Here is a 115,343-nt window from a genome sequence, read left to right as displayed (position 1 = left end):
CACCACCACGAAGGAGGAGAAGGCCGCATGACCAGTACCAGTACCTCTCGCACGCTGCCGGTGACCGACCTGTCCCTCGTCGTGCTCATCGGGGCCAGCGGTTCGGGCAAGTCGAGCTTCGCCCGCAAGCACTTCAAGCCGACCGAGATCGTCTCCTCGGACTTCTGCCGCGGACTCGTCGCCGACGACGAGAACGACCAGAGCGCCAGCGGGGACGCCTTCGACGTCCTCCACTACATCGTCGGCAAGCGCCTGGCCGCGGGACGCCTCACCGTCGTCGACGCCACCAACGTGCAGTCCGAGAGCCGCAAGCAGCTCGTCCAGCTGGCCCGTCAGCACGACGTGCTGCCCATCGCCGTCGTCCTGGACACGCCCGAGGAGCTGTGCCTGGCGCGCAACGCGGGCCGCCCCGACCGCGCCGGCATGCCCCGTCACGTAGTCCAGCGCCACCGCCGCGAACTGCGCCGCTCGCTGCGGGGCCTGGAGCGTGAGGGCTTCCGCAAGGTGCACGTCCTGCGCACCGAGGAGGAGGCGGATTCGGCCGAAGTGGTCCTGGAGCGACGCTACAACGACCTCCGCCACCTCACCGGCCCCTTCGACATCATCGGGGACATCCACGGCTGCAGCTCCGAGCTGGAGTCACTGCTCGGCAAGCTCGGTTACGCCGACGACGGAGCGCACCCCGAAGGGCGCACCGCCGTCTTCGTGGGTGACCTCGTGGACCGCGGTCCCGACAGCCCCGGAGTGCTGCGCCGGGTCATGGCGATGGTAGCGGCGGGTCAGGCCCTGTGTGTGCCGGGCAACCACGAGAACAAGCTCGGCCGCTATCTCAAGGGCCGGAAGGTCCAGCACAGCCACGGTCTCGCCGAGACCGTCGAGCAGCTGGAGCGGGAGGACGAGAGGGACCCCGAATTCCGGAAGCGCGTCGCCGAGTTCATCGACGGACTGGTGAGCCACTACGTCCTGGACGAGGGAAAGCTGGTCGTCTGCCACGCCGGGCTGCCCGAGAAGTACCACGGGCGCACCTCCGGACGAGTCCGGTCGCACGCCCTGTACGGCGACACGACGGGCGAGACGGACGAGTTCGGCCTGCCCGTGCGCTACCCGTGGGCGGAGGACTACCGGGGCCGGGCAGCCGTGGTCTACGGCCACACCCCCGTCCCCACCACCTCCTGGGTCAACAACACGCTGTGCCTGGACACCGGAGCGGTGTTCGGCGGGAAGATGACGGCGCTGCGCTGGCCCGAGCGCGAGATCGTGGACGTACCGGCCGAGCGGGTCTGGTACGAGCCGGTGAAGCCGCTGAGCACCGAGGCACCCGGAGGGCGGGAGGGCCGTCCGCTGGACCTCGCCGACGTGCAGGGGCGCCGTGCCGTCGAGACGCGCCACATGGGCCGCATCGCGGTGCGGGAGGAGAACGCCGCGGCGGCGCTGGAGGTCATGAGCCGGTTCGCCGTCGACCCGAGGCTGCTGACCTATCTCCCGCCGACGATGGCTCCGACGGCCACCTCCCGCGAGGACGGCTACCTGGAGTACCCGGCGGAGGCGTTCGCGCACTACCGCACGGACGGCGTCGCCAAGGTCGTCTGCGAGGAGAAGCACATGGGCTCGCGCGCCGTCGCGCTGGTCTGCCGCGACGCCGACGCCGCGCGCGAGCGGTTCGGCACCGGGGGCGCCTCCCACGCCTTCGGTTCCGGGGGGAGCCCCACCGGCGCGCTGCACACCCGCACCGGGCGGCCCTTCCTGGACGACGAGGCGCTGACCGAGGTCGTCCTCGGCAGGCTGCGCACCGCGATCACCGCCGCCGGGCTGTGGGACGAGTGGCACACCGACTGGGTGGTGCTCGACGCCGAGCTGATGCCGTGGTCCCTCAAGGCGGCCGGACTCCTCCGCTCGCAGTACGCGGCGGTGGGCGCGGCAGCCGGCGCGGCTCTGCCCGTCGCGGAGAAGGCCCTGGCTGCCGCGGCCGCCCGCGGTGTGGACGTCGGCGGTCTCGCCGGGCGTCAGCGAGGTCGCGCCGAGGACGCCGCGGCCTTCACCGAGGCGTACCGCCGCTACTGCTGGAGCACGGAAGGGCTGGACGGGGTCCGCCTCGCGCCGTTCCAGGTCCTCGCCGTGCAGGGCCGCTCGCTCACCTCCGTGCCGCACGACGTGCAGCTGGCCTGGCTGGACCGCCTGGTCGAGCACGACCCGACGGGTCTGCTCCAGGTCACCCGGCGGCTCGTCGTCGACACGGGGGACGAGGACTCCGTGCGTTCCGGGGTCGACTGGTGGCTGGAGATGACCGGCCGCGGCGGTGAGGGCATGGTCGTCAAGCCGCTCGGCGCGCTCGCCCGGGACGGCAAGGGCAGGCTGGTCCAGCCGGGCATCAAGGTGCGCGGCCGGGAGTACCTGCGGATCATCTACGGTCCCGAGTACACGCGGCCGGACAACCTGGAACGGCTGCGCTCGCGGTTCCTCGGCCACAAGCGCTCGCCCTGCGCGAGTACGCGCTCGGCCTCGAGGCGCTCGACCGGCTGGCCGAAGGGGAGCCGCTGTGGCGGGTCCACGAGGCCGTCTTCGCGGTTCTCGCCTTGGAGTCGGAGCCGGTGGACCCCCGGCTGTAGGCGGTCACGTCCCCGCCGGCACCTGCTGCCGGTGGGGACGTACTCCGTGCCGCCGGCGCGGTCAGGAGGTGATGCGCATCAGCGCGATGAGGTCGTCGCGGACGGTGAAGACGAAGTGCGAGGGACCGTTGTAGCCGTCGCCGCCCACCTGCGCCAGGACGGTGACCTCCTCGTCCCCGGCACCGGCCGACACCTCGGTGACGTCGAGTGTGACGTGCGCACCGATGAATTCCGCCTCGCTCCAGGCGCGTACCGCCTCGTACCCGGTGAAGACACGCCCCCAGTCGTCCACGGCCCCGTCCGGGGCGAAGGTCCGCAGCCAGGCGACGGTGTCATGGGCGTTGGCGGCGTCCAGGAACGCGGCGACGACGGGTGGCAGAGGTGTGCTGGTCGGCATGGAGGGACTGCTCCTTCGGCGTGTGGGGGATACGAGGCGTGGGGGACGGGGCCGTCGGCCGCCCCACCGGAGTCGTGTACGGGGAGGCCGCCCCGCACACGGGGGCGTGACCGGGGCGCCGCCCGGAGTGCGCGGACGGCGCGGGTGTGCTGACGGAGCTCAGTCTCGGTTGCCGGCGCGTCCGGTGGGGTCGTCGGCGCGCCGGGGAGCCGCGCCGTCCCGCCGGGCGGAATCGTGAATCGGCTGGCGGTTCGCGGGGTGAACGGCGCTCCGCGTGGTGAGGATGAGGACATGGGATTCCATGTCGACTCCGAGGCCGGGCGGCTGCGCCGCGTCATCCTGCACCGCCCCGATCTGGAACTGAAGCGGCTCACACCCAGCAACAAGGACGCGCTGCTGTTCGACGACGTGCTGTGGGTGCGCCGCGCCCGCGAGGAGCACGACGGGTTCGCCGACGTACTGCGCGACCGGGGCGTGGAGGTCCACCTCTTCGGCGATCTGCTCCGCGAGTCCCTCGACATCCCGGTGGCGCGCAGGCTCGTCCTCGACCGGGTCTTCGCCGAGAAGGAGTACGGCCCGCTCGCCACCGAGCACCTGCGTGCGGCCTTCGAGGAACTGCCCGCCGCCGAACTCGCCGAGGCCCTGATCGGCGGGATGACGAAGCGGGAGTTCCTGGAGCGGCACGCCGAACCGACGTCGGTCCGCTTCCACGTCATGCACCTGGACGACTTCCTGCTGAGCCCCCTGCCGAACCACATCTTCACCAGGGACACCTCGGCCTGGATCTACGACGGGGTGTCCATCAACGCGATGCGCTGGCCCGCCCGGCAGCGTGAGACCGTCCACTTCGAGGCGATCTACCGGCACCATCCGCTGTTCACCGGCCCCGAGGCGGGCGCCTTCCACCACTGGTCGGAGGGGCAGGACGACTATCCGTCGACCATCGAGGGCGGCGACGTGCTTGTGATCGGGCGGGGAGCCGTCCTGATCGGTATGAGCGAGCGCACCACCCCGCAGGCCGTGGAGATGCTGGCCAGAGGGCTCTTCGACGCGGGGTCGGCCAGGACCATCGTGGCGCTGGACATGCCCAAGCGGCGGGCGTTCATGCACCTCGACACGGTGATGACGATGATCGACGGGGACACGTTCACCAAGTACGCCGGTCTGGGGATGCTCCGCTCCTACACGATCGAGCCGGGCAGCGGCCCCCGTGAGCTGAAGGTCACCGATCATCCGCCCGAGCACATGCACCGCGCCATCGCCGCCGCGCTCGGTCTGGACAGGATCCGGGTGCTCACCGCCACGCAGGACGTGCACGCCGCCGAGCGGGAGCAGTGGGACGACGGATGCAACGTCCTGGCAGTGGAGCCCGGGATCGTCGTCGCGTACGAGCGGAACGCCACCACGAACACGTATCTGCGCAAGGAGGGCATCGAGGTCATCGAGATCCGCGGGAGCGAGCTGGGACGCGGCCGGGGCGGCCCGCGGTGCATGAGCTGTCCGGTGGTCCGCGATCCCGTGTGAGGGGTGGCGGCCGCGAGGGCGCGGAGACGGTGGGCGCACGGACCAGCCGGGTCCTGTATAGCAATACGGTGGCTCGTATAGACTTCCAGGATATTCGTCCGTACGCCCTCAGCCCGACCCAGGAGCAGTCACCATGGCCATAGACCTCACAGGCCGCCATTTCCTCAAGGAGCTGGACTTCACGGCCGAGGAGTTCCGCGGCCTGGTCGCCCTTGCGGCGGAGCTGAAGGCCGCCAAGAAGGCGGGCGAGGAGGTGCAGCGGCTCGCCGGCAGGAACATCGCGCTGATCTTCGAGAAGACCTCGACGCGCACCCGCTGCGCCTTCGAGGTGGCCGCGGCGGACCAGGGCGCCTCCACCACGTACCTCGATCCCTCGGGCTCGCAGATGGGGCACAAGGAGTCGGTGAAGGACACGGCCCGGGTGCTCGGCCGGATGTTCGACGGCATCGAGTACCGGGGTGACAGTCAGCAGACCGTCGAGGAACTCGCCGCATACGGTGGCGTCCCCGTCTTCAACGGGCTCACGGACGACTGGCATCCCACCCAGATGCTCGCCGACATCCTCACCATGACCGAGCACAGCGACCTGCCCCCGGAGCGGATCTCCTTCGCCTATCTCGGGGACGCCCGCTTCAACATGGGCAACTCCTACCTGATCACCGGCGCCCTGCTCGGCATGGACGTGCGGATCGTCGCGCCCTCCGCCTACTGGCCGGCGCAGGAGATCGTGGACCGGGCGTACGCGATCGCGGAGTCCAGTGGTGCCCGCATCACCCTCACCGAGGACGTCGCCAAGGGTGTACGGGGCGCCGGGTTCGTCGTCACCGACGTCTGGGTCTCCATGGGGGAGCCCAAGGAGGTCTGGGACGAGCGCATCGCCGCCCTCGCGCCCTACGCCGTGACGATGGACATCCTGCGTGCCACCGGCGTCGACGACGTCAAGTTCATGCACTGCCTTCCGGCCTATCACGATCTCGGCACCAAGGTGGGCCGGGAGATCCACGCCCGCCACGGGCTGACGGAGCTGGAGGTCACCGAAGAGGTCTTCGAGTCCGCGCACTCGATCGTGTTCGACGAGGCCGAGAACCGGATGCACACGATCAAGGCGGTCCTCGTCGCGACGATGGCGGGCGACCCGGTCGACGCATGAAAATGCACCTGATTGGGTGAACATACGGACAAGTAGCTACGATGGCGTCATTTGGTGGGGTTCGGGCTCGCACGCTCGAACCCCCTTTTTCGTGCCCTCGGCCAGAAGCGCCGCGCACGCCCGAGCCCCCCACAGGCTCAGTTCCACGTTCCACCAGAGAAGAGATCCGTCCCCCCATGAGTCCCCACACCCACGCCCCACGACGCCCCCCTTCCGGCGCGGGGGCGCGCATCAAAAGCCCCGCCCTGCTGCTCGCCGAGTCCGGAACCGACCTGGAGGGGCACGGCCTGCGGCGCACCATGGGCCTCTTCCAGCTCGTGTGCTTCGGGGTCGGTGCGATCGTCGGTACGGGAATCTTCGTCGGCCTGTCCGACAGCGTCGCCGAGGCGGGCCCGGCGGTCGTCTTCTCGTTCGTCCTCGCGGCGGTCACCTGCGTCTTCACCGCGTTCTCCTTCGCCGAACTCGGCGGCGCCATCCCGGTGTCCGGAAGCTCGTACTCCTTCGCCTACGCCACGCTGGGGGAGCGCGTCGCGTTCCTCGTGGGCTGGTGCCTGCTCCTGGAGTACGGCGTCTCGGTCTCCGCGGTCGCGGTCGGGTGGAGCCAGTACGTCAACGAACTGCTGGACAGTCTCATCGGCTGGAGCCTGCCGGCCGCGCTCTCCTCGGGGCCGGCCGACGGCGGCGCGGTGAACCTGCCGGCGGTCGTCGTGATCATGATGGCGGCCACGCTGCTGGTGCGCGGAATCCGCGAGAGCGCGGGCGCCACTGCGGCGATGGCGGTGCTGAAGATCGGCATCCTCGTCGCGTTCTGCGTGATCGCCTTCACCGCCTTCGAGGACGGAAACCTCTCGCCGTTCGCCTCCCACGGCACGGCCGGGGTCACCGCGGGAGCGTCGGTGGCGTTCTTCTCGTACATCGGCTTCGACGCGATCACCACAGCGGGTGAAGAGGTCAAGGACCCGCGCAGGAACATCCCGATCGCGATCATGATCTGCATCGGAGTGGTCACGCTGCTCTACTGCGCCGTCGCTCTCGGGGCCATCGGCGCGCTCGGCGCGGACGCCGTCGGGGACAAGCCCGCAGCGCTCTCGCTGGTGGTCGACAAGGTCACCGGGTCGGACGTCGGAGGCGGGATCATCGCCTTCGGCGCGGTCGTCGCCATCGCGTCCGTCGTCCTCGCGGTGATGTACGGGCAGACGCGGATCCTGATGTCCATGTCCCGCGACGGGCTCGTCCCCAGGGTCTTCGAACGGGTGTCCCCCAGGACGCGGACGCCGGTCGCCAACACGTGGATCGTGGCGGTCGTCTTCGCGGTCCCCGCGGCGTTCTCGTCCCTGGACGTCGTCGTGAACCTCACGACCATCGGCACGCTCGCCACCATGGCGGTCGTGAACGTCGCCGTCATCGCCCTGCGCCGCCGCAACCCCGAGCTGAAGCGTTCCTTCCGGGTGCCGCTCTACCCGGTCAGCCCGATCCTGGGCGTCGGCTTCTGCGTGTACCTGATGTACGGGACGGGCTGGGGGACCTGGGTGCAGTTCGTGGCCTTCGTGGCGGTCGGCGCGCTGGTGTACGCGCTGTACGGCCGCCGCCGCTCCCGGCTGGTCAGTCCCGGGGAGCCGGGGGACCGGACGGAGTCCGGCCCGACGGCAGGGTGAACCAGACGGCCTTGCCGTGCTCCGTCGGGCGGTGACCGCAGGCGGAGCTGAGGGCGCGTATCAGCAGAAGGCCGCGCCCGTGCTCCTGCCACGGGTCCTGCGTGCTGCCGGGCAACAGGCCGGAGAGGTCGCCGGGCGGCCCGGGGTCGTGGTCGTGGACCTCCACCTGGCAGCCCGACGCCAGGAGCTCGACCACCAGCTCGATCGGCCCCGAGCCGTCGGTGTGCTCGACGGCGTTGGCGACCAGTTCCGCGGTCAGCAGCTCGGCCGTGTCGCTGTCCGCGGGCGCGTCGAGGTCCGCCAGGGCCGTGCGCACGAGGGTGCGGGCGATCGGCACGGCGGCGGTGGAGTGCGGCAGGGCGATACGCCAGGAGGCGGGCTGGGGCGCGGGGGTGTCGGACGGCAAGGCGGGGGATCCGTTCGGGAGCGAGACTTCCGGCGGGGACTCGTGTTCCGGGACTGCTGTGACCGGGGGGACCACGTCGTCCGGCACCGAAGGGTACGGAGGTCCGTACCAGGACGTGCTGCGCTCAACCATACGAAGTGCGACGGCCCAGACATAGAGGCTGCCGACTGGCACAAAGGGGACTTTCGCCACACTCGCCCCATCCGGAGTTCCCTTGCCAAGGAGTATCGCGTAGTCATGACGGAAGTCACAGATGAGTGATAGCTTCGTAGCGGATCAGCAGCAGCCCGACGGCTGGAGGGGACCTGCCATGAGTCCGTTCACCGGCTCCGCCCCGCGCACGGAGCGCTGGCGGCATCTGCGCCTCACGACGCACGACGGGGTGGCGACCGTCACGCTCGCCCGCCCCGAGAAGCTCAACGCGCTCACCTTCGGGGCCTACGCCGACCTCCGCGACCTGCTCGCCGAGCTCTCCCGGGAACGCTCCGTGCGCGCCCTCGTGCTCGCCGGAGAAGGACGCGGCTTCTGCTCCGGCGGTGACGTCGACGAGATCATCGGCGCCACACTCGCCATGGACACCGCCGAACTCCTGGACTTCAACCGGATGACCGGGCAGGTCGTGCGGGCCCTGCGGGAGTGCCCCTTCCCCGTGATCGCCGCCGTGCACGGGGTGGCCGCGGGCGCCGGTGCGGTACTCGCCCTCGCCGCGGACTTCCGGATCGCCGACCCCTCCGCCCGCTTCGCCTTCCTGTTCACCGCCGTGGGGCTGTCCGGCGGCGACATGGGTGCCGCCTACCTCCTGCCGCGCGTCGTCGGCCTCGGCCACGCCACCCGGATCCTCATGCTCGGCGAGCCCGTCCGCGCCCCCGAGGCGGAGCGCATCGGGCTGATCAGCGAGCTGACGGCGGAGGGGGATTCCGGCGCCCGCGCCGACGCACTGGCCCGGCGGCTCGCGGACGGCCCCGCGCTCGCGCTCGCCCAGACGAAGGCCCTGCTCACGGCGGAGCTCGACATGCCGCTCGCCGCAGCGGTGGAGATGGACGCCGCGACCCAGGCGCTCCTGATGCACGGTGAGGACTACGCCGAGTTCCATGCCGCCTTCACCGAGAAGCGGCCGCCGAAGTGGCAGGGCAGGTAGCCCGATGGCCACCTCGGACACGAGGCGGATCGCGGTCATCGGCGGAGGGCCCGGCGGGCTCTACGCCGCCGCGCTCCTCAAACGGCTCGGCCCCGGCCGCGAGGTCACCGTCTGGGAGCGCAACGCCCCCGACGAGACCTTCGGCTTCGGTGTCGTCCTGTCCGACGAGACGCTCGGCGGCATCGAGCACGCCGACCCCGTCGTGTACCGGGCGCTGAGCGACGCGTTCGTCCGCTGGGACACCATCGACGTCGTGCACCGCGGTGCCGTCCAGACCTCCGGTGGTCACGGCTTCGCCGCCCTCGGCCGCCGTACGCTGCTGCGGATCCTGCACGAGCGGTGCGCGTCCCTCGGGGTGCGGCTCCACTTCCGGTCGCCGGCCCCGCCCGCCGCCGAACTCGCCGCTCACCACGACCTGGTCATCGCCGCGGACGGGGTGCACAGCGCGACCCGTGCCGCCCACGCCCTCCACTTCCGCCCCGCGGTCACCACGCACCGCAACCGCTACATCTGGCTGGCCGCGGACTTCGCGTTCGACGCGTTCCGCTTCGAGATCGCCGAGACGGAGTACGGCGTGATGCAGATGCACGCCTACCCCTTCTCCCGCCCGTCCCCCGGCCGGCTGCCGGGAACACCGGGCGAATCCGGCGCCTCCACCGTCATCGTCGAGATGCGTGAGGAGGTCTGGCGGGCCGCGGGCCTCGACACCTGTGACACCGCCGAATCCGCCGCCCGCTGCGCCAAGGTCTTCGCCGACGCGCTGGGTGGCCGGCCGCTGCGCTCCAACCACTCCTCCTGGCTCACCTTCGCCACGGTGAGCAACGCACGCTGGTCCCACAGGAACACGGTCCTCCTCGGCGACGCCGCCCACACCGCGCACTTCTCCATCGGCTCCGGCACCAAGCTGGCCGTCGAGGACGCCCTCGCCCTCGCCGCCTGCGTCGACGAACATCCGTCCCTGCCCGACGCCCTCGCCGCGTACGAGCAGGAGCGCCGCCCCGTCGTGCAGTCCACCCAGCGTGCCGCCGCCGCCAGCCTCCGCTGGTTCGAGGATCTCCCGCAGTACGTGGAGCAGTCGCCCCGGCGGTTCGCCTTCAACCTCCTCACCCGCAGCCGCCGCGTCACCCACGACAACCTGCGTCTGCGCGACCCCGGGTTCACCGGGGCCGTCGAGGAGGAGTTCGGCTGCGCCCCGGGCGTCCCGCCGATGTTCACCCCGCTGCGGCTTCGCGGACTCGAACTCCGCAACCGCGTCGTCGTCTCACCCATGGACATGTACTCGGCCGTCGACGGTGTCCCGGGCGACTTCCACCTCGTCCACCTCGGCGCCCGCGCGCTCGGCGGCGCCGGCCTGATCATGACCGAGATGACCTGCACGAGTCCCCAGGGCCGCATCACCCCCGGCTGCGCCGGCCTGTGGACCGACGAACAGGGAGACGCCTGGGCCCGGATCACGCGCTTCGTCCACGACTCCGTCCCCGGCGCCGCGATCGGCGTCCAGTTGGGCCACTCCGGGCGCAAGGGTTCCACCCGGCTGATGTGGGACGGCATCGACCAGCCGCTGGAGGAGGGGAACTGGCCGCTCGGCGCCGCCTCGCCCCTCCCCTACGCCCCCGGTGTCAGCCAGGTGCCGCAGGCGCTGGACGGCGCCGGACTGGCCGCGATCCGGTCCGAGTTCGCCGAGGCCGCCGGGCGGGCCGCCCGCAGTGGCTTCGACCTGCTCGAACTGCACTGCGCCCACGGATACCTCCTCTCCGGCTTCCTGTCCCCGCTCACCAACCGGCGCACCGACGCCTACGGCGGCTCGCTGGAGAACCGCCTCCGCTTCCCCCTGGAGGTCTTCGACGCGGTCCGCGCCGTGTGGCCCGCCGACCGGCCCATGACCGTGCGCATCTCGGCCACGGACTGGGCGGAAGGCGGTACGAGCGACGACGACGCCGTGGCCGTCGCCCGTGCCTTCGCCGACCACGGCGCGGACGCCATCGACGTCTCCACCGGCCAGGTCGTACCCGACGAACGCCCCGAGTACGGCCGCTCCTACCAGACCCCGTACGCCGACCGGATCCGCAACGCCCTGGACGTGCCCGTCATCGCCGTCGGAGCCATCTCGTCCTGGGACGACGTCAATTCACTGCTCCTCGCGGGCCGGGCCGACCTCTGTGCCCTGGCCCGTCCCCACCTCTACGACCCGCACTGGACGCTGCACGCCGCCGCCGAGCAGGGGTACACGGGGCCCGGCGCCACCTGGCCCCTCCCGTACCGCGCGGGCAGCCGCACCCCGCCGACCGGCCGCACCGACGCCCCCAAGCCACGGCTCACCCTGGGCCGATGAACGCCTCCGGTGCGCTCCCGTCAGTCACTCCGGCTCCGCCGTGATCAGCAGGCGGTCGGATACAGCCTCGTAACCGATGCGCCGGTACACGCCGTTGCTCGTCGGGTTCGCGAGGTCGGTGAAGAGCAGCACCTCACCGACGCCGGACTCCCGCGCCGCACGCCCGACGTCCGCCGTGACCGCCGCCGCGTATCCGTGTCCCCGGTGCTCCGGCGGCGTGTAGACGTGAGACACCCGCACCGTGCCCGCGACGCGGGGTGAGACACCCGCCAGTGACACCGGGACCCCGTCGGCCTCCCAGAGCGTCATCGCGCCGCGCGCGGTGGCCGCGTCCACGATGCGCGCCGCCTGGCCGCCCGGCTGCCCGGTCTCCTCACCGAAGGCCCGCACCCACTCGGCCAGCAGCGCACGGTCGGCGGTCGTGGCCGTCCTCGGCGCGCCCGCCGGACCGGGAGAGGGCGGCACCGGCGTACCCAGCCGGTAGAGCCGGTGCTCCTTGTCCACGCGGTGCCGGGGCCAGCGCGCGGCCAGCAGCCGGGCCGCGTCGCGGTCGGCGTTGATGCCGGGGAGCGGCAGCACCCCGGGCAGCGCGGCGACCGCTGCGGGGGCCGCGGTGCCCAGGACGGGGAGGAACGGAGGGGTCCGCACCAGGGTCCCGTCCACGCTCCCGTCCGGCCCGCTCCACCAGCCCAGCAACGGCACTCCGGAGCCGTAGGCGTGAGGCCCCTGGTCGCGCAGGGTGGCGGTGATGGTCAGTACGAGGGTGTTGGCGGCGGGCCGGGCGGCCAGCGATGCTCCGGCGGCGTACAGGAAGGCGCCGACGTCGTCGGTGAAGGTCCAGGTCATGCCCCATCGTGTCGGGTCGAACCACCCGAGGGCATCCCGTTTTCGCCGCGGGGGTCAGGCGTCGCGCCGCACGAACTCCGCCCCGGCGTCCCGGAGTCGTGCGTGCAGCTCCCCGAACACCTCCGCCGAACGGCCGCCCGGCCAGTCCTCGGGCAGCAGTTCGGCGGGCAGCCCCGGATCCGCGTACGGCAGCCGGCGCCACGAGTCCAGTGCGCGGAGGTAGTCCCGGTAGGCGTCCTCCGCGCCGGGCGCCGCCCCGTCCCCCGCCTCCCACGCGCGCAGCACCGGCTCCTGCTGGTCCAGGAAGTCCAGATGCAGGCGGGCGATCGTCTCCAGGTCCCACCAGCGGGCCACCGCCTCGGCCGTCGCGGCGAAGCCGAGGTGCTCACCGCGGAACAGCTCGACGTACGGGGCGAGTTCGAGGCGGCCCAGGGTGTGCCGGGTCTCCTCGTACAGTCCGGCGGGCGCGATCCACACCCCGGGCGCCGCGGTGCCGAAGCCGAGGTGGCCGAGCCGGGAGCGCAGCAGGTGCCTCTTGTGGCGCTCGGCCTCCGGCACGGAGAAGACGGCGAGTACCCAGCCGTCCCCGGTGACCGGGACGGGGCGCCGGTAGATCCGCCGGTCGCCGTCGTCCAGCAACTGCCGCGCGTCCGCCGACAGGGCGTACCCCGCCGCGCCGTCCGACGTGCGGGCCGGGACGAGCAGTCCGCGGCGCTTGAGCCGCGAGACGGAGGAGCGTACCGCCGGGGCGTCGACGCCGACCGCGTGCAGAAGCCGGATCAGCTCGGACACCGGCAGCGGGGCGTCACCCGGCAGTCGGCCGTAGGCGCCGTACAGGGTGACGATCAGGGAACGGGGAGTGTGCTCGGCCACGCGCTCACTCTAGAGCGGTGCCGCCGCGCAGCCGGAACCGCTGCAGTTTTCCGGTGGGGGTCCTCGGCAGGGCGGGCAGGAACTCGATGGCGCGCGGGCACTTGTGCGGCGCCAGTTCGGCCTTCATGTGCGCGCGCAGTGCGTCGGCGTCCAGCAGGGCCCCTTCGCGCGGCACGACGTACGCCGCGACGATCTGGCCACGCAGCTCGTCCGCACGGCCCACCACCGCGGCCTCGGCCACGTCGGGGTGGCGCAGGAGCGCCTCCTCGACCTCCGGGCCCGCGATGTTGTACCCGGCCGAGATGATCATGTCGTCCGCTCTGGCGACGTACCTGAAGTAGCCGTCGGGTTCGCGGACGTAGGTGTCGCCGGTGATGTTCCAGCCGTGGCGCACGTACACCCGCTGGCGTTCGTCGGCGAGGTACCGGCAGCCGACCGGACCGCGTACCGCCAGCAGCCCGGGTTCGCCGTCGGGCAGTTCCTCGCCGTCCTCGCCGACCACGCGTGCCTGCCAGCCGGGCACCGGGACGCCCGTGGTGCCCGGCCGGATCGCCCCGTCGGCCGCCGAGATGAAGATGTGCAGCAGTTCGGTGGCCCCTATGCCGTTGATGATGCGGAGCCCGGTGCGCTCGTACCAGGAACTCCAGGTCGCGGCGGGAAGGTTCTCCCCGGCAGAGACACAGCGTCGCAGCGCGGACAGATCGTGGCCGTCGAGCGCGTCCAGCATCACGCGGTACGCGGTCGGGGCCGTGAACAGGATGGAGACCCGGTGGGCGGCGAGCGCGGGCAGCAACTGCTTGGGACCCGCCTGTTCGAGCAGCAGCGCCGAGGCGCCGGCCCGCAGCGGGAAGATCACCAGGCCGCCGAGCCCGAAGGTGAAGCCGAGCGGCGGGCTGCCGGTGAACACGTCGTCGGGGTTGGGGCGCAGGACGTGGCGGGCGAAGGTGTCGGCGACGGCCAGCACGTCGCGGTGCATGTGCATGCAGCCCTTGGGCCGCCCGGTGGTGCCGGAGGTGAAGGCGATGAGGGCGACGTCGTCGGCGGCGGTGTCCACCGCCCGGTAGGGGCCGGGACGGGCGTCCGTGAGCCGCGTGAGGTCGTCGGCGGAGCCGCCCCCGTAGGTCGTGACGCGCAGTCCGGGCACCTGCGCACCGACCAGGTCCTCCACCGACCTGACGTCGCACAGCGCGTGGCCGACGCGGGCGAGGGAACAGATCGTGGCGAGCTCCGACGCGCGCTGCTGGGCCAGCACCGTGACGGCGACCGCGCCCGCCTTCATCACGGCGAGCCAGCAGGCGGCCAGCCAGGGCGTGGTGGGGCCGCGCAGGAGCACGCGGTTGCCGGGCACCACGCCCAGATCGTGGGTCAGCACCTGGGCGATCCGGTCGACCCGGTCCAGCAGCTCCCCGTAGCTCCAGGAACCGCCGTCCGCGCTCCGGAAGGCCGGGCGGTCGGGGCCGAGGCGCTCCACGGTGCGGTCGAGCAGTTCGTGACCGCAGTTCAGGCGGTCCGGATAGGCCAGTCCGGGGAGGTCGAAGACCAGCTCGGGCCATTGCCCGACGGGTGGGAGATGGTCGCGCGCGAAGGTGTCGGTGTGCGCGCTCGCGGTTCCTGACGGCTTCATGAAGCATCGCCCCCTTGTCGCCCATGGAGCGTATCGTTTGGGTGACGGTAGTCAACGGTCCGCGATAAGTCGTGACAAGAGAGGCGCCGAAATATGACGGCATTCTCCCTCGATCCCGGTCGAGCCGCCTGGTGCGACGAGTTGTACACCCTCGCCCGGGATCAGTTGAGGCCCCTGGCCGACAAGGGAGAACCGGGCCATGTGAACCGCCCGCTCGTCGCGGCACTCGGCGGCCTGGGACTCCTGGACCGGCTCCTCGGCTCCGGGGCGCTCGACCTCTGCCTGATGCGCGAATCGCTCGCCCGGGGCTGCACCGAGGCGGAGACCGCCCTGGCCCTCCAGGGGCTCGGTTCCGGCCCGGTCCGGCGGGCGGGCACTCCCGCCCAGCGGGCACGCTGGCTCCCCGAGGTGAGCGCGGGCCGTGCCGTCGCCGCGTTCGCGCTGAGCGAGCCGGGCGCCGGATCGGACGCGGCGGCACTCGCTCTCGAGGCCAAGGCTGTTCCCGGCGGCGACGGGTGGCGGCTGACCGGGGAGAAGTGCTGGATCTCCAACGCCCCCGAGGCCGACTTCTACACCGTCTTCGCCCGGACCGGCGAGGCCGCCGGAGCCCGTGGGGTCACCGCGTTCCTCGTCCCCGCGGACCGCCCCGGACTCACCGGCGAGGCCCTCGACATGCTCTCCCCGCACCCCATCGGGTCGCTGGACTTCGACGGCGTACCCGTGGGCGCCGACGACGTGCTCGGAGAACCCGGCCGCGGGTTCCGGGTCGCCATGGACACCCTGAACCTCTTCCGGCCGAGCGTCGGGGCGTTCGCCGTCGGCATGGCGCGCGCCGCCCTCGACGCCACCCTGGAACACACGGCGGACCGCGAGGCCTTCGGCGCACCCCTGAAGGACCTGCAGGCCGTCTCGCACCAGGTGGCCGAGATGGCCACACGCACCGAGGCGGCCCGGCTTCTGGTGTACGCGGCCGCAGCCGCGCACGACGCGGGCGAGTCCGGTGTACCCATGCGCGCCGCCATGGCCAAGCTGTTCGCCACCGAGACCGCGCAGTACGTCGTCGACACGGCGGTCCAGCTGCACGGGGCGAAGGCGCTGCGACGGGGCCATCTGCTCGAACACCTCTACCGTGAGGTCCGCGCGCCGCGGATCTACGAGGGTGCCACCGAGGTGCAGCGCACCATCATCGCCAAGGAGCTGTACGCGATCCAGGAGGTGCCCGCATGAATCCCCTCAGCCGGATCAACCCGGCCGAACTCTCCCCGCCCACCGGCTTCTCGCACGCCGTGACCGCCACCGGAGGGCGGCTCGTCTTCCTGGCCGGCCAGACCGCGCTGGACGGCGACGGGAAGGTCGTCGGCACCACCCTGCCCGAGCAGTTCGAGACGGCACTGGGCAACCTCCTCACCGCCCTGCGCGCCGCCGGCGGCTCCCCGGCGGCCCTGGCCCGGGTCACGGTGTACGCAACCGACGTCGGCGACTACCGCCTGCACGCCCCGGAACTGGGCCGGATCTGGGGGAGGCTGGCGGGGCGGGACTACCCGGCCATGGCGGTCATCGGGGTGGCCAGGCTGTGGGACGAGCAGGCCATGGTCGAGCTGGACGGAATCGCCGTGCTCGACTGACCCGGGGCAGCCGGAGGCACGCCGTGCAAGGCGGAGTTTTATGCTTGCCGGATCAAGCATTCCGTTGGTTCATCGCGTGTGAGCCGGTCCATCGCGTGTGAGCCGAACGTTCAAGGACGAAGCCATATGACCACCTCAGCCTTCGGCGCGTACGAGCGACGCCGGGGTCGCCCGCAGGAACGACGGTTCCCTCGCGGAAGCCGAGGCGTTCCACGGCACACGTCCCTCGCAGGCCGTCACCGCGGCGTCCGGCCCCGTCGCGTTCCTCGACGCGCCTCGCACAGCAGCTGCGGGCCGTGTGCTGCCTGGGGGGGGGCAGAGCCCTGCGGACCCCGTCCTCACCCCCGGGTCCGAGGCGGCCGACGCGGTCGCCGGCACATCCGCGGCGGACGTCCTCGGGGGTCTCATCGCCGGGCTCGGTGAGGAGGTGCGGCCGGCGGTGAGGGTCTGGGACCGGTCGGTCGCCGACCCGATCGAGGAACTGAAGGACATCCTGACCGAACCCGGGTCGCGGTCTCTGGTCTTCGGTGCGCAGTGGGACAGCCCGGTGTGGGCCATCAACATGGCCGGTCTCATCACGTGGTTCTCCCTCGGAGCTCGGAAGGTGCCGGTCCCGGACACCGCGGACGGTCTGTTCGCCTCGATCGACATCGACCCCCAGGGCCGGCTGACCGGGCCGGCCGCACGCGCGCTCAGGACGAGCGGGACGGCGGTGCCCCGTGGCGTGAAGACCGGGTTCTGCGACCTGAACATGGGCGTAGACCTCCGGGACGTGCTCGGACGGCAGGGGGCCGGGGGATGAACCGGAGGCGGTCGGAGCCGGTGCCGTCCCGTCCAGTTCCAGGCGGGGGCTTCGGAGGAACCCGCGCTGCCGAAGCCGCGGTGGTTCCGTTTCGCACGGGTGGCGGTGCCCGGATGGCGGAGCGACTCTGATGTCGTAGGCATGTGATCCCACCGGGAGGTCCGGCGTGACCGGCGAACAGCCCCCGCCCCCCGCCGCCAGGTCGTACGAAGGCGACGGCATCGTCGTGAGCTACGACGCGCACCGGTGCCTGCACGCGGCCGAATGCGTCCAGGGCCTCCCGACCGTCTTCGACGTCGCCCGCAGGCCGTGGATCATGCCCGGGCAGGCGCCGGCCGACGAGGTCGCCGATGTCGTCCGGCGTTGCCCGAGCGGGGCGCTGCGATATCACCGCACCGACGGGATGCCGGACGAGGTGCCCGATGCGCCCACCCGGGTCGCGTTGCACTCCGACGGGGTGATCCACGTGCGGGGCGACCTCGAAGTCGCGACGCCCGACGGCCCGCTCCGGGAGACCCGCGTGATGCTGTGCGGCTGCGGCCGGACGGGGCGTACGCCGTTCTGCGACCACAGCGGGGCGTGCGGGGACCACGGTCGAGACGCCGCGTGACGGCGGTCCGTACCCCGCGCGGCGCGCCGGACGGGTGAACGGAGCCGGGGGAGATATCTGTATTCGGTGCCCTTTGTTCAGCGTGTGCCTCTTGATACACCGGTTCCTCACCCGTGATCGCGCTCATCGTCTGCCACTTCGCGCTCGCCGCTTTCGCGAGCCCCCTGGTGCGCCGGACGGGCAGACGCGCCTTCCTCGTGCTCGCACTGCCGCCCGCCGCCACCACCGCCTGGGCGGCCACCGAATGGGGTGACGCGGCCGCCGGGGGAGCGGTGACCTGGAGCTGGGAGTGGATCCCGGCCTACGACGTCTCCGTCGCGCTGCGCCTCGACGCCCTCGCCGAACTGATGGTGATGCTGGCCGCCGGCATCGGCACACTCGTCCTGCTCTACTGCGCGGCGTACTTCACCGACGACTCACCCCGGCTCGCCTCCTTCGCGGGGAACCTGCTCGCGTTCACCGGCGCGATGCTCGCCCTCGTGCTCGCGGACGACCTGATCTCCCTCTACGTGTTCTGGGAACTGACCACGGTCTTCTCCTACCTGCTGATCGGCCACGACAGCGAACGCAAGCAGAACCGCAGGTCCGCCCTCCAGGCGCTCACCGTCACCACGCTCGGCGGACTGGCCATGCTGGTCGGCTTCCTGATCATCGGACGGGCGGCCGGCACCTACCGCATCTCCGCGATCGTCGCCGACCCGCCCGACACCACCCTCGCCGTGTCGGTCGCGGTCGCCCTCGTGCTGTGCGGGGCCCTCTCGAAGTCCGCCATCTGGCCGTTCAGCCTCTGGCTGCCGAACGCCATGGCCGCGCCCACCCCGGTCAGTGCCTACCTGCACGCCGCGGCCATGGTGAAGGCCGGCATCTACCTGGTGGCACGCCTCGCCCCCGGCTTCGCCGACGTCCCGCTCTGGCGGCCCGTGGTCCTGGTGCTCGGCGGGGCGACCATGCTGCTCGGGGGGTGGCGGGCGCTGCGCCTGCACGACCTGAAGATCGTGCTGGCCTACGGCACGGTCAGCCAGCTCGGCTTCCTCGTCCTGCTCGCGGGCGCGGGCAACCGCGACGCCGCACTCGCGGCAGGCGCAATGATCCTGGCCCACGCCCTCTTCAAGGCCGCGCTGTTCCTCGTCACCGGCATCGTCGACCACGCCGCCGGTACCCGGGACCTGCGCAAGCTCTCCGGTCTCGGACGCTCGATGCCGCTGGTGTGCGCGACGGCGGTCCTCGCCGCCGCGTCCATGGCCGCCCTGCCGCCGTTCCTCGGATTCGCCGCGAAGGAGGCCGCCTTCGACGCCCTGCTGCGCGGCGACACCGTCGACCGCTGGATGCTGGCGGTCACCGTCGCCGGCTCGGTGCTGACGGTCGCCTACACACTGCGCTTCGTCTGGGGCGCCTTCGCGCGCAAATCCGGCGTCGCCGACACCCCCGTACACCGGCCCGGAGCCGCCTTCCTCGCCCCGCCCGCCCTGCTCGCCGTCGCCTGCCTGGTGCTCGGTCCCGGCGTCGGCTGGACCGACCCGCTGCTCAGCGCCTACGCCGACGCGTTCCCGGCCCCCGCCCGTCCCTACCACCTGGCGCTCTGGCACGGCTTCGGGACGGTCCTGCTCCTGTCGGCCGTGGCCTGGGTGGCGGGTGCCCTGCTCTTCACCGGACGCACCACCGTCAACCGGATCTCCCGGCGGGTCGCCTGGCCCACCGCCGACAGCGTCTTCGGCCACCTCCTGCTCGGCCTGGAACGCCTCGCCCTCCAGGTCACCGGGTTCGTCCAGCGCGGCTCGCTCTCCGTCTACCTCGCCACCACCCTGCTCGTGATGCTGGCGGGACAGCTGGCGGTCCTCTTCACGGACCGCCCCTGGGACGACGCGGTCGCACCCCGGGCGTGGGACAGCCCGATCCAGGCCGCGATGGCCGCGCTGACGTGTGCGGCCGCCCTGTGCTGTCTCACCGTCAGCCGCCGTATGAAGGGGGTGGTGCTGGCCGGACTCACCGGTTACGGGGCCGCGCTGCTCTTCGTCGTCCAGGGGGCACCCGACCTGGCACTCACCCAGTTCTGCGTCGAGACCGTGTCGATGATCGTGTTCGTGCTCGTCCTGCGCCGGATGCCCGTGCACTTCCAGGAGTCGGTCAGCCCCTGGCGGCGGGCGGTGCGCGTCCCCGTGGCCTTGGGGGCCGCGGCGACGCTGGGGGTCTCCCTGTGGGTGGTGGCCTCCGCCCGCATCGCACCTTCGGCGGGCGCGGCGATGGTCGAGGAGACCGCCCACCACGGCCTGAAGGACGTCGTGGCCACGATCCTGGTCGACCTGCGGGCCTGGGACACGATGGGGGAGTCCGCGGTGCTCGCCGCCGCTGCCATCGGTGTGACCAGCCTGATCTACCTGCACCGGCGCGGTGAGACCTCCGTGAGCAGGGAGGAACTTCGCGGGGACACCGCATGGTCGCTCCACACCACCCCGCTCGCCGGCCTGCCCCAGGGAGACGACACGGCTCCCGAACGCGGCTGGCTGGCCGCCGGGGACACGCTCGCGCCCGAACACCGCTCCGTCGTCTTCGAGGTGGTGGCCCGGCTGCTCTTCCATCCGATCCTCGTACTGTCGCTGTACCTGCTGTTCTGCGCCGAGAACATGCCGGGCGGCGGGTTCGTCGGCGGCCTCGTCGCGGGGCTCGCCCTGATCACCCGTTACCTGGCCGGGGGCCGCTTCGAGCTCGCGGAGGCGGCACCGCTCCAGCCGGGGCTGTTCACCGGACTCGGCCTGTTCCTCTCGACCGGGGTCGCCCTGTGCGGTCTCGTCGACGGGGCGGTGTTCCACGCCTTCGTGTACCACGGTCACCTGCCGGTCCTCGGCGACTACCACATCGGCACCCAGGTCGTCTTCGACTGCGGTGTCTACCTCCTGGTCCTGGGCGTGGTCCTGGACATCGTGCGCGCACTGGGCGCCAAGGTCGACCGGCAGATCGAGCGGGCGGCGGGCGCGCTCGCACCGGCGCCGGACACCGGGACGGGAGGCACGGGCCGATGACCGTCAGCGTCTCGCTGCTCCTCACCGCCGTCGTCCTGTGCGCGGTCGGCGGCGTCCTCATGCTCACCCGCCCCCTGACCCGCATCCTGCTCGGCGCGGTGATCGCGGGCAACGGCATCAACCTGCTGGTGCTCTCCGCGACCGGCTCGGCGGGCGAGGCACCGCTCCTCTACGGCGTCGCGCTGCGCCGCGTCACCGACCCGCTGCCCCAGGCCATCGCGCTGACCGCCATCGTCATCACCCTCGCGACCACCGCGTTCCTGCTGGCCATGGCGTACCGCAGTCACCAGCTGACGGGCACCGACGAGGTCCACGACGACCTGGAGGACCGGCGCATCGTGCTGCGCGCCGAAGTGCGGGGCGAATGGGCCGAGCTGCGCGACGAGTACCGCTCGGAGTCCGACCGCACGCCGGAGGACCGCGCGCGCTACCGCGAGGAGCGCGGTCGGCTGCGGGCCAGGCTCCGGGCCGACCGTGCCCTGCAGGCCAGGGGCCGGGACGCCACGGGCGATCTGTGGCACGACGTCGTGGGGGCCGACCCGGAGGACTACCCCGATGTGGCGGCCCGGACGGCACAGCCCGCCGACACCGGCCCGGGCGGCACCGACGACACGGGCGCCGACCCGGGACCGGACCCCGGCCCCGACGGGCCCGATCGCTCCGGCCCCGATCCCTCCGACCCCGACCGAGGAGCCGCCGGATGAACGCACTCGTCCCGCTGCCGGTGCTGCTGCCGCTCTGCGCCACGGGGCTCAGCCTCGCCTTCGGTACCCGGCTCGCCCGGTTCCAGCGGTTCATCAGCGTCGCGGTGCTCACGGCCGTGCTCGGCCTCTCCGTCGCGCTGATGATCGCGGCGGACCGCCAGGGTGCCCTCCACGTCGACCTCGGCGACTTCGCACCGCCGCTCGGCATCACCCTGGTCGCCGACCGGCTGTCCGGGCTGATGCTCACGGTGTCGTCGGCCGTCACCCTCGCCGTCCTGGTCTACTCGCTCGGCCAGGGCATGTCGGACCGCGACAAGGAGACTCCGGTCGCCGTCTTCCACCCCGCCTACCTCATCCTGGTGGCCGGGGTGTCCTGCACGTTCCTCGCCGGTGACCTCGTCAACCTCTACGTCGCGTTCGAGATCATGCTCGTCGCCAGCTTCGTCCTGCTGACCCTCGGCGGCACCGGTCCGCGCATCCGGGCAGGCTCCACCTACGTCATCATCTCGCTGTTCTCGTCGATGCTGTTCCTGACGGCCATCGCCATGACCTACGCCGCCACCGGCACCGCCAACTTCGCCCAGCTCGCAGCGCGACTACCCGAACTCCCGCTGGGTGTACAGACCCTGATCCAGGCGATGCTGCTGACCGTCTTCGCCGTGAAGGCCGCGGTGTTCCCCGTCGCGGCCTGGCTCCCCGACTCCTATCCGACGGCGCCCGCGCCCGTCACCGCCGTCTTCGCGGGCCTGCTGACCAAGGTGGGGGTCTACTGCATGCTCCGGACGGAAACCCTGCTCTTCCCGGGCAACCGGCTCGGCGACCTGCTGCTGGCCGTGGCTCTCGTCTCGATGATCGTGGGCATCCTGGGAGCGGTCGCGCAGACGGATCTGAAGCGCCTGCTGTCCTTCACCCTCATCAGCCACATCGGCTACATGGTCTTCGGTATCGGCCTCGCCACCCGCGCGGGGTACAGCGGAGCGATCTTCTACGTCGTGCACCACATCACCGTGCAGACCACGCTCTTCCTCGTCGCCGGGCTCATCGAGCGCCGCGGCGGCACCAACGAACTGACCCGCATCGGCGGGCTGGCCAAGGCCGCCCCCCTGCTCGCCGTCCTCTTCTTCGTCCCCGCGATGAACCTCGCGGGAATCCCGCCGCTGTCCGGCTTCATCGGCAAACTCGGCCTGATGCGGGCCGGTGTGGCCGACGGCGGCGCATGGGCCTGGATCCTCGTTGCCGGGGCGACGGTGACGAGCCTGCTCACGCTGTACGTGATGGCCAAGGTCTGGAACCTGGCCTTCTGGCGCGCCGAGCCCCCCGACCAGGCCGCCTACGGCACGGTGCTCGAGGACGCGGACGACACCGGTGACGAAGACACCGACGTCGGGCCCGACCGGATGCCGGGCACCGGGGACGAAGGGGTCGCGGGGCCTCCCCTGCCCGCCGGGCAGACCGTCACGGCGAGCCTGCACGGGCGCGCGGTGACCACCACGACCAAACCGCCGCGCGCCATGAGCGCGGCCACCGCCGGAGCCGTCGCGCTCAGCCTCGCGTTCACCGTGCTGGCCGGCCCGCTCACCACCTTCACCGACCGTGCGGCGGCCGAGATCCTCGCGCGCACGCCCTACACGCAGGAGGTGCTCGGCCGGTGAGGCGACTGATCACCCTGTCCCGCGGCAATCCTGAACTGCCGCCCCTCAGTGTCGAGTTCGCAGGGCGCCGGCGCCGGGTACTGGACCTTCCGCTGATCGCGTGGCTCACCCTGATCTGGGTGCTGCTGTGGTCCACGCTGACCTGGGCCAACGTCGTCATCGGAGCCGTCGTGGCGATCGTCGTCTGCCTTGCCTTCCCGCTGCCCCAGGTCGACCTCGGCCTGCGGCTCCACCCCTGGGGCATCCTGGTGCTCGCCGGATACCTGCTGTACGACATGTACACCTCCGGCGTGAAGGTCACCCGGCAGATCTTCTCGGGGCGTCCGCACCGGCCCGCCGTGATCGCGGTGCCGCTGCGCTGCCGCAGTGACCTGATGCTCGCCGCGACCGCCGTCTCGGTGTCCAATGTGCCCGGCGGCGCGGTCATCGAGGTACGCCGTGCCACCGCCACGCTCTTCCTGCACGTCCTCGACGCGGACCGGCCGGAGGAACTGGCCGCCGCACGGCGCTCGGTCTGGCGGCTGGAACGCCTGACGGTGCGGGCGTTCGGCACACGGGACGAGATCCGGAGGGTGGCCGGACCACCGCCGGGCCACGAGTCGTCCGACGGCACGGGGGAAGACATCGACGGCGACATGGAGGAGGGGGCATGAGCGCACCCGAAACGGTCGACAGGGTCCTGCTGACCGCCGCCGTCGTCGTGCTGGTCGTGGCGGGAGCGCTGATGTTCTACCGGGTCTGGCGCGGTCCCTCCATGCTGGACCGGGCCATCGCGCTCGACGTGATCGCGGCCCTGATCATCGCCGGCCTCGGTGCCAAGTCGGCATGGGCGCGGGACCCGTTCTACTTCCCGGTCATGCTGGTGCTCGCCTTCCTCGGCTTCACCGGATCGGTGGGCATCGCCCGTTTCATCGCCGTGCGCGACCGGCCGCCCTCTCGGCCGACGCCCCGCCGGCACGTCGACGAGGAGGGCTCCGGATGAGTGCCTGGGTGCAGGTCAGCGACACCCTCGGAGCGGCTCTGGTGTTCGTCGGCGCGGCGATCTGCCTGCTCGGTGTCGTCGGGATGCTGAAGCTCCCCGACGTGCTCTCGCGCAGTCACGCCGCGACCAAACCGCAGACCCTGGGGCTGCTGCTGGTGCTGGCCGGAGTGGCGCTGCGGCTGCGCAGCGGCATGGACCTCGCCACGCTGGGCCTCATCGGCTTCTTCCAGCTGCTGACCGGGCCGGTCGCGGCGCACCTGGTGGCGCGGTCCGCCTACCGCACCGGCCAGATCGAGCACGCCGAGCTTCTGCGCGACGACTTGGACCGGCAGCTCACGGAGCGTGCTCCGGACCGGTCTCCCGGGCCGGAGCACGGCACCGGGACGGACTGATCCGGCGGGGCCGCCCCCACGCCGCCACAAGAGCCGGCCCGCCGGACACCGGCGCACGTCAGGAGACCTGAACTGCGCCGTACCCGCTCCTCCCGGGCCGTTCGTCTGCCATGATGCACCGACTGCTGTGGCCGGCGCTGGGGGGCGTATGGAAAGCACGGGTACGGTGCTGCGCGAGTTGCGCGGCGCACAGAAGACGTCCAAGGGCGTCTCGCTCTACTCGCGGTTCGTGAACCGTCCGGCCGGGCGGGTGCTCGCCGCCGGTGCGTACCGCGTGGGACTGACGCCCAATCAGGTGACTCTCGTCAGCGCCGTGTTCACCTTCGCCGCCATCGCCGCAGTGGCGCTGGCAGAACCGTCCTGGCAGCTCGGGCTTCTCGTCTGGGCGGGCCTGGCGGCCGGTTTCGCCTTCGACTCGGCGGACGGGCAGCTCGCCCGGCTGACCGGGCGCGGCGGCCCCGACGGCGAATGGCTGGACCATGTCGTGGACTGCGCCAAGATGATCCTGGTGCACAGCGCCGTACTGATCTCCTTCCACCGGTTCGCCCCGCTGCAGGGGGACGGGTGGCTGCTTCTTCCGCTCGGCTTCCTGTTCGTCGCCGTGCTGACGTTCTGCGCCGGGCTGCTGCGCGAACAGCTCGGGAAGGCCGCGGCCCGCACCGCACCGGTGGCCGCCGGTCCCGCGGCACCGGTGTCCTCGGTGCGGGCCGCGGCGCTGCTGCCCGCCGACTACGGCGTGTTCTGCCTGGTCTTCCTGCTGCTCGGCGCGCCCTCGGCCTTCCGCGTCGGGTACGCCCTGCTCGCGGCCGTGCACGCCGTGTTCCTGGTGGCGTTCCTGACCAAGTGGTTCAGGGAGCTGAGAGCGCTCCGGGCCGGCTGACGAGTACGTCCAGCGCCCGGCGCAGCTGGGTGCTGGACGTGTGCACCGTGTACGGGAAGTAGACGACCTCCACCCCGACCTCGGCGAAGTCCCGCTCCAGACGCTCACCCTTCTCCGTGCCACGCCAGTCGTCGCCCTTGAAGATCACGTCGAAGCGGACCTGCTGCCAGGTCTCGACCTTGTCCGGAACCGTCTCCACGAACGCCGCGTCGACATGGCGCACGCTGCGCACGATCTCCAGCCGCTCGGGCAGCGGGATCACCGGTTTGTGCCCCTTGGCGAGCGCGGCCATCTCGTCGGAGACGACCCCGGCCACCAGGTAGTCGCACTGGCTGCGGGCGTGCCGCAGGATGTTCAGGTGGCCGACGTGGAACAGGTCGTACACCCCCGGTGCGTAACCGACCCTGTGCTGCACCATCCGTTCTCTCCCCCCACGGTGGAACTGGTTCAACGACCTTACTGTGAAGAACACTTGCGCATCCCGTGAACGGATAAGCTCGAAGGAGAGGCTGTTCCGGGGGGAAGGCGATCATCCGTTGTCCGCTGCTGAGCATCAGAGACCGTTCGAAAACCGCCACCTTCTCGTGGTCTCCACCAACTACGCACCCGAGCTGACGGGCATAGGCCCGTACGCCACGCAACTCGCCGAGCACTGGGCGGCGTCGGGGGCCAGGACCGAGGTCCTGACCGGTATGCCTCACTACCCCGCCTGGCGGGTGGACGAGGATTACCAGGGGGCGTGGCGCCGGGAGGAGGAGCGCCGGGGTGTGCGCGTGTACCGACGCCGCCATTACGTGCCGCCACGGCAGACCGCGCTGCGACGCGGCCTGTTCGAGGCTTCCGTACTCCTCCACGGCGTCCTCGCTCCGCCTCCGGGGCGGCCCGACGCGGTGATCTCCCAGATGCCGAGCCTCGCGGGCGGGGTCATAGGCGCGCGGCTGGCGCGCCGCCACCGCGTCCCCCACATACCCGTGGTCCAGGACCTGATGGGCGCCGCCGCCGCGCAGAGCGGGATCCGCGGCGGCGGCAGAGCGGCGGTCGTCGCCGCGCGGGCCGAACGCCACGCGCTGAGCGGCGCCGCACTCGTGGGCGTGATCCACGAGAGCTTCGTGGAGGGTGTCACCGCCCTCGGTGTCGACCCCGGCCGCATCCGTGTCGTCCCCAACTGGACGCATGTGGAGCACCCTTCGGGTGACCGGGCCGCTACCCGGGCCCGGCTCGGCTGGCGCGAGGGCACCCCCGTCGTGCTGCACTCCGGGAACATGGGCCTCAAGCAGGGGCTCGACGTGCTGGTCGCCCTGGCGAGGCTGGCACCGGACGTCCGGGTCGTGCTCATGGGCGACGGCAATCAGCGCGAGGCGCTGCGCGCGCTCGCCGCGGGGCTGCCCAACATCGACTTCCTCCCGCCCGCGGCCGCGGACGACTTCACCGACGTGCTGGCCGCCGCCGACGTGCTGGCGGTCACCCAGCGGGCCTCCGTGCTCGACATGAGCGTGCCGTCCAAGCTCACCTCGTACTTCGTCTCGGGGCGGCCCGTCGTCGCCTCCGTGGCCGGCGAGGGCGGAACCGCCGACGAGGTGCGCCGCTCGGGTGCGGGAGTGCTCGTCGCCCCCGAGGACCCGGCCGCCCTCCTCGGCGCCGTGAGGGAACTGACCGCCGATCCCGCCGCGGCGGACGCGCTGGGCGCGCACGGCCCCGGCTACGTCGCGCGGCACCTGGGCAGGGAGGCGGGCCTCGCCCGCTTCGACGCGCTGCTCACCGAAGCGCTCGCGGACGCCTCGTCCGGGGGCTCACGACCGGGTGACGGACCGGTCGGGGACGTACGCGCAGGGGAAGCACAAGGGAGAACACGCCGATGAGCCATTCGATCCGCCCGCTGGACGACCAGGACGAACCGGCGCTGCTGCGCGATCAGTTCCGTCAGCTCCTGCGCTACCGCATGCTGCTCGCCGGCGGCGTCCTCGTCGGCCTGCTCGGCGGCGGTTTCCTCGCCCTGAGCGGCGAGGACACCTACACCGCGACGGGCGAGGTGCAGGTGCGCTCCGCGACCGCCGACCCCTTCGCCACCGGCGCCTCCGCCGACAAGGGCATCAACATCGGCTCCGAACGGCAGACCGCGGTGAGCGACACCGTGGGTGTCCTGGCTGCGGGGACCCTGCTCAAGCAGGGCGACGACGTGACCGCCCGCAAGCTGCTCGCCGGGCTCCAGGTCACGAACCCGCCCAACACCCTCACCCTCCGCTTCTCCTACACCGGGGCGACCCCCGAGCAGGCACGCGCCCGCGCGGAAGCCCTCGCCAACGGCTACCTGGCGCACCGCAAGTCGCGGACCCAGGAGAGCATCGAGAACATGGCGAACGGCTACCGCGCCCAGCTCGAACCACTGGAGGACAAGCGTGACCTGCTGGAGGAGGGAGCCGGAGCCACGGACGACGTCAGCAGCGCACGGGCCAACATCATCGTCTCCATCTCCGAACTGACCCGGAAGATCTCCGAGCTCAAGGCCCTCGACACCACGCCCGGCTACCTCAACAAGAAGCCGGTGGCTCCCACTTCGCCCACCGGAGCCGGAATGCCACTGCTCCTCGGCCTCGGCGCGGTCGTCGGCCTGGCGCTGGGGCTGCTGCTCTCCTGGGTGCGCCTCGTCTTCGACCCCGCCGTGCGGTCGCCCCGCGAGCTCGTCCGCTCGCTCGGCGCCCCGCTGCTCGGCACCCTGCCCCGGGAACGTGCCGCCGCCGGCACCCTGCTCGCCATCGGACGCAGCGGCTCCCGGCTGGCCGAGGAGTACCGTGCGGTCGCTTTCCGGCTGGCCTACGACCCGTCGTTCGCGGAGAGGCGCCGCCTCCTGGTCACCGCCCCCCGCGGCGACAACACCGCGGCGGCGGCGGCCGCCGTCAACCTGGCAGCCGCCTTCGCCGAGATGGGCCGCGACGTGCTGATCGTCGAGGCCGACCTGCGCACCCCGTCCCTGGCCCGCGACCTGGGGTCGTCGGCCCACGAGGTGCGGCCGCCACGCTGGGCGGCGGAGGAGGGCGACGGCAGCTGGCCGACGGGCGGCCGCTTCAACGTGGACGTGCCCGGCTCCGGGGCGTTCGCCCTCATCGCCGGGGTCACCGCGGACAACGTCCCGCGCGCCCTGACCTCGGCACCCGTGGGCCGAATCGTCGCCGAGGCCGACCGCCCCGGCACGGTCGTCATCGTGCTCGCGCCACCGGTGCTGTCGTACGCCGACGCGGTCGCCCTGGTCGACCGGGTCGAGGGAGTCATGATCGTCTGTGACCCCCGCGAGGTGCACCGCAGCGACCTGGAACGCATCCGCGAGATCATCGGCGCCTCCGGCGGCTCCGTCCTCGGCGCTCTCCTCCACCCCGGCAGGGGCCGGCTGCGCCGGACGGAGCCGCGGGAGAAGTCCGCCCGGCGGCGCACCGGCGGCGGCCCCGGCGGGCCGGCGGTGGATTCGGACGCGCCCGAACTCAAGGGGGACCCCGCCGAGACCATGGGCCTGCGCTCCTTCACGCTCCCGGCTGCGCGGCCGTGAGAGCCCGCACCGCGATCCTCTGCTCGGTCGCGGACCAGGGCGTGGCGGCGCTCACCAACATCCTGGTGCTGGTGGCCGCCGCCCGGCTCTCGACCGTGGCCGACTTCGCCCGCTTCTCCGCGGTCTACCTCGTCTTCACGGTGCTGCTGGGCGTCTCCGGCGCGTACACCGGGCAGCCGCTGGTCCTGCGGCGCGGTGCGGGCGAGGACACCAGGGGTGCCTGCCGCTCGGCCGTCGTGTTCACCGTCGGGGCCTCGGCCGCCCTCGGAGCGCTGCTCGCCGCCGTCTGCCTGCTCGTCCCGGGTGACACCGCCCGCGCCCTCATGATGCTCGGACTCGTCCTGCCCGTCGTCCTGGGGCAGGACGCCCTGCGTTACGCCTTCTCGACCCTCCAGCGCCCCCATATCGCCCTGGCCGGGGACGTGGTACGGCTGGCGTGTGTGCTCGGCGCGCTCTCCTTCCAGCAGTACGGCACCGGCCCCGGCCGCCTGATCCTGGTCTGGGGGCTCTCCGCGCTGCCCGCCCTGCTGCTGTCGGCCGCCCTGCTGCACCGTGCGACCGCAGGAACTCCGCTGCTGCTGCGCCCGATGCTGAGGAGGGGCCACCTCGGGCAGCGCTTCGTCGTCGAGTTCGGCGTGGGCAACGCGACCGGCCAGCTGTCCGTCCTCGGCCTCGGCGCCGTCGCCAACCCGCTCCTGGTCGGCGCGCTGCGCGGAGCCACCACGCTCTTCGGGCCGCTCAACGTCCTGTTCACCTCCGCCACGTCGTTCGGCCCGCCGCTGCTCGGCCGCGTGGGCGACGAACGCCGCCGGGTCCGGGCGACGGCCGCCCTCGGCGGCGTACTCGCGGGCACCGCCGTGCTCTGGGCCACGGTGCTGGCCGTGCTGCCCGACCGGGCGGGACGCCAGATCCTGGGCGACACCTGGCCCACGGCCGCGGCACTGCTCCCGGCGACCGGCAGCCAGTACGCGGCGATGGCCGTCGGCACCTGCGGACTGCTCGCCCTGCGCATGCTCGACCCCCGCACCACCCTCAGCATCCAGGTGGTCTTTTCGCTCACCGCCGTCGTCTTCATGGCCTCGGGCTACGCCGCCGGCGGTGTCCGGGGGGCCGCCTGGGGGCTGTGCCTGGGATCGGTGTGCAAGGCGGCCGCCACCTGGATCCGGGTGGTCCGGCTTCGACGCGGGAAGCCGACGCCCGACGCGGCCCTCACCGCCGGCGCCCTGCCCTCCGCTCCTTGAACGTGCTGATCAGCAGCAGACACAGCGCGGCGATGGCCAGCTTCCCGGCCGCCTGCAGGAGCGGGCCGCGCAACAGGATGAAGGTGTAACCGGCGATCAGTGGCGCGGCGATGGCCAGCACACTCCCGGGGCCGGGTCCCGCCCGGGTGACGGCCCGCGCGTACCGGCGGTCGGTGCGCGCCACCGCGTAACCGATCAGTGCGAACCCGCCGATCACCCCGGACGCGCCGAAGTCGACCCAGAACTCGGTCCACAGCGGGGCCGAGAGGTTGGTCATCTTCAGCCCCATCCACTGCCCGACCCGGACCCCGGTGTCCTCCGGCTTCCCGCTCCACATGGCGCGCGGCACGAAGAAGAGGGCGGAGCCCGTCAACTGGCGTCCGTAGGTGTGGCCTCGGGTGTCGACCCAGGAGATGCTGTTGGCGAACATCACCATCTGGTCGTAGTCCTTGGTCACCAGCGGCTCGAAGACCGAGGCCGACTGCGCGGGCCGCTGTCCCTCGTCGTCGTACCGGAACCTGTCGGCGTACGGGAACACCACCAGGGCCCCCACCACCCCCGTCGTGAGCACGATGCGGTAGATCGCCGCACTGCTCGGGAAAGCGGTGAACACAAAGGCCATCAGCGCCGTCAGGAACCAGTAACGGGCGTTGGACACCGGGTTGTTGACCACGAGGTTCAGCGCCACCAGCGCCACCCACACCAGCACCGTCGACGGGGTGCGCCGGGCCCGGTAGGAGGTTGCCAGACGGCGGGTGTAGAAGAGCAGCGCCAGCAGCGCCGGGACCTGGCCGAAGCCCTTGACGAACGCCGAGCCGACGTTGGACCCCTCCGAAACCACCCCGCTCGCCGCGACGGTCTCGTTGATCTCCTGCCGGCTGGAGAAGAAGACCGAGGGCCCGCCCAGCTTCAGCACGTAGAACGCGCTCGCCGCGAACGCCACCAGCACCAGCAGCCGCAGCCGCACGGGATGCGCCACGGCCGGCCCTCCGCCCGGGCTCCGCGTGGAGGGCGTACGACGCCGCAGCGGCCGCCGCGAGGCCAGCAGCGCCCCCAGGTCGAAGGCGGCACACCCCACCAGGACCATCGCGATGGCCGTGACCAGGTCCTGGTGGGGCCCCACCATCGGCGTCGGCGTCTGCCCGATCACCACCTGGGCGAACGGTGCCACGCCCATCGCGATGTACACGAACATCCAGAAGACGCCCTGGAGCAGGCGTCGCCGGGTGGAGAGGATCATCGTCGCCAGCCGGGCCCCCGCATAGCAGGTCAGCACCAACTGGAGCCAGTAGGCGGTGTCCCGGACCTCGCTGCCCGGCTGGGCGGCGATCACCGCGGGCAGGAAGCACACCAGGCCGAGGATGAGAGGCACGGACAGGGCCCGCGAGAGCATTGACCAGGCGATCGGCTGCTCGGGCGGCTCCGGGGCGCCGCCCCGGAGTGGCCACTCCGGAGGCGCGACCGTGCGGGCGGCCTGCTCGGTCGCCGATGTGTGCACCGACGTCATGCTCCCCCCCCCGGGATCAGTGAACCGCTGAACACTCTAACGAATCAGCCCACTTGAAGGGGCACGATGACTACCCTGTGAATTATTGGCCGCAGTCGAGGGGAACTCTGGTGAAAGTCCTGCACGTTGTCACGCTCCACACTCCGGACCACGCCTTCGGCGGCCCGACCCGGGTGGCGTTCAACCTCTCCAAGGTTCAGCGGGCAAACGGCGACGACGCACGCGTCATGGCCCTCGGCGACGGTTTCCCCGACGGCGAACTACCCAGCTGCGTAGAAGGAGTTCCGGTCCATCTTTTCCAGGCGCGGCACCTGCTCCCCATGTTCGAGGTCAGTGGCATCACCTCCGCCGCGCTGCTGCGCACCGCACGCCGCATGATGCGCGGCGCCGACCTCGTCCACGTCCATCTGATGCGGGACCTGGTGACCCTGCCGGCGGCGCTCCTCGCGCTCGCGACCCGCACACCTCTGGTCGTCCAGACTCACGGCATGATCGACCCCACCGAGAAGAAGGTCGCCCAGCTCACCGACGTCCTCGGGGTCCGCAAGGTGCTCCGCCAGGCCGACGCCGTCCTGCACCTCACCGAGATGGAGCGGGTCGATGTGAACGCCGTCGCAGCTCCCGCAACGCTCACCCGTACCGTACGGCTGGTCAACGGTGTCCGCCCGCAGGAGCGCAAGCCCACCCGCGACCCCGGCCGCCCGCCGACCGTGCTGTACCTCGCCCGCATCCAGAAGCGCAAGCGGCCCGAGGACTTCATCGCCGCGATGCCGCACGTCCTCGCCCGCCACCCGGACGCCCGCTTCGTGCTGGCCGGCCCGGACACCGGTGCGCTGGCCGGCACCCTCGCCCTCGCCCGGAAGCTGGGCGTCGCGGAGTCCCTCGACCATGTGGGCCCGCTGGAGCACGACGAGGTCCTGGCCGCCGCGCGTGAGGCCGATGTGTACGTGCTGCCGGCGATCGAGGAGCCGTTCCCGGTCTCGGTCCTGGAGGCGATGTCGGTCGGTACTCCGGTCGTCATCACCCGCACCTGCGGGCAGGCCCCCGACGTCTCGGGGGCCGGCGCGGGCAGGGTGATCGACAGCCGGGTCGGCGAGGACGCGGCCAACGCCCGTAAGGTCGCCGACGCGATCCTGGAGCTGCTGGAGCCTGAGGCCGCCGAGCAGGCGGGCAAGGCCGCCTGGCAGCTGGTCAACGACCAGTTCACCATCGAGGCCGTCACCGCCACCCTCCGGCAGACCTACGAGGACGTGGTCCGCCGGAAGGCGTGAGTACTCAATCTGTCCTTCCCTCACGTGACTTGAGCGCGATCTGCCAGCGGTAGAAGCTCATCGCCAGGGCGAAGTCCAGACCCGCCCGTCCGTCCAGGAAGCCCCGCCGGTAGACGTACATGTAGGCGAAGGACACCAGCGGCTTGAACGGCGCCTTGTGGAAGAGCTGTCCCTGACGGGACTTCACCTTCCGTACCTGCTCCTTGACGTCGGGGTGGTGCTCCAGCCACGCCTCCCAGTCCGAGTAGCGGTTGTGCCGCTCGAACCACGCGGTGACCGGGTCGAGGTCCTGGTGCTCGATGGGACTGCTCAGTGCCTCGGCCGTCGCCGCGACCGGCTGGTAGTGCCCCTCCACCTCGCCGATACCGGGCGCGGCGAGGTCTCCCACCTCCGGGTAGTGGCAGCGGGTCCGGTCGGTGAGGGAGCGCTTGCGGATGGTGTAGCCGTGCCGCAGCCGTTTCCCGGAGAACCAGTACCCCAGCGGTATGTCGTACGCCGCCGGCTTCGGCGCGGCCGGATCCGCGAAGATCCGACGAAGCTCCGCGAGCAGCCCCGGACTGAGGCGCTCGTCGCCGTCGAGCAGCAGGATCCAGTCCAGATCCGTGCGGACGTTCTCCAGGCACCACTGCTTCTTGCGCGGGTGGCCGCCGTCCCAGGTGTACGTGACCACCTCGGCCCCGCACTCCTCGGCGATCTTCGCGGTGTCGTCGGTGCTGTGGGAGTCCACCACGACGACCGCCTCGAAGTGGCCCAGGACCGACTTCACCGCCTCGGCGATGTTCAGACCCTCGTTCCTGGTGGGGATCGCGACGGCTATGGGCAGCTTGCTCATGCGTTGTCTCCTCGGGGCAGCCAGGCGTAGCAGCCTGTGGAGGTGAAGGCGCGGGCGGACTCCGGGACGGTGACCTCCACCGGCTTGCCGGTGTCGGAGGAACCGGAAACCAGGGCCTTGCCGCCCGGCCCCGTCACCTGCCAGCTGCACGTCTTCGTGGGTGATGCGGCGCGGTAGCGGCCGGTCCGCAGAGCCGCGCCCTTGTGGGTGCCGTCGGCGTATCCGCGTGCGGCGTCGTCGACCAGGTCCTGGTGCTGGGGGCAGAGATGGCTGACCGCCGGCCCGGCGTCGTTGATCTCGCCGGAGACGATCGCGCCGACGGCGATGTCCCGGTCGGCCTTGTCCAGGTAGCGGAGCCTGTCGCAGGTCTCCTGGCCCGTCTGGAGCACGGCTGCCGGGTCCATGCCCTTGGGTACGCGGTCGGTCAGGTACTCCTTCTGCTTCTTGGTGAAGGTCCCCGTCGCCGGGGTGATGTCTCCGGCGGGCGCCTTCGGCGTGGCGGCCGGCTCTGCGGACCGCTCGTCCGTCCCGGCCGCCGGCGGGCCGGCGACGGAGGGGGCGGAGGAGACCGCCGCGGGCGGCGTGCTGCCCGCGGCGTTCCCGCTGCCTCCGTCACCGGACCCGCCGGACCCGCCGGACGAACCGCAGGCGGCCAGCACCGCCGTCGCGAGAGCGACGGCGGTGCCGGCCAGGAGCGGATATCTCATTCAGCCGTCCTCAGGGCGTAGTGCGCGCTGACCTGGGACGAGCTGAGCGCGGCCGGGTACACCGCGGTCTCGTCGATCTGCCCGGCGAAGAAGTTGCTGGTCGGGCGGTTCGGCCAGTTCGCCAGGTTGTCCCCGCCGACCCTCCAGTAGCCGGGATAGTTCTCGTTGCCCGTGTAGAGGAAGTTGGACGCGCGCAGCTGCCCGTCCACGTACAGCGCCATGCCGCCGGTGCCCTGGGTGGCGACGACGTGGTGCCAGTTGCCGTCGTTGTAGGCCCCCGTCGTGGTGACGGTGCGGTAGCCGCTGCTGTAGACGCCGAAGACCAGACGCCCGTTGTTGGCCATGTAGACCTGCTTGTCGTAGCGGGTGCTGTTCTGCATGGTCAGATTGCCGAAGCCGATGACCTTGCCACCGCGCGTGGTGGTGGTCTTGATCCACGTCTCCACGGAGAAGCGGGCCGGGTGCGCCTGCAGCTTGTTGCTGTACCCGTATTCGGTGGAGCCGTCGAAACCGATGGCCGTGGAACTGCCCGCGATCGCGGCCGGCGTCTGCTGGTAGGCCGGGCCGTTGCGCAGGAAGCCGTTGTTAAGCCCACCGGTCGTGTCCGCGGCGAAGGTGGACGTGCCCTCGTCGTAACGCCAGTAGAGCGAGGCGCCGTCGGAGAGGACCCGCGCCGGGTACGCCTGAGTGGAGGCCGCCACGGTGGCCGACTGGGCCGGCGACTTGGCGCTGGTGTTGGTGCCGTCGCTCGCCGTGATGCGGTACGAGTGGGTCTCGCCCACCGCCACGTCGGTGTCGGTCCACCTCAGCTGCGGACGGTCCCAGAAGACGGAGTATCCCGTGACGGTGTGCACGGGTGTGCTCGCCCCGTCCTTGTAGATCCGGTAGGTCAGCTCTCCGTCGTCGGTGTCGTAGCTGGTCTGCCAGTTGACGTCGATCCGCCCCGGGGCGACCGTGGACAGGCTGACGTTGGGCACCCACGGCGCCCCGGTGTCCGGGCCGTCGGCGAACCGGGTCAGGCCCTGTTGGCCGCCACCGTTGACGGTGGTGAACTCGCCGCCGACCCAGAGGTAGTGGCGGCCCCCCTTGTCGGTCTGGGCCATCACCCGGGGTCCGACGGGCTCGCCGATGCCGTCGTTCGTGTCCGGGAACCAGGGCAGGAGCGCCGGGTCGTCGACGGACTGGGCCAGCAGGTGCCTGCGCGGCTGGTCCGGGAACTCACCCATGCTGGCGCAGTCGTGGGCGTGGCTTCCGCTGTACAGCACGCCGGAGTGGACCAGGACGGCCTGGGTCGCGCCCAGGCAGGTGTCCCGCCAGCGCTGCTGGTAGTCGTCGAGGTCGATGGCAATCCGGCCGTCGAACACACCGCCGCCGGTGCCCTCGTTGGCGGTGTACAGGCCGGTGGCGTCCGTCGTGAGGTCCTGCACGGTGGACGTGTTGGGGATGAAGCCCGGGTAGCTCGTGGTGAGGGCCCCCGTCGTGGCGTCGACCACGGCCAGGGCGTGTGTGGTGGTGCCGTTGACGGTGAAGAAGTCGCCGCCGAGCGCGACGTGCTGTCCGTCCGGCGTCACCTGGACCGCCCGCGCCACCTCGTCCGCGTTGGCGGTCCACGGCAGCAGGGAGGCGCCCGTGGTGACGGCGGCGAACTTGTTCCGGGTCTGGCCGCCCACGCTGTTGAAGTCACCGCCCAGATAGACGGTGTCCGCGGTCACGTCCAGGGCCCGGACCGTCGCCGACACGGAGATCTTGAAGTTCTGGCGCGGCGTGCAGGTCGCCGTGTCGATCGCGGCGATGTTGCTGACGCCCACGCCGTTCACCGAGCCGAACTGGCCCCCCGCGTAGAGCGTTCCGCCGTCCGGTGAGAGCGCGAGCGCCCGGACGGTGGCCGTCCCCGAGGAGAGGGTGAACGACAGGCTGCAGCCTGTCGGCGCGCCGGTTGCGGCGTCGAAGGCGGCGAAGTTGACCGCGGGCTGTTCAGAGGTGCCCGCGGCGGCGTCGGGCGGCCGGACGGTGGAGAAGGTGCCTCCGGCGTACACGACGCCGTCCGTCGCGGCCATCGACCAGACGATGCCGTTGGTCTGCCAGGTGGTGAGGTCGTCCGCGGTGATGGACACCGGCGGGGTCAGGGCCGTGGCGGGCGTGGCCCCGACGGCGGTCGCGGTCAGTGCGCCCGCGAACAGGCAGAGCGCGGCGGAGGCGGCCCGCACGCGGCCACGTCCCCCTGGTCTCCGCCCCGTACTTCCGTTCATCATTCATCTCCGAAGGTGAGAACGAGCTGCGGCTGGTAGGCCGCGATTGCCTCGCTCGACCAGATGCGGGGACTGTCCGTCCCGCTGCTGGTCAGGGCGAGTGAGGAGGCGGAGCCCAGGGCCCCGCCCAGTGCCGTCGCGTCGAGGTCCGCCGAGTAGTCGGTGGACACCGCTGACGCGCCGGTTATGGTCCCCAGCACGGACGTGGAGAGCGTCGGCCGGGTGTTGTAGGTGACCGCCGATTCGATCCATGTGCCGTTGACCGGCACGACGCTGTGGCTCTCGGCCGATCCCGCCGTCGAGTCCGACGAGGTACGGAAGGCGAGCCGCGCGCTCTTGGACACCTGGCCGGCCGGAGCCGACGGCAGGGTGAAGCGCAGGTAACTCAGACAGGCCGTGCTGCCCCGGGAGGCGAGCTGGCCGTCGTTGTAGTTCGTGTTCGCCGCGACGGCGTTGACGTAGGCGTCCTCGTCCGGGGTGACGGTGACGGTGGAGTCGCCCGGCCCGGGCGGCGCGCCGTTGAGGGACAGCGCCGCGGAACCGGCCACCGCCGACGGTGCGGCACGGTGGCCCGGTGCGTTCACGTAGACCCCGCCGTCGCCGCTCGCCGAGGCGTCGGCGGTGAACACGCCGGCCCGGTCGCGTCTGAGACGTCCTCGCCCGCTCATCGGTCCACCCGGACCGCTGACCCCGTGAGCTGGTCGCTGAGCAGCCGGATGTCCGCGTCCACCATGATCCGCGCCAGCTCCCTCGACTTCACCTCGGGCTTCCAGCCCAGGAGTTCCTCCGCCTTGGACGCGTCACCGATCAGCGCGTCGACCTCGCTGGGGCGCTCGTACTTCGGGTCGTAGCGCACGTGCTCCGCCCAGTCGAGTCCGGCGTGCTCGAAGGCGTACTCGAGGAACTGCCGGACACTGACGCCCTCGCCGGTGGCCACCACGTAGTCGTCGGGTGTGTCGCACTGGAGCATCCGCCACATGGCCTCCACGTACTCGGGGGCGTAACCCCAGTCGCGTACGGCGTCGAGGTTGCCCAGGTGCAGCCGGTCCTGCAGCCCCGCCTTGATCCTGGCCACCCCTCGGGTGATCTTGCGGGTCACGAAGGTCTCGCCCCGGCGGGGGGACTCGTGGTTGAAGAGGATGCCGTTGGTGGCGAACATGCCGTACGCCTCACGGTAGTTGACCGTCGCCCAGTAGGCGTAGACCTTGGCCACGCTGTACGGGCTGCGGGGGTGGAACGGCGTCTTCTCGTTCTGCGGGGGAGGGCTCGCGCCGAACATCTCGGACGACGACGCCTGGTACACCCGGGTCTCGATCCCGCTGGCCCGGACCGCCTCCAGCAGCCGCACGGTGCCCAGCCCCGTGACGTCACCGGTGTACAGCGGCGCGTCGAAGGACACCCGGACGTGGGACTGGGCGCCCAGGTTGTACACCTCGTCCGGCTGTATGTCCCGCAGCAGGTTCACCAGGGCCACACCGTCGGACAGATCGGCGTGATGCAGCACGAAGGAACGGTTCGCCTCTTCGGGCCCCTGGTAGATGTGGTCGATCCGCTCCGTGTTGAAGCTCGACGAGCGCCGGATCAGTCCGTGGACCGTGTACCCCTTCTCGAGCAGCAGCTCCGACAGGTACGAACCGTCCTGTCCGGTCACGCCGGTGATGAGTGCGGTCTTCGCCATGACTCCCCCCTTCTGTGGTCGCCCGTAGGGCGGTTTGTGTCACCGAAATTTCTGGATCTGAGTGGAATGCGGCAAAGGGTCACCCGGATACCGGGTGGCTGGCACAATCCGAGCCATGACGACTGACACCCCCGGCCCGGCCCGGGAATCCGCCCTGCCCCTGCTGCGCCCGGGCGCCCGCATATTCGTCGCGGGCCACCGCGGTCTCGTCGGATCGGCGCTGGTGCGCCGCCTCGCCGCCGATGGCCACGAGGTGATCACCCGCGGCCGGGACGCACTCGATCTGCGCGAGGCCGCGCCGACCGAGGCGTTCCTGCGTGAGACCCGCCCGGACGCCGTCGTGCTGGCCGCCGCCAAGGTGGGCGGGATCATGGCCAACAGCACGAGTCCGGTGCAGTTCCTGGAGGACAACCTCCGCATCCAGCTCGCGGTGATCGCCGGGGCGCACGCCGCCGGGATCGAACGCCTGCTCTTCCTGGGCTCGTCGTGCATCTATCCCAAGCACGCCCCGCAGCCGATCCGTGAGGACGCGCTGCTCACGGGCCCGCTGGAGCCGACCAACGAGGCCTACGCGCTGGCCAAGATCGCCGGCATCGTCCAGGTCCAGTCCTACCGCCGGCAGTACGGCGCCTCGTACGTCAGCGCCATGCCCACCAACCTCTACGGCCCCGGCGACAACTTCGACCTGGAGACCTCGCACGTCCTGCCCGCCCTGATCCGCCGCTTCCACGAGGCGAAGCGGGACGGGGCCGGTGAGGTCACGCTGTGGGGATCCGGAAGCCCCCGCCGCGAATTCCTCCACGTCGACGACCTCGCCGCCGCCTGCGTGCGGCTGCTGGAGTCCTACGACGGGGCCGAACCCGTCAACGTCGGCTGCGGTGAAGACCTGACGATCCGTGAACTCGCCGAGACCGTAAGGGATGTGACCGAGTTCGAGGGCCGCATCGTCTGGGACACCTCCAAGCCCGACGGTACCCCGCGCAAGCTTCTCGACGTGTCCCGGCTCTCCTCCCTCGGCTTCAAGCCGCAGATCCCCCTGCGGGACGGCATCGCCCGCACCTATGCCTGGTGGCTCGGCGACGGCACCCCCCGCGACTGACCGCCCGGCCCGGCGGCCGCACCGTGTCCTGTTCCCGCGCACGCGCTTCCTCCCGCGTCCCCCCACCGTGCCTCAGTACGCGCCGCGGCCGTCGGTGACCGCGCGCACCGTACGGGCCAGCAGCCCCATGTCGCCGGCCACCGACCAGTTGTCGACGTACCAGAGGTCCAGCGACACCGTCTCCTGCCAGGACAGGTCCGACCTTCCGCTGACCTGCCACAGCCCGGTCAGGCCGGGCCTGACGGCCAGCCGCCGCAGCTCCCGCTCGTCGTAGCGCGAGACCTCCTCCGGCAGCGGGGGACGTGGTCCTACCAGGGACATGTCACCCCGTAGCACGTTGAGGAGCTGCGGGAGCTCGTCCACGGACGTCCGGCGCAGGGCGTGCCCTACCCGGGTCACCCGGGGGTCGCGGCGCATCTTGAACATCGGGCCCTCGCTCTCGTTCGCGGTCGAGAGCTGTTCCCTGCGCGCCTCCGCGTCCGCCACCATCGTGCGGAACTTCCACATGGTGAACGGCCTGTTGTGCCGGCCGTGACGCGTCTGGCGGTGGAAGACGGGGCCGGGCGACGAGAGCCGCACGGCCAGGGCCACCCCGAAGAACAGTGGCGCGAGCGCCAGCAGCCCGAGCGCCGCACCGGCCCGGTCCACCACGGTCTTGAGCAGCGCCTGCGAGCCGTGCCGCAGCGGCGGCGCGACGTGCAGCAAGGTCAGCCCGGCCGCGGAGGCGGGGCGCACCCGGGCCGCCGCGACGCCGGACAGCTCCGAGACCACGCAGAGGGCGAGCCCACTGTCGTGCATGCCCCACGCCAGTCGGCGCAGCCGGTCGTCGCCGAGTTGCGGGCCGGGCGCGACCAGCACCAGGTCCGCGTCGTGGGCGAAGGCGCTGCCGAGCACCGTGGATACGTCGTCGTCGGCCCGCTCGGGCGCCAGCCTGCCGGGGACGGGAGTCCCGCAGCTCGGTGCCTCCGGACCCACCGGAACCACGGCGACCGCCCTGTAGAAGTGATCCTTACGGGAGTTGAGCAGATTCACCGCCCGGTCGAGGTTCGCGGCCTCACCGACCACCAGGACCCGGCGTCCGCGCCGGCTCGCCGCCCGCCACCGGCCGGCGGCGGCGGCGAGGACGGCCACCCCGAGCCCGGGGAGGAGGGCCGCGACGGCCGTGGCCGGGTCGAGGCCACCCCCCGTCATCGCCAGCAGCACGGCCAGCACGCCGACCAGCGCCAGCCAGTCGCCGAAGGTGCCGTGCACCGCCCCGGCGGGTTCCCCCGGGAACCGTCGCGCGTACCGCCCCCGCGACGCGCGCACGCCGGCCCAGACGAGAGCGGCCGATGCCGCCGAGGTCAGGGCCCCTGCCTGGTCGCCGGCGCGCAGCACGCACAGGGCGGGAACTCCCAGGCCCAGCAGATCAGTCATGACGAGAACGGGCACGCGCGGATCGGGCTGCTTCCTCGCCCGCGGTCGTTCCGCGCGATCGCGCTCTACGGTCGCCGGTGCTCTCCACACGCGCTCCGGAGCCACCGTGCGGTTCCGGGACGTGGCGGTACGCGGTCGTGGTGCCCCCGCCAGCCCGACAGGCCCGGATATATCCGTTTCAGGTATTTCGACATGCCCCATGAACCCCCCAGCCACAGTTGCATCCCCACAAACGGGGCGCATCCGCCGATCCCATGGACTGACGGATGCGCCCTCGCTCGGTGCACGATATCCACACACGTGCCATTTCGCTGGAGTTCTCGTGAAGTTCAGACACGTCGGGCGTTGTGATCCTCGTCCCGTTCCGGGCCCGTGGCGCGGGGGCGGGCGGGGCGCGTTCGCGCGGCGCCCGGGCCTGTCCCTAGGGTTGAGCCATGGAACCGCTCTCCGAGGAACAGACGAACCAGCTCATCGTGATCGTGTCGGACCTGGCGAGGCAAGGGCGCACGGAAGAGCTCCTGGAGTTCTTCCGCCACGGACTGCCGGTCGACGTCCAGGACCCCGAGGGCAACACCCCGCTCATGCTCGCCGCGTACCACGGACGGGCGGAGACGGTCCGGGCGCTGATCGGGCTCGGCGCCGACATCGACCTGCGCAACCGCCGGGACCAGTCTCCTGTCGCGGGAGCCCTGTTCAAGGGTGAGGACGCGATCGTGGCGGCGCTGATCGCCGCGGGCGCCGACCTGGACGCGGGTACGCCCAGTGCCCGGGCCGCGGCGGAGATGTTCGGGCGGACGGCACTGCTCGGGTAGCCGCCACCCGGCCGGTGGGGGCGTGCGAAGACGCCCCGGACGGGCGTGCGTCGTCCGGGGCGTCTTCGCGACGATGGCGTGATCAGGCCTGCTTGCTCGCCTGCAGGGCCTCGATGGCCTTGCGGACGCCCTCGCCGTATGCGGGGTCGGCCTGCGTGCAGTGGTTGATGTGACGCTCGACGGTGGCCTTGGAGGCGCCGTCGATCGCCCGGGCGGTGTTGCCGAACAGGGCGTCCTGCTCGTCCGGAGTCATCTGCCGGAACAGGTTGCCCGGCTGCTCGAAGTAGTTGTCGTCGTCCTCGCGGTAGTCGAACCGGTCGGCGGCGGCACCGTCGAGCGCCAGACCGGGCTCGGCGAACTGCGGCTGCTCCGCCCAGCGGCCGTAGCTGTTCGGGGTGTAGCCGGGCACCGCGCCCTGGTTGCCGTCCACGCGCAACTGGCCGTCCCGGTGGTACGTGTTGACGTTCTTCGCGCCACGGGGCTGGTTGACCGGGATCTGGTGGTGGTTGACCCCGACGCGGTAACGGGCGGCGTCACCGTACGAGAACAGCCGGCCCTGCAGCATGCGGTCGGGCGAAGCGCCCACGCCGGGCACGAGGTTGGCGGGGGTGAAGGCGGCCTGCTCCACGTCGGCGAAGTAGTTCTCCGGGTTGCGGTTGAGCTCGAACTCGCCGACCTCGATGAGGGGGTAGTCCTTCTTCGACCACACCTTGGTGAGGTCGAACGGGTGGTAGCGGTAGGTCGCCGCGTCCGCCTCGGGCATGACCTGGATGAAGAAGGTCCACTTCGGGTTGTCGCCGCGCTCGATGGCGTCGAACAGGTCCGCCTGCGAGGACTCGCGGTCGTCGGCGACGACGGCTGCGGCCTCCGCGTCGGTCAGGTTCTTGATGCCCTGCTGCGTGCGGAAGTGGAACTTCACCCAGAAGCGCTCGTTGCTCTCGTTGATGAACGAGTACGTGTGCGAGCCGAAGCCGTGCATGTGGCGGTAGCCGTCGGGGATTCCGCGGTCCGACATCACGATCGTGATCTGGTGCAGGGCCTCGGGGAGGCTGGTCCAGAAGTCCCAGTTGTTCTCCGCCGACCGCAGGTTGGTGCGCGGGTCACGCTTGACCGCGCGGTTGAGGTCGGGGAAGTGGTGGGGGTCACGGTGGAAGAAGACGGGCGTGTTGTTGCCGACGACGTCCCAGTTCCCCTCCTCGGTGTAGAAGCGGAGGGCGAACCCGCGGATGTCGCGCTCCGCGTCGGCCGCACCTCGCTCACCGGCGACGGTGGAGAACCGGGCGAAGAGCTCGGTCTGCTTGCCGACCTCCGAGAAGAGCGCCGCACGGGAGTAGCGCGTGATGTCCTGCGTCACCGTGAAGGTGCCGAAGGCGCCGGAGCCCTTGGCGTGCATACGGCGCTCGGGGATGACCTCACGGCTGAAGTGGGCCAGCTTCTCCAGGAACCAGACGTCCTGGAGCAGCATCGGCCCGCGCGGACCCGCGGTGACGGCGTTCTCGTTGTTGGCGACCGGTGCGCCGGCGGCAGTGGTCAGCGGCTTCGTGTTGTCAGAAATTGTTCTGCTCCTCCGTGTGAGAACTTCTGTTCACCGACTCCGGGTCCCCCCGGCCGCGCTCGGGACGGCATACCGGGCACAAGCCCCAGTACGTGACCTCTACGTGATCGATGGTGAACCCGTGGTTCCGGGGCGCGTCCAGGCGCGGAGAGTTCTGGGGGCCTTCGACGTCGGCGATGGTGCCGCACGAGCGGCAGACGACGTGCTGATGGTCGTCCCAGGTCTGTCCCTCGTACCGTGCCGGAGAGTTCGGCAGGTCGATCCGCCGCGCCAGTCCGGCGTCGACGAGCGTCTTGAGCACGTCGTAGACGGCTTGGGTGGAGACCGCGCCGATGCGTTCGCGTACCAGGGTGAGGAGGGTACTGACATCGGCGTGCTGGGCTTCGTGGACCGCCGAGAGCACGGCGACCCTGGGTCGGGTCACCCGCAGTGACGCTCCGCGCAGGAGGGTCGTGGCCTCGGTTTCGATCACGTGCGCAGTCAACCACTCTTCTGGAATGATTCCAATCAAAGTCCGGAAGATGCCCGAATCCCGGCCCGGGCTGTCCGGCGTCCCCGGGCCCACGGGGCGCCTGCCGCGGCAGCGTGATGTCCGATTTCCGCCAGCCCTGGGACGCGGGATGCCGCACCCTTGAGGTGTGACGACGGACGACAGCAGGTACGGGGCGGTGTGTGATGACGGGAACGGCAGGTGCACCGGCGCCGCTTCCGGCACGCGGACGTGGGCGGCGGCGCGGCCCGACGACCGCATTCCGCCGGAGAGCCCATGGCTGATCCAGTCCGGTCGCACGACATGACCGACGCGTCCGGAAGGACCGGAAGGACCCTGAAGATGACTTTCTACACGACAGTCGACAGCCCGCTCGGCGAGCTGCTCCTCGTGGGCCAGGAGTCAGCCACCGCCCCGGGCGGCACGGCCCTCGCCTCGCTCTCCGTACCCGGCCAGAAGGGCGGCGCGACGGTCCAGGACGGCTGGCGGGAGGACGCTGACGCGTTCACCGGGATCACCGCGGAGCTGCGGGCCTACTTCGAGGGCAGGCGGACCGGCTTCGGCATCGAGTACGCCACCGGCCGCGGCACGGACTTCCAGCGGCGCGTCTGGGCGGCACTTGAGGACATCCCGTACGGCACCACGCTCAGCTACGGCGAGATCGCGGCGCGGATCGGTGCCCCGCGCGCCGCGGTGCGCTCGGTCGGGACCGCTGTCGGTGCCAATCCGCTGCTGGTGGTGCGCCCCTGCCACCGCGTGATCGGCGCGAGCGGCGCCCTGACCGGGTACTCGGGCGGCCTCGACCGCAAGAGGCGGCTCCTGGACCTGGAGCTGCGGCACAAGGACGCCTGACGGCCCCCGCCCCGGCGCCGGGGCCGCGGCGGCCGTGCGGCGGTGCCGGGGCGGCCGGTCACCGGGGGCCGGCGCCGCTCGGCGCGCCCTCCGCTCCGGGCGGCGGGGCGCGCGCACGCCAGGACCCGTCCCCTCCCGAGCGGCCCGGCCATCGGAACAGACAACAGGAGGTGTCACACCGTGAACACCACCACCCGCCCACCCCTCCTGACCGGCACCTACGACTTCGCCTCCCTTCAGGACGCCCGCCTCCCGGCACTCACGGGCCCCGGCACCCTGCACGGCCCGCGCGGCGCCACTGCCGCCGGGGACACCGGGGGCATTCGCCACCGCTGGGTGACCTCGCACGAAGCGCCGGCGTCGCTGTCATGAGCGCGCTGATCCCCCGCCCGCCCATGGAGGTGGCGCCGGGTGCGGTGCACATCCCCGGCTGGCTCACCGACGACGAGCAGCGCGACCTCGTGACGGCCTGCCGCGCCTGGGCCACCGGCCCCGTGCCCATCCGCCACACGCGACTGCCGCGCGGCGGCGTCATGTCCGTGCAGACCGTGTGCGTCGGCTGGCACTGGCGCCCGTACGCCTACACCCGCACCGCCGACGACGTGAACGGCCGGCGGGTCGCGGACTTCCCCGACTGGATGGTCCTGCTGGGCCGGCGCGCTCTCCTCGATGCCTACGGCGACCGGGTGCAGGCGGACGGCTACACCCCGGACACCGCACTGATCAACTTCTACGACGGGCAGGCCAGGATGGGCATGCACCAGGACAAGGACGAGCGGTCCTCGGCGCCGGTCGTCTCCCTGTCCATCGGCGACTCCTGCGTCTTCCGCGTCGGCAACACCGAGACACGTACCAGGCCGTACACCGACGTCGAACTCGCCTCGGGCGACCTGTTCGTCCTCGGCGGCCCGTCACGCTTCGCCTACCACGGGGTGCCCAAGGTCATCGAGGGCACAGGCGATCCCGCGACCGGGCTGAAGTCGGGACGGCTGAACATCACCATGCGGGTCACGGGACTCACCGGACCGGGCGGACGGGACCCCGGTACCTGAGCGCCCGGGTACCCGGAGAGTCGTCCCCGCGCCTGTGGCCGCGGCGTTGTCAGTGGGCGCCGGTAGGTTCAGTCGTGTTCCGCCGATCCGGCGTGGACAACCCCTCAGCTGTGCATAGGAGATGGCGCGTTGTCGGATTGGGAGAGGTCGAGCACGGCGCGGGTGATACCGCCCGCGCGGCCCCGTAAGCTCGCCAAGGTTCCGTTCGTCGAGCTGGCCGACGGACGCCTGCAGGGCGTGGTGTCCAGCGGCTCGGACATCGGGCGGGTCTACGTGTCCTCGGTCGCGGCCGGGACCTACGCCTTCGCCTGCAGCACCAACAACAACCGGCCGTGCGGCGGTGCGCGCGGCTCGTTCTGCAACCACATCGCGGCTCTGATCAACGAGGCCGTCCTGCAGTACGGCGCCGCGCGTGTGGTCCGGTACCTCAAGGCAGAGGTCCCCGAAGGTGACGTCGACGGGCCCGCGCTCGCCTCGGCGATGAGCAGCGCCCGCCCGCCGATGGACGCCACCAAGGCGGCCGCGTCCGTCTTCAGCCGTTTCCTCCGGCACCTCACCTACCTGGAACACGCCCCGGCCACCACGCCGTTGCCCGAGATGCAGTTCTTCCCGCCGACCCGGGCGGCGGCGTGATGCGCGCCGATCTGCTCGCCGGACCCGTGGAGGGCCTGGACGAGGCGATGGCCGCCGTCGACGCCTTCGACCGCGCGCTCGTCGCCGGACTGGTCCGGCCGCAGCCCGCCGAGACCGCCGGAGCCACCCTGCTCGCCCACGCCGTGTCGGGGACGCCGCTGGCCGGGCGGGTCGCCGAAGCGGCGGCCAAGGCCGCCGCCGGAGCGGCCGGTGAGGACCACTTCGTCGCGCTGGCCGCGGCCCGCACGGCTCTGCTCGGCTCGGTCCACGACGCCCTGCTGGCCCGCGTCGAGGAGGCCGCGGGACGGGCCCGCGACGACGCCCCCGGCCCTGAGGCCGGCGCGCAGCCGGCGGCGAACCTGCTGACCGCCGCCCGCGCCTGGCTGTCCGACCTGGCGCGCTGCGGATGGCAGGGCCTTGACCACGAGGTCGTCTCCGGCGCCGCGGAGGTCGTCTCCGCGATGCTCCCGGACCCGGCACTGCGCCGGCTCGCCACCCTTCTCGACGGGTTCGCCGCCGAGCTCGCCGCCTCCTGCCCCGGCGCGTCGATGGAGACCTTCCCCGTGCGCCGCTGGGCCGACCTGTGGTCGCGCGGGATGCTCCTGACCGTGCCAGGCGCCGGCGCCGCGCCCGTCGTCGGGACCGCCGACGGACGCCTCCTGCCGCTCGGCATCGACGTACAGGAGCACGCGACCGCCGCCCAGGCGCAGGTGCACGCAGTGTTCGAGCCCGCGGACGGCTCCACGCCCCGCCTGGTGCGCGCCAGTGTCTCGGTGCCCAAGCCCGACACGGTCGTCGGGGCGGGCATATGGCAGCTGCTGCGTCCGCACATGTCACTGTTGGCGGCCGCGGGCGAGGGCCGTTCCATGCTCCTCACCGGAATGCCCGTCACCGCCGAGGGCGACCTCGTATGGAGCGACGAGCACGCCCGGCCGGGCGAGCCGGCCGAGGCGTTCGCCACCGCCAGGGTGTCGCTGCCCACGGCGGCCGCTCCGGCGACCGCGCCCCTGGACCGGCACCCGGCGCGCATCGCCGTACCCGTCTTCCTGGAGGGCTACACCGCGCGGACGGACGACGACGGCGTGGTGACCTTCACCGTCGCCGGGTTCGACCTGCCGGTGCACACCGACCGGGTGCCGGCCGCCGGCCCGCTCACCCCGGAGGCGGTCGCCAGGTCGGGCGCGTGCATCGGGCTGATCCGCTGGGACGCGGGGGAGTTCGGCGTACAGCCGCTCGCCGTCGAGACCACCGTGCGCAAGAAGGTGACCGCGGTCCACGCGGGGGCCTGGGCCGGCGGCACAGCCGACAAGGCCGGGGTCAGGGCGGAGAAGGCGGCCACCGACGCCGCGAAGGTGCTGAGCGAGCGAGCGGGAAGGCTGCTGCGGAAATGACCGAGCACGAGATTCCCGAGGTGCCCGCCACGACCTCGTACGACAACCGGCGCCAGGTCATGTACTGGCGCCTCCTCGCCCGGCTCTTCGATCACGAGGAGCAGGCATCCCTGGAATCGGCGAGCCTCGCCGTCGTCGAGGACATCGGGCTGCCGGGCGCGCTCCTGGATCCGCAGGCCTCCGTCGACTCGGTCGTGCAGCGCCATCCGGAGCTGGCAGCCGAGTTCGAAGGCCTGATGGTTCCGGAGACGGGGGAGGCGGACCCAGCGGAGGACGCGGACGGCGACGACCTGCGTGACCGGGCGGCCGAGGTGCGGCGCGCGGCACTCGTGTCGAAGGTGCTGCTCAACGTGTTCCACTCCGCGCCCGGCACCGTCACCGCCGGTCAGCTGTCGCGCTGGCAGGCCGATGCCGGCTGGCTGGAGCGCGCCCTGGGGTGCAAGCCCGGCGAGCTGCGCGGCGGACGCCGCGGAGGAGGAGGCGTCAGCCCGACCGGCACGGGAGGCGGCGGCAGGACACCCGACCTGAGCAGGCTCATCCCGGAGATCGGACCCGAGCTCGGCTCCATCGAAGCCGGCCTCGTCAAGCGGATGCGGCTGCGCGAGGTCCTCGCCGACCCGAAGCTCGCCGGGCAGCTGACGCCGAGCATGTCGCTGATCGAGCAGTTGCTGCGCGACAAGGACAACCTCTCCGGGGTGGCCCTGGCCAACGCCAAGTCGCTCATCCGCCGTTTCGTCGACGAGGTCGCCGAGGTGCTCCGGACCCAGGTGGAGAAGTCCACGGTCGGCGCCCTGGACCGGTCGGTCCCGCCCAAGAGGGTGTTCCGCAACCTGGACCTCGACCGGACGATCTGGAAGAACCTCACCAACTGGAGCCCGGAGGAGGAGCGTCTCTACGTCGACCGCCTCTACTACCGGCACACGGTGCGCAGGACGACGCCCCAGCGGCTGATCGTCGTCGTCGACCAGTCGGGTTCGATGGTGGACTCGATGGTCAACTGCACCATTCTGGCCTCGATCTTCGCCGGGCTGCCCAAGGTGGACGTGCACCTCATCGCGTACGACACGCAGGCGCTCGACCTCACCCCGTGGGTGCACGACCCGTTCGAGACGCTGCTGCGCACCAACCTCGGCGGTGGCACCGACGGCACGGTCGCGATGGCCCTCGCCCAGCCGAAGATCGCCGAGCCCCGCAACACCGTCGTGGTCTGGATCTCGGACTTCTACGAATGGCAGAGCGAGCCCCTGTTCGACAGCATGGCCGCGATCCACCGCTCCGGGGCGAAGTTCATCCCCGTCGGGTCGGTGACCAGCTCCGGCCGCGCCAGCGTGAACCCCTGGTTCCGGGAGCGCTTCAAGGACCAGGGCACCCCGGTGCTGTCCGGCCACATCCGCAAGCTCGTCCACGAGCTCAAGACCTTCCTCACGTAACCCGTTCCGGTTCGCGGCCGTCGTCCCGGACCGAAGAGCCACCGGCTCCGCGCGAGCCCCACGTACCACACCCACACACGTCGAAAGGCACACCCATGTCCGACCTGTTGCGCGCCCCCGCCGAGATCAAGTACGCCGAGGAGCTCGACTGGCTGGAGTCGGTCGACGACGCCCCCAAGCCCTTCTCGTGGCGCCTCTCACCCAAGATGGTCCGCCTCTTCATCCTGGGATCCGAGCGCGCGGACGGTCTCGACCGCGAGATTCCCCAGAAGTGGTACGGCGACCGCAGCTTCGTCGAGCGGTCCATCGTCACCCTGGCCTCCGACCGCGGACTGCTCCTGATCGGCGACCCGGGGACGGGCAAGAGCTGGCTGGCCGAGCTGCTGTCGGCGGCCATCTCCCGCAACTCGACGCGCGTGGTGCAGGGGACGGCCGGCACCACCGAGGACCACATCAAGTACTCCTGGAACGTCTCGATGGTCATCTCCAAGGGCCAGTCTCGGGAATCGATGATCCCCTCGCCGATCATGACCGCGATGGAGACCGGCACGATCGGCCGCTTCGAGGAGCTCACCCGCTCCACCAGCGACGTGCAGGACGCCCTGATCTCCATCCTGTCCGAGAAGTACATCTCGGTGCCGGAGATGGACAGCGACAACATCGTCTTCGCCAAGCCGGGCTTCTCCGTCATCGCCACCGCCAACAGCCGCGACCGCGGGGTCAACGACCTGTCCTCCGCGCTCAAGCGCCGCTTCAACTTCGTCCGCATCCCGGTGGTGACCAACAAGAAGAGCGAGGCGGAGATCGTCCGCTTCCGCACCGAGGAACTGCTGCGCCGCCACCGGATCGATCTGGACGTGCCGCCGACGCTCCTCGACGTGCTCCTCCAGAGTTTCGCCGACCTGCGGGCCTCCTCGGCGGCGGCGGGCAGCGACGACGAGAAGCTGGAGTCGGCGCTGTCGAGCGCCGAGCAGATCGGCGTGCTGGAGGACGCGATCCTGCACAGCAACTTCTTCGGGGAACGGGCCCTGACCGCCCGCACCCTCGCCTCCTCGCTCGTCGGATCACTGGCGCGCCGCGAGCCCGAGGACCTGGCCATCCTCAACAAGTACCTGCACGGCGTCGTCGAGCCGCGCAGCAAGGAAGAGGGGGGCTCCTGGCCGGAGTTCCTGGAGGGCGGCCGCGACGCGATCGCCTCCCTGTCGTGATCCCTGCCGGTTCCGGGAGCCCTCAAGGCCCCGCTGATCCTGTGAGTCCCGTGAGCCCTGCGATCCCCGGCGGCCCTGTGAATTCTGTGAGTCCCGTGAGCCCTGCCACCCCGGGCAGCCCCGCGAAATCGGTCGTGAGCGCGGACGTCCCCGACGGCCCGGAGACGCCCTTCGACGCCCTGCGCGGTCAGCTCCAGCACGCGGCGACGGAGTTCGCCGACGGTCCCGACGCGCTGCAGGGCATCCTCCTCGGCATCGTCGACGACGTCGACCGCGCCGTCCACGAGCCGCTGGAGATCTTCCCCGTCTGCCACCACTCACCCGCGTCGGCGGTCGCCATGGCGCGCCGGCTGCGGGAGAAGCAGCCGAAGGTGGTGTACCTGGAGCTCTGCGAGGACATGGCGCCGCTCCTGTCCGAGCTGCGCAACTGCCGTCTCCCCGTGGCCGTCCAGGCCTTCGCGAGCGAGGTCAAGGGTTTCCCCGCGGACTGGGCGCCGCTCTCGGTCGTCGCCCCGATCACGGAGGCGTCGGCCGAGTACCAGGCCATCGCCTACGCCCTGGACACCCCGGGCGTCGAGCTGGTCCTCGTCGACCGGTCCTCCGACCACGTGTTCCAGTGGCAGGCCGGCGAGAAGGGGCCCGCCGGACCCGACGACCGGCCCACGGAGGAGGAGGCGGCGCTGCACGGCGACGCCGTCGGCGTGGAGATCGGCGACCTCCGCCCCCGCTTCGCCGAACTGGAGGAGCACCTCCTGCACCACGGCCGGGTGCGGCACTGGTCGGAGTGGTGGCACCAGTACGTCGAGCTGCCGCTCGGCGACAGCGACCACGACACCTACCGGCAGGTGATGCTCCTGATCGGCAGCCTGTTCCGGCGCCTGGCCCCGGGCGATCCGGGGCGGGTCCGCGTCGACGAGGACCGCGAGCGCTACATGTGGACCCGGATGCGCGAACACCTCGCCGCGACCGGCACCGATCCCGAGGACTGCCTGTACGTCTGCGGCGCGTTCCACGCATCGAGCAGGGTGGAGGAGTTCGGCGTGCACGGCAGCGACACCTTCGAGATCTCCCCGCCGGGCGGGAGCACCTGGCAGTACGGCCTGATCCCGTCCAGCCACGCCGCGATCGAGGCGCAGTTCGGCCTCGCCGCGGGCTCGGTGTCGATCGCCGCCACCCAGTGGGCCAAGAACCTCAGGCGGACCCGGGTGCAGCCGTTCCGGCTCGCCGGGCAGGCAGGCACCAGGAAACCGAAGAAGGCGGCCGCGCCGGCCGTCCCCGTCGCCCCGGAGCAGCCCTCCGACAAGCTGTCCGGCTTCCTGCAGAGCCCGCCCGCCCTCGACCTGCTGGACGAGGCGGAACTCCTGGGCTGGTCGGTGGAGATCGTGCGCTCGGCCCGTCGCAACGGCTATCTCGCGTCCACCGCCGACGCCATCTCGGTGTTCGAGACATCGATCCTGCTGGCCGGAATGCGGGACCGGGCGAGGCCCACCCCGTACGACTTCCAGGACGCCGCGGTCACCTGCATCGAGAAGGAGACCGTGCCCGGCCGGCGGGACGTGCGCCGTCTGGTCGAGATCCTGATGGGCGGCGACCGTGTCGGGCAGGTCGGTTACGAGGCCCTTCCACCCCTGGCGCGGGACGTCCACGACAGGCTCGCGCCACTGGACATGAAGCTCCAGCAGCGTGGCGTGCAGCGAGCGTTGCTCGACATGACGTCCCGGCCTGAGCTGCGGCCGTGCTCCGACGTGCTGTGGATGCTCCGCCGGCTGATGCCGCACGGCGCCGCACGGCCGATCATGGGGGAGCGGGAGCTCGGGAAGCGGTCGGTCCAGGAGTCCTGGGACCTCGCCCTCGGCACCCACCAGCGGGCCCTGATCGAGCTCGGCTACGAGGGCGTGAGCATCGAGCAGGTCCTCGAACAGCGCCTGCGCCGCGTGGCGTACGCCCCGGACGTCACCACCGCGACGGTCCTGGAGGCCGTCGAGGACGCCGTGCTGTACCTGGGCAGCGACCGCCTGGCCGACGAACTGGGTACCCGGGCCCTGGAGGTGCTGGCCACCGAGCGCAGTGTCGACGGGGCACCGGAGGTGCTGCGCCGGGTACGGAGGCTGCTGGCGTACTACCGGATCAGCCGCCCGGCCCTGCCGTCCTGGATCGAGTCCTTCGCGAAGACGGGCTACGCGCACTACTGCACGCTCCTGCCGACGGCGTTCACCGACGAGGACGCGACCGTACGCCAGGTCGCGGCGATGCTGGGGTTCCTGTTCAGCATGGAGAGCCTCGCCCTGTCGCTCGGCTGCGACCGGACACAGCTGGACCTGGCCTTCGCGCAGTCCCACCCACGGGAGCCGTCGAGGGTGGCACTGCTGTGGGCGGCCCAGGTGCAGCTCGGGCAGCTCTCCCGCACTGATCTGCGGGAGCGGTGCGACGCGCTGCTGGACAATCCTCTGGTGGTGCCCGCTTATCCGCGCTACCTCAGCGGCTTCCTGCACGCGCTGGAACCGGTCCCGCAACTGGCCGACTTCGTCGTGGAAGCGGTGTCGAACGCCTTTGCGCGCCTCCCCGACCCGGTGCTGCTGCCCTGGCTGCCGATGCTGATCACCACCCTGCGGTCCGAGGGCGCCGACCTGGCTCCGCTGCTGATCCGCGAGGCGGGGCGCGTCTTCCCGGGCCGGCTGCCGGTCCTGGACACATGGGTCCCGCCGTGGAGGGCGGCCGCGGAGGCGCCTGCCGCCCCTGCCGCGGCCGGCGGGGGCACGGCCCGCCGCGCCGCGCTGCTGGCCGCGCACCCCGACACCTGCGACAGCCTGGCGCGCCTGCTCGGCTGCGAGGGCACCTGGGAGGCGGAGACCGCGGCCCCGGCGGGCGCTGCGCTGCTCGGCCGCCACCCGGAGACCGCGGCCACGCTGGAGGTGCTGCTGGCGGGGGCCTGAGGCTGCGCACCGATCGAAGTGGCGCTGGACGCCCGGCACGGCCGGAGGTACTTTCGCCCTCCACCTTCAGCTCCTGTACACCCGGGAGTGACCATGGTCCTGGTCGGGCGGACCGGCGAGCTGCAGGCTCTGCTCGCGGTCGCTCCTGACCCGGTGTACGAGAGCTCAGCCGTCCAGCCCGGCTTCCTGCTTGCGCCGACGTCGCACCTGGTCACTGAAGAGGTGCCGACTCCGGTCGAACAGTTCCCCGACTTCCGCGTTGCCGCGCGGCTCCCGTGCCGACGGATGCCAGCCCTGGACGGACTGTCCCGCCCAGCCGCGCAGTTTCACGTCCGGGTCGTCCAGCAGCCCGACCGCGGCACGCAGCGCCACGACCCCGTCACGAGCGACGAGCAGCCGGAACGCCGCGACCCGGACGTGACGAGGCCGCTCGGATCCAGTGCGTTCCAGCAGCCAGTCGGCGGGCAGCCGCTCCGCTGACGGCAGAAGGGCGACGGCGGTCTCACGCACGACGCCGGCGGCGGAATCATCGAGAAGCGGCCGCAGGCGCTCCACGTCCGCACAGTCCAACGCCCTCAGACCGGCCACCGCCCGCGCTCGCACCCCGGCCGCCGGGTGCGCGAGCAACGGCCACAGCAGCGCAGCGTCCGCGTGCTCCCCGCACTCGGCCAACCCTATGACAGCACCGGGCGGCACCTCGAGGTCATCCGGTGCCGAACACCGATTCCGGTACCAGGCCGCCGGATCGCCTCCACGCTGTCGCACGACGTACCGGGCGCAAGCGCGCACGAGTGCGGCCCGGTCACCGAGGAACCGCTCCGCCTGCTCCGGCCGCCCCGCCTGCCGCAGCGCGGTCACACCCGCCGAACGGGTACGCGGGTTGCGTGCGGCCAGCAGGAGCGGCAGAACGTCCTCGTACGCCTCCTCGTCGCGCAGCGCCGCGAGCGCCGCTGTGGCACACAGGTCCTGGATCAGGGTGTCCTCGTCCTGGGTGGCCGCGCGCGCCAGTTCGGCGGGGCCGAGCCGCCGGCCGTCGACGGCCAGCCGATAGGCGAACCGCCGTACGCTGCGGTGGGGAGAGCCGAGCAGGTCCGCGAGTCGCCCATGTGTTTTCCGGGCCATGACCTCCCCGAGCACCTCGACGCCGAAGGCGCCCCTGTCCCGTCGGCCGACACGAAGGATGAACGGGGCGAGGTCGACCGCCGCATCCGCATCCAGGACCTCGCGCAGCAGGCGCCGGGCGTCCCTCCGCACCGGTTCGGCCCAGTCGGTGCAGCGGATGACGAGCAACGGCAGCAGACCGGGGTGCCGGGCCGACCGACGCACCGCCTCCTGGCGGATGCGCCCGTCGCGGTGGCAGAGCGCCAGGGCGAGCCGGGACTCGTCGAGTTGGGCGAGGTCGGCGGGCAGCGGAGCGGAGTGCTCCCACTCCGCCACGTACCGCGACCGGAACCACACGGTCGCACGTGCTCCCGCGTCCAGAGCGAGCCAGTCGCCGGGGTCGTCGGCATCGAGCGTGCTGTGAAGCGGCGCGCCTTCCGCGAGGCGTGCTGCTGCGACCATCCCGTCCATGCTGTCCTCACACATTCCCGCGTCTCACCAGCTGTGCCGGGTGATCGTAGGCTGCGGACTCTGTGCGGGGCGCGCGAATTACGTCTCCTGAACTGTCCGATGTGGCGGGCCGGGTCGTCGCCGAGCCGGCGGCCGACGCCGTGACCCGGAGGGGTGGGCGCCGGGGCCGGACTCCGAGCCGGTGCTGCCCTGCGGCCCCGGGGCGGCCCTACGGATCGAGGTGACCGCCGTGCACGGCGGACGGCGACCACTCGCACCGGGCGTCCTCGGCCGCTCCTGGCCCACCGATCAGGTCCTGGTCGAGCCGAAGTGGGCCGACGTACTCACCGACACGGACGGCCGCCGGCCCCACTGCTCCGGACGCACTGACTTGCGACCGCCGCGAGCTGGACATGGGCGGCCGTCCCGACCTGCACCTGGCAGCCCGCAAGGCAGCAGCCCTTCTCGGACGCCGTCCGGGAATCGTCAGCCGAACGGGACGACCAGCAGAGGGATTCGGCGTATGTCCTCCAGGGTGAGCGCAAGGCCCGCCAGAGCGCAGGCGGCACGCATGACGATAATGCCGTCGGCCTGGCCGGGCTCGAAGTCCTCCGTCGGGACGTTGCCGGCAGCCTCGAATGCCGCACGCAGTTCGGCAGGCATGCCGGGAAGGTCCTCCTCCAGATTGAGGTCGTCGACGTCGACCCACTCGACCTGTTCTCCGCCGACGGCATAGATGAGACTGGCGTCTGCGTTGATGGTGTACGCGCTTGTCGCCGCTGTGCGCCCATCGGCGGACAGCGCCTTCGTCGCCGCGTCGTCGTCGCAGGTGAACCCGGAGTCGTCGTAGACGAAGGTCCACTCGCCGACGCGTCCCGCCAACAGCGCCGCAGAGGTTCCCGGTTCGATACCAAGAGCCGCACACGGCAGTGACGTCCACTCGTCCGGCTTACTGTCGGGCAGTTCGCAGGATTGGATCAACCCCGGCTTGGCACCCAGCACTTCCAGCGCTTCCGCCGGTTCGATGCCGCGCGCGACGTGCAGGACGTGGCCCGGGTCACCGGTGGCCAGATCAGTGATCCATATCGGCGTTCCTTCGGAATCAAGCGTGCTCGGCGGAAAGCCAGGCGTAGGCATCATCGACCTCTTTCACTACCGGTGTGTGTGTGTGTCTTCCTCCGCAGCGTCTCGCGGGGGACGCCGGAGAGATCCTGCGGTTTCACGCGACGCTCCTGCCCCGCATGCCCGGGCTGTCGATCGGGCTTCAAGTCAGGTGAGCGGGACGGGTGCCGCGGAGAGTGGCATGCAGGCGAGCCTCGTGGTCACGGGTCGGGACGCGGGTGGTCACCTGCGGTGTGAGCCTACCTGCTGCCGGCGAAGGAGGTGGGCGGTCAGCCTCCCCCGTCTGCCGTACCGCCTGCGGGTTCGGGGTCAGAGGTCGACCATTCCGGGGTGCAGTTGCTCGAGGGGGCCGCTTTCGCCGAGCCCGGGCATGGTGGCTGCTGCGGTGTGTTCCTCGACGAAGTAGTCGGCGTCCTTGGGGCGCTTGGGGCTGGATGCTGTCCGGGGGGCGGGTTCGAGGTGCGGTATGTGTTTGGAGCAGTGTACGTAGGCCTCGTGCACGTTGATCAGTGTCCACATGAGGGGCCTGCGGCCGGGCGCGGTGTCGGTGGGTAGGTAGGGGTGGGCGCCGCGCAGTTCGTGGTCGCTGACGAGTCCGGCGGAGCCGTTGACGTGCAACCCGATGTGATCGTGGGTGAAGTCCATGAAGAGCAGTCCGATGTGGGGGTTTTCGGTGATGTTGCCCGCGCTGGCGAAGACGCCGTTGCCCCGGTATTCCGGGTAGGCCAAAGTTCGGTCGTCCAGCGTGGCGATGAAGCCCGGGGGGCCCGCGCGGAACGTTGCGTCGCACTGTCCACGGGCGTCGGCCGTGGAGAGAAAGACCATGGACTGGCGCTGGATGAACTCGCGCATAGCCGCGGTGAGGTGTGCGTGGACCTGCCGGCCGTAGAAGGCATCGGCTCGCTCTCGGCTCCCCAGGTGCGCTTGCAGCCGGCGTTCTCCGTGGGAGGTGGTGGCGTCGTGATGCGTCACAGGGGGGCGTTCTCCAGACTGGTTCGCGGGTGCGTGAGGGGAGCGGTGAGGACGGGTGTGTCGATCGGGTCGTGATGGATGTGCGCCCGTGGTGTGCCCTGGCGCAGAAGGGTGTCGACCGCCGTGGTGACCATGACCGGGGGTCCGCACAGAAAGGCCTCGTGCCGGTCCCAGGGACCGAATTCGCGCAGAACCTGGGGGAGCGTTCCTTGCTGGCCGGGGATCTCCTGGTGGGAAACGGATGCTCGGACCGTCAGCCAGTGGTGCCGTTGAGCCATGCGCAGCATGTCGTCCAGGCCGTAGAGCTCCTCGGCGGTGCGTGCTCCCACGAACAGGTCGACGTACCGGCGCATCTCGTGGAGGGCGGCTTCCTCCAGCAGGGCACGAATCGGGGCGAGGCCGGTACCGCCCGCCACGCACACCAGATCGCGGTCGCCTGCCGACGCAAGTGTCATGTCGCCCTGTGGCGGCCCCAGCCGCACGGTATGACCCGGTGTGGCGTGGTACACCAGGGCGCTGCTTACCGGCCCGTCGGGGACGGCACGCACGTGGAAGGTCAGGGTGCCATCCGAACGCGGGGGGTGGCAGGGGGAGTAGTGCCGCCAGGCGCGTGGGTGCCAGGGGGTCTCCATGCTCGCGTACTGCCCGGCCACGAAGGGGTAGGGCAGATCGGGACGAACAGTGATTTCTGCGATTCCGTGCCCGCGGTACGCATGGTTGATGATCTGCGCTTCCCAGGTCGCCGGGCGCAGGCGGACGTCGTCGGCGGCGGCTGCCATCATCACGTGGGCGGCAACGGCGTAGGAGCGAGTCCACGCGGTGGCGATTTCCTCGTCCCAGGCCGGCCCCGCGTAGCGGGCCAGGGCGGCGAGCAGGCACTCGCCGACCGCGGGATAGTGGGCGTCCATGGTCCCGAACTTGCGGTGGTCACGTCCTAGCCGCGAGCAGAACGCGACCAGGTTGTCCACGTCGTCGACCAGGTCGATGATGCGCAGCAGGCCGCGCAGCAGCCGGTCGCGCTGAACGTCCATGTTGTCGGGGAACAGGTTCCGGACCTCGGGATACCGGGCGAACAGGATCGCGTAGAAGTACACCGTCAGCTCCGCGGCCTGCGGGGCGACCACGGCGAGACTGGAGCGCACCAAGGACACCTCCCGGTCCGTGGGCGGCGTGGGCATCATCTCCAGCCACCGCCCGGGAGAACGCGGACGGGAGAGGGTCGCGGTGGAGACACGTCGGAGGAGCGACGAGCCTGGTCAGGTGCAGTGGCGACCGGACAGGAGGGCTGTGCAGACAAGAAGCGCTTCGCATTCAGGAGGGAGCTTCCGACTCCACGGGCCAGGAGTCGTGAAACATGATGAGCAACGGACGCATCCTTGTGCCCCCATCCCGCCTTGCCAATCGAGTACCCACAAACCTGCGCGACACCTTCACATATTTGTCGTCAAGGAATGACACCATTTGTGTGCGACGGGCACACCTGTGCAGTTAGGTGGAGGATGAGGTCTGCCGCCCCATACGAGATACTTGCATGAACAGATATAAGGCTTTGTCGCGCCTTTACCCGGTACACCTGTGCGCATCGCGATCGAGCAACCGGGCCTGACAGTCGCTTGACTGACTCCAGGCCAGACTCCGGGTGGGGCCTCATTGCCGACAACCAGGAACGCGGCCACGCCGCACCACAGTGGCGGGGATGCAGTCACAGCCACTGGAACTCCTACGCACGGCAGCCGACGTCGTCCCCACCCTCGGGTTCACCGCGCTACCGTGATCACAGACGCGCGCCCGCTGTGAAGCCGTACGGCTTCACAGCGGGCGCGCGTCTGTGGGAGGGGGCGATGCTCAGCCCTTGCTCCACTTCTGGTTGTCGTGCCCGTTGCAGCTCCACAGCTGGAGCGGTGTGCCGTTGCCCGTCATCTCGTCCAAGACGTCCACGCACTTGTCAGCGTGCGGGTTGACCAGGTCGTGTGCGGAGTTGAGGCGGAACTGCTGGGCCCAGCCGCCGTTGCAGTTGGCAAGCTGGACCGTCGTGCCGTTTCTGGTCGAGGCCCCCGCGAGGTCCATGCACTTGCCGAACGCCCGGATCGTACCGTCGGACTTGATCTGCCACGCCTCGGCAGAGGAACCGCTGCAGGTCCAGATCTGAAGCTGCGTGCCGTCCAGGCCCGGCCCGGCGCTGATGCAGCGGCCGGAGTCGTGACTGCGGATCGCGACACCTGTGACGACAGTGGCCGGGGCGGCGGGCGCCGGCTGGGCAGGGACATCCGACCCGGATGAGCCGGACGATCCCGTGCCCGAGACCGGCGAACCCGCCGCTACGCCCCCACCTGCGACAGCGTTCCCCGACGAGGAAGTCGTGCCGGCGGGCTTTCCGGTGCTGCTCGAGGCGGGAGCCGTGGACCCTTTACTTCCTCCGGCATCGGGCTTTCCTGCGACACCCCGTTTTCCTCCGGCACCGGGTTTCTCACTGGCACCGGACCCCCCGCCCGGGAGCGGTCCCAGCCCGGACTTGCCGTCCACGGCCACGAGGGACGGTGCCCCTCCGGGGACTCTGGATTTCGGCGCCGCCGAACTGAAGGAACCGGGCATCCCCGGCTCCCCGCCTCCGAGGGCGGTGCCGGACTGGGGGTCGGCGCGGTTCGAACGATGACCGCCGTCACCGCTGTTCACCAGGAACGGGACGGCGAGAAGCAGGGCGCCCGCTATCGCGGCCCCGGCCAGCAGACTCTTACGGGGGCGGCCCGGCCTGGTGGCGGTCGCCGTATTCGCGGACGTCCCGCCGGAGGACGGGTCGGTCGCCGCCGCGGCGACGAGCGCCGACTGCTCGGCTTCCGGCACTTCCGCGGCCGCCTTGGTGGCAGTGTCCGGGTCCGGCTCGCCACTGGATTCGGCGGCGGATTCGGCAGCGGATTCTGCAGCGGATTCCGCGCCGGATTCCGTGGCGGATTCGTCGGTGGAGGCGGCCTTTTCCGCCTGCCCCGTGCGAGGGGCCTCGGGGCTGACCTCGGCGACCGGTGTCAAGGCGGCGAATGCGGACTGGCCCACGCCCTCGGACGGGTCCGGGGCAGTCGGCTGAGGTTCCTCCGAGACCGCGGCACTCGCGGACGTGCTGTCGGAACTACGGGATTGGGAGGCCGTCATGGCGTCCTTCCAATAATCGAAGTGGAGAGGGACAGAAAGCGGTTCAGTCTGAAGGCGGCGTGTCAGCAGGCTTCGTGGCGATCGCAGCCTTGAGCTGTTGCGTCTCGATCACCATGCTGACGACACCGGTCGGGTTGACGTACAGCTGGTGTTCCGGCGGCAGTTCGCCCACCAGGTCCACGACGCCAACGCTGCGCGAGCCCAGTGCGCCGACCGCGCGTACCTGGGCTTCGGAGGTGAAGACAGGGATGACGGGCGACCCGTCCGCCGTCCGGGCGGCGAGGGGCTGGTCATCGGGGCCGAGGAGGACTCTCACCTCGGCGGGCGCGAGCAGACGGATCACGTCGTCGCCGGGACCGTAACCGGTGACGGCCTGCTGCACGGCTTCGTCGATGCCGTCGGTCGGTTCCGGCCATCCCAGGGCGACCGGTGAAGGACGGTAGTCCTCATTGGCCTGCCACTCAGCGATCTCGCCGTCCACGTCCGAGCGCCATTCGCCCACAACCGCCCACTGCGGTGGAGTGCCTTCGCCACGCCACCCCGGGTCGACCATGCCGAACCAGTGGTCGGGAGCGAGCCGCGCCGCCTGCCGGATGTCGGCGGGCACATCGTCGAGCATGTTCATGGCTTCCAGGGCGTCCCGCTCGGGGGCTTCACTCACGCTATGACTCCTTAGCTCGGGCTGCGGAGGCGGGCGTCCCTATGGTTCCGGGCATCCGGGCGTCATGACTCACCGAGTGAACCGATCCCTTGTGCCGTGCCGACCCCCGGGCCGAACACACCTCACATGATTCATCGGATACTCGACGATTCACATGGCCGAATGGTTGCAGTACAGCGACGATCGCGGTGGTGCCGAGGCAAGGATGTGCTCCTGACCTGTGCCGTCAAACTGGACCAGCGCATACTTGACTGGTTCACGGAAATCATACGTGGTCGTTCGGCACCCTTTCAGCGCGGGTGCCGTGGCAGCAGGCTCGGCCCGGCGCACCGGGTTGCGTTCCACCAACGAGCCCTCCGAGTAACGCTCTTCACCGGCTACGGCGGTTGGCGCCTGCCTCCGGCGCCGGGTGTGTCACGCTGTGCCGATCTCGGACCGCTCGGCCGGGGGTACGTCTCCAACGGTCGACCGGGAGACACATTTCACCTACCTCATCAACCCGCCGGACGCCGTGCCTGCCGTCCGCAGGACACATGGCCACGCCTACGATTCCACGTGGATACCCCCCGCTCGGGCCCGGCATGATGGTTCCGCCCGGCATGATGGTCCTGCCCGTTGCAGACACCCGGGCCCGGAACAGGCACCGCGGTACTCCACACACCCGGTGCCCGAATGAGGAGGTTCGCGCGTGTCACGCCAGGTCCTGACGGTTGGTCCAGAGGGGCAGGACGGCCTGCGTACGATCGGTGAGGCCCTGGCGAGGGCACGCAGCGGGGCTGTCATCAGCGTGCTGCCGGGGACGTATGCGGAACACCTCGTCGTCACCACCAGGGTCACGATCGTGGCCGAGCAAGGGCGGGGCACCGTCGACATCGCGCCGCGGGTCGGCAGCGTCCTGTCGCTGAAGGCGGACGGGGTGATGCTCACCGACCTCACGCTGCGCGGTCGCGACGAGGACCTGCCCGTGCTGGACGCAGCGCGTGGGCAGGTGGCCATGGAGGGCTGTGAGGTCGTCGGGTCCGCCTGGACCGCTCTGATAGCCCGTGGCACCGGCTCGCTGGCGCTGAGGGACTGCTGGATCAGCAACTCGGGCGGTGCGGGTGTCGTCGTCACGTCCGCCGTGGACAGCTCCTTGGAGTCGTGCACCGTCGAACACCTCAAGACGTCCGGCGTGGTGATCGGGGAACAGGGCCGGGTCACCGTGCGCAGCTGCACGATCCGCGACGCCCGGGGCAACGGCATCCTCGCCAACGGCGAGGCGCAGGGCTCCGTCGAGGACTGCGACATCTCCTCCACCGACAAGCCCTCCATCGCGCTGGAGGGGCACAGCACCACGCGCGTGCTGCGCACGGTCGTGCACGACACGAGCACCGGTGTGTATCTGACCAGCCAGGCCCGTACGGTTCTGGAGGACGTCCGGGTCACGGGCACCACGGGGCCGGGCATCGTGCTGAGCGGTGGGACCGACCCGCTCGTGCGGAGATGCCGCACGGCACGCACCCGCGGTCATGGCCTGCTGGTCACCGAGCGGTCGCGCGGCACGTTCGAGGACTGCTGGCTGGACAGTTCCGAGGTGGCGGCGCTGCGGGTGAGCGGATCCGCGTCCCCCGCACTGACCGGCCTGACGGTCCGGGACGCCGCCGAGACAGGGGTCCTGCTGGAGGAGGAGTCCGCGGCCGAACTCGACCGGCTGGAGGTCATCGACGCCGGTGGAGTGGGTGTCTCCATACGCTCGGGAGCCAATCCGCTGCTGCGGCGGGCCCGGATCAGTGCCCCGCGGAGCCATGGTGTCGAGGTCGTCAAGGACGGGCGGGGCCGGCTGGAGGACTGGGCCGTCGACCAGGCGGGCGGAGCGGGCATACACATCGAGGACGACGGCAACGTTTACGTCAGCGGCGGCACAGTCGGCTCGGCGGCACAGGCAGGTGTGTGGATCGGCGCAGGCGGCATCCTGACCGTCCGGGACCTGGAGATCAGTGCCGCAGGGGAAGCGGGGATCAGCGTGGCCGAGGGTGGCGAGCTGACCGCCACGCGCCTGCGCGTGGCCGCCAGCACCGGCCACGGCGTGATGGTCGCCGAGGGTGGGCGCGCCTCCTTCAACGCCTGCGAGGTCAGCGGCAGCGGCAAGGACGGCATGCGCATCGACACCACCTCGCCGGTCTCCGTCGTCAACTGCACCCTTCGCGAGAACAGCGGAGGCGGACTCGTCCAGTCCCGGCCCGGCGAACGGCTGGTCGTCGAGGGCCTGACGAGCAGTGGCAACGCCAAACGAGACGCCTGGGGCCTGGGTGACGGCGCGGGCACCGACCCGGCGGCCACGCAGGAACCGGATGAGCAGCTCGTACGCACCAACGGGCCGCTGGCGGAGCTCGAGTCACTGATCGGCCTGGAGAACGTGAAGCACCAGGTCCGGACACTGGTCAACCTCACCCAGCTCGCCCAGCGTCGGGCCCGGCTGGGCATGTCGGCCCCGCCCATGAGCCGCCATCTCGTCTTCGCGGGACCGCCCGGTACCGGTAAGACCACCGTGGCCCGCCTGTACGGCACCATCCTCGCGGAACTGGGGGCCCTGCGCTCCGGGCACCTCGTCGAGGTCTCCCGGGCCGACCTCGTCGCACAGATCGTCGGTGGCACCGCCATCAAGACCACCGAGACGTTCAACCGGGCCCTCGGCGGCGTTCTGTTCATCGACGAGGCGTACACCCTCACGTCCGACAGCCGGGGATCCGGTGCCGACTTCGGCCGGGAGGCCGTGGACACCCTGCTGAAGCTCATGGAGGACCACCGCGAGGACATCGTGGTGGTCGTCGCCGGGTACTCCGCCGAGATGGAACGGTTCCTGACGTCCAACCCCGGTCTGGCCTCCCGGTTCTCCCGCACGGTCGAGTTCGAGAACTACTCGGTCCCCGATCTCGTGGCGATCATGGAGACCATGTGCGTCCGGCACCAGTACGAGCTCGACGAGTCCACCCTCAAAGCTCTCGCCGTGCACTTCGAACGCATGCCGAAAGACGCCAGCTTCGGTAACGGCCGGGCCGCGCGCCAGGTGTTCGAGCAGATGGTGGACCGGCAGGCGTTCAGGCTCGCCACGCTGACGGACATCAACGAGCGGGACCTCCGACTCCTGATGCCCGAGGACGTCGACGACCAGGCGTCCGCCGCCGAGGGGGAGGGCCAGCCGGACGATGATGCGCTCACCCGGCTAGGCGACATGATCGGCCTCGCCGCGGTCAAGCGCGATGTCACCGACCTCGTCAACCTGTTGTCGACCGTTCGGCAGCGTGAGGCCGCCGGACTGCCCGTGCCGCGCATCAGCCACCACCTCGTCTTCACCGGACCGCCCGGCACCGGCAAGACCACGGTCGCCCGTCTCTACGGCGAACTCCTGGCCGGACTGGGTGTGCTGCCGCGCGGCCAGATGGTCGAGGTGGCGCGCGCCGACCTCGTGGGACGGTACGTCGGCCATACGGCACAGCTCACCCGCGAGGTCTTCGAACGGGCCCGTGGCGGTGTGCTCTTCATCGACGAGGCCTACACCCTGACGCCGCGCGGTGCGTCCTCCGGCTCGGACTTCGGACTCGAGGCCGTGGACACGTTGCTCAAGCTGATGGAGGACCACCGGGACGAGGTGGTGGTCATCGTCGCCGGCTACACCGAGGAGATGGAGCACTTCCTGGCCTCCAACCCTGGCCTGTCGTCCCGGTTCTCCCGGCGCGTCGAGTTCGCCAACTACTCCTCGGACGAGCTGGTCACCATCGTGCGGCAGCATGCCCTCGATGCGGGCTACGACTGCGGGACCGGCACCGGGCAGGTGCTGCGGGCGTACTTCGACTCGCTGCCACGTGACCGTTCGTTCGGCAACGCGCGGCTGGCCCGTCAGGTGCTGGAAGGCATGATGACGCGCCAGGCGGGCCGCCTGAGCACGGTGGTGGCACCCAGCCTCGACGACCTGCGCCTGCTGCTGCCCCAGGACGTCGCCGGGTATGAACGGGCCCCCGAGTGACGGAGCGAGAGACCGGTCGGGAAGATACGTGTGAGCGGCATAGGATGCGTGCCATGACCCGTCTCCGCCTACGGCGCCGTATGTACACCTCCGCTCCGACGCGGTTCAGCACCGTGGCGCTGACGGCTCTGCTCTCGGTGCCGGCACTCGCGGCAGCGGGGCCGGCGAGTGCCGCATCGCCGTCCGACTCGACACGGCTGCTTGTCATGCCTTCCGAACTGACCGACGGGCAGGGCTGTACCGGCCCGTCGGACAAGAAGGCGGCGGCCCTGCCGTGGGCTCAGCAGAGCCTGGGACTGGCCCGCACGTGGGCCGTGACGCAGGGCGGCGGCGTGACCGTGGCGGTCGTCGACACCGGGGTGTCCCAGAAGGCACCGGCACTGCACGGGAGGGTCACTTCGGTCGGGAGCGGAGGCACCGACTGCGTGGGCCACGGGACGTTCGTCGCCGGGCTCATCGCCGCGGGACCCGCCAAGGGGGTCAGGTTCGCGGGCACCGCCCCGGGCGCGCGGCTCATCGGCGTACGCGGGACGGATGAGCGCGGCGCCGCCACCGGCGCCACCGTGGCAGCGGGCATCAACTCCGCGGTCGACGCCGGGGCCGACGTCATCGAGGTGTCCCCCGCCGTGGTGCAGCGGTCCGGCGAACTCCGGGCCGCGGTGTCCCGCGCCGTCAAGAAGGACGTGCTGATCGTCGCGGCCGCGGTGCCGGACGCCCCGCAGCGCACTTCGAGCGAGGCCCCGGTACCGCGGGACTACTGGCCCGCGGCCGAGCCCGAAGTGCTGTCCGTCGTCGACATCGACGCCGGGGGCACGAGGCCGGACGACGCCCTCCTGCCTCGCAGCGCCGACATGGCCGCGCCCGGTGACGGTGTGGTCGGCATCGGGCCCGGGGGGAAGGGGCACTTCATAGGGTCGGGGGCGTCACTGGCGGCCGCGTACGTCGCGGGGACCGCGGCGCTCGTCCGGTCCATGCACCCCGGCCTGTCCGCTCAGGCGACCGCCGAGGTGCTCGTGGCCACCGCCTATCCGGCGGACGTCCCTCGCGTCGATCCGTACGCCGCCGTCACCTCGGTGCGCGGCGGAGCGGCCCTCCCACAGGTGGCGACCGGTTCGGGCCCCGTCCACCTGCCGTCGGACGGTGACGCGGGGCGTGCCACCGGCCGCGCCGTCGCACTCGCCGCGGGCGGTGCCGGTGTGGCTCTGCTCGCCGCGTGGGGCGCGGTGATCGTCCCGCGCGGCCGCGCCCGTCGCTGGCGCGCGCCTGCCCGTTGATACGGATCTGAGGGGCAGGCGCGCGCCGGCCGTCTCGCGCGGGGCGCGCGCCCATCGGGTGAGCGCAGGGGTTCCGCGTGGGCCCGAGCGCCGTCTGCGGGCCGGGCACACATCGTGACGACGGTACGGATACGTGGGCGGCCGCTCCCCGGAGGGAGCGGCCGCCCACGTATGTGAGGTCATTCCTGCGGGCTCGGCCCGGTCTCCGCCATCGCCGTCTGCATCAGCGTCGCCTTGCGCCGTGCGATGTACTGCCCACGGCCGGGCGGCAGGTTGCGTGGCTTGATGTTGCCGAAGACGAAGCCCTCCGTCGGCGGGCACGACAGCAGCAGACCCGGAGTGTTGACCTCGTCCAGGCGGCGCAGGAGCTGGTCGTTGAGGCCGCGACCCGCACCGGTGGCCGACCGGACCACCACCATGTGGTAGCCGGTCTCGTGGCCGAGGGCGAGATGGTCGAAGAGAGCGCCGAAGGGGTGGTCGTAGCCGCTGCTGGAGCTGACCAGGTCGTAGTCGTCCACGAGGACGAACAGTCGCGGGCCTGCCCACCAGTCGGCACGGCGCATACGGGCGGGGGTGATCTCCGGCCCGGGAAGCCGCGTCTTGATGGCCCTCGCCGAGCCGTCCACCAGTTCGCGCAGTGCGTCGGCGGACATGGCGTGCCCGAGACGGTATTGCTCCGGCACGGACTCGAGCAGTTCACGCCGGTAGTCCACGACCAGCACGCGAGCCTCGTCCGGTGTGTAGCGTTCCGTGATCGCCGAAGCGATCATCCGGAGCAGGTTGGTCTTGCCGCTCTCGGTGTCGCCGACGGCGATGAGGTGGGGGGTCCTGCTGAAGTCGTGCCAGACCGGCGACAGCGTCTCCTCGTCGAGGCCCAGGGGAATCCGCAGCCCGTCGCCCATCTCGGAGGGCGGCAGCTCCGCGAGGGGCAGCCGGTGCGGGAGCATGCGGACCGGCGGCGCCGGCTGGCCGGGCCACTGTGCGGTGACCTGTTCGGCCAGTGCCACCACACTCTCGGTGAGGTCGTCGACGTTGCTGAGGCCGTCGATGCGGGGCAGCGCGGTCAGGAAGTGCAGTTTTCCCTCGCTGGTCAGGCCGCGCCCCGGCGTACGCGGAATCTTGGCCGCCTTGCGGATGTCGATCATCGAGTCCATGGAGTCGCCGAGCCGCAGTTCGAGGCGGGTGCCCAGCTGGTCGCGGATCTGCGCGGGCAGTTCGACCCAGCGGGCGGTCGCGACGACGAGGTGCATGCCGTAGTTGAGGCCCCGGACCGCGATCTGGTTGAACGTCGGGATGAGGTGGTCGAAGTCCTGGCGGACCGTCGACCACCCGTCCACCACCAGGAAGACGTCGCCGTGCGGCTCTTCCGGGAACTCTCCGGCCGCACGGCGGCGGCGGTACATCGCCATCGAGTCGATGCCGTTGTCCAGGAAGAACTGTTCACGCTGGTTGAGCACGGCCGTGACCTCGGCGACCGTGCGGCTGATCCGTTCCTGATCCAGCCGGGCGGCGACACCACCGACGTGCGGCAGCCCGGCGAGGGCGGAGAGCGATCCGCCACCGAAGTCGAGACAGTAGAACTGGACTTCACGCGGGGTGTGGGTGAGCGCCAGGGCCGTGATCAGCGTACGCAGCACGGTGGACTTGCCACTCTGTGAGCCGCCGGCCACGCCCACATGGCCACCGTCGGCCGACAGGTCGACGAGCAGCGGATCCCGCCGCTGCTCGAAGGGCTTGTCCACCAGGCCGACCGGCACGGACAGCCGGCCGGTTCCCCGCCAGCCGGCCGCGGTGAGGCCGCGTGCCGGGTCGGGTGCGAGTCCGGGCAGCAGCTCGTCCAGTGTGGACGGCTCGCCCAGCGGCGGGAGCCATACCTCGTGCGCGTTCGGCCCGGAGGCACGCAACTTGTCCAGGGCGACCGCCAGCAAGGAGGTTTCGCTCTGGTCCTCCTCGACGTCCGGCTCCGGCTCGGAGACCTCTGCGGGGGCCCGCGGCACCACGTATTCGGCGGTCCACGGCACCACCTGGCTTGCCACCCTCGCCTGGGCGGCGGCGCCGCCGCGCTGCCGGTACGGGCCGGAGACGTACGCCGCCCTGAACCGGGTCAGTGCCTCCACACCACTCTTCAGGAAGCCGCTGCCCGGCTGCGAGGGCAGTTCGTAGGCGTCCGGCACGCCCAGCACGCCCCGGCTCTCCATGGCGGAGAAGGTGCGCAGGCCGATGCGGTACGAGAGGTGGCTCTCGAGCTGGTGCATGCGGCCCTCGTCCAGGCGCTGCGAGGCGAGCAGCAGATGGACGCCCAGAGAGCGTCCGAGGCGCCCGATCATCACGAACAGTTCCATGAACTCGCGGTGTGCTGCCAGCAGTTCGCTGAACTCGTCGACCACCACGAACAGGCTCGGCAACGGCGCGAGCGGAGTACCGGCCGCACGCGCCTTCTCGTAGTCCAGCGCCGAGGTGTAGTTGCCCGCCGCGCGAAGAAGTTCCTGTCGGCGGATCAGCTCGCCGTGCAGGGCGTCCTGCATACGTTCAACCAACGCGACCTCGTCCGCGAGGTTCGTGATCACCGCGGAGGTGTGCGGCAGCTCGTCCAGGCCGAGGAAGGTGGCGCCACCCTTGAAGTCCACCAGGACGAAGTTGAGTGTTTCCGAGGAGTTCGTCAGGGCGAGACCCAGCACCAGGGTGCGCAGCAGCTCGCTCTTGCCGGAACCGGTGGCTCCGATCAGCATGCCGTGCGGACCCATACCGCCCTGTGCCGACTCCTTGATGTCCAGCTCCACCGGCCGCCCGTCGCCGCCCAGGGCGATCGGTACCCGGAGGCGTCCGGTGCCGGTGCTGCGGCGCCACAGTGTGGCAGGTTCATGCCGGTGCAGATCGGGGATGCCGAGCAGAGTGGTCAGTTCCGTGTCAGTGGCCAGCGGTTCGGCGGTATCGACACTCAGGCCCATCCTGAACGGCGCCAGAAGCCGGGCCAGGGACCGTGCGGCCACCGGGCCGACCCGGTCGGGGCGGCCGAGCCGCGTCGACTGCTCCTTGCGGTTGCGGTCGGTCCGCACCAGCGCAACGCTGTCGGAGGCGACGTCCAGCCGCAGCGTGGTACGGCCGGGCCGCCAGCGCAGCGCGTGGGACACGTCGATCACGACCGTGTTGCGGTATCCCGGCCCGTCGAGCCGGTGCCCGGAGGGTACGGCGCCGCCGTCGACCACGATCACCGTGAACGGTTCCTCGCGCCCGGCCTCCGCGTCCGGGTCGAAATCGGGGCGCTCGGCGAACTCCGCGCCGAGCAGGTCCTCGAGTTCGTTGAGTGCCGATGCCACCAGCCGCACCGGCCCGGCGCCGTCCTCGTCCCGCGGGTCGAGATTGTGCGGCAGCCACTTCACCCATTCCCACTCCGCGCGGCGCTCGTCGGACACGCACAGCGCGATCCACAGCTCCTCCGGCGCGTGGAAGAAGGCCAGTTGCGACAGCGCCGAGCGCACCAGATCCCGGACAGCCCTGTCGTCGTCGCCCTGCAGCAACACTCGTGCCCAGGACCTCAGATACAGCGCGATCGGCTGGCTGGGCACCGTGCTGTAGGCGCGGATGAACCGTCGCAAGGCGTGCGCGGCCAACGGGTCGAGGTCCTCAACCGGCTTGGTCGTCACCGGCGACAGCCGCATGGCCAGCGCCTGGTCACCGACCGCGATCCGAACCTCCGCGAAGTCCTCGTCCTTGACCCTTCTCTCCCACAGCCGGGTAGTGTGGACCATCGACCGCAGTGCGTCGGGTTCAGGATGGCGCCAGGCCAGAGCGAGTTGCTGCTCGATCACCGCCCGGTGAACCTGGCGCCGGGACAGTGACAGGTACCTCAGGTAATCCCTGCGTTCACCACGAAGCCGCTGTTTCCGGTCGCTGTGCTTGCGCAGCAGCTGACCGAGCAGCATCGCGCCCGAAGCCAGGATCATCATGCCGATGGCGACATACGTGAGGACGCTGCCCCCGCCCGGACGTATGAACACCAACATCGAAGAAACAGACATCAAAGCCATGGGCATGTATGTCCATACGGCCGACGTGTCTGGCACGATCTCCGGCAGGGTGGGCGGCTCCTGAAGGCTCAGCTCACCCTCGGGCATATCCGGGCCACGGCGTCGGGCAGGGCGACGAAACAGCACAACACTCAAGAAACAGGCTCCTTACAGGGGGGCCTCGGGCGATCCGCTCCGACGTGTTCCAGGAGGCCGCATCCTGGACTGGTCACATCTGCCCGACTAGGTTTGAGTAGTCTGCCTCGTTGACACGTAAAGTACCAAGCCGCAAGAGTCGACCCTCCAGGGAATCGCGAGTCTCACGATGTCCAACAACGCAGTGACAGCCCTGTGCCGCCTCACTGTTCACGCCCCCGGCAAGGCAGTTGATCTGGCGGTACCGGCCGACGTTCCTGTCGCCGACCTGCTGCCCACGCTTCTGCGCTACTCGGGCGAGGAGGTAGAGGAGACCGGCCTCGAGCACGGGGGCTGGGTACTGCAACGCCTGGGCGGCCTCCCGCTCGACGGTGAACACACTCTGGAGACGTTGGATCTGAAGGACGGTGAGGTGTTGCATCTGCGCCCCCGCTCCGAGTCCCTGCCAGAGGTACGGCTGGACGACCTCACGGACGGCATCGCCACCGTCATGCGTGACCGACTGCACGGCTGGCGACCCGAGTTGAGCGCCCACCTGCTGCGCGCACTGCTCGTCCTCACCCTGCTGCTCGGCCTGGCGATGCTGGCCTGGCCCAGCGGCGACGCGGACCTCCGCGCCGCGACGGCGGGAGCCGCGGGAGTGCTGCTCCTCGCCGGATCCGCGTCCGCGAGCCGGGCCGTGGGCGACGCGGTCGGCAGCGCTGTACTGGGCTTCATGGCCGCGCCTTTCCTGGCGGTGGCCGGCTGGCTGCTGCCCGGCGGAGAGATATCCGGGCAGCAGGCCTACCACGTGCTCGGTGCCCGCCTGCTGGCCGCGGGCGCCGCGGCCGCGGGCGGCGCCGTGCTGGCGCTGGCCGTCTCCGCCGTGGCCACACCCATGTTCGTCGCGAGCACCGTCGTGGCACTGGCCGGATCCCTCGCGGGCGCCCTGATGAGCCTGCTGGATGTGCCTACGGACGACGCTCTCACCGTCGTCGCCGCGCTGGTGGTGGTCTTCGGCGGCTTCGTGCCCGCGCTCTCCTTCAAACTCGCCGGCATGCGGATGCCTTCCCTGCCCTCGAGCCCGGGAGAACTCCAGGAGGACATAGAGCCCTACAACCAGGGCGACGTGGAGCACCGCACGGAACTCTCCAGCGGCTGGATGACCGCCCTGTACGCGGCCACCGGTGTCGTCTGTGGCGGTGCCCTGGCCGCCCTGGCCTGGCGGCCCAACCTGGCAGAGGGACTGACAGCCGGGGTCCTGTCGGCGCTGCTGCTGATGCACGGACGCGGCCTGGTCAACGTGGCACAGCGGCTCGTCCTGGTGGCACCGGGAGCCTGGGGCGCCGCACTCCTGGCCGTGGCGACCGCCGTGCACATCAGCCCGTCCGCGCGTCCGGTACTGGTGTGCGGGCTGCTGGGGCTGGCCGCACTGCTGGCCATCGCCACCTGGACGATCCCCGGCCGGCGCATGCTGCCCTACTGGGGCCGTGCGGCGGAGATCCTGCAACTGCTGCTCGCCGTCGCCCTGCTGCCCCTGACGTTGTGGGTCCTCGGCGTCTTCGGCGCCCTGCGGGCCATCAACGGCTGACCTCGAAGAACCGGAAGGCACACGCGTCCATGCAGTCCAAGCGGGATCAGGTCCAGGCCCACACCTTCATGATGAGCCGGCTGGCCTCCGGTATGTCGCTCGGCGACCCCGACGCCGCGGAGAGCCCCCTCGTCCGCACCACACGCGGCACGATGATCGGCGTCATCATCACCGTCGTCATCGCCGCCGGATCCCTGCTGTTCGGGTTGATCTCGCCCGGTGGCAACGACTCCTGGAAAACTCCTAAGAGCCTGATCGTCAACAAGGACACCGGCGCCCGCTACCTGTTCGCCGACGGCCGCCTCAGGCCTGTGCGCAACTACGCGTCGGCGATGCTGATCGGTGGCGCCGACCTCAAGACCACCAACGTACGCACCGCTTCGCTCCGCGACACCCCCCTCGGCACACCCGTGGGTATCCCGGGGGCCCCGGACCAGGTCCCGCACTCGGGCGATCTGGACGGCGGGCCGTGGCACGTCTGCTCCACCCTCGACGCGGCCGAGGACAGCAGCACCGGCAGCGCGCACGCCACCGCGGTCACCACGCTCGTCGTGGGCGCGCCGATGACCGGACACGGAATGGCCGACCGGGACGGCCTCCTGGTGCGCGGCCCCGACAAGTCGGCCTACCTGGTGTGGCGGGGCAGCCGGCTCAGGCTCGACGCCAAGTCCGCCGCCGTCGTCTCCCTCGGCTACGGCTCGGTCACCGCGCGCCCGGTGTCCGCTGCGTTCCTCGACGCCCTGGTTCCGGGGCCCGACCTCGCGCCCCCCGCGGTGCCGGGGCGCGGTGCGAAGGGGCCGTCTCTCGGCGGCAGGGACAGCACCGTGGGACAGGTCTTCCAGGTCCACGTCCCGGGTTCGTCACCGAAGTACTACCTGCTGCGCAAAGAAGGCCTGGTGCCGCTGACGGACACGGGCGCGGCTCTGCTCCTCGGCGACCCGGCGACCCGTGAGAAGGCCTACGACGGCGCGTCCCCGACCGTCGGGGACCTGGGTGCCGACGCGCTGAAGGAACACCAGGCTCCGGGCAGCGAGGGCCTGTCACCCGGCTCCGCCGGACTGCCCTCGTCGCCACCGCACGCGACCACCGTGCCGGAGGACCAGACGGCCTGCGCCGCTGTACAGCCGGACCACGGCGGCACCAAGGTCGCCACCGTGCTGCTCCCCGTGAGCTCACTGACCCCCACGGCCCCGAGTCTTACCGACGACGCCACTCGGGCATGCCTGCCGGTCAACGCCACGGTCGTCCGCCCCGGTCACGGTGCGCTGGTCAGAGCACTGACCGCGAGCGGCGCGAAGTTGGGGAACACCACCTACCTCGTGGCGGACAACGGCGTCAAGCACCGGGTGCCTGACGCGGAGGCACTGAAGGCGCTGGGCTACACCGAGAACGACGTGAAGGCGGTGCCCTCCCCCCTGCTCTCGATGCTGCCCTCGGGCCCTGCGTTGAGTTCCGTGGCGGCGGCCGGCAGCGGCAGCTCGGTCGTCACACCCCCAGACTGCGGGATCGCTCCCGTAGGCAGTAGCGCGGCCAAGGAGACCTCCAAGTCCGCGGCACAGAAGAAAAGATGAGCGCGTTCTTCGGACGTGCGCGTTCGGCGGGAGTGCATCGGCCGCTCCCTGACACGACACGAATGACCCAGCCGAAGTAACCGGCCCAACCGAGAGGTGAACCATGGCGAGCAACGGCCAGCAGTCAAGCGAGAAAGCCACACGGAACGGCATCAACGCGCTCCAGCAGGCCTACAGCGGCGTCCAGAGGTCCAAGCAGGACGTGGACACCACGCGAGGCGGGCTCGACAATGCCTTCCAGGGCAGCGACGGCAGCGCCTACAGCCAACTGCTCCAGGCATGGGACGAGAAGGCCAACGTCATCCTGCGCAACCTGAACGACATGATCACCCAGCTCAACAACACCCTCATCCAGCACAGCAAGGTTCAGGGCGCTTCCAACGACGCCATCCTCGCGTCGGCCAAGCAGTCCGACTCGACCTTCAACACCATGATGAGCTCCCCCGGCGCGACCGGCCGCTGATCCGCGCGCGTCCCACAGGCTCCGCACACAGACACATCATTCGTCACCCGAACCGAGACGAGGTCCCAAATGCCCGACTATACCGATGGAAATATCTCCGTCGACTACCGCCACTCCAACAACGCCGCCGAGGACTTGGTCAACCAGACCAGGGCGATCGCCGGGACGCTCGAACAGCTGGAGCTGGAGCTGGGCGAGCTCAGGAAGACCTGGATGGGTAGCGACGCCGAGGTCTACCGGACCAAGCAGGCAGCCTGGGACGGGGCGGTCAAGGAGATGGAGCTCATGCTCAGTTCCCACGCCGGTCTGCTGAACCAGGTCGTCGAGAACTACCAGTACAGCGAATCCCAGCTGACCCAGCTGTGGGAAGAAGTCCACCTCGGTCGCTGACCCGACGGGCAGGTCAGCAGTCCGCCGTCCGCCGTCCAGCCCCCCCGGGCCGTGACGGCGGACGGCGCCTCACCATTTGACGAAGCAGGAGCATGCTGTGGCAGATCTGACTCATCTGGACTCTGGCGCGATAAAGACATTCATGGCCAACGATCTGGCTGACTTCATTTCCGCGCTCGAAAAGATCAGGAAGGACGACCCGGGAGGTGTCCGTGCGCTCAAGTCCCTGGTGGAGGGCATGGCGACCCCGGAGACTCTCGACGAGAACCAGTTCGCCGCCATCGGCCTCATGGGGGCGGACGACTCCGTCCACGGACAGACCCTGATCAAGGTGATCACGAGCGTCGCGGAATCGGTCGACGGCGAGCTGGCGGCGCATCACACGTTGTTCAAGGACATGGACCGGGATCTGCAGGAGACTGTGGACACGTTGCTCAAGACGCAGGGCAACAACCTGAGCGAGATCGGCGCGGAGGAGTTCCTCGACATCTTCACCGACGTCGACGACGACCTCGCCGCCGGAGGCAAGTCGGCCTCCACCCACGACAAGTCCTAGCCGGATACCCGTCCACAACCCAGCCCACTCCTGGAGTTCGCGCCATGCCTGCCAACTATGACCCGGCTGACTACTGGGGGAAGGCCATCACCCTTCTCACCGGGTACGGCGTGCCCAAACGGTCGACGCTCTTCGACCATCTCAAGGGGAACGACGACATCCCGCTCTTCCGCATGGACATCGAGAAGATCGCCATGCGGGCGGTCACGAGTGAGGACTACTCCGCCTTGTCCGGGTGGCAGAAGCGCAGCGGCCAGGACTACGAGATCGCCTTCTACACCAAGGCCGGCGACGGGGTCCAGATGAACCGTGCGCGGATCGTCTTCCTCGGCACATCTATCGAGTCCGATGGACAAGGCCACCTGCTCGGCGGGGGTGACTCGATGATAGGCGGCAAGTTCGGCAAGGACAGCCAGTACGACAGCACCGCCCTGGGTCAGTACGTCACTGGTCCCAGGGCGGCGCTGGACAGGCTGCTCACGCAGCAGACCACTCGTGACTTCCAGTTCAGCGGTCTGTCGGTGATCCCCAGTGAGGCCGTGGACCTCAAGTCCTTCGAGCGCACCTCCCTCGCCTTCGACCGCACGATCCAGTTCTTCCAGGACCGCGCGAAGGTGCTCCAGCAGTGGGAGAAGTCCATGGGGGAGGAACAGGCCGCCTGGAGGGGGCGGGCTGCGGGCGTCTTCTGGAACCTGCTCCACCAGATTCGCACGAACTTCGACAGCTATGTGACACAGCTCGGCGGTACGGACTACCACGGCAGCAATGTCCTGACGAGCGGAATCTCCCCCAAGACCAAGTACGGCGACGCCTTGGCGGGAGTTCAGCAGGCGCTGGTCAAACAGGCCCAGGAACTTCAGGCCGCCTGGGACCGCTGGGCCGGCTCGACGTCGGGAGAGGATCCGTGGCACGACCCTCTCCGCGCGCTGCTCAACCTCCTCGACGACGTCACACGGTGGGTGCTGCAGAACAATGCCTCCCAGATTCTGGTGAAGCGCGGGGGCATGACCGCCGCCAGCTCCTACAGTACGAGCGGCTCCTTCCAGCAGAACCACCCGTACTACGGCAACCTCACGGAGATGTCCACCTGGAGGAAAGTCGGCCAGCACGCGGTCGAACTGTGGAACGAGCGGGTGGAACAGTGGCTGGTGCCCGTGGGCAAGCAGGTCCTCATCACCTTGGGTACCGAGCTGGCCAACGCGAGTGAGGGCTTCGGCGACCCCCTGAAGGCCAAGGACACGTCGACCCTGACGGAGTCGTACACGAAGGACAAGAACAAGGCCGCTGAGGAGGAGGGCAAGGAGAACGAAGGGAAACTCAATGAATTCCTGGAGGGCACTGCCAAGAACCAGCAAGAACTCTCAAAGGGTCTCAACGACCTCGGTGGAGGGATGAACAAGCAGCTCGGTGCCTTGAACGAAGGCCTTGGCGGTGGGCTCAACGACATCGGTAAGGGCATGACCGACCTCAACTCGGGCCTCGGCGCCGGGTTGAACAACTTTGCGCAGGGCCTGAACGGAGCCCTCGGCGGCAGTGGCACGTCCGGCCTCAACGATGTCCTCGGGGGCGCCGGTGGCACGTCCGGCCTCAACGATGTTCTCGGGGGCGCCGGTGGCACGTCCGGCCTCAACGACGACCTCGGCGGTCTCGCCGATGGTGGCACGTCCGGCCTGAACGACCTCCTCGGGGGTGGCGGCGGTGGCACGTCCGGCCTCAACGACGACCTCGGTGGTCTCGGCGCCGGTGGCACGTCCGGCCTGAACGACCTCCTCGGAGGCGGCGGTGGTGCGTCCAACCTCACCAACCCCGACGGCAGCACCACCCAGCTCAACTCCGACGGAACGCTGACGACGACGTTCCCCCACGGCGGCCTCAGCACGTTCAACCCGAACACCGGCACGATCACCACGACAGGGCCGGACGGCAAGACCACGACGACCCCGTTGAACCCGGGCAATGCGGTCAAGAACCCTGACGGCAGCACGACGACGCTCAACCCGGACGGCACTCTGACCACGAAGTACCCCGACGGGACCACCACCACGGTCAACCCCGACACCGGGGCCACGGTCACCCATCACCCCGACGGCACGGACACCCACACGTCGCTCAACGCGGCTCCGGGCACGTTCACCAACCCCGGCGGCTCCACCTCCACGCTGCACCCCGACGGCACACTCACCACCAAGTTCCCGGACGGCACCACGCAGACGCTCGACCCGTCCACGCACACCGTGACGACGACGCAGCCCGACGGAAAAGAGACGACCTCCCACCTCGACACCGGCGAGTCGTTCCACAACCCCGACGGATCGGTGACGAAGCTCAACGCGGACGGCACACTGACCACGAAGTTCCCGGACGGCACGGTCGAGACCCTCAACCCCAAGGACGGGACACTCACCACGACCCAGCCGGACGGGAAGTCGGAAACGACTCACCTGAACGGATCCGGCACCGGCACCGGGCTCGGTACCGGTCTGGGGTCCGGAGCCGGAGCCGGTCTGCCGGGATTCCCGGATCACAGCAGTTTCCCGTCGCTCGACCTCAACGGTCTGAACGACCTGAACGGCATCGGCACCGGCGGTGGTTCCAGCTCCGGGCTGTCCGACTTCCCAGGCCTGGGCGGCGGTTCCGGTTCACCCACCTCGAACCTCAACGGCGGTGGCGTCGGCCTAGGAGGAGGCCTCGGCTACGACAGCTCCGGCGACGACGGCCTGTTCGACGAGGTGAACGACAGCCACGCGCTCGGTGGTGCTCTCGGAGCCCCGACCGCGGGCCTGGGGGCCGCTGCGGGTGCGGGCGCAGCAAACGGTGCCTCACCGCTAAATCCCATGGGTGCGGGTGGTATGCCCATGGGTGGTATGCCCATGGGCGGCATGGGCGGCATGGGCCAGGGACAGCAGGGCGGCTCCAACGGCGAGCGAGTCCGTACGGTGCACGGGGAGTCCGGTGGAGCAGCGCTGCGCCGATCCTCCAGGTCCCGGTCCGCCGCGGCCGAGGAAGAGGAGGAGCTCGTTTTCTCAGGAAGCAACTACGCCACCAGCTCCGGCCCCTTCGCGTCCTCAGGAAGCGGCGCGGGAGCAAACGGCAGGCCGGTCACCGAGAGCGGCGACCGGCAGCGGGCCAGCTGGCTGGAGGAGGAGGAAGACGTGTGGGGTTCGGATGAGGGTGGCGCGCCGGCGGTGATCGGCTGATGGGTGAGGGGAGCCCGCTGGGCGGTGGGGAACTCTTCGATTCGTCTGTGGGGATCGAGTCGATGCAGCAGCGCATCGCTCAGGCGATGGCGGAGTTGGAGAATGTTCAGAACGGGGTGGCGAAGGCTGAGGCGGAGCTTCGGGCGGCGTCGGTGACGGTGCGGTCGAGGGACCGTGCGGTCGAGGTCACGGTCGGGTCGCAGGGTGAGCTGACGGGGTTGGTGTTCCTGGAGGGCAAGCAGCGCACGATGGCTGCGGGTGAACTCGCGGCCAGTGTGCTGGAGGCTGCCGGGCGTGCCCGTACGCAGATGTCGCGTCGTGTGATGAAGAAGCTCCAGCCGTTCACCGAGTCCGGTGGCGCGGTCCCTGGGTTCCCCGGTATCGAGGTCGACTGGGAGCGGATCTTCGGGCCCGGGGTGCGGGACGGGTCGGGCGGCGGGCGCAGGCGGGACAGTAAGTTGCAGGATGAGATCGGCGAGGATGCGGAGGACTGAGTCATGCCTTCTGGGGAATACACAGCAAATCCTACGGAGCTTCAGATTGCGACCTCAAGTATCGAGGAGCTTTCCAGGATGATCAGTCGTGCTACGGCCCGGTTTGTCAGCGGGCAGCGTGCAACCGCTGATTGGTATGGCTGGGATGACGATTTCGCGAAGGAGATAGGGCCGAAGACGGAACAGGAGAACCGGACTGTGATAGCGACGGGGGAGTCACTCGAGGCAGCCGTGTATGCGGTGACTCACGGCACACTTGCCAGCCTCGAGGACATCAACCGGACTCAGGGCGCGAATATCGAGGCCATCAAGGACGAATCCAGGAAGACCGGACGGCACTGATCAGCCATGGCCATTGAGGCAAGCGAGGACCTGAACAACACCTTCTGGGCGCTCACCGGCCTGAGGATGCCGTACGCCAACGAGGACAAGGCGCTCCGGAGCGCCATTCCGCTCAATGGCCTGGCAAATGATGTACTCAAAGCCAACGAGTACATCAGTGGCACACTCCTCGGCGCGGCCCGCGCTTTGCCCCCGCAGGTCGGGAACGCTTACCTCAAGGCCGTGAGTCTGCTTGTGGACGACGGCGGTACGAACCATCTGAAAAATTTTGCGGATCAGTTGATGGAGATTGCTGACGGCCGCAGGAAGACGGCGATGAACATCGTCGAGGGCAAGGTGCAGCTCATAGCCGAAGTCGTGCGGCTGATCCTCGAGCTTCTGGTTCTTACCGTGCTGTCCGTCTTCTCGGGCGGTGCCTCCGCGGGCGATATAGCAATTGCCAAGGCGACGACGCGTCTGCGGATTCTGACGATTCTCGATCTGTTGATCAAGCGGACGCATCTCATGCCCTCGGTGAGTGAGGCGTTCGAGGAGGCGTTCACGACCTTCGCGGTCCGGCTGTCGCTGATCGCGGGCGGCCCGGACGGCCTGAGGCCGAAGGGCATCGACTGGGGTGCGATCGGCAAGGACGGTCTTTTCGGTGCACTCGGAGGCGCGTTCTCGCATGCGCTGCCCGGCATGGAGAACAAGCTCAAGAATCTTCTGAAGACGTTCGACGAGCATTCCACCTTCGACAGCAAGAACCTGGTCCAGGATGTGACCAAGAAGTTGGACGGTCCGGGTCTGTCCGGGGCCGGCAGGAACGTGTCGGATCGTTCCGTCAGGGACGCGGGCACGCTGACCGGCGGGAACGGTCTCTCCCACGCCCTGGGCAACGTGACCAGTGCTGGTGGCGGGGCGGTGAGGACCTTCACGTACGAGGGGTTCTCCGAGACCATGGCCGAGTTCCTCGGCACCGGTCTGACCGGGGAGGGGTGGGAATTGAGCGGGGCAACCATGCTCGGTGCCGGCGTGAGCAGTGTGGTGACGCAGGGACTGTTCCTGGGCGTGGGCCTGGGCGCGGGCGCGCTCTTCGCGAGCAAGTTCAATTTCGCCAATATCGCCAGTGTGCTGAACGCGGGCGTGAACACCCCGGCAGGTACGGGTGCGGGCGCGGGCGCCACGACCGGGACCGGGAACCCCGCGGGCGCCCACGGGGTGCCGGCGGGAGCCGGCGGCCCGGGGGTGGTGTCCCCGGCGGGAGGCGGCAACGTCAACGTCAAACCGGTGAAGCAGCAGGACTTCTCCGGCCTTTCCACCTTCACACCGGGGGCCGGCACCGGCAGGCCCGATGTCACCACGGTCAGCTCCGACACCCACATGCCCGGCACGGGCGGCACGACCCATCCTGCGGGCGGCACGACGAGTCCTGCCGGTTCACCCATCGGTGCGGGCGCCCCTACGGCCACCCCGGGCCGCCCCGTCACCAGCAGCACCGGCCCGGCGGGCGAACAGCCGCACACCCTCCAGCAGCCCGACAGCGGTGAACACAACGAGGGCGAGGCCGAGACCGGACCGGCCCACCAGGTCCCCGCCGGCAGCGGACACACACCGGGCAGCTCCGTCAACTCACCGGCCGGCAGCACGCACACGCCGACAACACCGTCCAGGCCCACCACCTCCCCGCTCGACACGACGACCCCGGCCCAGACGCCGACACCCGAAGACACCGACACGACGGGTGCCACCGACACGACGGGCACCACCGACACCACCGACACGACCGACACCACCGACACGACCGACACCACCGACGCGGCGGGCACCACCGACGTGACGGGCACGACCGGTTCGACGGGTACGACGGGTGCCTCTGATGCGGCAGGCACGGCACCGGCTGCGGCGCATGACGGCTCCACACCTGTTCAGCCGTCCGGTTCCCCGGCCGGCGGCCACCAGCAGACACCGACCACGTCCTCGGCCACACCCATATCCACATCCACGCCCCCGGCCTCGGTCTCGGGGCCGGTCACCGGTGCGCAGGCAAGTCCGGCAGCCGCCGACGCCGCGGGCAGCGGCTCCCACAACCCGGCCGGCACCACCCAGCCCACCACAGCCGCGGCTCAGCGGACAGCGGACGATTCACCGATCACGTCACGTGAGGCCCACCAGGCCGAACACGACGTCTGGCAGCGGCTCTTCGCAACGCCGTCCGACGACCATCAGGCACTTATCGACGAACTCGCCGCGCAGCGGGGTGGCATCGCGCCGACCCAGCGGGAGATCGACCTGCGCCAGGGCGTCCACAGCCAACTCGGCGCGCTGCCCGGTGTGACGGTGACGCTGGAGGACGGGGCGGGCTTCGGCCAGCACGCGGCCGCGGCGACGTTGATCAACTCGCTGAACGCGCTGGGCTATCCGGGCCGGTTCACGCTCGCGGCACCCGACACGGTGGCGGACCGCCTGGTCTCCCTGATACCCGCACACCTCGGACCGCGCATCGACCGCCACCCGACGGACGCACCGGACACGACAGGGCAGGCCGGTCTCCAGGCGAACGACGGGAGCGAACTGCCGGGCGACTGGCTGACATCGCTCCACGACCGGGGCCCACACGGCCTGCAGGGCTGGGCACAGCTGCACGACGCCGACGACGCCCTGTCCGCCCTCGCCACGCTCCCCCCGACCACCGGCGGCGGTCTGCGCCTGGACCCGGGCCCGCTGCGACAGCTCTCCGCCGTCCTGGACAGGGACCAGCTCACCACGATCCTCGGTCCCGCAGCCACCCTGAAGCAGGTCGCCGGCCACCACGGGGGCGACCCCTCGTACTCCGGCAACCCGCAGCCGGACGCGACAGCTCTCACGATCAGCCCCGACCAGCTGACCCGTCTGCGGGCCGCCGTCACCGCCTACCGCGACGAGCAGATCGCAGCCGTTCAGACCGCGGCACAGACACCGGCCCTGACACCCGACCAGGTCGTGCTCCTCGCCGACACGATCCGCCGGTCGCTACGGCCCGAAACCCGCCTGCACACCACCTTCGGCACACCGAACGCACAGCCCCGCAGCACACAGGAGGAGCAGGCCGGCCCACTCTCCTACTCCGCACAGTCGGTGGAGCGAGAACTGTCACCGAGCGTGCCCACAGTCTCCACACGCGACACCATCGGAGACACCGAACCGACACCCCGCCCGGTCACCAGCACCCCGCTCACCACATCCACCGACCCGACCACCGACACCGACACGGACGCAGGTACCGAGTCCCGGACTGCCGACGACGACACCCCCACAGAGACCCCGGACTCCCGGTACCTCTTTGACGGTGCTAGCGACAGCGACAGCGACGACTCCGACTCCGTGACGCTCGTCGGCGACGAAGACGACCGGGACCCGGACAAGTCCGGCCCGGGCATGCCAGGCCGCACGACGTGGATGCCGAAGGCGGATGTCGAAGCCTGGCGCAGTGGTGTCGAACCTCCTATCACCGTCGCTCCGGCGCAGACCAGCAGCCCGGAAACCGACGCACTCCACCAGCAAATCTTGCGCAAGCGCCTCGAAACGCTGAACCCGGGAAGCGAAGAACACCGCCGCATCACAGAAACACTCGCCACCTATACCGAGCAATCCGGCGGCGAAAATGCCCGGGACACCCACGCCGCGTGGAACGTGGAAGGCGCAGAGGCGCAGCCCTTGTTGTGGACCGTCAGGCCAGCAAAGGCAGTTGTCGCGGAGCCTGACGTGGGCCATGTGGATGCGCGCCATCACTCGATGGTTTCCGCTGATGGGCACGAGTGGAATCGTGGGCGTTTTGGTACGGTGAACGCTGCTCCGGATCGGGGATTTGGGGGTGGCCGTGGGGGTCGCTCTTTGCCGGGGCTTCCGGTGGCGGGTCCGCGGCGGCTTCCACAGCCGCCGGTGGTGGGGTCGGGGCGTGGTGCCGTGCCTGTCGGTCCGTCTTCGCATGTGGCAGTTCCTCCGCTTCCTTTGGTTCCGGTCCGGGGCAGGCCGGTTCAGGCGGGTGAGCGGGTTGTTCTGGGTGCAGTGTCGCATTGGGACTCGGCGGGGCTTTTTCCGGACGGCGTTATAGATTTCTCTTCCGTCTACAATGCGACGTGGGGCGGTCTTTCGGATTCTCTGCGCGATCACCGTGCTGATGCTTTGTGGGCTGGTCGTGGTGACGGCATGACGGTGGTCACGGTTCGGCTGGACGGTCAGGGGCGCATCTTGCAGCCTGGCGTTGCGGGCGGGCCCCAAGAAACCATGCACTACCGTGATTTCATTCGCCGGCTCACGCGTGTGGTAAAGGGTTCGCAGATTGTTCTGTGGAGTGCGGAGCCGGTCGGGGGCGCTCTACCTGAAGCTATTGCCCGCGATACTGGGCGGCGAGTTTGGTCTCATACCGGGCAGTTGACTGTTCGGGAGAGTTCCAGTTCGGGGCATTGGCATCTGGCGCCGTCGCGGCATCGCTCTGAGACTCCGGCCGGCCGATGGATGGTGTCCGAGCCGGTTGCGACCATAGCTTCTGTGCCAGTTGCGGGTCATGTGGAGGGCCGAATCAGTGGTATAGGTTCGGTCGCGGTGTCGGATCTCGATGTGTTTACCAAGCCTATTGTGGGCCGTGACGGGCAACAGATCGGCGTAGCCACCTTCTCTCCGAGGGAATTCGCGCAGCGCGACGTTCCGTATTCATATTTGCCGAGTGTGGTAGCTTTCGAGGTCGTCAAGAATGGTCAAACCATCCGGGAGGAGGGAGCGCCATGGGCCGGGAGCGTCCAGCCGTTCTTCTTCGCTTCCCATGGTCTCTATAAAACGATTGCTCTTGAGACCAACTCCGGTACTCTGAAGGTTTCGGCGGCGGAGGCCGCCCGCTGGCTCTTGCGGAGCACTCCTGCTCTCAGCCGTCTTCCGGGGCATGTTCCGATTGCACTTCTCTGCTGCAGGACGGGAAGCGTCAATCCCAGAGAACGTTCAGCCACCGTCGTGCCGGTGGCTCAACAGATTGCCGACACGACCGGGCGGCGCGTCTACGCCCCTACAGTCGATATGGTGTCAAACGGGGAGGGTAATTCTCCGAATGAGTTCGGTCTCCTTGAAGACCCGGCAGAAGGAGTCAGGGCGGTATGGGTCACGTTCCGCCCGGAACCGCAGGGCCAGGAACTCGAAAGACTCACCCAAATCAGTCGGCTCGACCCCGCCGCGACCCTGGCCAAAGTCCGTCAGCTGCGCCAACTCCACGGCGTAGACATCGAGGACAACCGTGAGCTGTTCCATGCACTCCTGAATCCCGACACGCCGCCACACCACGCCACGGCCTCTACTGCACCCCACGCCCACACGCAGCAGTCAACCTCACGGCCCACGCCTATACACGAGCCGCAACTCAGACCCCTCCGCCACCCTCAATGGCACGCCAACAGCCCGTCGGCGCGGCCCCCGGAGGAGATCAATCCGCGGGGTCTGGACCATGTGCAGGATGGCCTGGAGAGCGTCGCCGACGCCCCTGTCGGCGGGCAGCGGGACCGAGTGCCCGGCACACACCCGGACGCGATCGGGACGACCGGACCGACACCGGGCCGGAAGGCACCCGCGGGACCCCGGAGCCGGCAGGCGACCGCCGGCACGAGCAAGACGACGTCAGCTGAACCCGACGCGCTGCGGGAGGAGCCGCCCCGTGACGTCGCAGCGGCCGGCACCTCGGCCGGTCAGCGCGCGCGGAACACGCGCTCGGACGCCACGGGCCGGAAGGCACCCGTGGGGCCGCGTAGCCGGCAGGCGACCGCCGGCACGGACGCGCACACGCAGGACACGGCACCGCGGGAGTCCCCGCAGATCGAGGAACGGCCGGCCCCGGGCCCGTACCCGACGAGCGCACCGTTCGGACCCCGTTTCCGGGACCAGGACGGAATCCGTGCTGATGTACTGGCAGCGGCGGTACACGCCCTTCAGCGCCGGGGCCGCACGACCCGGCCCGCCGGCAACCGGACGGCCTCGGCCGTGAGCGTGTCATCGGCTCCGCACACCCAGGTGGCCACGGACGGGCAGAGCCAGGCTTCCACGTTCGGGAACACCGCCCCCACCGGCGTCGGGCACCTCTCGCCACAAGCACCGCGAGCCTCTGCGGTCACCTCTGATGCAGAGCCGGTGCCTCAGGCCGCCCCGGACACGGCATGGCCGAAGGCGGTGATGGACACCACGGCCCAGCACACGGCGGCTTACCCCGTCACCCCCGAGCAGGCCGAGCTGTTGGAGTCCCTGCAGCGGACCCCGGTATCGGTACCCGACGACGGTGACTGTTTCCTGTCCGCGCTCCTGGTCACCGTCCACTACGCCTACACCCCGCAGCAGCTCGCCGACGTCGCCCCCGCGTTCCCTCGGCACACCAGTACCGACCCCGTAGGGGAACTTCGGAGCGCGGTGGCCGCCGCCTTCGCCCGCCCGGAGGTCTGGGAACACGTCGGGTTCTTCTTCGACAACGGCACCGAAGGCGAAGCCGCCCTGCTGCCCGGCTCGCGCCTGCACCGGCACGTCGTCGCGAAGCTCGGCCAACGCAAGCAGTGGGACGGCGAGTTCGGTGACGTCCTGCCACAGGTCATCCATGTGCTGCTTGCCGCCGAGGGCCACGCCCTCGACTTCGGCATCGTCGACTATTCCGACGGCCGGCGGACCGCCATGCCCTCAGCGACCAGTACGAACGTGCTCGTCCTGGCCAAACACCCCGAGGGCAGGGCAACCCACTACTACGCCACCCGCCCCGTGGACGCACGCCCGTACCAGGACCTGATCCGCCACTACACGGCCCTGAGCGCCGAGGCCGGGCTCACGGCTCGCCAGACAACGCGTGAACTGCGCACGCGCCCGCCGCAACAGAGCCACTCACCTGTCGTCCGTACGGCGAACACCGATGACAGCATGGTCAACGGGCTCCGCGCAGCACCGTCGGCCATCAGCTCATCCGCACAGCAAGCGCCGCGCGGAAACGAGGCGGGGCGCCGGCGACGACAGGGCGTGTACCTCGGGAATCCGAACGACCTGCAGGTAGGCCGGGTGGAGACCGGCAGCCCGGAAACCGACGCACTGAACCAGCAAATCCTGCAGAAGCGCCTGGAAACGCTGGAGCCGGGAAGTGAAGAGCACCGCCGCATCGCAGAAGTGCTCGCCACCTACACCAAGGAATCCCGCACGCCCTCCGCAGGCACGCCGGACCTTCGCCCGTTGCCCGCCCCCCCGAAGCAGCCGGTGAACCCTGCCTACACCCCGGAGGCCTTGCACGGCGAGGTGGTGGCTCAGCTCCGACGGCGGAAATTTGAGGACCTTCCCAGCGTGCAGGAAGTGGAGAGCCTGTACGTCGAAATGACCGACGCCTTTAAGAGCGACCTCTTGATGCACACGGCCTCGCGCATCGCGGACCGTTGGCTGTCCGGTGAATGGCCGCGGCTGCCCGGCGGCGCGAAGAAGAAGAATCGGGCGTCGACCGAGCAATCCAGTGCGTCGGGGGCTGGACCGTCCGGTCGACAGGGCAGCAGTTCCGCGACGGTGGAGCAGTCCGAGACAGTTGTAGAGCCACCAGAACCCGCGGTTGTGGTGTCCGACGAAACCGTTCGTACGGTCCGGGCCGTGGCCGCGAGGCTGTCGGTGGGTCTGACGCCTGCGCAGAACAGGCAGGCCGCAGATTTCGCCGTGGAGATCATGCGGAAGGCGCCCTACCCCCAGGGGTGGCCACTGGATGTGATGGTGCAATTCGCGGCCGATATCATCCTGCGCGGACCGCAGGTGAGGGCAGCGTTGAGCCCTCATCCGTATGTGGTGTATGCGACGATGACAAACACGGCGCTCTATCACCTGGTAGCAGCGGAGCCCCGCCTGGCCCGACCGTTGAGTAAAGCTTCCAACGTGGTGGCCGCGCTCGGTTCACTGGTCGACAAATGGTCTCGTGCCCCCTATCCGTCAATGGCGGCGGTCCTCATGAAGGAAGGGTTGATCGAGCAACTCGAGAAAGACCATGACCTCCGTGCCGGGGTAATGTCGATTCCGCTGACCCTGCTTCATTTCAGGGGTAACGTAAATATCCTGCGTGAAATCGGCCGGATGAACAACAGCCCAGCCGGTTGGCCATTGGAGATGTCGGCTGAGCTCGCCGAAGCAATTATGGATTCGGCCGATCCGGTGGAGATGCTGTGGAATTTGGCGGCCGATTCTGCTCTTTCCTCCGCGTTGGCGAACCATCTGCAGAGAAAGGCTTCCGACAAGTCGTTCTTCGAATATCTCCTGGGCGACATGGGCCTGCGGGATCAACTGAGGTCGCGCCCTGAACAAATCGCCACTGCCCTTACGTCGCTGCGGGCTCTGAAGGCGGTGAAAGCCAACCCGGGTGTACTGGATATTCTGCGTGAATCCTCGGATCTGACGGACGTCCTGGAGGATCTGCCGGAGGTGACGGCCAGGCTCTTCGAGGTCCCCGCGCGGATTCGGGCTGCGGTCGACAACAAACACGTTGCCGCAGCACTCTCCTATGATCCGCACCTCTACGACTCGGTCGAGGACGACCGGCTAATTCGTGCGTTGCAGGCAACAAGGCCACCGCAGCCCGAAATCAGGACGGACGCGAGGAAGCTGACGGAAGGGGAACTGGAGAAGCTGGGATTCTTCAAACTCCTCAGCCTGACAAAAGAAAGATACCCCGCTGTTGCCGCGATCATGAAAGAGGATCGCAACGTGGAGCGGCAGCTGGTTGAATATAATACGCAGTCCACCCAATCGCTGCCGATCATGCTGCGAACCATCCTGCTCCACCCGGGTGAGTTCGCAGGGCATAAACTGCGTCGCATCTTCCACCCGGCCACGCTCGACCGAATGACAGATTTGGCGCTCCCGGCCGATTCGGTTGCTGCCGCGAAAGCGCTGCAACTAGCAGCCCGTCATTGGCATGCGCTTCTGACCTACGTGACTGAAGGCCGGAGTGCGATAAGGGAAATGGTTTATGCCCGGCTGGGCGAGTCACCCGACTCCTTCGCGACCTTCTACAAGTATCCCGCACTGTCTTTCCTGGGCTCTCGTGACCCGCGCCCCCTCTCGGACATTGGGCCGAAGAAATTGCTGGCTAATCCGTGGCTGATCAGTTCTGTGGCATCGGAGCCGGGTATTATCGATGTGGCAGCGGACAAGGATCTGTGGAGGGCGTGGGGTGACGAGCGTTCCGGCCTGCTGAGGCTGGCTCACCGGCTGGGTTCCCTGACATATGAGGTCACGTCTGAGCAGGAGCTGGCGCTCGCTGAGAATGTAGCTGCGGTGGGTCATTTTCTGCCGCGGCTGGAGTCGGCTTTCGGTGCGATGTCGACGACTCATTGGATCCGGCTGCTGACCGATAAGCAGTTTTATCCGCTGCTGGCCCAGCGGTATGAGCGGAACAGCCCTACGGCGCGGGCGCTGGTCGCGTTCCCGCAGGTGTTGCGGGAGGCTGTCGCCCGACCGCGGTTTGCCGAGCGGTGGGAGGCCGACCCGGTCCGGCTGGACGAACTGGCGCTGGCGGCGCTCGTCGACGCAGGCGGGCGCGGCACACGTGGGACGCAAGCCGCCCCGGAGGCCGTTCGTGAGTTGATGCGGGAGGTGGAGAGGGGCGAGGACCAGGTCATCACGCCCGAGGGCATCGAACTCGATCCACGGCTGCTCGACGGCGCCCGGAAACTCACAGAGTGGCTGAGGGACCGTGTTCCCGCGAAGAAGGTACGGAGCACTGAGGCGGGCGGCAGCGAGGTCGCCGAGGATGTGCTGGACCGCTACGAGCGTGTGCTGGGCGATGAGTCGATACGTCAGGCCGCGCTGGGAAACCGCGTTCTCGCGCAGCAACTGCTGTTCTCGCCTGACGTGATCGATCTGATCCGGACGCGCCCTTCACTGGTGGAGCACTTCGGACGGACCCCGTCCATGCTGGGGCAGGTCATTCGTCTTCCCCGGCTGGCCCGCCTGCTGACGGACAACGACGACGCCTTCCGTATCTTCGGCAGTCCCCCCATGCGAGCAAACTTCGAAGTGGGCAGGTGGTTCGTCAATGTAGAAACGAACCGGTACATGGCCGCTGTCTACGCGCTCCGCGCTGGGCAGCTAATGCAGGCGGAGCCGCGGTACGAGGCATTCATCGCCCGGCACGAGTCCGTGGCGAAGGCTGTCGCGGAGCGCGAGGACACGTTCAACACACTTCTGCAGGAAGCGGATCTCTTTGACACGCTGAAGGAGGCCGGTAGCGAGGTCGTCGACGCGGTGATAGCCACGCAGGGCCGTCTGGCGGCAAGCGCCGCCCGCCCGCACCTGGTGACCGCTCTGACCCGTGTCCCTGCTCTGGCCTCGGCCCTGAGCAGCCGTCACGATGTGGCGGCTGACGACGTGACGTGGACCCAGCTGTTGTCCGACGAGGCGCTGTTGGAGCAGCTCACCGTTCACCCCGGGCTGGCCGGCCTGGTGGTCGCGGATGCGCAGGTGGGTGAGACGGTGATGGCCGCGCCCGGGTTCATCGCGACTCTGGCCGGGGTCGAGGAGGGTGTGCGCAGGCTGCTGACGACGGAGGGCGTGCTGCGCCTGGTGCGCCAGAATCCCGGCCTGGCCCAGGACCTGGCGCGCAACGACGACTTGCGTGCTGCTGTGACCGCGCTGCCGGGCCTGAGCGACATGCTGGCCGAGCAGCCGCAGGTGCTGGCGGTTCTGCGAGAGCGTCCTGAACTCATCGCCGCGATCCGGGCCAACCGGAACCTGGTCGACGAGGCGGCTGCCCAGTCCCCAGTCTGGGCGGTCATCGAGGCCCGTCCCGCGCTCGCCACCGAGATGAACTCCAAGTTCCGTAACTGGCTGCGCCAGGGCGAGCTTGCCGGGGTGCTGACAGCGTCGCTACCCCAGTCCCTGAGCCCGCAGGGTGCGCGCCTGCTGTACCGGGCGTTGTGGCGCGGTGACGTGCGTGCCCTGCTGGTGAAGGAGCAGGCATTCGCCGCCGTGTTCCTCAACCGCCCGGCGTGGCAGGAACGAGCAGCCACCGACACTGACTTCGCCGCCTCCGTCCAGAACCTGCTGCGCGCACCGAAGACGGTCGCCGCCCTGTTGGAGGATCCCGACGGCAGTCGTCTGTTCACCGCCCTTGACGAGCAGCGGCACGCCGACGTGCTGACGCGGCGCGCGCCCGTTGTCCAGTCCGGTGCTGGTGATGGCATGGCGTCGGCGGTGCCGGTGGACGCGGGCGTAACGGTGTCGAGTGATGGTGGCGTGCGCGAGGTGCCGGTGCCCGGGCCGGTGGGACCGGCCGCGGGTGAGGTGCTGGCATGGGAGATCACGGGCCTGCTGGCCGGGCCCGCCGCTCCCCAGGTCACGGCTCATCTGCGTGAGCACCCGGAGGTGCTGCCTCTGCTGGAAGCGGCCCCGGCCGTCGCCGAGGACATCGCTGCCCACCCCGAGCGCCTGCACACCACCTACAACGCCCACGCGTTCTTCGAGAGCAGCCTCCCGCACCCCGACGTGCTCCAGGTCTCCGACCCGGCGGATCTGCCGCGGATATGGGGGCCGGGTGCGTTCGAGGCAGCCTTCGACGCGTTCTTGACATCGGTCGACGTCGCCGCCAGCGGCCGGCACTACACGTCGCTGAAGGATGCTTCCCGGCCGGCCTGGGACACGGTGGCCAAGAGCCGGTACGACGCACTGGCGACACGGCACAATGAACAGCGAGCCCGATTCGCTGCCTTCCGTGCCGACGACGCGGGCAGGTGGGATCTCAGTGGCCGCATCCACTACGCCGGCCAGGTCGGCGAAAGCGACTTCACCGATCTGCAGCGTCAGGTCCTCGAAGGTGCGGCCAAGGACCTGAGCGGTATCCGTGAGACTCCAGGCGCCCGCAAGATCAACCGCCCCCTGCACGCCCACCTCGACGGCGGCAGCGGAGGCGTCGCCTTCAGCTACGTCCTCGCCGCCGACGGCCACGTCGATCTCCTCGTCTACGCGAAGAGCACCGCTCGCTCCGACAACAACGACTACCGCTGGAACGACGGCGCCTACATCTCCGGCCCTCCCGCGCTCGAGGGCATCGCCAACCACCCCGCCCTTGAGACCTCCATCAAGGCGGTCGAATCCGCCAGGCAGGGTCTCGCCCGCACGGCCAAGCCCACCATGGCCCCCCCGCCGTCAGTGAGCTCCCCCGCGACCCAGCGAGCCGCGACCGAGCGGGCACACCACCTCGCCCGCACCGTCACCGAATACCACACCGCACTCACCGACTTCACCAGCACCTCACGCAAAGCCGCAACCGCACGCCCCCAGCGAGCAGTCCGCCTCCTCACCGCCCACGACACCCTGCGCCTGCAGGGATCAGCCCTGCTCCCTCACGAGCTGGACAAGATCCCGGACGAGACACAGGCGGCTGCCGACCGCATCTACCGCACCGCTCTCACCCAGGCCGGCAACCACACCCCGGTCAACCCCGACGACCAACGAGCCGTCATCGCCCTCACCCTCCTGAAGGCGAACACCGACACCGCCCAAGCGGTCGCCCACGCCATCACCCGGCCCAACCCGGACCACCCCGGCAGCACGGAGCAGAGGTCAGCGGCCGGACGGGACGTCCAGGTACGCATGGCCCTCACCGACCCCGCCACTTACGCCAAGACACGCGCCCTCCTTGAGGACGCCCTCAAAGCTGCCGGCGACAAGCCCGGCGCCAGGCCGGAGTACCTCGCCGGACTGAAAGCAGCCCTCGACACACACGGATCGAGCACCCCGCACACCTCCCTCGCGACTCAAGCCGTCGGCCCGAACGACCCCGTCCGCGCCGGCGAGGACACCCGGGCGGTAGGCGGTTCGGCACCGCTCGCCGAGCGGGAGCTTGTGACGGCCGCACCGACCGGCCCGGACAAGCCCCTGCCCGCCCTGCCGGAGAGCCCGCTGCCGCCCCTGCCGGAGGAATCCACCACCGGCCTTACACCTCCGGTGCCCGGGGTCGCTCAGGGTGAGGACGGTTTGGAGCCGGGGCCTGAGGGGAGCGGTAGTGATTCGCCGCGGTTCGTCTTGGGGCAGCGGATTGATGTGCATCCGTTGGCGTATTTCTCGGCGGTGCCGCGCGATGGTCTGCCCGGGATGGACCGGCTGCTCGAGGATCTCCGTGCGCTGATTCCTGATGTGACCGCGACGGAGTTGAATGAGCTTCCGGTCAAGCTGGAACAGAACCTCCGGTTGCTCGTGACACCTGCGGTGGATCGGCTGAGTTCGTTCGTGCAGCATCTGGGCGGCGCTGATGTGTTGTTCACCATCCGTCCGGAGAATGCGTCTGTGGTTCACAGTACGCTGGCGGATTCGGGTCCTGGGCAGCCGGCCGGAACCGAAGCGAATGCCGCCATGTTCAATACGGGGTCGTTCTCGCATTCTTCGGGTGTGAAGAGGCCTGCCTATTCGGGTGGTCTTTCGGCTGGTACGGCTATGGGCCCCGTGAACATGGGTGTGAGCGGTTCCAAGACCGTGAACAGCAAGCATCACGGCATGGGCACCGTGCACATGACGGAGGATGGCCAGGTCAGCAACCACCGGACGCCGCAGACTCTGCTCGCTGTGGACATGAATCTGTCTTATCGGATTCGTACCGTCGATAAGGCGACGACGCAATGGAGGAGTCTGGAGTCGCACTCTCTGCCCACGCCCGAGGAGGCTGCAAGGCGGCGGCAGGACGGGGCTGGCGACGGTTCGGAGTCGGTCTCCACGGAGTCTGAAAAGCTGCATCTATGGATACCGGATCGGTTTTTGTCACCTCAGGAATCTGAGGTGGTGGTGAATCCGGACGTGGCGTTCCCAAGTGTTCCTGAGCGATACGCCGCACTCGGTCTGACGGATTTGCCGACGCTACAAGACAAGGCTGTGGCTGGGCTGCGCGCCCTGTGGCCGGAAAGCGACGGAAATACTTATCTGCGTCATGGCAGCAAGCTCTTGGAGCAGCTGCGGTACGGCCTGAACAGTTTGGTCACCAATCTTCGGAGGTCACAGGTCGGGGGTGGTGTACCAGGTCAGCTGAGGAGCGGCTTCCCGATCTACCTGTATGCGCCGGATTCGTCGGTCTCGGTCGCGACGGTGCGTGTTCACACCCGGATCCTTGACGCTGCTGGTGCGGCGGAGGCAGGGATAAGTCCGCTGACGATGTTCGGTGGCACCCCTGAGAGCGACGCCAACATTGAGGCCGTTCATACGCTCTTGACCGGTGTGTCGGGTGACCATGGCGTCTCACAGAGCCGGTCGGTCGGTGCGTCGCTCGGGGCGGGTGCGGCTGTCCCCTTGGTTGATGTCCGACTGGGAGTCTCGGTATCGGGCTCTGTCGGGGTGTCGACCTCGCAGGGCAGTTCGTCGGCGTTTCTCGGACTGAACGTCGATGTGAGCCGGTGGGTGGGACCGACTCCCTTCTATTCGGTGCCGATGGAGTACCGCCTGGACATCGAGGTGCACAAGGTGCGCGATGGAGTGCAGGCAGGACTTCCGGACGAGGATGTGCGCAGCTTTGGCACCGCGTCTCTGACCCTTCCTGATGTCGCGGCATACCAGAGTGGGTTCCCCGTTGCCGCGGAATCGGTCGGAGACATCAAGGAGCGCGCTATTTCGCGGCCGTCCGATGATTCCGACAAGAATGTGATGCCGGCGTTCATGCGTCACACGGTGGGGCAGAGCACCGTGCGTGTCGACGAGGCGACCATGAAGGAGATTGTCAGTCTTGTCGGTAGCACGCTGAGGGAAAATCACTATCTTCCCGACGCGGACAACGACTACGCGAATGCGAATGCGTCATCTTATCCACTGGGCCTCGATACCAGGCTTGATAACGCCAGGGCGCTGGAGAACTGGTTCCTAGGGATCGGCGAACGTTTCAACACCGCGTTGACACCGGCTGGAAGTCAGTTGCGACTGGCGCGCCAGGAAAATATCCCGGGCACTGAGTTTACTTGGCGGGAGCGGTATGCCACTGTCAATCTGAAGGTGGAGTTCGACCCTGCGAAGGCCGAGTCCCTGGGGATCCGGAAGAATGAACGTAATGTGAAGCTTCCGATGGCCTTGAGGATCGCCGGGCAGTCAGAGGGCGGGGCTTTGAGCCTTTCGCCCAATGTGAATGCCGGGGTTTCTCACGGCGATGTACGGAATGTGGGGATGAACGCGGGTGTCAGCCTGAGTTCCGGGTCGGACCAAGGCAATACGTGGGTCATGAACCACCCGGTTCTGTTCGAGGCGATTGGCGCTCCCCGGAAGTACCGAATCAACGGTCTGTTGATCGAGTTGACGATCTCGGAGAGCGACGATGGCCTGATCCCTGGGCGCCGGACCGGTGGCCAGAAGATGGTGGGTCATCATGTGCTCCGGGGCCGCACCGCTGAGGTGCTTGTTTCGGATCTGGTTCCGGATCTCGGGGTACGTCTCAATCCCTCGGAATTGAGTAGGGAGGGGCGGACCGACCCTGAGGTGTTCGAGGACGCGGTGACCTACTCGCAGGACACAGCCGGCGTGACCGAAGGGCTTCTGGGGCTTCTGCCGGATGATCTGCGCGGTGCTGGTTCGCAGGTGGAGGATTCGATCCGGCAGTCCACCATGAATCACATGATCGTGGCGCAGGCTCCTCACATGCTTCAGGGGCCGGGTCATTTCGATCTGGACAACGGTGTGGCCGACGGGCTTGTGAGAAACGCGTATGCCGTCGCGTCCGTGGCGATGACGGGCAGGAAGGCGACGTTTGCCGGTGCCACCGCCGACCCGGTGGTTCTCGCACAGATCGCTTTGCTGCAGTATCAGGCGAGGAGCGGTCAGTTCAGTGGGCGCGCGCTTCAGGCGGGTGTGGGTTTCACAGGCGGCGGTGAGGGGCCCTCAACGCAGACGGCAGGTGCGGGCTTCTCGTGGGGGCAGCGAACGGCCCGTTCTCACACGTTGACGGGTGGCTTCGAATCCATCGCCCTCGCCGTCGGCACGGTTTATGTGTATGGCGCGAACACGAGATTCGACATGGCGCTCGACTGGTACAAGAGCGCTCTGCTCCTGCCGACCGAGAGCGAGTCTGACTCTGCGCATGTCGATGGCCGGGTCATGGTGTTCCTGGTCCCTGAGCACGCGGCATTGACGTTCTACATGCGTGGCCAACTGGAGGTTTCGCGGGAGCGGATCTCGGAGCTGGTGCAAGTGTGGGCTGAGGGTGACCCGGAGAAGTTCAAGCTCAGCACCACGCTGATGGCGCGTCTGCTGCTGCACTGGAGGGAGCATCCCGGGGACCTGCCAGAGGATTCCGATCTGACGGCACTGGCCGCCCGGGTGAAGGAGCAGCACGAGCTGGGCAGACTGCGTCTGGTCAACGAGAAGGTGTTGCTCCGGTTCAACGCCGCGTTCCCGGAGCATGCTGTCAGCCCGGTGGAGCTGCATCTTCCCCGCTATCTGGCGAATCCGTACGAGCCGCATCGCATCATCGGGCCGGCGACCATCAGCAAGGTGCGGTTCGCGGACGGTGTGACTCTGTGGGGCACGATCCGTGCCATGGTGAGCCAGTCGGCTCCCGGCCTGCTCACGACGTCGCCGCTGCTCGAGGTGGCCCGTGGCGGTCGCATTTTGGGGCAGGTGCATGCCGGGCAGATGACTGCGGAGACACTCTTCTCGAATCTGTCGAAGATCCTTTACATGGATATGGTCGGTGGAGAGGTCGAGCTGCGGTTCGTCAACACCTACGGCCCCTTGCGTGAAACCGTGTCGATCGTGCTGTCGGCGAATCTGGTGGGCAAACTGGAGCCGGAGGACGAGCGGCCGGACGGCCAGGAGTTCTATCTGCACGGTCAGAACGCGCGTGACGAGTCGTCGAGCCGCTCCAAGGGTTTCTCCATCTCAGGGAAGTTGGGCTTCAGCGGGGCCGGGGACAGCGGCCATGGGGGTAGCGGCGGCATCTCCGAGGGAAAGTCGGCCGGCAGAAGCGCTGAGGTCAAGATCGCCGAGAAGGAGTACTGGGAGTCCCGTCTCGACGCCTACAAGGAAACGGTGGATTTCCGCGGCAAACTGCAGGTGGCGATCCGCGTCATTCTCGGGGACGCGGCGGATGCCCCGATGAACAACGCGGCGATGGACATCCAGCGCGGAGTGACAGGCCGGGTCTCGTCTGTCCAGCACCTCGCCGGGACGATGCAGCTGGCCATTTCCTCCGCCCTTCTCTCTCCTGAGAAGCCGATTGTCTACCAGCCTCCTTCCAGCATTCCGGTGAAGTTCCCGCTGAACTCGCATCCAGTGGGCTTCGTCCTGACCAGCGGCCATCACCGGCAGATCCGGAGCCTGCTCTATGGCGCCTTCGGTGATGTCGCGATCAAACCCGGTGTCCGCCTGAATACCTTCCTGCCATCGATGATGGCGAATTCCATGCTCACAGCACAGGCTCTTCGGGAACGGACCGAGGGGACGGATCTGACCGACAGCCTTGCGTTGCCTCATTCGCCCCTGCTGAGGGCATCGGTGACGAAGAAGATCCAGTACACCGATCTTCGGATCATCAAGGAGTTCGACGGCGCGGGTTTCGGTACTTATTTCAAGCACCTCACCGCTCTGAACAGGTCCCAGAGAACGAACAACGGCATTTCACCCGGAATGAATATCGGTCATGACGGTACCGGGGAGAATCAGGGGACTTCCTTCAGCGCCGCCGGGGGCAGCGATAGTGCGGTCAACTCGGAGGTGCAGCCCCGCACCGAGTCCTTCGCGAAGGAACAGAAGCGGATACTCCTCGTCTCGGCAACCGCGTCGATCTGGCTGCCGACGACCGTCACGCAGAGCTCCGTCATTCCCTTCGTCGGTCCGAAGACGCTGGGAGCGGTCAACAGCCAGAAGATAAGCGGCCTTACCTACTGGCTTGTGGACGAGGACGGCTACGAGGCGATGCGGGCTTCGGTGGAGCAGTCGCGCACCGAACGGGCCGGCCTCGTGCTCAGCTGGGATATGTCACCGAAGTCGGTGCAGACCTTTGATCTCGCCGGCCTGCTGGTGACGGTGGCGGATGACGAAGGGGTCAGCGCGGAGGTGACACCCCATCTGGTGGCCCGGATCCTGGGTGACCGGATGGATCACGGGCGGTTGAGGGTCGCGGCGCGACAGGACGCCTCGCCCCGAGTGCTGCGCAAGACGCGCCCGATGCGGCCCCGGATCACCGACAGCCGGCTGCTCGTGCTCGACTTCGACCCCGAGTGGGTGAAGCGGCAAACGGGCTGGGAGCCGGTCACCCGTTTCCAGGAGCCGGAAGCGGGCGTGCTCGGCCCTGACCAGCCCGCTCTCGGTGCCAACGTCGTGCACCTTGCCAGCCGGCTGGCCGTGGAGCTGGACTCCTACGTGGAACTCCGGATCAAGGGTGACAGTCCGCGCACGTGGCGCTTCCACCCCCAGGGCAGGATTTTCGCCTTCGACCCCGGCACGCGGACCGACGGGTCCCCCCTCACCGTGGCCGAAGCGATCGCGGCGGACGTGCTGACACCGCAGACCGCCCGTCTGATCGAACGATGGGGAGCCGACCTCGATCTGGGCGGACTCGAGAGCACCTCCTACAGCCGTGACCTCACCCTCAACCAAGCCGTCCTCAAAGAGATCGACCACCTGCGCGCACAGTTCGCCACCACGCACCCTGCCGAGGCCACCACCCTCGAAACCACCGAAAACCTCTGGCAGACCCTTGACCACCCCACCACCGAAACAGGCGACCTCTCCACGACCAGCGAAATCGAGGAGATTCGCGCACGCACCGAAATCGCCCTCAACCGCCTCTACGACCTCGCGTCCGGACGGAACCCCGAGCCCCTTCCCCAGAACGAGACAGAACGCCTTCAGGAACAGGCGACCACCGACCGGACACGGCTCGAAGCACAAGGCATCTGGCCACCCACCACACCCACCCTGCCCGCCCATACCCCGGCCCCGCCGACAAACCTCGCTGATGACGGCGGACGCCGGCCGGCGTCCGGTGAACCCACAGCACCCCGCATACCCTCGGACCTGCTGACCTACCAATTCGAGAACCGGCGCCATGTCCTCAACATGGAGCAGAAGCAAAAGGCAAACGAACTCGTAGGCCACCTGCGACGAGTCATCCGACACCGCCGCGAGCGCGGACTCCCCCCCATCGTCATCACCGTGAAAGCAGGCGGAAACGGAACCCTCCTGCCCAGCAAGAACCGTGAAACCCAGGCCACTTCCACAGGAAAAGTCCGCGCCCGGACACTGAAGGACTACCTCCTCGAACAACTCGGCTCAATCGCCGACACACATGTCACCACCCACACCGAAAGCCTTGGCACCAACACACCCGACAACGCCACCCGCACAGCGCGCCGCCAAGCACACATCGACATCCACTACCCGACCGAAGACGCCGCGCCACAGGACCCGGCAGAAGTGGCGCCCACCACGGAGCCGGCAGCCACCGACCCCCTGTCCGCCCCCGCACCGGCCCAGGACACGGAGACCGCCAACAGGACTCCCGTCGACGGGCCGACTGACCCTGCCCGTCAGGGGAACGCGACCGTGGACACACCTCACGTGGGTGGTGTCACCACGGTGGATGTCAGCGTGGAAGCGGGGGAGGGCGGCCCGCACGGGGCGCGACCCGCCACCGGCTCTGGGCGTGCGCTCGGGTGGGAGGACGACGGGAGTGTGCCGGTCTCCTCTCCCACAGCCCCTGCCCGCCCCGCGGACCCCGCACCGGCTTCCGATCCCGGCACTGCAACTGTTTCGGTCTTCGGCCGGGTGTTCACCCTTCGTCTGCCGTCCGTCAGGGCCGTTCGCGGGCCGAGATGGGGGGAGCTGGTTGCGGCTGGGCACGCGAAGGTAGCCGCGTTCAAACGCTCCGTCGCTCCGAGTGGTATCGCGCCCAATCAGGTCAGCCGGCTCTGGTCCCGAGCCGGGGAGAATACGGCGAGGGCTTTGTCGCTGGCGGACCACGCGTGGGCACGGCAGAAGACGAGGTTCCAGGACAGGTACAAGGTGCAGCGACAGCCAGCGTTGGTTGTCCTGGTGAACACCACCGTCGAGAAGCCCTGGTTGGCGCAGGAGTCTGCGCAAGGCAGCGTAAGCGCGCCCGCAGGAACTCCGTACGGCGATGGGCCGGCCCTCACCACCGAGGTCCCTCACAGTGAGGTCACCCCTGCCCAGCCCGCCCCCGGATCCGGCGAAGACAAAACAGCCGCCGACACCGTACGCGCCTCTGACGCCGTCTTCACCGCCCTGACATCCGGCGCCGGAGCACCGGCTCCCGCTCGCACCCCGGCACACACGGACAAGCCGTTGCCGCCGCTGCCGGAAGGGAATATCCCGGCAGGTACGACGGATGACCGAGTGTCCGCGATGCGTGGCGACGCGCCGAAGCTAACTGAGGGAGCTCGTCGGGAGTCCTCTGACGGCCAGCGGGGACCGGTGCCGCCCGCGGTCGTGGCGGACGAGCAGTCGGACGGTGCGGACAGCCTGTTTGGCGGCTCCGATGTAACCGGTTCCGATGACCTGGTCACGGATGACGGCGTTCAGGGCTTCCCTGCGTATCCAGTCGTGGACCCGGTGACCGGCCTTGACGTGGTTGAAGGGCCAACGGTCCGTTCCGTTCAGGTGAGCGGACCCGCGGACATTCCGTACAGCGACGGGCTGACCGCCACCATCGAGTACGGTCCCGATGGTGACGCCTCACCCCTCGTGCCCGGGGACGACGCGGCGCAGTACGGGCCCGGGGGAGCGGAGCCCGGCACGGTGCACGATTCGGCAGACGTGGCCCCCACCACGGAACCGGCAGCCACCGAGCCCTTGTTGACCCCCACACCCAGCAAGAACGAGGAAACCGCCGACAGCAGCCTGCCCGTCTCCGACGCCGTCCTCGCCGCCCTGTCACCCGGCACTACCACTGACCGCTCCCGCCCCGACCCCGAGACCAGCCGGTCCGGCACGGACAAGCCGTTGCCGTCGCTGCCGGAGGTGGCCGTGGCGGATTCGGGTAAGCCGTTGCCGTCGCTGCCGGAGGTGGTTGTGGCGGATTCGGGTAAGCCGTTGCCGTCGCTGCCGGAGGTGGTTGTGGCGGATTCGGGTAAGCCGTTGCCGTCGCTGCCGGAGGTGGTTGTGGCGGATTCGGGTAAGCCGTTGCCGTCGCTGCCGGAAACCAACACCAGCAGCGCACCGGAAAACCGGGCAGTCGAGGCGTCGGGGTCCGGGCAGCATTCCCAGTTGTTCATGGCCGCATCGTCCCCCACTACCCGCAGCAAACTGCGCAAAGCCTTCGACCGCGTTCTCGGCCGACAGGCTGTGGCCGCGCCTGCCCGCCCCCTCTGGTGGGGATACGACACCCGGCTGCCCATTGCGGTCGATCTGACAATGAAGGGCGTGGGGAAATACTATGAACTGTCGCCTACCCTAGCCAAGCATCTGTACCGGCTTCCGGTATCTCGCCGCCGTGATTTGAAGAAAAACAATATTCCACTGTACGTTGCGCGCAGCCCTCAGGAGATACTTAACGCAACCATGAAGGAGCGGCTCGCGAACCGGGACGCCCTCCTTTCAGAGATTGCGGCCAAGGCGGGAATATTCTCCAAGCTTCCCGATGTCGCACTGCGGAGGTTGCCTGCCCAAGAGAGGAACCTTGTTCCGGAGTTCGAGGGTGTGTATCTGAAGCGCCGGATCGACTCCGGTGATTTGCCCAACCAGGACAGGAACAGGTTGGAAGAGTCGGGAGGAATTGCCTTCACGGAACGACCTTTGATGGTGGGGCGTACCCGGGTTTCCGTCCGACACGACCGGTCCATCCCTGAGCCGTGGCTGGACGAGCGTCTGTCCTGGATTGAGCGGGCGGTGAAGTATGCGCAGGCGGCGGGATTCGACCTCGATGATTTCGATGTCTGGGTCCCCAAGTACACACGGTTGATAGAAATCGACGACGCCATGAAGGTCACTACGTCGAGAGTCGGAGATTTCCCGAATCCGGGTGCATCCGCGTTCGGTTCCGGGGGCATCATCCTCGGAGAACTCGGGGCGATGCGTCAGGGTGGCGGCCCGAAGAGTTTTACGTCCTCCCTGTACGAGGAGTTCGAAACGGTCACGCTCGTCCACGAACTCATTCACCAGCTCGCGGACGAATTCCTCCTGTTTGACGGGATGTTCAGAACTGCGCTGCGGGACCCTGCTGCGATTGACCGGATCGGGCGTATCAGCGCTTACGCGAAGAAGGGCGCCTCGCCCGCTGAGTTCGTGGCGGAGTACGGCGCGGGGCTGGTCCTCGGCAGGCCATACCGGGACGAACTCGGGTCGGAAGACGCCGACTACCTGCGACAGCTCTACGACGATCTCGGGGGCCCGCAGCCGGCCACCACAGGTCGAGAGGACCTGCTCCCCACCCCGCTGCCACTCGATCACGAGAAACTGGCGTCCCTGACAGAGCGGGTGAACACCCTGACCGCACGAGGGCGCCATCGGGCGGTCACCGAAAGTGAAATCGACACCGCGCACCGGGAACTGCTGAGCGCTTACGAGCGCAGGCTGAACCTCGACCTGAGAGCAGCCAGACTCGCAGAAATCCTCATCCAACCGCTGGCACACGTTGAGCCGCATCCGGTCGAACACGCGGGACCCGCATACCGGGAGGCACTCGAGGCGGTGACGAGGCCGGTTCCGGGTGGGCCTGCGGACCCGCTCGTGCCGCCGACCGTGTCACAGCCCGGCGCCGATCCCGTCCCGGGCCGCGGCCAGGAAGACTCCCCGCGCCCGGCGCGGGACGCACGACATCAGACCGACAAGCCGGCGGCGTCTCCTCAGGACCACGCCGGGACTGCGCCGGACTCATCGCGTCCGGGCCAGACGCGGGTGGAGCCCGGTCCGTCCGCCGACGGCACGCGGGGTGATGGCGTGCGGTTGCTCACCACGGTGGCGGCCCCGGTGTCCGGGCCGGCCGGTGGCCGGGTGGCGGCAAACACCTTGGGCCAGGTCCTGGGATCGGCCGCCATGGAGGACCTGTACACGGCCATAGGTGAGATCACCGGCTACCGGAAAGACACCCCCCAGTGGCACATGCAGCGTGAACGCACGCGCGGCCTGCTGCGATATGCCTGGACAGGCTTCACCGCGAAGTTCGGCCATGCCACGCGAGAGACGGAGCGCCAGCGCTTTTCCGACACGATCCGGCAGTTCCTGACCGACCCCGAACATCTGGCGCAGCAGGCACCGGCCGACGCCCACGCGATCCAGCAGCTGCGCGAGACCTCGCCGGGGGTGGTGGCCCGTTATGACGACGAGACAACCGAGACCGCTGCCGAACGCATCAGCACCATGCTGGAAGAAGACCTCGACCAGTTCATCCAGCAGACCCGCGAGGCGACAGATCCCACCGACCTGGGCCCCGATCTCCTGAGCACCGCGGTGCTCTACTTCACCAACCGCCCCGCCCTGCAGGAATTCGCCCCTCAGCACGCCGAGTTCTTCCACTCCACCCTCAACGAATACTGGGCCGCGAGGGAAGCCCTCACCGAGGACTATCGCCGCCGCAACCAGATTCCCCAGCCACCTGCATCCCGGCAGGGCTTGCCGCTTCATGTGCCTCTCGCTCCGGGCCGGCGCTCCGTGGATGCCCCGGCCGACAACGCCGAGGGCACCGATCGGCACACCCCCCTCGACAGGCCGGTCGGCAACGCGTCGCCCCCGAGCATCGACGAGACCATCCAGCAGAGCCAGGCGCGCGAGCCACACGAGGCAGGGGCGCAGACCGTCCCCGGCCAGGAGCACCTGGCCCCACGCGGCACCACCTCCACCCGACGCCCCCTGCCGACACCGCCGGAGCCCACGCCCAGGAAGGCAGAACGGCCATATCCGTTGGTCGATGCCGATGTCCTGGCGCGCTGGTCCGAGAGGTTCGCCCGGGCCGACAAGGTGTTGGGGAAGCTCAACGAGGACGTGGCGGACGCCCTGTTGTCGCAGGCGGCCTGGATCATGACGGGACGGCATCAGGCACGGCCGAACGTCGATGGCATGGAGCCTCTGGAGACGACGGAGGAGCAGTACGTCGCGCTCTTCGACAACATGGCCGCTCTGATCGCCGTTCGACTGCACGAGGATCCCCGCCCGGACCTCGCCCCCACGGAGCGGCCGGCTTGGCTCCTGTCCGAAAAACTCCGTGCCGAGTTCGGCACTCGTGCCACGAGAGGGCTGCCGGGCGGTGCTCCGACAGACTTCATGCCAGACACCCTCCAGCCCGGCGAGCCCAGCCGGTCCGGCAAGTCGGCGGCAGACGGCGCGCGGAACAACACACCGACCGGTACGGAGCGTGACGGAGAGATCACGACGGACACGGTGCCCCTCCTCGACAGCGACGACACCGTCACGGTCGTCGAGGTCTCCCATGAGCCCGAGCTGACGGAGGAGCTCCAGGCGCGCCTGCAGGACGATCGTGTCCGCTCCGCGCTCGTCGTCCGGTCCGACATGGAGGGCCTCGCCTACGACAGGCGCCTGACCGTCACCTGGAACCTGAACGCGCAGGCAGAGATCCCCGTCCGTGAGGTGGGCCTGAACGACCTGGACACGGCACGCCTCGTCCTCGGCAAGCCCGACATCGACCCCGATCTGGCCGAGAGCCTGCGTCGGCACTACAGCAGTCAATCGGTGGAACCAACACTCCAGAGCCCGCCGGTACCCGCGACGGCCGGCGAGGACTGGCGGAGCGAGGCGCACCCGATCGTCAACGACCTCCTCGACGAGGTCACCCAGGCCGAAGAGGGCTGGGCCGCGTTCACGCCAGGAGCGGACACCGAGGAGGCGGCGCATCAGGCTGAGTCCGGTGAGACCCCGACCGTGTCAGCCACGCGACGGATCGCTGACGTTCCGGACGAGGCGTGGACCGGCACCGAGGACGACACGGACCTGTCCGACAACGACGGGCAGATAGAGGACATGCTCGCCCAGTTGGGGCAGGCCTATGAACGGGCTGAGACGGGCCGGCCCGCCGATTCCGCATTCGAGCCGGACGTCCTGCTGTCGCCCGATGTCATTGCCTCAGCCTTCGTGGATTCGTACCCGAACCTGGGTTCGCGGTTCGACGACTACGACGATGACGGGGATGCGGGCGGTGGGCAGCATGACACCGACGGAGACGCGTTCCTCGATTTCCTCAACATGCTGCGGCCCCTGCACGCCCATGTCGTGGACGCCGTCGACAGCGTCGAGCGGGACATCGAACTGGCCGTCATCGCCAAGCCCGGGCACTACACGCGTGGCGAGGTCGGTCACGCGTCGGTGGCCGTCCTGCTGCCCGGACAGCAGCATCCCGTCGTCATCGGTTTCTACCCTGCCGAGGACGCGGACCTGATCTCCGGCAACGTGCCTGGCAACATCAGTGACGAGGGTCCCGGTCTGGTCTTCGCCGAGGGGGTCCGGGTCCTGGGGACGTACGCCGTCAACGCGGATCAGCTGACCGAGGCCTACCTCTACGCGACACGCAACTTCGAGGCGTCGTACAACCTCCTGCGGTACAACTGCGTCAAGTTCGTGAACGAGTTCACGGCCGCGGCGACGGGCAACGCCCCTGCCGACCTGTCCCTCAGCACGCCGGACCGTCTCATCTCCGCCATGACGCAGGGCGCCGACTGGCGGTGGGCCGACAGCGCGACTCCGGTCACCGAGCTGACCCAGGACGACCAGGTCCGCCTTGCCGCGGTCTCCGTCGAGCTGAACACGCTCGAAGGGGATCAGCATCACGAGGTGATGAACTGGGCGAAGTACCGTATCGCCTTCGACCATCAGCGTCCCCTGGTCACCGGCGAGCGCACCCGGGTGCAGTCCGATCAGTTCGACTTCCTGGACTCCCTCGCCACACTGATCGCACACGAGGCCTACGTCCAGGGCGAGGACGCCGCACGCGCCCTGTCCCAACGGCTCGGCACCACCTACGGCACGCTCCGCACGCCGGTACTCACCGCGGACGTCGAGCAGACCCAGCAGCCGGCGCCCGTACAGGTGCCGACCTGGAGTCCTGACGATCCGTTCCTCACGTACCTGGAGATGATGGAGCCCCTGCGCAGCTACGCGCAGGAGAACCTTGGCAGCACCGCCAACGACATCGAACTGGCCATCATCGCCAAGCCCGGGGCGAGCGGTTACCTCGACTACTTGAGCGGCGAGGTCGGGCACGCGTCGGTGGCTGTTCTGCTGCCCGGGGCGCAGCATCCCGTGGTCGTCGGCTTCTACCCGGCCGAGGACGGCTCGGCGATCCCGACCGACATCCCCGGCAACATCAGCGACGAGGGGCCCGGCCTTCTCTTCGCAGAGGGGGTCCGGGTCCTGGGGACCTACTCCGTCAATGCGGACCAGCTGACCGAGGCCTACCTCTACGCCACCCGGAACTCCGAGGCGTCGTACAACCTGCTGCGGTACAACTGCGTCAGATTCGTCCGTGAGTTCACGACCGCAGCGACCGGGCACGACCCCGCCCGCCTGGCCCTCAACACGCCGGACCGTCTCATCTCGGCCATGGCGCAGGACGCCGACTGGCAGTGGGCCGACAGCGCGACGCCGGTCACCACGCTGACGCGGGACGACCAGTTCCGCCTTGCCAAGAGCGCGGGCGAGCTGAGAACCCTCGAAGGGCTTCAGTACCGCGAGGCGATGAACTGGGCGAAGTACCGTCTCGCCCTGGACCATCAGCGTCCCCTGGTCACCGGTGAACGCACCCAGGCACAGGCCGATCAGTTCGACTTCCTGGGCGATCTCGCCACGCTGATCGGAGCCGAGCGGCACGCCCGCGGTGAGGACGCCGCACGTGCTCTGTCCCTGCGGCTCGGCACCACGTACGGCACGCTCCGCACGCCGGTACCCACAACGGACACCGCACAGACTCAGCGGTCCCCGCAGACCTTCGACGGAATACTCGATCTCCCGGAGATCACAGACCTCACCGAGAACACGACCGGGGATGAGGACGCGAACCGCGCCGACTTCACTGACCTTGGAGACTTCACAGACGCGGACCTCGCCGAGTCGACGGTCCTCTTCGACGCGCCCGAATCCGCGTTCCTGGACGTCAGCGACGACTGGCCCGCCGACTACGCGCCCATGATCCTGTTCGACGCGCCGGATTCCGCGTTCACCGACACGGAGGGGGACTGGCCGGATGACGCTACGGACGACGTGGCTCCTTCCGGCGACCCGGAGGCGAGGGCTGATGTCCCGGCCGATGAGCACGCCGAAGCGTCGCGCCAGGACACGGGAAGCGCAGATCCTGACGCGCACCCGCGCGTCGAGGAGACGTCGCGCCTGCATCCCGACACGCCAGGTCTCGCGGCAGCGAAGACACGGGCCTGGGGGGACCGCGGTGTGCGCTTGCCGCGTGACGAGAGCGCCCTGCGAGAGATCGTCGCGGATGCCCTGGAGGCGCACCGCCTGCAGGAGATCGACGTCACCGCGGACGACGACGCTTCAGGACCGGTGTCGGAATCCCCGCACGAGATGTCAGTACAGAAGTGCCTGACCTTGGTGTACTCCCTGCGCGACACCCTGTTCCCCGATGGCATCACATTCGGCTCCCGGGACGACAGCGCGCTTGACGGGCCCGCACCGAGCCGGGACTGGACTCCGGTCGGCGCGTGGCAGACGGTTCAGGACGCGCTGAGGGACACCGGCGTCGGCAGTACGGCGTTGATCGTGGCCCGGCGCCTCTCGGGCATGGGCCATGCGTGGGCCCTGCACCATCTGCCCTCCGACAGCGGCGACGCCGGCCCCGGCCGGATTGTCACGATCGACCTCACTCGGCCCGACAGTGTCACCACCGCGCCCGTCGACATCGCACCGATCGAAGCGCGCGCCGTGATCATCGACAAGACCGGCCGCGTCGCCACCGACACACTGCCGCGCTTCCAGGAATCGACCTCGGGACAGCACGCCTTGGTGCTTCCCGCCGTGAACCATCAGTACGGCGCCGGGTCGGTCGAGAAGGAGAGCCTGCATCCGTTGGCAGCGCCCCCGGGGGTGAGGATGCTCGCTGTACACACATCTGGCGCCAAGATCGATGTCGACAAGATGATTTTCCTCCGCGCCCCCGATAACACAGTGCACCCTTACGACCCATTCGATCAGGGATTGCTGCCTAACGGGTTCGAGCTAGAAGTTCTCCCGATTACTGAAATCGTTCTACCCCCGCTGATGGTCCTCCCGCATGGAGACGACAGGAAGCTGACGGCAAGCGAGGGATTGGCACTGCTGCGAAAGACGCAGCACGCACTGGATACCACCACCCTCACAGGCAGGTCGTTTCCTCTCGAGAAGATCCTGACACCGGAGGAGGGGTGGAAAGTCACGTCCCGCGGACACGGGAGCCGGGTGTACCCGTCTCCGCACGGTGTAGGACACCGGGCATATACGCAGTACACGTTCGGCGTTCCTCTGACTCTGCTGACGGAGACCCTCGGATTGAGTGAGGAGCGTCTGGCTCTAGGGCATCTGCGGGCCCTGGTAAGCACCGGTCGACTGGTCGGGAATGCCGTCACCGTTCAATACGTGCGCGAGGTGCTGGGGATCGATGCATCGCAGCACCAATTGCCGTTCCTCGCCGGACTGCCGGGCGTGGAGGAAATCCGTGGCTACACGTGGCTACTGTTCAACCACGTGGCCGCATGGCCGCTGCGAACGCGCTTCTTTAAGGAATCCCTGGCAAAAAACATGCTTCCTGTGGCATTGCGCCATTCGTTCGCTGTGGCGCATGAGGCGCTTTCCAGCGACGCTAAGGAATTCCTCGAGAAGCAGGCGCGATGGATCGGTCTTCTTTTCGCCAATAACATTAAATACGTCGCTGCCGTTTATCGCAAAAAACTTACCCCGGGAATTCCTGATGATATGCAGGACGTTCTTGATGCTGCGTTGCCTGATACTCGATTCACGGTCAAGGACCACTTGCTCACCGGCCTTCTGGGGAAAAAATATGGGAAACAAGTAAGCCAGACTTCCGCTGCCGGCATGGACGACTTTGGGCAACTGGACACGAACGAAGGGCAACTCGACCTGCCCCTGCTCCTCCTGGAGATGAGGTACTTCGGCGATTCGGGCAGCCTTGCCCTGAAGACCGACGACGAGATCGAGTCGGGATTCCAGGAGATCGCCGACACGGTGCGGGATTCTTACGGTCGGGCGACGCGCCTTCACCGGAAATCGGCCACCCAACTGCTCGCCGGGTACGGCAGGTTGCTTGACATGCCACTCGTCAAAGCCCTGACGCGGGTCTTCGAGACCGTGAGGGACCTCGCGCCGGTCCCGACGGATCGGTACCGCCAGGGGCGCGCGCTGCCACTTCTGGTCAAACAGCGGCTCGCCTACGATGCGGTGGAATATCTCGGCACGGGCAGACTGCGTCCTTCGTTCCGCAGCCGGCTGGAGCAGCTCGGTTCAGCGCTCGGTGGGCCCACGGTCGGCTTGCCGGGCCAACAGCACGACCAATACGAGGGCGCCCGTCGCGCGGTCCGCGACGCCTTGCGCATGGTTGACGTCATCGAGCGCGGCCCGGTGGACGAAGATGAACAGGTCGTATACTCCCGCACGGCGCCCGGCCCCGCGTCGAGTCGGCCCCCGAGGGTGCCGGCCCTTCCGGCGCCGGCTCCGGGGCCGCGGGCAGGGGAGCTGGATCTGGACGGGGTCGCCCTCGGGGTGGACTGGTACACCGCGCTGCCGGACACGGAGCCGGTGCGGGTCGCCGATTCCGTCATCGAGGTCCCGGCGGGCGTGACGCGCCCGGTGGCTGCACGGTTGCAGCTGACCGATCTGCTGCGGCGCATGCTGGTGGACGACGGTGTCCGCGCAAGGGTCGCCGGCAGTGGCGTACGGGTGCGTGTCGTTCCTCAGGACGTACCGCTTTCGGAAGCGGCGGGACACGCGGACAACACGCTGTCCCGAGCGGTCGCCGGCCGTCCGGTCCATGACGCACGCGGGCTGACCCTTCCCACCGAGAAGCTCGTCCTGGTCGCCGAGGAGAATCTGCTGGGGGAGTCGGCTGCGGTGGAACCGGGGCAGCCCGTCCAGGCGGACGGCTATTCGTCGGCGGTCCACGAACTGGCCCACCTCGTCTTCCACTTCGGTCTCACCCCGGAGGACCGGGCGACGGTGCGCACATCGTTCGGCCGGAAGACGGAGCTCGGGCCGGACGCCGCATGGGCCGACGGGCCTGTGACGGACGCGGTCGGCCGGGAGACGGGGAACTACGCGTCACAGGACGCCGAGGAGTACTTCGCGCAGACCACGACCGCACTGCTCGGCGCCAACCACGGCAACGATCCACTGACCGGTCAGGCACGGAACAACGGCGCGGTGTGGGTGCGGGAGAACGAGCCGGACCTGTGGCCGCTGCTGGCACGGGTCTACGGGGCCGATCCGGAGCAGACCGGCCGTTACAACCCGCGAGCGGCCGTGACAGCCGAGGACAACCTCTGGCAGGGCTTCCGCGCCCTGACCACAGGGAGTGGGGAGACATCCACCCCCGCCCCCGCCGCGGAAGGAGTCGACGGCGCCGCACTGGACGCCCTCTACGGTCCCGTGGTGACGCCGAAGCGGGTCAAGGACGAGGAGCGCTACCCGGGGAGCGCCACCGCGGTACGGCCCAACCCGCTGCGATTCGCGTTGGACGACATGCCGCCGTCACTGCTGTCCGCGAACCCAGACGCCGTATGGCTGTACGCGGTGGGAGAAGACGGCGAGATCACCCTGGGCAGCGAGACCGTCACAAGCACCATGCGGCCTGACGAGTTCGAGTCTCTACTCGCCGGCATCCTCCTGCGTGACCCGGAATCCCTTCACGACGCGGACCCCGCAGTGACTCCCGAGCAGAAACTGAAGTCCATTCTCGACGGCCAGGGGCACGTCGGTATCGCGGTGCGGTTCGACGACGAGCACGGAGACACCCTCGCCGGAGGAGCCCGGATCTCCGGTGAGTTCCGTAAGAGCCCCGATGGCGACTTCTGGATCGTCAACGACAAGTCGGGCCGCTACATGAGCGCCAAGGTACGTCCCGGACTCGACCCGGCACAGTCGGCCGAATGGCTGCACAATGTCGCAAGCCGGTTGAGTGACCACCTCGGCGGTGCCGAAGTCCGACCCGTGCAGGTCAAGTCGGCGGCGACGGTCAAGGCGAAGCCGGACACCGTAGACGCAGGCGCCACCGGACCGGACAAGGACAAGGGCCGGGCAGTCGGTCTTGAGAGTGAGCCGTCGGTCCCTTCACGGGACTCCGAATCACAGCAACCGCCCGCGGAACAGGGCGCGATGGGCGACGCGACAGCAAGGGCCAGGCAGGACACGGGAAGCGCAGATCCTGACGCGCACCCGCGCGTCGAGGAGACGTCGCGCCTGCATCGCGACACGCCAGGTCTCGCGGCGGCGAAGACACGGGCCTGGGGGGACCGCGGTGTGCGCTTGCCGCGTGACGAGAGCGCCCTGCGAGAGATCGTCGCGGATGCCGTGGAGGCGCACCGCCTGCAGGAGATCGACGTCACCGCGGACGACGACGCTTCAGGACCGGTGTCGGAATCCCCGCACGAGATGTCAGTACAGAAGTGCCTGACCTTGGTGTACTCCCTGCGCGACACCCTGTTCCCCGATGGCATCACATTCGGCTCCCGGGACGACAGCGCGCTTGACGGGTCCGTACCGGGCCGGGACTGGACTCCGGTCGGCGCGTGGCAGACGGTTCAGGACGCGCTGAGGGACACCGGCGTCGGCAGTACGGCGTTGATCGTGGCCCGGCGCCTCTCGGGCATGGGCCATGCGTGGGCCCTGCACCATCTGCCCTCCGACAGCGGCGACGCCGGCCCCGGCCGGATTGTCACGATCGACCTCACTCGGCCCGACAGTGTCACCACCGCGCCCGTCGACATCGCACCGATCGAAGCGCGCGCCGTGATCATCGACAAGACCGGCCGCGTCGCCACCGACACACTGCCGCGCTTCCAGGAATCGACCTCGGGACAGCACGCCTTGGTGCTTCCCGCGATCAACCATCAGTACGGCGCCGGGTCGGTCGAGAAGGAGAGTCTGCATCCGATCCAGATGCCGCCGGGGGTGAAACTCCCGTCGGGCAGAATCCTCGCCGAACACAAATGGGGCGACGGTGACCGGCGCGCCAAGATCGTGGCCGACAAGTCCTATTTCCTTCGTACCGCCGATGGCACGCTGCATCCGTACGAAAAACCTCGCCAGGGCCAGTCGCTGCCTCCCGGGTCCAAGCGCGAACTGCACGCGATCACCGAAATCGTCCTTCCCCCGCTGACCGTCCTTCCGCGTGGAGACGGCAGGACGCTGACGGCAAGCGAGGGGATGGCACTGCTGCGGAAGACGCAGCACGCACTGGACGCCACCACCCGCCAAGCCGAGTCGTTGCCCCTCGGGCAGATCCTGACACCGGCGGACGGCTGGACCCTCACGCCCGACGGACGTCAGAGCCAGATACAACCGTCTCCACACGGTCTGGGACACCGGGCCTATACGCAGTACACATTCGGCGCTCCGCTGACCGTACTGACGGACACCCTCGCACTGGGTGAGGAGCGTCTGGCCCTACCGTGGCTGCGGGACCTGGTGAGCACGGGTCGACTCGTCGGGGATGTCGTCGCTCTCACATACGTGCGTGAGGTGCTGGGGATCGATGCATCGCAGCACCAATTGCCGTTCCTCGCCGGACTGCCGGGCGTGGAGGAAATTCGTGGCTACACGTGGCTGCTGTTCAACCACGTGGCCGCACGGCCGGTGCAAAGTCGTTTCTTTAAGGGAACCCTGACAAAAAACATGCTTCCCGTCGCATTGCGCAATCCGTTCGCTGAAGTACATGAGGCACTTTCCGGCGACACGAAAGAATTCCTCGAGACGCGTGCGCGATGGATCAGCATTCTTTTCGCCGAGCGCATGGAATACCTCGTCGAAGTTTATCGCAAAAATTATACTCCCGGGACACCCGCCGATGGGCAGAACGTCCTTGCTACGAAACTTTTCGACGGCTTCACAGTCAGGGAGTACTTGATCACCGGGCTGTTGGGGAAGAAGATTAGGACGCAAGTCAGCCAAGAAGTCGCTGTCGGAATGAATGACGAGCTATATCAACAACTTGACACGAACGAAGGGCAACTCGACCTTCCCCTGATCCTCCTGGAGATGAGGTACTTCGGCGATGTGGGCAGCTTGGCCATGAAGTCCGCCGACGAGATCGACTCGGGATTCGAGGAGATCGCCGATACGGTTCGGGGCTCCTACGACTGGGCGACGCACCTTAACGGGGAATCGACCGCACAGTTGCTTCCCGGCTACCGCGAGTTGCTTGACGGCCGCCTCGTCAAAACCCTGACGCGGGTCTTCGAGACCGTGCAGGACCTCGCACCGATTCAGAAGGATCGGGACCACCAATGGCACGCTCTGCCACTTCAGTACAGACAACTGATCGCCGACGAGGCGGTGAAATATTTCAGCACCGGCGAACTGGATCCTTCGCTCCGCGGCCATCTGGAGCAGCTCGGTTCAGCGCTCGGCGGGCCCACGGTCGGCTTGCCGGGCCAACAGCACGACCAATACGAGGGCGCCCGTCGTGCGGTCCGTGACGCTCTGCGGATTGTCGACGCCATCGAACGCGGCACGATCGAGGACGTCGAGGAGAGTCCGGCCCTTCCGGCGCCGGCTCCGGGGCCGCGGGCAGGGGAGCTGGATCTGGACGGGGTCGCCCTCGGGGTGGACTGGTACACCGCGCTGCCGGACACGGAGCCGGTGCGGGTCGCCGATTCCGTCATCGAGGTCCCGGCGGGCGTGACGCGCCCGGTGGCTGCACGGTTGCAGCTGACCGATCTGCTGCGGCGCATGCTGGTGGACGACGGTGTCCGCGCAAGGGTCGCCGGCAGTGGCGTACGGGTGCGTGTCGTTCCTCAGGACGTACCGCTCGCGGAAGCGGCGGGACGCGATGGGGGCGAGCTGTCCCGAGCGGTCGCCGGCCGTCCGGTCCATGACGCACGCGGGCTGACCCTTCCCACCGAGAAGCTCGTCCTGGTCGCCGAGGAGAATCTGCTGGGGGAGTCGGCTGCGGTGGAATCGCGGCAGCCCGTCCAGGCGGACGGCTATTCGTCGGCGGTCCACGAACTGGCCCACCTCGTCTTCCACTTCGGCCTCACCCCGGAGGACCGGGCGACGGTGCGCACATCGTTCGGCCGGAAGACGGGGCTCGGGCCGGACGCCGCATGGGCCGACGGGCCTGTGACGGACGCGGAAGGCCGGGAGACGGGGAACTACGCGTCACAGGACGCCGAGGAGTACTTCGCGCAGACCACGACCGCACTGCTCGGCGCCAACCACGGCAACGATCCACTGACCGGTCGGCCACGGAACAACGGCGCGGTGTGGGTGCGGGAGAACGAGCCGGACCTGTGGCCGCTGCTGGCACGGGTCTACGGGGCCGATCCGGAGCAGACCGGCCGTTACAACCCGCGAGCGGCCGTAACAGCCGAGGACAACCTCTGGCAGGGCTTCCGCGCCCTGACCACAGGCAGTGGGGAGACATCCACCCCCGATTCGGTCCCGTCCGCGGACGTGTCCGCCACCACCGGTCCTACCGTTGAAGACACCGCCCCCGCCGCGGAAGCAGTCGACGGCGCCGCACTGGACGACCTCTACCGACCTCCGCACCCGGCGGAGAATCCCGAGGCCAACGCTCCGACGCCGCCCCCGTCGCCGGACTGGGTGAGGGAACAGGAGGCGGCGGCGGGTCTGGCGCCCGGCGTGTGGTTCGGCCAGGGCAGTACGGACGTACCGTCCGATCAGCTGGGCACGGTCGACACCGTGGCCGGCCGGGCCGTCCAGGACGCACGGCGGGCCGGAGCCGACCGGGAGCTGAGGCCGGTGGTCACGGTCACCGGCTACGCCGAGGGAGGGATCGAGGACGCCGATGGCGTCGCCGTCGATCAGAAACGTGCTCAAGAGGTCGCGGACGTGCTGCGCGTCGGCCTGACACGTCAACTCGGCGAGGCGGGACTGAGTCCGGACGCCGTGGTCGTGGTCGTGGTCGCCCGTGGTGAGGATCTGCCGGATGCGGATCTGGCCAGCGGACTGGACCGGTCCGTGCTGCTCCGACGTGCGACGATCACCCTGCATACCCCCACGAGCCTGATCGGCCCGGGGGACGCGGACGCAGTGGTCGCCGGACCGGGGGACCTGGCCTTCGCCGCTCTCACCGGACACCACCGCAAGAAGATGCCCCTCCCCGATGCCGCCGGCGAGTCGCCGGACACCGAGCCCGCCGACGACGGGCGCGTGGCCGACTCGCTGTCCGGTGACGGCCCGGGCGCGGCCGTACCCGATGAGGAGCCGGTCGACGAGTCCGGTGTCGCCGAAGAGTCCGCAACAGCACAGAGCGAGGGCAAGTCCGCCGAACCCGAATCGAAGCAACCGCCCGTGGCGCAGGGCGAGCTGAGCGAAGGGGAAGCGCGGGCCTGGGAGAACTACGGAGCGGCGCTGGCGGAACTCTCCGCCGCCCGCGGCCTCGCCGACTTCGCGCCTGGCGAACCCAGCGGCATCCGCGCCCTCCGTCTGCATCGGGTGACCGAGGCCGAACAGCGGCTGCTCGAGGCCGAGCAGGCGACTGTCGGTCAGCTGGCGGAGGGAGAGCAGGCGCGCCCCGAGGCTCTGGTCCGGCAGGAGTACGGCGAGGCGCAGGGGGCACTCACTGCTGCGCTCGAGTTCCGTGCCGAGCTCCTCAGCCGCGGCCGCACCCTGGAATCCAAGCAGGCGGGCGACAGGGTGAAGCACGCCCAGGATCGGCTGGTCCGCGCGCGGGGGGCGCTTCCGAGCCACTCGTACTCGTCGGCGGCCGCCGCGCTGTCAGCCGAATCCACCGGCACCGACGTCCCCGTCGTACCACCGATTCAGTTCACCGGGCCTGACTCCTCGGTGCCGCCGTCGTCCCCGACCGGCGAGACACCGACCATCGAGGGGCCTTCCCCTCAACCTCTCGTGCCGAACGCCGCGTTGCCGCTCAGCGAACCCACCACCGTCGACGACTCGCTCGGCGACGTGCCTCCGGTTACCGGGGGAGGGAGACCTGTTCAGGCGGAGGGCGTCGACGAGGTGCTCCCCAAGGGCGTCGGCGAATCCTTCTTCACCTCAGTGCTGGCGCACGCTGTGGAACACCGACTCCCGTCCGTACCGGCCGACATGACCGTCCGAGACTTACGAGCACACGCAACCGCCTGGTTCGCCGCATCCGATCTGCGGACGGACGACTCCATGCGGGTGGATCCGCTGGACGTCATCGTGGGCGACCTCGACACCACGACTCTCAGACACACCCTTGACGGGGTGCCGCTGCCCGGCCTCCTGCCCCACCAGCAGACCGCAGTCGACGAAGCCCTGACCGATCACATGTACAGGGAGGAGCTCCAGCGCCACATCACCGACCCGCAACTGCGCGTCACCGTAGCCGGGTTGCCCGCCGAATCCGTGCGGGACCTGCTGCCGCACTACACCCCTGACCTCGCCGAGGCGCCGGAGGAGGAGCGAGTCAGACTGACCGACGCCCATCACCGCGACGCGCTGAAAGCACTTCTCGTCACCGAGCTGCGCCGTGACGACGAGGTGTCAGCACACCACTGGCAACGGCTCCTGGCGAGCGCATACCCGCAGTGGGCGGAAGCGGCGCCGGACCTGTCCGAGATCATCGGCAGTACGACCGCGAGCCTGGTCGAGCAGTCGATCCATGACATCCGCCTGTCGGAGACGCCCTTCTTCGACCGCGGAATGAGAGCTGTCGCCCTCAGCGTCGGACTGGA

At 69.5% G+C, this 115,343-nt stretch carries 66 protein-coding genes and 2 pseudogenes (2 of these 68 cut by a window edge); 43 read left to right on the top strand and 25 right to left on the bottom strand.

What is annotated here, in order from left to right:
• Both OG206_RS07375 and OG206_RS07370 read left to right on the top strand, forming a co-directional pair.
• Positions 1 to 31, top strand: the final stretch of a protein-coding gene (locus OG206_RS07375; protein ID WP_327113495.1) for a 3' terminal RNA ribose 2'-O-methyltransferase Hen1. 1,595 nt of this gene lie to the left of the window's left edge; 31 of the gene's 1,626 nt are visible here — the last part of the coding sequence; its start codon lies off the left edge, out of view; it ends in the stop codon at positions 29 to 31.
• Positions 28 to 2,606: pseudogene (locus OG206_RS07370) on the top strand (polynucleotide kinase-phosphatase). The gene OG206_RS07375 and the pseudogene OG206_RS07370 overlap by 4 nt, the downstream one beginning before the upstream one ends.
• 61 nt (positions 2,607 to 2,667) lie before the next feature.
• On the opposite strand, the gene OG206_RS07365 reads toward OG206_RS07370, so the two are convergent.
• Positions 2,668 to 3,003: a nuclear transport factor 2 family protein gene (locus OG206_RS07365; RefSeq protein ID WP_327113493.1), complete on the bottom strand. Its 336-nt coding sequence runs from the start codon at positions 3,001 to 3,003 to the stop codon at positions 2,668 to 2,670.
• Between the two features lie 291 nt (positions 3,004 to 3,294).
• Here OG206_RS07365 and OG206_RS07360 point away from each other — a divergent pair, with 291 nt between their 5' ends.
• The 3 genes from OG206_RS07360 (at position 3,295) to OG206_RS07350 (ending at position 7,332) form a co-directional block, all read left to right on the top strand.
• On the top strand, positions 3,295 to 4,527 hold the full coding sequence (locus OG206_RS07360) for an arginine deiminase (protein ID WP_327113491.1): 1,233 nt from the start codon (positions 3,295 to 3,297) through the stop codon (positions 4,525 to 4,527).
• 133 nt (positions 4,528 to 4,660) lie between these two features.
• A complete protein-coding gene (gene argF / locus OG206_RS07355) occupies positions 4,661 to 5,677 on the top strand; it encodes an ornithine carbamoyltransferase (protein WP_327113489.1) in 1,017 nt (338 codons plus the stop codon).
• A gap of 176 nt (positions 5,678 to 5,853) precedes the next feature.
• Positions 5,854 to 7,332 (top strand): amino acid permease, encoded by a 1,479-nt coding sequence (locus OG206_RS07350; RefSeq protein ID WP_327113487.1) that lies wholly within the window; start codon positions 5,854 to 5,856, stop codon positions 7,330 to 7,332.
• Here OG206_RS07350 and OG206_RS07345 read toward each other — a convergent pair.
• Positions 7,280 to 7,738 (bottom strand): ATP-binding protein, encoded by a 459-nt coding sequence (locus tag OG206_RS07345; RefSeq protein ID WP_327113485.1) that lies wholly within the window; start codon positions 7,736 to 7,738, stop codon positions 7,280 to 7,282. The genes OG206_RS07350 and OG206_RS07345 overlap by 53 nt on opposite strands.
• A gap of 310 nt (positions 7,739 to 8,048) precedes the next feature.
• Here OG206_RS07345 and OG206_RS07340 point away from each other — a divergent pair, with 310 nt between their 5' ends.
• Together OG206_RS07340 and OG206_RS07335 are read left to right on the top strand one after the other, a co-directional pair.
• Positions 8,049 to 8,876, top strand: a complete 828-nt coding sequence (locus OG206_RS07340; protein ID WP_327113483.1) for an enoyl-CoA hydratase family protein — start codon at positions 8,049 to 8,051, stop codon at positions 8,874 to 8,876.
• Positions 8,877 to 8,880: 4 nt separating this feature from the next.
• On the top strand, positions 8,881 to 11,208 hold the full coding sequence (locus tag OG206_RS07335; RefSeq protein ID WP_327113481.1) for a bifunctional salicylyl-CoA 5-hydroxylase/oxidoreductase: 2,328 nt from the start codon (positions 8,881 to 8,883) through the stop codon (positions 11,206 to 11,208).
• Positions 11,209 to 11,232: 24 nt separating this feature from the next.
• On the opposite strand, the gene OG206_RS07330 is transcribed toward OG206_RS07335, so the two are convergent.
• From OG206_RS07330 to OG206_RS07320, 3 genes are read right to left on the bottom strand one after another with little or no spacing between them, the layout of a single operon-like run.
• Positions 11,233 to 12,054 carry a GNAT family N-acetyltransferase gene (locus OG206_RS07330; RefSeq protein WP_327113479.1) on the bottom strand — a complete coding sequence of 274 codons (822 nt, stop codon included), beginning with the start codon at positions 12,052 to 12,054 and terminating at the stop codon, positions 11,233 to 11,235.
• A 54-nt stretch (positions 12,055 to 12,108) separates the two neighbouring features.
• The gene (locus tag OG206_RS07325; protein ID WP_327113477.1) at positions 12,109 to 12,927 is read right to left on the bottom strand and encodes a PaaX family transcriptional regulator; all 819 of its coding nucleotides are present in this window, start codon (positions 12,925 to 12,927) and stop codon (positions 12,109 to 12,111) included.
• A gap of 4 nt (positions 12,928 to 12,931) precedes the next feature.
• Positions 12,932 to 14,551, bottom strand: coding sequence for an AMP-binding protein (locus OG206_RS07320; protein WP_327113475.1), 1,620 nt, complete (start codon positions 14,549 to 14,551; stop codon positions 12,932 to 12,934).
• 93 nt (positions 14,552 to 14,644) lie between these two features.
• Here OG206_RS07320 and OG206_RS07315 point away from each other — a divergent pair, with 93 nt between their 5' ends.
• From OG206_RS07315 to OG206_RS07265, 11 genes and pseudogenes are all read left to right on the top strand, one after another.
• On the top strand, positions 14,645 to 15,778 hold the full coding sequence (locus OG206_RS07315) for an acyl-CoA dehydrogenase family protein (protein WP_327113473.1): 1,134 nt from the start codon (positions 14,645 to 14,647) through the stop codon (positions 15,776 to 15,778).
• A complete protein-coding gene (locus tag OG206_RS07310; RefSeq protein ID WP_327113470.1) occupies positions 15,775 to 16,176 on the top strand; it encodes a RidA family protein in 402 nt (133 codons plus the stop codon). Before OG206_RS07315 ends, OG206_RS07310 begins: the two co-directional genes overlap by 4 nt.
• A 298-nt stretch (positions 16,177 to 16,474) precedes the next feature.
• Positions 16,475 to 16,978, top strand: coding sequence for a hypothetical protein (locus tag OG206_RS07305; RefSeq protein WP_327113469.1), 504 nt, complete (start codon positions 16,475 to 16,477; stop codon positions 16,976 to 16,978).
• Positions 16,979 to 17,144: 166 nt separating this feature from the next.
• A complete protein-coding gene (locus OG206_RS07300; protein ID WP_327113467.1) occupies positions 17,145 to 17,588 on the top strand; it encodes a (4Fe-4S)-binding protein in 444 nt (147 codons plus the stop codon).
• A 113-nt stretch (positions 17,589 to 17,701) separates the two neighbouring features.
• Positions 17,702 to 20,605 (top strand): Na+/H+ antiporter subunit A, encoded by a 2,904-nt coding sequence (locus OG206_RS07295; RefSeq protein ID WP_327113465.1) that lies wholly within the window; start codon positions 17,702 to 17,704, stop codon positions 20,603 to 20,605.
• Positions 20,602 to 21,207 (top strand): annotated as a pseudogene (locus OG206_RS07290) (Na(+)/H(+) antiporter subunit C); the annotation flags it as partial. The gene OG206_RS07295 and the pseudogene OG206_RS07290, both read left to right, overlap by 4 nt.
• A 98-nt stretch (positions 21,208 to 21,305) precedes the next feature.
• Positions 21,306 to 22,961: a Na+/H+ antiporter subunit D gene (locus OG206_RS07285; protein WP_327113461.1), complete on the top strand. Its 1,656-nt coding sequence runs from the start codon at positions 21,306 to 21,308 to the stop codon at positions 22,959 to 22,961.
• The gene (locus tag OG206_RS07280; RefSeq protein WP_327113459.1) at positions 22,958 to 23,614 is read left to right on the top strand and encodes a Na+/H+ antiporter subunit E; all 657 of its coding nucleotides are present in this window, start codon (positions 22,958 to 22,960) and stop codon (positions 23,612 to 23,614) included. The genes OG206_RS07285 and OG206_RS07280 overlap by 4 nt, the downstream gene beginning before the upstream one ends.
• The gene (locus tag OG206_RS07275; protein WP_327113457.1) at positions 23,611 to 23,943 is read left to right on the top strand and encodes a monovalent cation/H+ antiporter complex subunit F; all 333 of its coding nucleotides are present in this window, start codon (positions 23,611 to 23,613) and stop codon (positions 23,941 to 23,943) included. Before OG206_RS07280 ends, OG206_RS07275 begins: the two co-directional genes overlap by 4 nt.
• The gene (gene mnhG, locus OG206_RS07270; protein WP_327113455.1) at positions 23,940 to 24,335 is read left to right on the top strand and encodes a monovalent cation/H(+) antiporter subunit G; all 396 of its coding nucleotides are present in this window, start codon (positions 23,940 to 23,942) and stop codon (positions 24,333 to 24,335) included. Before OG206_RS07275 ends, mnhG begins: the two co-directional genes overlap by 4 nt.
• Before the next feature lie 148 nt (positions 24,336 to 24,483).
• Entirely contained in the window at positions 24,484 to 25,215 is a 732-nt protein-coding gene (locus OG206_RS07265; RefSeq protein WP_327113453.1) for a CDP-alcohol phosphatidyltransferase family protein, read from the top strand.
• Here the strand turns inward: OG206_RS07265 and OG206_RS07260 are convergent.
• Positions 25,184 to 25,633 (bottom strand): adenylyltransferase/cytidyltransferase family protein, encoded by a 450-nt coding sequence (locus OG206_RS07260; protein ID WP_327113451.1) that lies wholly within the window; start codon positions 25,631 to 25,633, stop codon positions 25,184 to 25,186. The two genes, OG206_RS07265 and OG206_RS07260, sit on opposite strands and share 32 nt — an antisense overlap.
• A 118-nt stretch (positions 25,634 to 25,751) precedes the next feature.
• Between OG206_RS07260 and OG206_RS07255 the strand changes: the two genes are divergently transcribed.
• From OG206_RS07255 to OG206_RS07245, 3 genes are read left to right on the top strand one after another with little or no spacing between them, the layout of a single operon-like run.
• Positions 25,752 to 27,074 (top strand): glycosyltransferase, encoded by a 1,323-nt coding sequence (locus tag OG206_RS07255; RefSeq protein WP_327113449.1) that lies wholly within the window; start codon positions 25,752 to 25,754, stop codon positions 27,072 to 27,074.
• Positions 27,071 to 28,753, top strand: coding sequence for a lipopolysaccharide biosynthesis protein (locus OG206_RS07250; protein ID WP_327113447.1), 1,683 nt, complete (start codon positions 27,071 to 27,073; stop codon positions 28,751 to 28,753). Before OG206_RS07255 ends, OG206_RS07250 begins: the two co-directional genes overlap by 4 nt.
• Complete coding sequence (locus OG206_RS07245; protein ID WP_327113445.1) at positions 28,750 to 29,994, top strand: hypothetical protein; 1,245 nt, start codon at positions 28,750 to 28,752, stop codon at positions 29,992 to 29,994. Before OG206_RS07250 ends, OG206_RS07245 begins: the two co-directional genes overlap by 4 nt.
• Here the strand turns inward: OG206_RS07245 and OG206_RS07240 are convergent.
• Positions 29,963 to 31,501, bottom strand: coding sequence for a hypothetical protein (locus OG206_RS07240; protein ID WP_327113443.1), 1,539 nt, complete (start codon positions 31,499 to 31,501; stop codon positions 29,963 to 29,965). The genes OG206_RS07245 and OG206_RS07240 overlap by 32 nt on opposite strands.
• 110 nt (positions 31,502 to 31,611) lie before the next feature.
• Here OG206_RS07240 and OG206_RS07235 point away from each other — a divergent pair, with 110 nt between their 5' ends.
• The gene (locus OG206_RS07235; RefSeq protein ID WP_327113441.1) at positions 31,612 to 32,772 is read left to right on the top strand and encodes a glycosyltransferase; all 1,161 of its coding nucleotides are present in this window, start codon (positions 31,612 to 31,614) and stop codon (positions 32,770 to 32,772) included.
• Between the two features lie 4 nt (positions 32,773 to 32,776).
• On the opposite strand, the gene OG206_RS07230 is transcribed toward OG206_RS07235, so the two are convergent.
• Genes OG206_RS07230 through gmd form a run of 5 tightly spaced genes read right to left on the bottom strand, consistent with a single transcriptional unit; the run spans position 32,777 to position 38,238 of the window.
• Positions 32,777 to 33,604, bottom strand: a complete 828-nt coding sequence (locus OG206_RS07230; RefSeq protein WP_327113439.1) for a glycosyltransferase family 2 protein — start codon at positions 33,602 to 33,604, stop codon at positions 32,777 to 32,779.
• On the bottom strand, positions 33,601 to 34,311 hold the full coding sequence (locus tag OG206_RS07225) for a hypothetical protein (protein WP_327113437.1): 711 nt from the start codon (positions 34,309 to 34,311) through the stop codon (positions 33,601 to 33,603). Before OG206_RS07225 ends, OG206_RS07230 begins: the two co-directional genes overlap by 4 nt.
• Positions 34,308 to 36,563: a LamG domain-containing protein gene (locus OG206_RS07220; protein ID WP_327113435.1), complete on the bottom strand. Its 2,256-nt coding sequence runs from the start codon at positions 36,561 to 36,563 to the stop codon at positions 34,308 to 34,310. Before OG206_RS07220 ends, OG206_RS07225 begins: the two co-directional genes overlap by 4 nt.
• Positions 36,560 to 37,228: a CBM96 family carbohydrate-binding protein gene (locus tag OG206_RS07215; protein WP_327113433.1), complete on the bottom strand. Its 669-nt coding sequence runs from the start codon at positions 37,226 to 37,228 to the stop codon at positions 36,560 to 36,562. Before OG206_RS07215 ends, OG206_RS07220 begins: the two co-directional genes overlap by 4 nt.
• Positions 37,225 to 38,238, bottom strand: coding sequence for a GDP-mannose 4,6-dehydratase (gene gmd, locus OG206_RS07210; protein ID WP_327113431.1), 1,014 nt, complete (start codon positions 38,236 to 38,238; stop codon positions 37,225 to 37,227). The genes OG206_RS07215 and gmd overlap by 4 nt, the downstream gene beginning before the upstream one ends.
• A gap of 115 nt (positions 38,239 to 38,353) precedes the next feature.
• On the opposite strand from gmd, the gene OG206_RS07205 reads away from it, so the two are divergent.
• The gene (locus tag OG206_RS07205; RefSeq protein ID WP_327113429.1) at positions 38,354 to 39,337 is read left to right on the top strand and encodes a GDP-L-fucose synthase family protein; all 984 of its coding nucleotides are present in this window, start codon (positions 38,354 to 38,356) and stop codon (positions 39,335 to 39,337) included.
• Between the two features lie 72 nt (positions 39,338 to 39,409).
• Here OG206_RS07205 and OG206_RS07200 read toward each other — a convergent pair whose 3' ends face one another.
• Positions 39,410 to 40,954, bottom strand: a complete 1,545-nt coding sequence (locus OG206_RS07200) for a sugar transferase (protein ID WP_327113427.1) — start codon at positions 40,952 to 40,954, stop codon at positions 39,410 to 39,412.
• Positions 40,955 to 41,187: 233 nt separating this feature from the next.
• Here OG206_RS07200 and OG206_RS07195 point away from each other — a divergent pair, with 233 nt between their 5' ends.
• Positions 41,188 to 41,565 carry an ankyrin repeat domain-containing protein gene (locus tag OG206_RS07195; RefSeq protein ID WP_327113425.1) on the top strand — a complete coding sequence of 126 codons (378 nt, stop codon included), beginning with the start codon at positions 41,188 to 41,190 and terminating at the stop codon, positions 41,563 to 41,565.
• A gap of 82 nt (positions 41,566 to 41,647) precedes the next feature.
• Here the strand turns inward: OG206_RS07195 and OG206_RS07190 are convergent, their stop codons facing one another.
• Both OG206_RS07190 and OG206_RS07185 read right to left on the bottom strand, forming a co-directional pair.
• Entirely contained in the window at positions 41,648 to 43,120 is a 1,473-nt protein-coding gene (locus OG206_RS07190) for a catalase (RefSeq protein WP_327122205.1), read from the bottom strand.
• The gene (locus tag OG206_RS07185) at positions 43,113 to 43,592 is read right to left on the bottom strand and encodes a Fur family transcriptional regulator (RefSeq protein ID WP_327113423.1); all 480 of its coding nucleotides are present in this window, start codon (positions 43,590 to 43,592) and stop codon (positions 43,113 to 43,115) included. The genes OG206_RS07190 and OG206_RS07185 overlap by 8 nt, the downstream gene beginning before the upstream one ends.
• Before the next feature lie 360 nt (positions 43,593 to 43,952).
• Between OG206_RS07185 and OG206_RS07180 the strand changes: the two genes are divergently transcribed.
• The 8 genes from OG206_RS07180 (at position 43,953) to OG206_RS07145 (ending at position 53,109) form a co-directional block, all read left to right on the top strand.
• Positions 43,953 to 44,462 carry a methylated-DNA--[protein]-cysteine S-methyltransferase gene (locus OG206_RS07180; RefSeq protein ID WP_327113421.1) on the top strand — a complete coding sequence of 170 codons (510 nt, stop codon included), beginning with the start codon at positions 43,953 to 43,955 and terminating at the stop codon, positions 44,460 to 44,462.
• A gap of 180 nt (positions 44,463 to 44,642) precedes the next feature.
• A complete protein-coding gene (locus OG206_RS07175) occupies positions 44,643 to 44,834 on the top strand; it encodes a hypothetical protein (RefSeq protein WP_327113419.1) in 192 nt (63 codons plus the stop codon).
• A complete protein-coding gene (locus OG206_RS07170) occupies positions 44,831 to 45,514 on the top strand; it encodes an alpha-ketoglutarate-dependent dioxygenase AlkB family protein (protein WP_327113417.1) in 684 nt (227 codons plus the stop codon). The genes OG206_RS07175 and OG206_RS07170 overlap by 4 nt, the downstream gene beginning before the upstream one ends.
• Positions 45,515 to 45,643: 129 nt before the next feature.
• A complete protein-coding gene (locus OG206_RS07165; RefSeq protein ID WP_327113415.1) occupies positions 45,644 to 46,147 on the top strand; it encodes a hypothetical protein in 504 nt (167 codons plus the stop codon).
• A complete protein-coding gene (locus tag OG206_RS07160; protein ID WP_327113413.1) occupies positions 46,147 to 47,538 on the top strand; it encodes a hypothetical protein in 1,392 nt (463 codons plus the stop codon). The genes OG206_RS07165 and OG206_RS07160 overlap by 1 nt, the downstream gene beginning before the upstream one ends.
• Entirely contained in the window at positions 47,535 to 48,968 is a 1,434-nt protein-coding gene (locus OG206_RS07155) for a VWA domain-containing protein (protein WP_327113411.1), read from the top strand. Before OG206_RS07160 ends, OG206_RS07155 begins: the two co-directional genes overlap by 4 nt.
• A 95-nt stretch (positions 48,969 to 49,063) precedes the next feature.
• Positions 49,064 to 50,176 (top strand): ATP-binding protein, encoded by a 1,113-nt coding sequence (locus OG206_RS07150; protein WP_327113409.1) that lies wholly within the window; start codon positions 49,064 to 49,066, stop codon positions 50,174 to 50,176.
• A gap of 134 nt (positions 50,177 to 50,310) precedes the next feature.
• Positions 50,311 to 53,109, top strand: a complete 2,799-nt coding sequence (locus OG206_RS07145; protein ID WP_327122204.1) for a hypothetical protein — start codon at positions 50,311 to 50,313, stop codon at positions 53,107 to 53,109.
• A gap of 165 nt (positions 53,110 to 53,274) precedes the next feature.
• Here OG206_RS07145 and OG206_RS07140 read toward each other — a convergent pair whose 3' ends face one another.
• The 6 genes from OG206_RS07140 to OG206_RS07115 all read right to left on the bottom strand — a co-directional run bounded on the left by OG206_RS07140 (position 53,275) and on the right by OG206_RS07115 (position 60,559).
• A complete protein-coding gene (locus OG206_RS07140) occupies positions 53,275 to 54,672 on the bottom strand; it encodes a hypothetical protein (RefSeq protein ID WP_327113407.1) in 1,398 nt (465 codons plus the stop codon).
• Positions 54,673 to 55,146: 474 nt separating this feature from the next.
• Positions 55,147 to 55,797: a DUF6461 domain-containing protein gene (locus tag OG206_RS07135; protein WP_327113405.1), complete on the bottom strand. Its 651-nt coding sequence runs from the start codon at positions 55,795 to 55,797 to the stop codon at positions 55,147 to 55,149.
• Positions 55,798 to 56,091: 294 nt separating this feature from the next.
• A complete protein-coding gene (locus OG206_RS07130) occupies positions 56,092 to 56,754 on the bottom strand; it encodes a pyridoxamine 5'-phosphate oxidase family protein (protein ID WP_327113403.1) in 663 nt (220 codons plus the stop codon).
• Entirely contained in the window at positions 56,751 to 57,896 is a 1,146-nt protein-coding gene (locus OG206_RS07125) for a globin domain-containing protein (protein WP_327113401.1), read from the bottom strand. The genes OG206_RS07130 and OG206_RS07125 overlap by 4 nt, the downstream gene beginning before the upstream one ends.
• A gap of 703 nt (positions 57,897 to 58,599) precedes the next feature.
• Positions 58,600 to 59,898, bottom strand: coding sequence for a ricin-type beta-trefoil lectin domain protein (locus OG206_RS07120; protein WP_327113399.1), 1,299 nt, complete (start codon positions 59,896 to 59,898; stop codon positions 58,600 to 58,602).
• 43 nt (positions 59,899 to 59,941) lie between these two features.
• Complete coding sequence (locus tag OG206_RS07115; protein WP_327113397.1) at positions 59,942 to 60,559, bottom strand: type VII secretion system-associated protein; 618 nt, start codon at positions 60,557 to 60,559, stop codon at positions 59,942 to 59,944.
• Positions 60,560 to 61,247: 688 nt separating this feature from the next.
• Here OG206_RS07115 and OG206_RS07110 point away from each other — a divergent pair.
• Both OG206_RS07110 and OG206_RS07105 read left to right on the top strand, forming a co-directional pair.
• Positions 61,248 to 64,562, top strand: a complete 3,315-nt coding sequence (locus OG206_RS07110) for a right-handed parallel beta-helix repeat-containing protein (protein ID WP_327113395.1) — start codon at positions 61,248 to 61,250, stop codon at positions 64,560 to 64,562.
• A gap of 53 nt (positions 64,563 to 64,615) precedes the next feature.
• On the top strand, positions 64,616 to 65,836 hold the full coding sequence (locus OG206_RS07105) for a S8 family serine peptidase (protein ID WP_327113393.1): 1,221 nt from the start codon (positions 64,616 to 64,618) through the stop codon (positions 65,834 to 65,836).
• A gap of 179 nt (positions 65,837 to 66,015) precedes the next feature.
• Here OG206_RS07105 and eccCa read toward each other — a convergent pair whose 3' ends face one another.
• On the bottom strand, positions 66,016 to 69,951 hold the full coding sequence (gene eccCa, locus OG206_RS07100) for a type VII secretion protein EccCa (RefSeq protein ID WP_327113391.1): 3,936 nt from the start codon (positions 69,949 to 69,951) through the stop codon (positions 66,016 to 66,018).
• 217 nt (positions 69,952 to 70,168) lie between these two features.
• Here eccCa and eccD point away from each other — a divergent pair, with 217 nt between their 5' ends.
• From eccD to OG206_RS07060, 8 genes are all read left to right on the top strand, one after another.
• A complete protein-coding gene (gene eccD / locus OG206_RS07095; protein ID WP_327113389.1) occupies positions 70,169 to 71,569 on the top strand; it encodes a type VII secretion integral membrane protein EccD in 1,401 nt (466 codons plus the stop codon).
• A gap of 29 nt (positions 71,570 to 71,598) precedes the next feature.
• The gene (gene eccB, locus OG206_RS07090) at positions 71,599 to 73,140 is read left to right on the top strand and encodes a type VII secretion protein EccB (RefSeq protein ID WP_327113387.1); all 1,542 of its coding nucleotides are present in this window, start codon (positions 71,599 to 71,601) and stop codon (positions 73,138 to 73,140) included.
• 103 nt (positions 73,141 to 73,243) lie between these two features.
• A complete protein-coding gene (locus OG206_RS07085; RefSeq protein WP_327113385.1) occupies positions 73,244 to 73,603 on the top strand; it encodes a hypothetical protein in 360 nt (119 codons plus the stop codon).
• Positions 73,604 to 73,672: 69 nt separating this feature from the next.
• Positions 73,673 to 73,993 (top strand): WXG100 family type VII secretion target, encoded by a 321-nt coding sequence (locus tag OG206_RS07080; RefSeq protein WP_327113383.1) that lies wholly within the window; start codon positions 73,673 to 73,675, stop codon positions 73,991 to 73,993.
• 97 nt (positions 73,994 to 74,090) lie between these two features.
• Positions 74,091 to 74,549, top strand: a complete 459-nt coding sequence (locus OG206_RS07075; RefSeq protein WP_327113381.1) for a type VII secretion system-associated protein — start codon at positions 74,091 to 74,093, stop codon at positions 74,547 to 74,549.
• A 44-nt stretch (positions 74,550 to 74,593) separates the two neighbouring features.
• Entirely contained in the window at positions 74,594 to 77,746 is a 3,153-nt protein-coding gene (locus OG206_RS07070; RefSeq protein ID WP_327113379.1) for an AAWKG family protein, read from the top strand.
• 62 nt (positions 77,747 to 77,808) lie between these two features.
• Positions 77,809 to 78,240, top strand: coding sequence for a YbaB/EbfC family nucleoid-associated protein (locus OG206_RS07065; RefSeq protein ID WP_327110983.1), 432 nt, complete (start codon positions 77,809 to 77,811; stop codon positions 78,238 to 78,240).
• 3 nt (positions 78,241 to 78,243) lie between these two features.
• On the top strand, positions 78,244 to 78,582 hold the full coding sequence (locus tag OG206_RS07060; RefSeq protein ID WP_327113377.1) for a hypothetical protein: 339 nt from the start codon (positions 78,244 to 78,246) through the stop codon (positions 78,580 to 78,582).
• Here the strand turns inward: OG206_RS07060 and OG206_RS07055 are convergent, their stop codons facing one another.
• The 3 genes from OG206_RS07055 to OG206_RS07045 all read right to left on the bottom strand — a co-directional run bounded on the left by OG206_RS07055 (position 78,583) and on the right by OG206_RS07045 (position 80,868).
• Positions 78,583 to 79,305 carry a hypothetical protein gene (locus tag OG206_RS07055; RefSeq protein ID WP_327113375.1) on the bottom strand — a complete coding sequence of 241 codons (723 nt, stop codon included), beginning with the start codon at positions 79,303 to 79,305 and terminating at the stop codon, positions 78,583 to 78,585.
• Between the two features lie 693 nt (positions 79,306 to 79,998).
• Complete coding sequence (locus tag OG206_RS07050; protein WP_327113373.1) at positions 79,999 to 80,169, bottom strand: hypothetical protein; 171 nt, start codon at positions 80,167 to 80,169, stop codon at positions 79,999 to 80,001.
• Between the two features lie 546 nt (positions 80,170 to 80,715).
• Positions 80,716 to 80,868 (bottom strand): hypothetical protein, encoded by a 153-nt coding sequence (locus OG206_RS07045; RefSeq protein WP_327113371.1) that lies wholly within the window; start codon positions 80,866 to 80,868, stop codon positions 80,716 to 80,718.
• A 30-nt stretch (positions 80,869 to 80,898) separates the two neighbouring features.
• Here OG206_RS07045 and OG206_RS07040 point away from each other — a divergent pair, with 30 nt between their 5' ends.
• Positions 80,899 to 115,343, top strand: partial view of a hypothetical protein gene (locus tag OG206_RS07040; protein WP_327113369.1) — the 5' portion only. Its footprint extends 7,864 nt past the window's final position; only the first 34,445 of its 42,309 coding nucleotides appear in the window; it begins with the start codon at positions 80,899 to 80,901; its stop codon lies beyond the right edge, outside the window.

It is taken from the genome of Streptomyces sp. NBC_01341 (assembly GCF_035946055.1).
GTDB lineage: Bacteria > Actinomycetota > Actinomycetes > Streptomycetales > Streptomycetaceae > Streptomyces.
The sequence above is the reverse complement of the archived record's forward strand: the minus strand, read 5'-3'. Positions and strand labels throughout refer to the sequence as shown.

Bases quoted from the DNA above. Each gene is read 5' to 3' on its own strand.
- OG206_RS07365 (WP_327113493.1), bottom strand. From the start codon at position 3,003: ATGCCGACCAGCACACCTCTGCCACCCGTCGTCGCCGCGTTCCTGGAC.
- OG206_RS07360 (WP_327113491.1), top strand. From the start codon at position 3,295: ATGGGATTCCATGTCGACTCCGAGGCCGGGCGGCTGCGCCGCGTCATC.
- argF (WP_327113489.1), top strand. From the start codon at position 4,661: ATGGCCATAGACCTCACAGGCCGCCATTTCCTCAAGGAGCTGGACTTC.
- OG206_RS07350 (WP_327113487.1), top strand. From the start codon at position 5,854: ATGAGTCCCCACACCCACGCCCCACGACGCCCCCCTTCCGGCGCGGGG.
- OG206_RS07340 (WP_327113483.1), top strand. From the start codon at position 8,049: ATGAGTCCGTTCACCGGCTCCGCCCCGCGCACGGAGCGCTGGCGGCAT.
- OG206_RS07335 (WP_327113481.1), top strand. From the start codon at position 8,881: ATGGCCACCTCGGACACGAGGCGGATCGCGGTCATCGGCGGAGGGCCC.
- OG206_RS07330 (WP_327113479.1), bottom strand. From the start codon at position 12,054: ATGACCTGGACCTTCACCGACGACGTCGGCGCCTTCCTGTACGCCGCC.
- OG206_RS07320 (WP_327113475.1), bottom strand. From the start codon at position 14,551: ATGAAGCCGTCAGGAACCGCGAGCGCGCACACCGACACCTTCGCGCGC.
- OG206_RS07315 (WP_327113473.1), top strand. From the start codon at position 14,645: ATGACGGCATTCTCCCTCGATCCCGGTCGAGCCGCCTGGTGCGACGAG.
- OG206_RS07310 (WP_327113470.1), top strand. From the start codon at position 15,775: ATGAATCCCCTCAGCCGGATCAACCCGGCCGAACTCTCCCCGCCCACC.
- OG206_RS07285 (WP_327113461.1), top strand. From the start codon at position 21,306: ATGAACGCACTCGTCCCGCTGCCGGTGCTGCTGCCGCTCTGCGCCACG.
- OG206_RS07275 (WP_327113457.1), top strand. From the start codon at position 23,611: ATGAGCGCACCCGAAACGGTCGACAGGGTCCTGCTGACCGCCGCCGTC.
- mnhG (WP_327113455.1), top strand. From the start codon at position 23,940: ATGAGTGCCTGGGTGCAGGTCAGCGACACCCTCGGAGCGGCTCTGGTG.
- OG206_RS07265 (WP_327113453.1), top strand. From the start codon at position 24,484: ATGGAAAGCACGGGTACGGTGCTGCGCGAGTTGCGCGGCGCACAGAAG.
- OG206_RS07260 (WP_327113451.1), bottom strand. From the start codon at position 25,633: ATGGTGCAGCACAGGGTCGGTTACGCACCGGGGGTGTACGACCTGTTC.
- OG206_RS07250 (WP_327113447.1), top strand. From the start codon at position 27,071: ATGAGCCATTCGATCCGCCCGCTGGACGACCAGGACGAACCGGCGCTG.
- OG206_RS07240 (WP_327113443.1), bottom strand. From the start codon at position 31,501: ATGACGTCGGTGCACACATCGGCGACCGAGCAGGCCGCCCGCACGGTC.
- OG206_RS07230 (WP_327113439.1), bottom strand. From the start codon at position 33,604: ATGAGCAAGCTGCCCATAGCCGTCGCGATCCCCACCAGGAACGAGGGT.
- OG206_RS07225 (WP_327113437.1), bottom strand. From the start codon at position 34,311: ATGAGATATCCGCTCCTGGCCGGCACCGCCGTCGCTCTCGCGACGGCG.
- OG206_RS07220 (WP_327113435.1), bottom strand. From the start codon at position 36,563: ATGATGAACGGAAGTACGGGGCGGAGACCAGGGGGACGTGGCCGCGTG.
- OG206_RS07215 (WP_327113433.1), bottom strand. From the start codon at position 37,228: ATGAGCGGGCGAGGACGTCTCAGACGCGACCGGGCCGGCGTGTTCACC.
- gmd (WP_327113431.1), bottom strand. From the start codon at position 38,238: ATGGCGAAGACCGCACTCATCACCGGCGTGACCGGACAGGACGGTTCG.
- OG206_RS07205 (WP_327113429.1), top strand. From the start codon at position 38,354: ATGACGACTGACACCCCCGGCCCGGCCCGGGAATCCGCCCTGCCCCTG.
- OG206_RS07200 (WP_327113427.1), bottom strand. From the start codon at position 40,954: ATGGGGCATGTCGAAATACCTGAAACGGATATATCCGGGCCTGTCGGG.
- OG206_RS07195 (WP_327113425.1), top strand. From the start codon at position 41,188: ATGGAACCGCTCTCCGAGGAACAGACGAACCAGCTCATCGTGATCGTG.
- OG206_RS07180 (WP_327113421.1), top strand. From the start codon at position 43,953: ATGACTTTCTACACGACAGTCGACAGCCCGCTCGGCGAGCTGCTCCTC.
- OG206_RS07170 (WP_327113417.1), top strand. From the start codon at position 44,831: ATGAGCGCGCTGATCCCCCGCCCGCCCATGGAGGTGGCGCCGGGTGCG.
- OG206_RS07160 (WP_327113413.1), top strand. From the start codon at position 46,147: ATGCGCGCCGATCTGCTCGCCGGACCCGTGGAGGGCCTGGACGAGGCG.
- OG206_RS07155 (WP_327113411.1), top strand. From the start codon at position 47,535: ATGACCGAGCACGAGATTCCCGAGGTGCCCGCCACGACCTCGTACGAC.
- OG206_RS07150 (WP_327113409.1), top strand. From the start codon at position 49,064: ATGTCCGACCTGTTGCGCGCCCCCGCCGAGATCAAGTACGCCGAGGAG.
- OG206_RS07140 (WP_327113407.1), bottom strand. From the start codon at position 54,672: ATGGTCGCAGCAGCACGCCTCGCGGAAGGCGCGCCGCTTCACAGCACG.
- OG206_RS07135 (WP_327113405.1), bottom strand. From the start codon at position 55,797: ATGCCTACGCCTGGCTTTCCGCCGAGCACGCTTGATTCCGAAGGAACG.
- OG206_RS07120 (WP_327113399.1), bottom strand. From the start codon at position 59,898: ATGACGGCCTCCCAATCCCGTAGTTCCGACAGCACGTCCGCGAGTGCC.
- OG206_RS07105 (WP_327113393.1), top strand. From the start codon at position 64,616: ATGACCCGTCTCCGCCTACGGCGCCGTATGTACACCTCCGCTCCGACG.
- eccCa (WP_327113391.1), bottom strand. From the start codon at position 69,951: ATGCCCGAGGGTGAGCTGAGCCTTCAGGAGCCGCCCACCCTGCCGGAG.
- eccD (WP_327113389.1), top strand. From the start codon at position 70,169: ATGTCCAACAACGCAGTGACAGCCCTGTGCCGCCTCACTGTTCACGCC.
- eccB (WP_327113387.1), top strand. From the start codon at position 71,599: ATGCAGTCCAAGCGGGATCAGGTCCAGGCCCACACCTTCATGATGAGC.
- OG206_RS07085 (WP_327113385.1), top strand. From the start codon at position 73,244: ATGGCGAGCAACGGCCAGCAGTCAAGCGAGAAAGCCACACGGAACGGC.
- OG206_RS07080 (WP_327113383.1), top strand. From the start codon at position 73,673: ATGCCCGACTATACCGATGGAAATATCTCCGTCGACTACCGCCACTCC.
- OG206_RS07070 (WP_327113379.1), top strand. From the start codon at position 74,594: ATGCCTGCCAACTATGACCCGGCTGACTACTGGGGGAAGGCCATCACC.
- OG206_RS07065 (WP_327110983.1), top strand. From the start codon at position 77,809: ATGCAGCAGCGCATCGCTCAGGCGATGGCGGAGTTGGAGAATGTTCAG.
- OG206_RS07060 (WP_327113377.1), top strand. From the start codon at position 78,244: ATGCCTTCTGGGGAATACACAGCAAATCCTACGGAGCTTCAGATTGCG.
- OG206_RS07055 (WP_327113375.1), bottom strand. From the start codon at position 79,305: ATGCTCGTCGAACGTCTTCAGAAGATTCTTGAGCTTGTTCTCCATGCC.